The following is a 109,813-nucleotide window of genomic DNA, read 5'->3' on the forward strand; positions in this document are numbered from 1 at the left end:
CTCTCCGGCCGCACCCACGACAAGAACATCGCGCAGGTCGCCGCATGGCTGCAGGTGCAGGGCATCCGCCTGGCCGAGGTGCGCGTGGTGCCCGACGTGCAAGACCGGATCGTAGAGGCGGTGAACGCGCTGCGCAGCGCCAACGACTACCTCTTCACCACCGGCGGGATCGGGCCGACCCATGACGACATCACGGTGGACGCAGTTGCCGCCGCCTTGGGGCGCGAGGTGGTGATCCACCCCGAAGCGCGGGCGATCCTCGAACGCTATTACACGGACAAGCCGGGCGGCCTGACCGAAGACCGGCTGCGCATGGCCCGGGTGCCCGAAGGGGCCGAACTGATTCCCAACCGCATGTCCGGCGCGCCCGGGATCAGAATCGGCAGCGTATTCCTGATGGCCGGCGTGCCGCACATCACCGCAGGCATGCTCGACGCGTTGACCGGCACGCTTGAAGGCGGTGCCCCGCTGCTCAGCGAAACGATGGGCTGCTGGACCGCCGAGAGCGAGGTTGCGGGCCTGCTGCGCAAGATCGAAAAGGCGCACGAGGATTGCCAGATCGGCAGCTACCCGTTCTTCCGCGAAGGCAAGGTCGGCGCGAACTTCGTCATCCGGTCGACCGATGCGCAAGCGCTGGCGGCTTGCGCAAAGGACCTGCGCGACAGCCTGAGCGAGGCAGGCCACGCGCCGGTCGCGGGCGGGATTTGACGCCGCAAGGGAGACGCGAACCGCGTCTTAACCGAAACGTGGCTAACCTGCGCATGCCATGACCAGCGTCTACCTCACCATCGACACCGAGTATTCGGCCGCCCTGCCGCATCGGCCATGCCGGGTCGATCGGGCGGAGAACTTCGCGCGATCGATCGCATGCATCACCCCCGATGGGCCTGCCGGGATCACCCACAAGCTGGAGTTGCTGGAGCAATACGGCCAGCGCGCGGTGTTCTTCGTCGATCCGATGCCTGCGCTGATCTGGGGCGTTGGCGCGATCGAGGATGTGGTCGCACCGATCCTCGCCGCAGGGCAGGAGGTGCAACTGCATTGCCACACCGAGTGGCTTGGGCTGGCCCCGGCGGACGGACCATTCGACGGACTGGCCGGACGCAATATCAAGGACTTCGCGTTCGAGGAGCAATGTCGCATTCTAGAATGGGCGCGCGACACGCTGGTGGCGGCAGGGGCTCCGGTGCCAGTCGCCTTCCGCGCGGGCAATTATGGTGCGAACCGCGATACCCTGCGCGCGCTCAACGAGATCGGATTGCACTACGACAGCAGCCATACCCCTGGCATCTCCGATGGTGACAGCGCACTCGACCTGCGCGCAACCGACACCCAGCCGCTGTTATACGAGGGCATTGTCGAAGTGCCGGTGTCCTGCGTCGGCGATATCGGCGGCGGTGTTCGGCATGCGCAGATCACCGCGCTTTCGCTGAAGGAGATGGAGGCAGCTCTGCTCCATGCCCGCGACGGGCGGATGACCTGCTTCACCATCGTCTCGCACAGTTTCGAGCTGATCAATCGCCGCAGCCTCGCGGTGAACAAGGTCGTGCGCAATCGCTTCGAGGGGTTGTGCCGCTTCCTTGCAGAGACCGATGGTCTGTGGACCGCAGACTTTACCCAGTCGCCCCCGGTCAGGGTCTTCCGGCGCTCGGAGATGCCCCGCCCGGTCCCGGCCAGCGCGTGGACGGTGGGCCTGCGCTATGCCGAACAGGCGGTTTCGAACACGCTCTACGGCGCGCAGTAATGGCCGCCGAGCCGGTCCAGATCGCCTTCACGCTGGGCGCGCGGCGGCTGTTCTCGGCCAGGCGCATGCTCACGCCGCTGGCCTTTTCACTCGAAGACGCGCTGGTAGGGCGCACGCCTGACCGCGCAAACGCGACTGCCGACGGAGTACGTGTCCTGTCCGCGCCGGTGGCCATGGCAGACACAATCGCGGCGCGCTTTCCCGGTCATATCGTGGGCGCACGCGAGGATTTCCGCCGCCACTACATCGCGATGGACGGCAGTTTCGACGATTACCTCACCCGCTTTTCGAGCAAGACGCGCAGCACGCTGCGGCGCAAGTCGCGCAAGTTCGCGCAGGCTGATGGCGGCACGCTCGATGTGCGCAGCTATTGCACGCCGGAGGAGGTCGCGCGTTTTCTCGATCTGGCTCTGCCGCTGTCGGAAAAGACCTATCAGGCGCGGTTGCTCGATGCCGGGCTGCCCGATAGCGAGCAGGCGCGGGCCACGATGCTGGCCGATGCTGCGGCTGACCGGATGCGGTGTTTCCTGCTGTTTCTGCATGGCGAGCCCGTCGCGTACCTGTCGCTGCCGGTGCGCGGGGACACGCTGGTCTATGCCCATCTCGGCTATGATCCCGCGCATGCAGGGCTGTCCGCCGGGACGGTGCTGCAGATGGAGGCACTGCGGATGCTGTTCGAGGAAGAGCGCTTCCGTTTCTTCGATTTCACCGAAGGGGAAGGCGCGCACAAGGCGCTGTTCGGCACACACGCCATTGCCTGCTGTTCCTTCGTGCTGCTGCGACCGACCGTCGCCAACCGCCTGCTGCTGGGTGCGCGTGCCGGTTTCGATGCGGGCGTGGCCCGGGGCAAGGTGCTGGTGCAGGGCAATCGCTCGCTGGCTTCGGCGCGCAGGCTGCTCAAGGCATAGCAAAAGGCCGGAGCGTTTCCGCCCCGGCCTCCTGAAATTTCCAGTGAAGTAAAAGGCTTACGCGCCTTCGACTTCGCTCAGGTCGATCTTCAGACCCGGGCCCATCGAGGAGGTCAGGGTGACCTTCTTGAGGTACTTGCCCTTCGCGCCCGAAGGCTTCGCCTTGACGATCGCGTCGGTGAAAGCCTTGAAGTTGGTCTTCAGCTCTTCGTCCTTGAACGACAGCTTGCCGAGGCCGGAGTGGATGATGCCCTGCTTTTCCACGCGGAATTCGACCTGGCCGCCCTTGGCGTCCTTCACGGCCTGTTCCACGTTCGGGGTCACGGTGCCCAGCTTCGGGTTCGGCATCAGGCCCTTGGGGCCCAGCACCTTACCGAGGCGACCGACGACACCCATCATGTCCGGCGTTGCGATCACGCGGTCGTAATCGAGGTTGCCGGCCTGCATGTCTTCCATCAGGTCTTCGGCGCCGACCTTGTCGGCGCCAGCAGCCAGCGCCTTGTCGGCGTTGTCGCCCTTGGCGAACACGGCGACGCGCACGGTCTTGCCGGTGCCCGAGGGGAGCGAAACCATGCCGCGGACCATCTGGTCTGCGTGGCGCGGATCGACGCCGAGGTTCATCGCGACTTCGACGGTCTCGTCGAACTTCGCCTTGTGCTCGCGCAGCGTCGAAAGCGCTTCGTCAAAGGTGTACAGCTTTTCGGCGTCCAGCTTCTCGGCCAGCGTCTTCTGCTTCTTGCTCAAAGTAGCCATCGGTTAGCCCTCCACCACTTCGATGCCCATCGAACGGGCGGAACCGGCGATGATCTTGACCGCCTGGTCAATGTCGTTCGCGTTGAGATCCTTCATCTTGGTCTCGGCGATCTCGGCCAGCTGGCTGGTCTTGATCGAGCCGATGATGTTCTTGCCCGGCTCCTTGGAGCCCGACTTGATCTTCATCGCCTTCTTGATGAGGAAGCTGGCGGGCGGCGACTTCGTGACGAAGGTGAAGCTGCGATCCGCATAGACCGTGATCTTGGTCGGGATCGGAGCACCCTTTTCAAGGTCCTGCGTCGCGGCGTTGAACGCCTTGCAGAATTCCATGATGTTCACGCCGCGCTGACCCAGCGCAGGGCCGATCGGCGGCGAGGGGTTGGCGGTGCCGGCGGGCACCTGAAGGTTGATGTAACCTTCGATCTTCTTGGCCATGAGAGGCCTCCTTTTCTCACTGTCGCGTAGCGATTTCGCACCACGCTCATGGTAAGCGGTGAGCGGCGATCCAGGGATCGCCTCCCGCATGGGGTTTTCCAAAGCTGTGCTCGGGAAGCGGCGCAGATAGCGATTTTGCCGCGAAATGCAAGCGATTCGCCGCCTGGCAAGCCATTGCTCCGAGGCGTTAGCAGCCCGGTTCAGGCAAGGGCTTCTGCCCCGGCGACAGGGTGACACGTGTCACCCATGTGTCACCCTGGACCGACCTTGGACCGATCCGCTCCAAGGCCCTGACAATCAAACCTTTGCCCAAGCCGCCCTTCACCCTGGGGTGACACATCGACACCGTTGCAGGCTTCTTTTTCCGAACCGCGATCGTCCCTGAAGGAACACCGCGCCGATCATTGCAGAGCGGGTCGCATTAGCAAAGCCGCCGGGGCCAGCGGGCGGTTGCGAAACCGCAGGCAATCCTACACGTATAGGACTAGATGAAGCAGCGCTCCCTCGCCAGAAACCGCCTTCGCCGCCTCAGCTGGCTGCGGTTCGTGCTTCAGCTTGCCACCGTCGCCGGGGTTTACCTTGGCGTCTCGGTCGCAGTGCCCTTCGCCTTTCTGCTGGGGAGCGGCGGGGACGCGCAGAATTTCGTGATGACCAATCCCATGCTGCTGTCCAGCGCAGTGCTCAGCATGCTCGCCGCGCTGATCGTGGCGCGCGCCTGGCTGGCATCCGACGGTTGCCTGCGCCACGCGTGGAGCATCCGCCCGCCGGTCAATCCGCGGCGCACGCTGGGGCTGGCGGCGCTGGGCCTGGGAGGCATCGTCGCGCTGTTCGGACTGGGCGGGATGGCGATCGATGCGCTGGACCTGCCCAAGGTCGACATTTCGATGATCACCGATCTGGCAACGGCCGGCCCGGTCAGCTTCGCGCTGTGGATCGTGCTGGTCGCGTGGTTTGCCGCAGGTTTCGGCGAAGAACTGCTCTATCGCGGGTTCCTGATGGACCGGCTGATGCGACTGCGCGGAATGCGTGGTGCGAAGTGGCCCGCCGCGATCATCCAGGCCGCGATCTTCGGGCTGGCGCATCTCTATCAGGGGCTTGGCGGAGTGCTGGTGACCGCGACGGTCGGGCTGTTCCTCGCCTGGCTGCGGATCGCCAATCGCGGCAATCTGTGGGCCTGCATCCTCGCCCACGCGGCAGTCGACACGCTGATGCTCAGCCTTGCCTACAGCGAGAGCCTGGGCTGGCTGACCTAGGCAGGCGGCTGTTCCGATCGCGCCCGCTCGATCTCGTGGGGCGGGAGCTTCATGCCCTTGGTGCGGCTCGTCAGGTGAAACTGGCGGCACAATTCGCACCTGTAGGCGCGCAGCCTGAACGGTGCATCGCGAGCGGCCAGTTCGGCTGCCTCGCGGCTCGCGTATCGCTTCTTGCGATTGCAGATGCCTGGTCGTGTTCGCACTTCGGCGGCGCATATACTGCGATTCGACCGATCGCCCCACCCTGTTCGTGGCAAAGCGTTGGAAACAAGATCGAAGCCTGCGGGCAGCCTGGCACTTCCCCGCGATTGGCGCGCATGGTAGCGCAATCATGCCGCAGCGGGGGAGAGCGCGAAGCGATGAAAAGCTGGCATCTGATTATGTTTGCGCTCGCCGCGGTGGCGTCGGCCTGCGCCGCCACCGCCGAGTCCTTGCCGCGCTTCGAGGAAGGGACGGCGCGCCCTTCGCTGCTGGTCGATGGCGAGCCGTTCGTGATGCTCGGCGCGCAGCCCAACAATTCGTCGAACTATCCCGCCGTGCTCGACGAGGTCTGGCCGGCAGTCGAGCGGATCGAGGCCAACACGCTGCTGATGCCGGTGGCGTGGGAGCAGGTCGAGCCCACCGAGCGCCGCTTCGACTTCTCCTTCGTCGACACGCTGCTCGATCAGGCACGAGCGCGCGACATCCGGCTGGTGCTGCTGTGGTACGGGACGTGGAAGAACACCGGCCCCTCCTACGTGCCCGCATGGGTCAAGCGCGACACGGCGCGTTTCCAGCGCATGCGCAAACCCGACGGGTCGGCGCATGTCGTGCTGAGCCCGCATGGCGAGGCGACGATGCTGGCCGACGCGCGCGCCTTCGCCGCGCTGATGCGGCATCTCGCGCAGGTCGATCCGCAGCACACGGTGGTGATGATGCAGGTCGAGAACGAGAGCGGCAGCTGGGGCCTCGACCGGGATCGGTCGCCGGAGGCGGAGGCGCTGTTCGCGGGGCCGATACCGCAGGAGCTCGCGGACGGTCTGGGCATCGCAAGACGGAGCTGGAGCGGAGCCTTCGGCCCGCGCGCGGCGCAGTTCTTCAACAGCTGGTACGTCGCGCGCTATGTCGACGCGGTCGCAGCCGCAGGGCAGGCGCAGAAGAACCTGCCGATGTACGTCAACGCCGCGCTGGGCAATGCGTTCACCGACGAGGGGGGCGATGTCGGGCCTTCGGGCGGGCCCAACTGGAACGCGCTGCCGATCTGGCGGATCGCCGCGCCGCATATTTCCGCTTTCGCGCCCGACATCTATTCGCGCGATCCCAAGGCGGTGGAGACCTATCTCGATCGCTATGCCGCGTCCGGCCCGCTGATGGTGCCCGAGATAGGCAATACCGCCGAATACGCGCGGCTTATCTGGCCCGCGATGGGGCGCGGCGCGGTGATGTTTTCGCCCTTCGGGATCGATGACACCGGCTATTCCAACTATCCGCTGGGCGCGAAGGAGCTGGATGAGGACACGCTGGAAGCCTTTGCCGCGCCCTATCGCCTGTTCGGCCAGATGTCGCGTGAGTGGGCGCGGATCGCTCGCGACAAGCCACTATGGGGCACCGCGAAGGGAGAGAATGGTGCCGACCAGACACGCATGATGGGCCGCTGGCAGCTGACCGCGCAATATGGCCGCTGGGCGTTCGGCGAAGACGACTGGACCTGGATCGCGCGCGACCCGCATCCGCTCGCCGATGTGCCAACCGGCGGGATCGTCGTGGCGCAACTGGCCGACGACGTGTTTCTGGTGGGCGGGCAGAACGTCAAGCTGCGGATGGCCCTCGCCCAGCCCGGTGCAGGCCAGCAAGGCGCGATCATCGAGGCGCAGGAAGGCCGCTTCGTCGACGGCAAATGGGTCATGCACCGCCGCTGGAACGGCGACCAGATCGACTACGGATTCAATTTCGGCACTGAGCCTGTGTGGCTGCGGATCGAGATGGGCGTGCTTGAATAGCGGTCGGGGGCTGCCTAGTCCGACAATTCGCGGTATGCCTTGCTGGCTGCATCCTGCAATGCGGTCACCGGCGCATTGGCGCGCAGGCGATACAGCCCCGTCAGGTAGCTGCGGTCGAAGTCGGTCAGCTCTTCGGGTGCTACGTCGGGGGCGTCGAATAGCGAGAGGATCGTCTGCTCGCCAATTCCGCCCGCATCTTCGCCCTCTGCGTCGCGTGTGGTCGCAACCAGCCGCATGGTGGCGTAATCGGCCAGCTGGTCTATGGTCTTGCCGGGCAACTCGCGGTTGTCGATCACCACCACCGCCCCGGCGATATCTTCGCGGATCGGCTGGTTGGTGCGCCCGGTTTGGCCCTGATCGTTGACGATCACTTCCTTCTTTTCTGGAGGGATGCCGACCTCGATGATCATTTTCTTCAGCGGTTTGCCGTCCGCGCCGCGCAAATCGGTGGTCTGCCAAGCATAGGCTGCGGCTTCACGCTGTGTCAGGTCGCGCTTTTGGGAATTGGAGTAGCCGGTAAACAGCCAAGGCTGTTCCTTTATCATCTCTCGCACTGCTTTGCGCGCGTCCGGTGCGAAGACGACTAGTGCGTTGGGCCGACACTCTGGATCATCGTCGACCGGGATATCCGCAGCGACAAGGTTCGCGCCGATACGTTGCCGGATCAGCGACTTGTAGTCGTCGCGCAACCCCACCGTTGCGAGACAGACCGGCACTTGAAACCGTGGTAGCGGGCGGCTGAAATGCCGCCGCTCGGTAATCTTGCGAGTGATCGCGCGAACGGTGCGCTCCATCTCCTCACGGTCGCCCGTGACGACGATATCCGGAGGAGATTCGGCTGGCTCCACTGCGCTCTGCGGTGCGTCATCCTGCCCGCTAACGAGTGCGGCCGCAAAAAACAGACCATGCAAAAGACCGGTGACCATCGGCACTACCTCCGTGGCCTCCAGCCTATGCAGCTGCTTTTAGCGAAGCAAGCCTACTTGACCAGTTCGACCTGTTCGAAGTCGAGTTCGACCGGGGTCGCACGGCCGAAGATCGAGACCGAGACCTTGACCTTCGACTTGTCGAAATCGAGTTCCTCGACCACGCCGTTGAAGCTGGCGAAGGGCCCGTCGAGCACCTTGACCTGATCGCCGATCTCGTAATCGATCGAAACCTGCTGCTTGGGTGCGGCCTTCGCCTCTTCCACCCCGCCGAAATAGCGTGCGGCCTCTTTCTCGGAAATCGCCTGCGGCTTGTTGCCCGCGCCGAGGAAGCCGGTGACCTTGGGCGTGTTCTTCACCAGGTGATAGATATCGTCGGTCATGTTCAGCTTGGCCAGCACGTAGCCGGGCATGAACTTGCGTTCGACCTGAACCTTCTTGCCGCGCTTGAGCTCGGTCACGGTCTCGGTCGGGACTTCGACCTCTTCGACCCCTTCGGAAAGGCCGAGGCGCTCAGCCTCGGAGATGATCGCGTCGCGAACCTTGTTCTCGAAACCGGAATAGGCGTGAATGATGTACCAGCGTGCCATTGATTGTCTGCGGGCCTCAGGCGAGCGTGAGAAGGAAGCGGACGACGGCGCCGAAGAGCGTATCGATACCGAGGAAGAAGAGCGAAAGGATCAGCACCAGGATGCTGACGAAGATCGCGGTCTGGACCGTCTCCTGACGGGTCGGCCAGACGACCTTGCTCGTCTCGGCCTTGACCTGATTGAAGAATTCGCCGGGAGATGTCCTGCGCTTCTTCGTTTGGGCTTTGCTTTCGGCCATGTCCGCCGTTTCCACCTGATGAGTGTCGAACCAGAATTTCGCGTCTCTTCCGGGAAGCCGGGATCGCCTTCATGATCGGCTGATCGTGAGGGCGGGTCTGCGGCTTCGATGTCGAGAGACCCGGTCGCATCTAGGCCCGCTTACGAGCAAACGCAAGCACCGGGGAAAATGCGTTGCGCTGCCCGGCACGCGGTTATAGCCTCCCGCGCTTCAAGGGACGCATCAGGGGGAAATTCGAATATGGCTGCGGATCCGCAGATGACGCTGGACGAGCGACTGCTCGGCCCGGTGACCAATGTCGCAGATTTTATCTGGGGCGGAACCTGGGACGGGGTAGAGGTGCTGCCCTTCCCGCCGCTCGCGATCGTGCTGCTGGGCGCAGGCCTGTGGTTCATGATCGGCCTCAGGTTCTATCCGATCACCAACCTGGGATCGGCGGTGAAAAACCTGTTCGCTGGCCGCAAGAAAGGCGGCGCGGGCGAAATTTCACCATTCGCCGCGCTCTCCACCGCGCTTTCCGGTCAGGTCGGCACGGGCAACCTTGCCGGCGTCGCGACCGCGATCGCGCTGGGCGGGCCGGGCGCGATCTTCTGGATGTGGGTCACCGCGCTGTTCGGCATGGCGCTGGCCTTTGCCGAGGGCGCGCTGGCGATCCGCTATCGCGAAACCACCAGTGAGGGCACCTATCGCGGCGGCCCGATGAGCTACATTATGATGGGCCTTGGCCCCAAGTGGACCTGGCTCGCGGTGTTCTTCTGCATCGGCACGCTGATCAGCGGCCTCGTCACCGGCAACGCGATCCAGGCGAACGCGGTCGCCGACGGCTTGAACGAACTGTTCGGCATTCAGGAATGGCTCGGCGGGCTGATCGTCGCGATTCTGGTCTTCATCGTCATCATCGGCGGGATCAAGTCGATCGGCCGCGTCGCCGAAAGCGTCGTTCCGATCATGGCGCTGGCCTATATCGTGATGGCCATCATCGCGATCATCCTGAACATTCAGGACATCCCGGAAACCTTCAGCCGCATCTTCGGCGGCGCGTTCAACGTGCAGTCGGCGAGCGGCGGGTTCGTCGGCGCCGCGGTGATCCTCGCGATCCGCGCAGGCGTGGCGCGCGGTCTGTTCTCGAACGAGGCAGGCCAGGGCTCGACCCCGATCGCGCACGCGGTGGCACAGACCGATGATCCGGAGTTCCAGGGCCGCATGGCGATGCTGGGCACCTTCATCGACACGATCGTGATCTGCACCATGACCGCGCTGGTGATCCTGACGGTGGAAGGCAACTTCACCCACGCCGGCCAGCCAGTGCTGCATGCGTGGCAGGCCGACCTCGACGGGTTCGCGGTGACCAGCGGCGCGTTCGCCGCCGCCTTCCCCTTCGCGATCGGCAGCATTCCACTGGGCACGCTGGTCGCCAGCCTCGCACTGCTGCTGTTCGTGTTCACCACGCTGCTGACCTGGAGCTATTACGGCGAGCGGGCGATCACCTTCCTCTACGATCGCATTCCCGGATCGACACTGGGCGGGGAGAAGATCCTCCACATGATCTGGCGAGTGCTGTGGTGCGTGGGCATCTTCATCGGTGCGAGCCGCGAGAGCGACCTGATCTGGCGCATGGGCGACATCGCCAACGCGCTGATGGTGCTGCCCAACCTGCTCGGCCTCCTGCTGCTCTCGGGCGTGGTCTTTGCGCTGGCCCGCGGCAACCGGACGGCGGGCAAGGACTTCCACGCGGACACGCCGGAAGAGCCCGAGGAATATTAGGGCAGCTACACCCCAAGCAACGAAAAGGGCCGGAGCGCACATAGCGCCCCGGCCCTTTTCATTCGGGTTGTCGCGGTTGTCAGACCGCGCCGAAAAGCCGTTCCCAGAAGGTCGGCTGGTGCATCGGCTGGATCTTGCCGTACTTCATCATCCGCATCGTTGCGTCGGTGTGCGGCTGAGGGGTGGTCCAGCTGTCCGGACGGCTGCTACGAAAAGGCATGCTCGACATTGGTCAACTCCTGATTGGGGCACCGAAGTGCATCATGCCGCGAAAAATGCACGCCTCGTGAGTCCCGTTCCCGAGATTCCTGTGGGAACAAAAGGGAGCGATCGCGAACCACGCTCAAGCCCAGCGATTCCGCAGGGTTCCCCGCCCACTGCAATTTTTCGGATGTGTGGCAATCCGGGCGCAATGCCCGATCCGGTTACCAGGTCCCGGTGTTTTCCATCGACGCCCACGGCTCTTGCGGGGGCAGCGATTCGCCCTTCTGGAGCAGCTCGATCGAGATTCCGTCGGGCGATCGGATGAAGGCCATGTGCCCGTCGCGCGGGGGGCGGTTGATCGTCACCCCGGCGGAGCGCAACCGCTCGCAGGTAGCGTAGATATCGTCCACCCGGTAGGCGAGATGGCCGAAATTGCGGCCGCCGCTGTATTGTTCCGGGTCCCAGTTATAGGTCAGCTCGACCGTCGGCGCCTTGTGCTCACGCGCGCGTTCCTCGTCGCCGGGAGCGGCCAGGAACACCAGCGTGAAACGACCCGCCTCCACTTCCGTACGCGCAACCTCGACCAGGCCGAGCTTGCCACAGAAGAAATCGAGCGATTCGTCGAGATCGCTCACCCGGATCATCGTGTGGAGGTATTCCATCGTCGCGATTCCCCGCTTGGCTGACGGTAGAGAAGGGAATGGCAGGGGCGAAGGGACTCGAACCCATGACCCTCGGTTTTGGAGACCGATGCTCTACCAACTGAGCTACACCCCTGCAGGCGGATGCGCGCTCTAGGGCGCAGGCGACGGATTGGCAAGCACCTTGCGCGTCCAGTGTATTATCTCGCGCATCTTATGGCATGCGATGGCCTGTGCTAGAATAACAGGTGACCATGCTGCCGATCGTCCCCCCTCCGGTCCTGCTCTCCGCCTACGCCCAGGGCCTGTTCCCGATGGCGGAAAGCCGCCGCGATCAGGATATCTTCTGGGTCGAACCGCGCGAGCGCGCGATCATCCCGATCGGCGGCTTCCACTGCTCCCGCTCGCTCGCCCGCACGATCCGGCGCGATGTCTTCACCATCACCGTCGATTCGGATTTCGCGGGCACGATCGTCGAATGCGCCGCCCCGCGCGCGGATGCGGAGGACACCTGGATCAGTGGACGGATCGCGGCGAGTTACCAGCGGCTGCACGAGGTCGGGCACGCGCACTCGATCGAGTGCCGTCAGAATGGCGAGCTGGTCGGCGGGGTCTACGGAGTCGCATTCGACCGGGTGTTCTGCGGCGAAAGCATGTTCAGCCGCCGCACCAACGCGTCCAAGGTCGCGCTCGGCTGGCTGCTGGCGCTGCTGGAGCGCGCCGGATGCGAGCTGTTCGACTGCCAGTTCATGACCGGCCATCTCGCCTCGCTCGGCGCGATCCCGATCCCGCAGTCCGAATATCTGGAACGGCTCCACGCCGCACACGGGCCGCAGCGGCTGAGCCTGCCGCAGGCGCTCGCCGAAGTGCAGGCCGAGGCGGCTCAGTCTTCCTCTTCGCCCGGGAAGCTCATTGCGCAGCTTTTGACCCAGACATCGTAGATCGGGTGTTCGACCACGTTGAGGCTGGGCGAATTGCGGAACAGCCAGCCCGAGAACACCTTGTTCCAGCTCCGCTCCGTCTCCGCGCCGCGCCGCTCGCGCACGAAGACCTGCACGAAGGCGCCTTCGTCCTGCGGTAGCTCCCACGGGGCGGTCTTCTCGCAGGCGCGCAGGCGAATCACCACATCGCCCACCCGAGTCGCCTCACCCGGCTTCATCTCGAAGTCGCGGCTGACATTGTTGCGCTTGTTGAGCAGGCCAATCGTCGCCACCCGCTCTGCCATCGGGGTGCCGATATCCTCGCCGTCAGGCCGGCTGGTCGCGGTGCCGCCCTTGGCCAGCTCTTCGGGAACCTCGGTCTCGATCGGGGTGGGATCGGGCGTTTCGGAGTTGCACGCCGCCAGGGTCAACACGGACAGCGGCAGTGCAGCCAGCAGCAGGGAAACAGGCCTGCGCACGGTCATTACTCGCCCGGAGTCCACGCCTCGTAATCGCCGGTCGCACGCGCGCGCCGACCGCCGCGTTCCAACGCGCCGCTGGGCAGGTAGGCCTGCGCCGATCCGGTGGCGTTGGGGGAATAGTCCGCTTCCCAGATGCGCGGCGGGGGCAAATGGCTCTCGGGCACATCCTCGCCCGCGCCGTGCAGCCAGCCGTGCCATTCCGCGGGCACGCGACTGGCATCGTTGGCGCCATCGTAGATCACCCAGCGCCGCTCGGTGCCGGTGTACGACCCTGCGGTGGGCGTATGCTTGCGCTTCGCCTTGGCGCGATAATATTTGTTGCCGAACGCGTCGGTGCCGACGTGTTCGCCATTGCGCGAGGTAAACAGCGCGGTGCCGATGGTCGCGCCATCCCACCAGGTGAAGATCTTGCCGAGGATGTTCATTGCGGTTGGCGGACTAGCGCAAGCCCGGTGCCGGGCCAAGCCGCTTTCACACGCGGCCTGCACTCGGGTCTGTACTGGGGCCTGTACTCGGCCCGGCCACTCGCCCCTACCACTCTACCGCGTCGCCCGGCCCGATCCCCAGCTCCGCCGCGCGTCCGCCGGGAATCTCCAGCACGGCGGAGGTCGGCCCCAACGCGCTGACGCTGTCGAGCGAATAGGGCGTCGTCTCGGCGGCGATGTTGATGATCTTGCGGTCCTGCCCGATAAAAATGATGTCCAGCGGGAGCGGGGTGTTCTTCATCCAGAAGCTGGCGACATCGCCCTGACGCGGGAAAATCATCGCCTCGTCGGGCCCCAGCTGGGTGCGGAACATCAGCCCGCGGGCCTGCTCCTCCTGCGTTGCCGCGACTTCGGCAGCGAAGCGATGCTCACCCTTGCCAGTCGAAATGGTGACCGGAACGATTTCCAGTCCCGACTCAGGATGGACCGTCTGCTCCGCCGCCGCGCTCGCGCCGGACGCCTGCGAATCGGTGGCGGTCTGCGGCGAACAGGCTGCCATCAGCAGCATCGCCGCCCCGCTCAGTACCCAGCGTCCGATGCCCATTCCTCTGCCTCTTGTTCGCTCGCGGCGTCGATCAGCGCCCGCGCAGTGTCGAAATCATGGCCCGCGCGCACCAGGGCGGCAAGCTGCTTCTCGCGCCCCTTGGGATCGCTCGGGCGCTCCCCGAACGGGCCCAGCCGCCGTCTGCGGGCGAAGGCCAGCGCAGCCGCACGGCCCTCCGCCTCGCTCGGCTCCACGCCTTCCAGCGACTCGGTGTCGACCCCGGCGTGGTGCAGCGCCTGGCTCACCCGCCGCGCGCCATAGCCTCGCCTGAGCAGGTCGCGCGTGCGCACTTCTGCAAAAACCTCGTCGTTGACGTAACCCAGCTCGACCAGCCGGGCGACCAGTTCGTCAAGATCGGGTTCATCATCCCCCGCCCATCCCCGCTCGCGCAACTTGCGTTGCAGATAATGCTTGAGTCGGGCCGCAGTGGTCGCGTAGCGGCCTGCATAGCCAAGCGCGAGATCGCGCAGCGAAGTGCCGTCCAAAGGCGGCACAGGCTTTCGCTGGCGTCGCGAAGTCTGGTGGGGTTCGCCCATGGGACATAATGATGCCACACTCCTTGAGGATTGGAACCGCCCTCATGAAGGGATTGATGAAAGTTAATGCTGGCACGACCGCCCCAGACCACGCGCATTCGCGCCAGATCTCTTCACGGTTCGGATAACGGGTGACGATAACCCCTATGCTCAAAGAACAACTGGCTCCCACGCCCAATGATTGCGCGCTGCCGCGCCGTCGTGCCGATTTCGCCACCTTCAGCGAGGCTATCGATTACGCGGCGCGCAGCGAGAAGGGCCTCAACTTCCACGACATGCGCGGCACGCTGGAGCGGGCCTATACCTACCGCGAAATGCGCGCCGACGCGCTGGAGATGGCGCAGCGGCTGGTCGCATCGGGGATCGAGCCGCAGGATCGCGTCGCGCTGATCGCGGAAACCTCGCCCGAATTCGCCGCGCTCTTCTGCGCCTGCATCTATGCCGGGGCCTGGCCCGTGCCACTGCCCCTGCCGACCGGCTTCGGCGGCAAGGACGGCTATATCGATCAGCTGGTGGTCCAGCTGCAAAGTTCCGACCCCAAGATCCTGATCTATCCGCCCGAAATCGACGAGATGGCGAAGGCCGCGGCGGACCGTCAGGGGTGCGAGGGGATCGACTGGGACAGCTTCGCAACCCGCGACAAGGCGGATGCCGAGCTGCCGCAGGTGAACCCGGAAGACATCTGCTACCTGCAGTATTCCTCCGGCTCGACCCGCTTCCCCACCGGGGTCGCGGTGACGCACAAGGCGCTGCTGCACAATCTCTACGGCCATTCGAGCGCGATGGACCTTGGCACCAATGATCGCGTGGTCAGCTGGCTGCCGTGGTATCACGACATGGGGCTGGTCGGCTGTTTCCTCAGCGTGATCGCCAACCAGGTCTCGATCGACTATCTCAAGACCGAGCATTTCGCGCGCCGTCCGCTCGCCTGGCTCGATCTGATCAGCCGCAACCAAGGCAACACGCTCTCCTATTCGCCGACCTTCGGTTACGACATCTGCGCGCGCCGCATTTCCAGCCAGAGCAGCGTGGCCGACCGGTTCGACCTGTCGCGCTGGCGCACCGCCGGCAACGGCGCGGACATGATCCGGCCCGACGTGATGCAGAACTTCGTCAACGCCTTTGCCGATGCGGGCTTCAGGGCATCCGCCTTCACCCCGAGCTACGGTCTGGCCGAGGCGACGCTGGCGGTCACCGTGATGCCGCCGGGCGAAGGCATCCGGGTCGAGCTGGTCGAGGAAGAGCGCCTTTCTGGCGCGCGCCGCAATCTCAACCGGCCCGCCCGCTATCGCGCGATCGTCAATTGCGGCAAGCCGTTGCCCGACATGGAGGTCGAAATCCGTGGCGAGGGCGACGAGATCAAGTCCGACCACCAGATCGGCAAGGTCTGGTGCCGTGGCCCCAGCATCATGCATTCCTACTTCCGCAATCAGGAAGCGACCGAGGAATGCCTGATCCCGAGCGATGACGGCAAGGGCTCATGGCTCGACACCGGCGACATGGGCTACATGGCCGACGGCTACCTGTTCATCGTCGGCCGGGCGAAGGACATGATCATCATCAACGGCAAGAACCACTGGCCGCAGGATATCGAGTGGGCGGTGGAACAGCTCCCCGGCTTCAACCACGGCGACATCGCGGCCTTCTCTGTCGAGCGTGAGGATGGCGAGGAGGCACCAGCCGTGCTGGTCCACTGCCGCATCTCCGACCCCGAGGAACGCCGCGTACTGCGCGAGCGGATTCGCGAGAAGGTACAATCGGTCACCGGGATGCAGTGCCTGGTCGAACTGGTGCCGCCGCGCACCCTGCCGCGCACCTCGTCGGGCAAGCTCAGCCGCGCGAAGGCGAAGCGGCTGTACCTCTCCGGCGAAATCCAGCCCTACAGCCTGGCGGCCTGAGCCCTAATCGGGCGGATCATTCCGGAAGCAGCCATTCGGGCTGCACGCCGCCGGTTTCGTCGCCGCCCACCGCGTCGACCGGCTCTATCCCGGCCTCGACCAGCGCCTGCCGCACGCTCGCGACCTGCGCTTGCGGCCCGCGCAGGCGCAGCGGGATGCCGATCCTGCGCTGCGCCCAGATCGTCAGGGCGATCGCGCGGCGACCGGCGGCATCGGGCTCTGCGTCCTCGTTGAAGGTAATCTGGGGCAGAGCGCGCAGCGGCGGGACGATGCGGATGTCCCACTCGGGCTGATTCGCCGCGACCCTGCGTTCCAGTTCCCGATAGGCACCCAGCGTCGCCCCTTCGAGCGGCTGCGCGGTTACCAGCGCGCGACGTCGCTGGAGATCGATGGTGATGTCATCCACCGGCACGCCGGCGAGGATCGAGAGCCGCTGCGCAATGGTATCGGCCTGCTGCCTCGCATCCTGCTGGCGCTCGCTCGCCTCGCGCAGCTGGAGCCGCTGCGCCTCGACCGCGTCGGCGCTTTCGACCTGCATGATCTGCACGCTCACCGGACGCCCCAGAGCCTCTTCCAGCTCCGCCCGCGCGCGGTCCTCCACCTGTGCGGTGCGGAACAGCGTGTCGGTATAGACCTGCGCGGTGACCTCGATCGAATCGTCGAGGAAGCGCACGGTCGGGTCGACGCTCTGCGCCTTGCCCTCGAAGGTATCGAAGAGGCCGTCGCGGATCGTGCGCTCCGCCTGCGCCTCCCAGCCGATCTGGTACAGCGACAGGCCCAGCGGCACGGCCAGTGCCACGAACGCCGCGAAGATCAGGAAGGCCTGAAACCGGCTCTGCTTCTCTGTCAGCCGGGTGCTGAAGCCATACCCGCGGGCCATAGCCGTGGCGGTCAGCGCAATCGCGGTCAGGTTGGTGACGAACAGCAGCAGCGCGCCGAAGAAGACCGTCGAATTGAGCGTCGCCAGACCATAGCCGACCGCCGCCAGCGGCGGCATCAACGCGGTCGCGATCGCCACGCCGACAATCGTCCCCTCGCGCCCCCGGATCACCGCGTAGGCGCCCGCGATTGCGGAGAAGATCGCGACCATCAGGTCGAACAGGTTGGGCTGGGTGCGCGAGGCGATCTCCTCCGTCACCACCTGGATCGGCGAGAAGACCACGATCAAGGCGCAGAACAGGATCGCGATCACGGTGCCCAGCACCAGCGAGCGCACGGCCCGGCCCAGCCACCTGAAATCCCCCACCGCAAGCGCGAAGCCGACCCCCATGATGGGGTCCATCAGCGGCGCGATCAGCATCGCCCCGATGACCACCGCAGGCGAGGACAGCAGCATGCCGAGGATCGCGATGCCGGCCGACATGCAGACCATCAGGACATAGCGTCCGGTCAGCTCGCACTCCGCGCGCCGTTTCTCGATCACCGCCTGCTGGTCGACCGTGCCTGCGACCTCGATCGTCCACCAGCGGTTGAAGGCCTTGGCCACGTAGTCGATCCCGATACGACGTTTGCCGGTCGAATTATCCGCGACAGACTGGTCCGTCGTCTGCGAAGGAGAACTGGTGGGCGATTGCATATGTGCGCCATATCGCGGAAAACGCGCCCGGCCAAAGCTTGAAACGCGTGTCTTGCGCGACTAATACAGTCATTGAAGCAGAAGGATTTTTGACCTCTCATGGCGACCCAGAGCGACACCGCAACCGCGACCGAGCTGAACCTCACCCCGCCCGAGCCGATCCCCACCGTGGATGTGGAGAAGGCGGTTGGACTGGTGCCGGTCGACGAAGGCAAGAAGACCGAGCTGGATTCCAAGGTCGACAGCTTCGTCGCCGATCTGATCGCGCATGACACCCGCTCGCCCGAGTTCAGCAAGCGGGTCGACGAGATTTCCAACATGGGTCGCAAGGAAATCGCGGCGGCGTCTTCGATGTCGAACCGCTTCCTCGACCGGCCGGTTCGCGCGATGGACCGCGACCAGGGCGTGGGCGCGAACCTCGCCGAACTGCGCGTCACCGTGGAAGAGCTCGATCCCGCGCGCCGGGGCAAGAGCGGCATTCTGTCGAAGCTGCCCTGGGGCAACAGCCTGAAGGGCTATTTCCGCAGCTACCAGAGCGCGCAGAGCCACATCCAGGCGATCCTCGACAAGCTGCATTCGGGCCGCACCGAATTGCAGAAGGACAACGCCGCGATCGATGTCGAGCGACAGCACCTGTGGGAAGCCATGGGCAAGCTTGAGCAGATGATCCACATCTCCAAGACACTCGACGAACGGCTGGAGGACAAGGCCAACGAACTCGACGCGACCGACCCGGAAAAGGCCAAGGCGATCCGGGAAACCGCGCTGTTCTACGTCCGCCAGCGCACGCAGGACCTGCTGACGCAGATGGCGGTGAGCGTGCAGGGCTACCTCGCGCTCGATCTGGTCAAGAAGAACAATGTGGAGCTGGTGAAGGGCGTCGATCGCGCCAGCACCACCACCGTCAGCGCGCTGCGCACGGCGGTGACCGTGGCCGAAGCGATGACCAACCAGCGGCTGGTGCTGAAACAGATCACCGCGCTGAACGACACCACGGCGGGCATCATCGATTCGACCGGCAAGCTGCTGCGCGAACAGACCGGCAAGATCCACGAACAGGCCGCCGCGAGCACGATCCCGATGCAGACTCTGCAGAACGCCTTCCAGAACATCTACGCGACGATGGACGAGGTCGACACCTTCAAGCTGAAGGCGCTCGACACGATGAAGCAGACGGTCACCACGCTTTCGAGCGAGGTCGAAAAGTCGAAGGAATATATCGCCCGCGCGGAAAGCCAGGCCCAGGCCCAGGCGCAGCTCGATGCATCCGAAGACGCGCTGCTCAAGCTGGAGGGCTAGGTGAACGACCTGACCCGCGACAGCGAGCGCCTGCTCAGCGACAGCCGCCAGCTGCTGATCGACAACCGGGTCGGCGGGCGCCACCGCCGGGTGACTGCGATCGGGCGCGAATCGGCGCAGGTGCGCAACCGGCATCGGCTGAAGAAGCTGCGCAACATCGTCATCGCGGCGGCGGCGATTCTCGCCTTTGCGACCATCGCCGGGATCGTGATCGACGGGATCGGCTTTGTCGGCATCGTCCTCACTTTCTTCGCACTGGTCGCGGCGGCGGGCATCTTCTCGGTCTTTCCGCGCATCTCGATCCCGCAGGCCGGCGACCTCAACAAAGGGACACCGCGCCAGATGGTCGCCCGGACGGAGCTGTGGCTGGAATCGCAGCGCGCCGCCCTGCCCGCGCCCGCCGTGGCGCTGGTCGACGATCTGGGCGTGAAGCTCGACCTGCTCGGCCAGCAGCTGGAAACCGCCCCCGCCAGCCACGATTCGATCCGCGACATCCGGGAGCTGGTGGGCGAGACGCTGCCCGAAATGGTCCAGTCCTACACCCGCGTGCCCGCAGCCATGCGGAAGGAGGACCACGCCGGGGCGACCGCCGACGAGCGGCTGGTCGAAGGCCTCGCCAAGATCAGCGGCGAGATCGATTCGATCAACCGCAAGATCGCGGACGGCGCGCTCGACGATCTCGCCGTGCAGCATCGCTATCTCGGCTATCGCTACGGCGAGGGACCGGCGGCGGCTGAAGGCTCCAGCGAAGAGGCACCCCGCTGATGCGCGTCCCGATCAAGCACGACCTGCCCAAGGAAGAGGTCCGCCGTCGCCTGCGCGAGCGCATGCCCGAACTGCCCCAGCACATGCCCGGCGGCGCAGCGGAGATGACCAGCGCAGGGCCAAGCGAGGACTGCATGAAAATGTCGGTCGCCGCGATGGGCCAGACCGTGCACATCGCGATCGAGATCGAGGAAAAGCAGGTCGTAGTCGCGCTCGATCTGCCGCCGATGCTGTCCTTCTTCAAACCCCTGATCGCCGCCGCAGTGACCGAAAAGGGTACAAAACTGCTCTCCGGCCCAAAGTCCTGACTTGATAATGGTTATACTGGGAACTTACCCCTTCCCTCGTGTATAGAAGAACTTATCGCGCCTTGTGGCTGGTGGCACAGGCTCAGTTTTGGACGGGAAGAGGAACGCGCGAATGACTGCCAGGTGCGGCACGGCACCCGCGCTGCGCGCTCGGCTCCGCGCAGCCACACAACACGATCACCAGGTACTGGACGATGCACTCGGTCGGCTCGAACTCGCCGATCGGCACGATTACGCCTGCTTCCTGCGGGTGCAATCGCGCGCGCGAATCGGCGTCGAAAACTGGCTGGCACGCTGTTGCCCGCCGGAATGGCTGCCACCTGTGCAGACCGGCCTGATCGAGGCCGATCTTGCCGCACTTGGCAGTGCCGGGAGCGACGCGCTCGATGAGGACGTCCCCGCCTTCGTCCACGCCAACGAAGGCCCGGTCGCGTGGCTCGGCGCGGCATGGGTGCTGGCAGGCTCCTCGCTCGGCAACCGGATGATGGAACGCGAGCTGACCGGCCGCGCGCCCGAAGGCTGGCCGATGCAGTTCCTGCGCGATGAAACGATGCCCGCTTTTTTCAAGGCGCTGCGTCCGCTGCTCGCCTCCGACGAGATTAACCCGGGCGCGGAACGCACCGCGCGCGCCGTGTTCGCCCATTTCTCCCGCGAAGCCGATCGCCAGCTTGTGGCGATCGCTGCATGAGTGCGGTCGAAACCGAGGTCGATCTGACCAGCTGCGACCGCGAACCGATCCACCAGCTTGGCCATATCCAGTCATTCGGCGCGATGCTGGTCGTCTCGTCGGACAATTTCATTGCGCACCATTCCGCGAATGCTGCCGAATTCCTCGGTCTGGAGGCGATTGCGCGGGGGGATTCGCTGGACTCCATTCTGCCCGAACTGACGCTGGAGACCATTCGGGACGCGGCGAAGTGGCTGGTCGAACCGGACGATACCGAGCGGGTCTTCTCGATTGCGGTTCTGGGAAGCGGGCGCGACCGGTTCGATTGCTCGATCCACCGCACTGCCGGGCTCCTGGTGCTCGAATTCGAGCGACACGATACGGCGAGCTTCGGCAATCACGTCGCCTCGATCCGGCCGATGGTGAACAGGCTCGAAGGCATCGACGGAGTCGAGAATATCTGCCAGGCCGCTGCGAAGCGGCTCAAGGCGCTGCTCGAATTCGACCGGGTCATGGTCTACCGTTTCCACCCGGACGGTTCGGGCGAGGTCATTGCCGAAGCACGCGAAAGTGCGGTCGATAGCTATTCGGGTCTGCGCTATCCCAAGAGCGACATTCCCCAGCAGGCACGCGCGCTCTACCTGCGCAACCGCCTGCGGATCATTGCCGATGTGAACGATACGCCGGTTCCGGTAGTGCCGGGGCAGCGGCTCGATGGCGATCCGATCGACCTCAGCCTCTCGACCCTGCGCTCGGTCTCGCCGATCCATATCGAATATCTGCGCAATATGGGCGTACGCGCCTCGCTCTCGATCTCGATCATCGTGCGCGGACGGCTGTGGGGCCTGTTTGCCTGCCACCACTACCAGCCTCGCGCGCTTGCCTTTTCCAGCCGGACGGCGGCGGAGGTGTTCTCGCAGCTCTTTTCGCTGACGCTCGACCGGGCACTGCACGATAGCGGAGAGGCCCGGCGCGCGCTGGGGCAGAACCTGCACGAGCGGCTGATGACCCGGCTCGCCGCAGGGGCAAACTTGCGCGAAACACTCGAGCAGATCGGCCAGTCGATCGGCGATTCGATCCCGCACGACGGGGCGAGCATCTTTATCGACGGCGATTACCGGGCGAGCGGCCATGCCCCCTCGGAAGATGAGTTCCGCCAGATCCTGCCCGCTCTGAACAGCGGGCCGGCCGGGCGCATCCTTGCACGAACCGATCTCGCAAGCGCGATTCCCGAGGCGCGGGCCTTTGCGTCGCGGGCGGCGGGCGCGCTGATCATTCCGGTCTCGCGCCAGGCCCGGGATTATTTCATCCTCTGGCGGCGCGAATTGACACAGGTGGTGACCTGGGCGGGAAATCCGGACAAGGCAGTCGAACGCACGGCCGAGGGCGAACGCCTCGTCCCGCGCAAGAGCTTCGCTGCATGGCAGCAGACGGTCGAGGGGCGCAGCGCCGACTGGACCCAGGCGGAGCTGGATCTGGCCGAAACGCTGCGGATCACCCTGCTGGAGGTAATCCTGCGGCTGACTGATGCCGCCGCGCAGGAACGCAAGCGCGCGGGCGAACAGCAGGATCTTTTGATCGCCGAGCTCAACCACCGGGTGCGCAACATCCTCAATCTCATCCGCGGGCTGGTCAACCAGTCGCGCCACGAGACGGGCGATGCAGCGACGCTGACCACGCTGATCGGCGGGCGGATTGGCGCGCTGGCAGCGGCACACGACAACCTCACCCGCGACAACTGGGGTCCAACCTCGCTCAAGAAGCTGATCGCGGACGAGGCCGACGCCTATCTCGGTGCCAAGACCACCCGGCTGGAGGTCGAGGGGCGCGACGTGCTGATCGTGCCGCAGGCCTACACCGTGCTGGCGCTGGTGCTGCACGAGATGATTACCAACTCGGCCAAGTACGGCAGCCTGTCGGACCAGTCGGGCGATCTGCTGATCTCGCTGGAGCGCAACGAGGCAGGCGACCTGCTGCTGGGCTGGCAGGAACGCGGCGGGCCACCGGTACGCGCGCCCGAGCGGCGCGGGTTCGGCACCACCATCATCGAGAAGTCGATCCCGCATGAATTGCAGGGCGAGACCGAGGTCGATTTCGCGCTGGGCGGCCTCAGGGCGCGCTTCATCGTGCCTGCACGCTTCGTCGAAGAAACAGACAAGGATCATGTGGTGAGCGACCTGAAAGACCACGCCGATGCGAGTGCGGGCTCAGAACCTGCGACCGATCTGCCGCAGCGGGTCCTGCTGATCGAGGACAACATGATCATCGCGCTCGATACCGAAGAGATGCTGCGCGAGCTCGGCGTGCCCGAGGTGCTCGTGTCGGGCAGCGTGACCCAGGCGCTCCGGGCGATCGAGAAGGAGGTGCCCGATTTCGCGGTGCTCGATTTCAACCTCGGCGAGGAGTCGAGCGAGCCGGTCGCGCGCGAGCTTGCGCGCAGGGGTGTCCCGTTCGTCCTCGCAACCGGATACAGCGCCAAGGAAGTGCGGTTCGAGGAACTGGGTGCCCGGGCGATCCTGAAGAAGCCCTACGACAAGTCCGATCTGGCGAAGGCGCTGACCATGGGCGCGTAGCAGCGCCGGTCAGCTCCCCCGGCGCTCGAAATAGCGTTGCTGATAGAGGAAGCGCGAGGGCACGGGACTGCCCGCAGCGTCGCGCGCGGGTTCGAAGCGGATCTGCGTCGCCGACAGCTCGCACACCTTGGCGTCGGTTTCGGGAAAGCCGCTGCTGCGCGTTACGCGGCAATCGGTCACCCGCCCCTGTGCGGATACCTCCAGCGCGACGATCGTGCGCGTACCGACCCGCGCGGCACGCCCGCCGGGCGGAATTCCGAAGGCGGAGACGTCGCTGATCCAGCGGGTCAGCACCGGCTGGGTGACTACGCCGCCCCCACCACCGCCCTGCCCGTTCCCGCCCGCGCCGGTTCCGCTGCCCTCTCCGGATGCACCAGTGCCCTCGCCCGCGTCTGCCGCGCCGGAGCGGTTGGCATCGCCGGTAGAGGCGGCGCGCGGGGCCGGGTTGCGGCTGGGGAGCGGGATCGGCGGCTCTGGTGCGGCAACCTCGCGCGGTTTCGCACGCTCGCCAGGATCGCCTTGCGCACCGGCGGCATCCTCTGGCGGGCCCGCAGCCTGTGCCGCGGCGGCAGGCTGGGTGGGTGTCGGGCTGGGTGAGGGGCGCGGCGGGGTGAGGTCGAACGCGGCAAAGCCGGCGTCCTGATCCAGCGGGATCAGGTCGGGGGCGAACGCGCGGATCAGCCCATAGAGCACTGCGGCATGCAGCAGAACGATGCCGCCCAGCACCGGCAGGCTGGGTCGCGCCCTGTCTTCCGAAAATCCCCGTGCGGTGTCCATGTCCTGTGAAACTCCGCGCGCGCGGCGCGGGTTCCACGGGGCCACGGTCTCCCAAAAACGAAGAACGGCGACCTCCCGCTGTGGGAGGCCGCCGCTTTTCAAATCGAACGTTGCCGTTCGCGTGTCTGGATCAGAAGCCCCAGATCAGCGAGGCGGTGATCGCCCGCGGCGGGCCGATGTTCACGAACGCGCCGCTGGTGGTCAGGCCGGTCGAAGCCGAACCGACATACACTTCGTCGAGCAGGTTGGTGACGTTCACCTGGAAATAGGCCTTCTCCAGATCTTCGCTGAAGGTGCCCAGAGGCAGGCGAACATCGAGATCGGCCACGGTGTAACCCGGCAGCGTGATCGTGTTGATATCGTTCAGGAAACGATCGCCGGTGCGCTTGACCTGGACACCGATTTCAACCGGGCCCAGGTTACCCTGCACACGCGCGCCGATGGTGTATTCCGGAATGCCCGCTTCACGCTTGCCGGCGGTCGGAGCGAAGGAAGTCGCACCGGTCTGCACGTCGTCCTTGATGTCGGAGGCGACATAGGAACCCCAGACATACAGCGACAGCGCACGGATCGGCTGCCACGCGATGCTGCCGTCCACACCGTACTTGTCGACCTGACCCAGGTTGCGGGTGATGGTCCGGTCGAGGATCGGATCATAGGCCGACTTCAGACGGTCCTGGTAGCGGCTGAACCAGCCCGAAAGCTGCGCCTGGACGGTGCGGGTCTGATAGCGAACGCCCAGATCGAACGCGTCCGAGGTTTCCGGAGCCGGCGCAACGCCGACGTAGAGCGAACCGTACAGGTCATCCGTGCCGGGAACCGAGAGGTTCTTGGCGTAGCTGGCGAAGACGCTGGCTTCCGGGGTGAAGTTGTAGGTCAGCCCGACGTTCGGGAGCAGCTTGTTGTAGTCGTACTTGACCGAGGTCGGTGCGACGGCGTTGGGGTTCGCAGCCAGATAGGCGGTGATGTTCGCATCGCCGTTGATGCAGTTCACGTTGCCCGAGGCATCGGTGGTCACGCAGTACTGGTTGAGGTCGCGGGTGAAGAACGGCGCACGGACACCGACCTGGGCGACCAGATCGCCGAACTCGCCGCGATATTCCGCCGAAGCCTGATGCAGCGTCGCGAACGACTTGCGGTTACGCTTCTGCGGAGCAATCCCGCTGCTGTCGAGCAGCGGATCGTCGATCGGGAACACGCTCACGGGTTCGCCATTGGTCAGCAGCGAACCGGAGGTGCCGGTCTGACGGTGACGCGCACGGTCGAACGTGTAGGCGAGACGGATGCGCTGACCTTCGGCGATGTCGTAGATCAGGTTGGCGATCACGCCATAGCGGTTGGTCTGCGTGTTGCTGGGCGAGCCGATCGTGACGTAATCCAGCGTGTCGCCGTCGCCGTTCAGGTCGGTACCACCGAAGTAGTAGTACTGGGTCGAACGGGTGCTGCGCTGCGGGTTGCGCGGATCGGTGCGGAAGATGCCGCCGGTGAAGCCGTCGGGCGAGAAGCCTTCGAAGCCGATCGAGGTGCCGCCGCCATTGGCCTTCACGTACTGGAAGCTCGGGTCGACGGTCAGCGTCAGGTTGTCACTGAGCGTGAAGCGCGAGTTCAGGCGGATGTTGGCAGTGTTCGACGGGTTGTAACGACGCTCGAACGGGGTGCCGCAGCTGTTGTACTCGTCCTGGACGCCCGGGGTGGCCGGGGCCAGCGTGCAGGGCGTGCCGTCGGACAGCTCGTAGAAACGGTCTTCGGGATCAACGATGGCGTAACCGTCGGCACCGCTGAACCGCGCGGGCGAGCCGTTGAAGTTGTTGCGGTTGATATTGTAGTGGCCGGCGAGCGAGATGAAGTCGCCGTTCACGCCGATCGGCTGGAAGATCTTGGCGTTGTACTGCTGCTTGTCGACGCCGCCGTAGTTCGAGAACACCGAGTCGTTCTCGGTCCGCGAAGCGGTGACGTAGGCGCGCAGGCCGCCCGAGGTGATGTTGCCGGTTTCGAGCTTGGCGAAGCCGCGATACATCATGCGGTCGCCCGGGTTACCGCGCGCGATGATGTTGCCGTAGGTGATGCTGGTCATCACGCCGAACTCTTCGTCCGGGTTCTTCGAGCGGATGTTGATCGTGCCGCCGGCGGCCGATGCGGTCGGGCTGTCGACGTCGGTCGAGCCGAGCGTGACGGTCGCGTACTCGATGATTTCCGGATCGAGCATCTGGTTGGTGTAGAGCGCGTAGTTGCCCGAGTCGTTCAGCGGAATGCCGTCGAACGTCTGCGAGATACGGTCGGACGAGAACCCGCGGATGGTGAAGCTGCCACCGAGCGAACCGAACGGGTCGTTGTTGGTGAAGCTGACGCCGGGGACGAGGTTCAGCGTGTCGTTGATCGTCTGGCCGGGAGTCTGACGACGGATCAGTTCCGAGTCGACCTGGACCTTGGCCTTGGGCGAATCGGGAATGTCGATGCCGGCGACGTCGGTCGAACGGGCGCCGCTGACGATGATGACGTTTTCATCATCGAAGTCGACCGAGCCGGTCGACTGGGCATAGGCCGGGGCCGAGGCCGCGGCGGTGAGGCCGACAACACTGGTTGCCAGCAAATACTTGAGCTTCATGGAAGGTTCCTTTGAGGACGCTCTGGACGGGAATCGCAAATGCTACGGGCCGACCCCCAGGGCCGGTCGAGCGCCCCCTAACGCCAAATTTGTGACAGGCAAATTACGCCTCGGGGGTTGCGAGCCCCTCGCGCCACTAATGCCACTCAAGCTCTTGAGAGTTATGGATTTTTAAGTGTTGCCGCAGTGCAACATACGGGAGATTAATGTGATTGTCACATTATGACGCCCGCGAAACGCCGATTTCAGGCCAGTTTGATCTCGCGCAGCCGCTGCATCAAAAAATCATGCGCCAGAATCGGTTCCGGCGCAGACGCCTCCTCGCCCTGCGTAATGCACGAGGGCAGCGGATCGATCAGGTAGTCCGGACGGAAGTGGAGGAAGAAGGGCATCGAATAGCGTGCCCTGCGCACCGCATCGCCGCGCGGATTGACCACCCGGTGCGTGGTCGAGCGCAGGCGACCATTGGTCAGCCGTTCCAGCATGTCGCCGATATTGACCGCCAGCGCGCCCGGCGGCGGGCTGACCGCGAGCCATTCGCCCTTCTTCGTCAGCAGCTCCAGCCCTGCCTCTTCCGCGCCCAGCAGCATGGTGATCGCGTTGATGTCCCCGTGCGGTGCGGCGCGGATCGCGCCGTCGGGCGCGTCCTCTGGCAGCGGCGGATAGCGCAGCAGGCGCAGAACAGAATTGCCATCCTCGATCGCAGGATCGAAGAAGCGCGGGTCTTCACCCAGATGGATCGCGATCGCGGAGAGCACGCGCCGCCCGCTCGCCTCCAGCGCGAGGTACAGCTCGCGCATGGTCGCCTCGTACTCGGGCACCTCGGCGGGCCACACGTTGGGCTCCATGAACCGGGCCAGTGGGTGGTCGGCAGGCAGATCGCGGCCGACGTGCCAGAATTCCTTGAGGTCGAAGACCTCGGCGTCCTTCGCCTGTTCCTGGCCGAACGGAGTGTAGCCGCGCGCGCCGCCGATCCCTTCGATCTTGTAAGCGCGCTTGGTCTCTTCCGGCAGCGCGAAGAAGGCGCGGCTCGCCTCTTCGGCGCGCGCGATCAGATCGTCCGGCACACCGTGATCGCGCACGATGGCGAAACCATATTCGGCAAAGCTCTCGCCCAGATCGCGGGCGATGTCTTCGAGCGGACGGTCGAGCGAGACGGATGCGATAGTCGACATTGGTAACCTTTTAGGCGGGCAGGAAGAGCCCGGCCAGTGCCGCGCTCATCAAATTGGCGAGCGACCCGGCGAGCAGGGCACGCACGCCCAGCTTGGCGATCACGGGGCGCTGGTTGGGCGCCAGCCCGCCGGTCACCGCCATCTGGATCGCGATCGAACTGAAATTGGCGAAGCCGCACAGCGCGAAGGTGATGATCGCGCGGGTCCGCTCCGAAATATCGGCGGCACCGATCTGGCCGAGGTCGATGAAGGCGACGAATTCGTTGAGCACGATCTTGGTGCCGAACAGCCCGCCCGCCACGCCCGCGTCTTCCCACGGCACGCCGATCAGGAACATGATCGGCGCGAAGATGTAGCCAAGCAGCTGCTGGAACGAGAGTTCGGGATAGCCGAACCACATTCCAACCCAGCCGAGCACGCCGTTGGCCAGCGCGACCAGCGCCACGAACGCCAGCAGCATCGCGCCGACCGCGACCGCCAGCTTGACCCCGGTCTGCGCGCCCTGGGCCGCAGCCTCGATCACGTTGGCGGGCCGCTCGCCTTCTTCGAAGGTATCGGTGGCCTCCACCTCGTGCGTCTCGCGCCGCTCGGTGATGGCGGCAGGCCCTTCGGCGCTGATCCGGCCGCGCGGCAGGCTCAGCTCGCCTTCGGCCTCGGGCGAGGCTTCGTCGACATCGGGCATGATGATCTTCGCCATCAGGATGCCGCCGGGCGCGGACATGAAGGCGGCGGCGAGCAGGAAGGGCAGGTATTCGTTGCCCAGCAGCCCAGCGTATGCCGCTAGGATCGTACCCGCGACGCCCGCCATCCCGACGGTCATCAATGTGAACAGCCGGCTGGGAGCGAGCGCGGCGAGATAGGGCCGTACCACCAGCGGGCTTTCCGACTGGCCGACGAAGATGTTGGCGGCCGACCCCAGCGCCTCGACCTTGCTGATCCCGGTCAGGAAGCCGATCGCGCCGCCCAGCCAGCGCACAATCACCTGCATAATCCCGAGGTGGTAGAGGATCGACACCAGCGCCGCGAAGAACACGATCACCGGCAGCGCGCCTAGCGCGAAGGTGTTCTGCAGCGGATTGTCCGCCCCGAACAGGAAGGCGGTGCCAGCATCCGCGTAGGAGAGCAGCGCGGCAACCCCGGCGCTCATCTCGCGGATCACCATCCGCCCGCCCGAGGTTCGCAGAATAAGAAAGGCCAGCAGCGCCTGCAGCGCAAAGGCCGAGACCACGACCCGAAGCCGGATCTTGCGTTTGGCATTGGAGAGCAGGAAGGCGAAGGCAAGGATCGCAACGATCCCAAGCAGGCTGGCAAGCACTGGCGGCATATTTGGCTTTCGGGTCGTCTGCGGGAAGAAGTCGCCCCTTCGCCTGTTCGGCGGAGGTAGTCAATTCGTGCGGTGACAACAGGTTCCCGCCGTCATCCCTTTTCTTTTGCCCGCGCCGATCATAAGCGGAGGCGGATGGATCACACAGCACCTGCGCCGGCCCCGGCGATTCCCCGCCCGCTTTTCGTCTATGCGCTGCTTTACGGCGGGATGACGGTGCTGGCGGGAGTGCTCGGCTTCAAGCAGATCGCGCTGCCGCTGGGCTTCACCACGCTGGCGGTCGAGTCGGGGATTTTCGCGTTCCTGATGCTGGTCGCGATTTCCAGCGCGATTTCCCAGCTTTACGGGCGCGGCATGGCGAACCGGCTGGTGCTGTGGGGATTCGCCCCGCTGGGCCTCTCGATCCTTCTGATCCAGCTGGTGCTTGCCTTCCCGCCCAGCCCTCAGATGCCGCCAGAAAACCTCGCCGCCTTCGAAACCGTGCTCAGCCAGACCGGGCGAATCATGATCGCCGGGCCGATCGCCTATGGCGTATCGCTGCTGCTCAACGTCTGGCTGTTCGAGAAACTGCGCGGCAACGGAGACGGGGGTGGTTTCTGGATGATGCTGCGCGGCGGGCTTGCCTCGGCGGTCAGCCAGGCGGTCGACACGCTGATCTTCATTACGGTCGCGTTCTACGGCCAGTTCGACATCGTGCCGCTGCTGATCGGGCAGGCGATTGCCAAGGTCGTGCTCAGCTTCGTGCTGGTCCCGCTGATCATCTGGGTGCTGGTCCGCTTCGCCAGAGAGGGCTGAGGCAGCTTCGTCAGGCTAGACCCCCAGCGCCTCGACGAAATTCTCGCGCCATTTCTCGACATTGGCGGTCTTGACCACCTCGTTGAGCTTTTGCCAGCGCGCCTTGCGCTCTTCCAGCGGCATGTCGATCGCGGTACGGATCGCCTCGCTGGTTTCTTCCATGCTGTAGGGATTGATCATCAGCGCGCCCTCCCCATCGAGCTCCAGCTGCTCGGCTGCGCCTGCAAAGCGGGAGAGGACGAGCACGCCGGGATCTTCGGGATCCTGCGCGGCGATGTATTCCTTCGCCACCAGATTCATTCCGTCGCGCAGGGGCGTGACCAGCCCGACATGGGCGGAGCGGTAGATGCCGAACAGTTCCTGCCGCGAATAGCCGCGGTTAACGTAGCGGATCGGGACCATGTCGACCTCCGACCGCTCGCCATTGATCTGCCCCGCTTTCTGTTCGAGCGTGTTGCGGATCTTCTGATAGCTGGCGACATCCTGGCGCGAGGGCGGCGCGATCTGAACGTAGAGCGTCTCCTTCACCCGGTCGGGATAGGTATCGAAGAAGCGACCCAGCGCATCGAAGCGTTCGGGCAACCCCTTGGAATAATCCAGCCGGTCGACCCCGATGATGACCTTGCGATGGCGCGAGCTGGACAGCATCCGCTGATGCGCCTGCCGCGCATCGCCGGTCTGCCCGCCTTCCAGAAATTCATCGTAGTCGAGCCCGATCGGGAAAGCGGCGACCTTCACGGAGCGTCCGTCGAACGTCACGGTGCCGTCGTCGGTAACATCCGCCTGCAATTCCTTGCGGCAATAGCCGAGGAAGCTGTCGACCGATTCCTCGTCCTGGAACCCGATCAGGTCGTAGGCCAGCATGGTGCGCACCAGCCGCTCGTGGAACGGCAGCGCGACCAGCAGGTTGCGCGGCGGCCAGGGGATGTGGAGGAAGAACCCGATCCGGTTCTTGTTGCCCCGCGTGCGCAGCCGTTCGCCCAGCGGGATCAGGTGATAATCGTGCACCCACACAGTGTCTTCGGGGTCGATCAGCGGGCCGAGACTATCGGCAAAGCGCTGGTTGACCCGCTCGTACCCCTTGCCGAAGCCGGATTCGTACTCGGCCAGATCGATCCGGTAGTGGAACAGCGGCCACAGCGTGCGGTTGGCGTAGCCGTTGTAATATTCGTCGACGTCCTGCGGTTCGAGGTCGATCGTCGCGGTGGTCACCCCCTGGTTCTTCTGCATGTCGAGGTGGCCGGAGAACGTCTCGGTCTCCTTGCCCGACCAGCCGAACCAGATTCCGCGCCGTTCGCGCAGTGCAGATCCCAGCGCGACCGCCAGCCCGCCCTGAGATCCGGCGGCGCCTCGCGCCTTGGGTACGGATACTCGGTTCGAGACGACGATCAGGCGGCTCATCTTATGACGCTCCATGGTCTGGAAAGAAGGGTGGCACAGTTGATGATACCCACCAGAGAGTATGTCTGGGGGAAGTTGCCCCAAAGCTCTCCATTGTTAAAATCGAGGTCTTCGGACAGCAGGCCAGACTTGGTCCGGTGCGACAGCATGGTTTCGAACAGCGCCCGCGCCTCTTCCTCGCGCCCGGCAAGATGCAGCGCTTCCATCAGCCAGAAGGTGCAGATGTTGAACGCGGTCTCTGGCAAGCCGAAATCGTCCTCCGCGTCGTACCGCAGCATGTGTTCGCCGCGCCGCAGCCCCTTCTCGATCGCGGCGAAGGTCTTCTGGAAGCGCTCGTCCTCGGGCTTGAGGAAGCCGAGGTCGATCATCTGCAGCAGGCTCGCGTCGAGGTGGCTGCCGCCCAGCGCGGAGGCGTAGTGCTGCCCTTCCTCGTGCCACGCATCTTCCTCGATGCGCGCGCGGATTGTCGCAGCCCGGTCGCGCCAGAATTCGCACTTGTCGATCAATCCGAGCCGTTCTGCGACGGTCGCGATGCGCCCGCACGCGGCCCAGCTCATCAGCACGGAATAGGTATGAACCTCTTGCCGGGTGCGGAATTCCCACAGGCCTGCATCGGGCTGATCGTGCATCTTCCACGCCATCTCGCCGACCTGCTCGAGGCTGTCGAAATCCGCTTCGCCTGCCAGACGGTAAAGCCGCTGGTCGAAGAAGGCCTGCACCGTGGGCAGCACGATCTGGCCATAGGCGTCGTGCTGCACCTGGCTGAAGGCGGCGTTACCCTTGCGGACGGGGCCCATGCCTCGATAGCCCGCCAGATGCTGCGCGAAGCTTTCGGTCAATTCGGGCTCGCCCATCACCGAATAGAGCGGCTGGACCGCGCCGCCCTTGGCATTGTCGACGATGTTGCGCAGGTAGGCGAGGTACTTCTCCAGCACGTCGAGCGCGCCGAGGCGATTGAGCGCCTGCACGGTGTAATAGGCATCGCGAATCCAGCAGTAGCGATAATCCCAGTTGCGTTCGCTGCCCGGTGCCTCGGGAATCGAGGTCGTCAGGGCGGCGACGATCGCGCCGGTTTCCTCGTGCTGGCATATCTTCAGCGTGATCGCAGCGCGGATCACCGCCTCCTGCCATTCCATCGGCGTCGCCAGCCCGCGGACCCAGTGGCGCCAATAATGGTCGGTCAGCTCAAGCATCGTCTCCACCTCGCGCCCGACATTGCCGCCGAACGGCTCGTCCGGGCCGAGGAAGAAGTGCAGGTCGCTCTCGAGCCGGAAGGTGCGCTTTTCGAGCACGTAGCCGACCGGCGCATCGGTGGTCATGCGCAGCGCCTGCTGGCCGACAAGATAGCGGATGTGATTGGTGCCGTTGGTCGTCTCGGCGACTGCCTCGCCATAATTCTTCATCGGCGTGCAGTTGACCGTTATGCGCGGCGTCCCCGCCACGGGCCGCACGATCCGCACAAAGGCGACCGGGCGGTACATCCGGCCCGATCGGCGAAAGCGCGGGGCGAAATCGATAATCTCGATCGCGCTGCCGTCTTCCGCCTCGAGCCGGGTCTTCAGCACTGCCGTGTTGCGCTGATACTGCTGGGTCGATTTGGCAAAACCTTCCAGCTCGATCCGCCACACGCCTTCGTGCTGCCGCTCCCCATTGAGCAGCGCGCAGAAAACCGGGTCGCCATCGACCCGCGGCACGCAGCCCCACACCAGTCCGCCACCCTCGTCGATCAATCCGGTGACCTGGCAATTGCCGACCGGCCAGAGTTCGAGCGAGCTGTGGGTAGGTGTTTGTGTCATGCAAGCTCCAGCCATTGGTGCACCGCCTCAACGCCCGGCAGGCGATATCGGGCGGCGGTTTCACGGGGTTCTCCCACAAGCACACCGAAGCCGCCTAGTTCCTGCGCCGCGCGAAACCCGTCTTCATCGGTGGTATCGTCGCCGAGGAAGACGGGGGTGCCTCCTGCAAACGGCGGATCGCCCATGATCGCCCGCAGACCGACGCCCTTGTCGCTATCGGTCGTCGCCAGTTCGATCACCATCTTCCCATCGCGCACATGCAGACCGTGCTGATCTGCGAGATCCTGCGCGAAGGCGCGGATATCGTCCCTGCGTTCGGGACATTCGCGATAGTGAAGCCCCAGCCCCAGCGTCTTGCGTTCCAGCAGCAGGCCGTGGGTGGAGCGCTCGAATGCGCGCGCCGCGTCCCATGCTTCGTCATGGAGTGAGGGCGGCGCGTGTTCGCTGACCGGCGAGCCGTCGGGGCTGGTCACCTCGGCACCGTGCGAACCGCTCATCACGATGGCGCAGCGCGGCAGGTGTTTGCGCAGATCGCCGATATGGCGGCCCGAGACCAGCGCCAGCCGCCCGTTCAGCTCCCTCGCCTTGCGTTCCAGCGCGGAGGCCAAATGCCGCGGCACGTCGATGGCATCGGGGCTGTCGGCCAGTTCCACCAGCGTGCCGTCGAAATCGAGGAACAGCGCCGCGCTGGGAATCGCATCGAGATTTGGAGGCGGGGCGAGATCGGCTGCGGCCATGCCCACAGACATAGGGGCAACCAATGCTGCAGTGCAAACTGTTCGTCTCAAACGCAGCCGCGCGCGGGGCTATTCGACCTGCGAAACCATCGCCACCCGCGCCTTCTTCAGCGCATCGGCCTTCAGCTGATGGACGCGCGGCACGCTGACGCCGAGCACGGCGGCGATCTCGTTGAGGTTCAGCTCCTCGATGAAATAGAGCTTGAGGACCAGCTGCAGGCGTTCGGGCAGCGCGCCGATGGCTTGGGCGAGCACTCCGCTATCCTCGCTGGCGAGCAGGTTGGCTTCGGGATCGGGCCGGTTGTCGCTGAACGCGGTATCGCTGTCCGAATAGCATTCGTCGATCGAGGTCGCGCTGGTCGAGGCGGCGAGGCGCATCGATTCGTAGCGGTCGAGCGGCATTTCCATCGCCTGAGCCATTTCCGCCGCATTGGGCGCGCGGCCCAGCTCGGTCCGCAATGTCTGTTCGGCGACATCGCGCTTGCGGGTCCAGGCCGCGGCACTGCGCGGGCGGTGTGACTGGCCGCGCAGCAGGTCGACCATCGCGCCGCGCACGCGCATCTTGGCATAGGCGGCAAAGCCATCGTCGCTGGGCCGGTCGTGCCGCTGCGCCGCCTCGGTAAGGGCCATCATCCCGACCTGCATCAGGTCGTCGACGTCGACCGTCGCGCTGCCATGCCCCTCGTAATACCACGCGAGCTTGCGCACGAGCGGGAGGAACTGCGTCACCTTCTCCTGCACGGTGGAGCCATAGGCATGGCGGACGGCGAAAAGGGCTTGATCGTGCTTCATGCGGCAAGTGCCTCTTGCGGCTGCATGTGCTGGGTCTGGTCGGGCGGCGGCAATTGCGGCTGCTGCGGTGCCGCCTCGGCATCGTCACCGATGACCGCGATCACCTCGATCGGCTGCGCAGCAGGCAGTTCGTTGATCGACAGCACCAGCAGCCCCGGCGCACGCAGCTTGAGCAGGCTGGCGAGCGCGCGGCGGGCGCGCGGCTGGACCACCAGTGCCGGAGTGAGCGCGCCTTGCGGCCGGGAGTTGAGCAGCGCGGAAATCCGTTCGCCGATCGAGCGCGCGAGGTCGGGCTCGATCACGATCTCGCCCGTGGTCGGGTCCTGCATTCCGCCCACGACCATCTCTTCCAGCCGCGCGGCGAGGGTGAGTACAGGCAGACGCTCGTCCGGGCCGCAGATCGTGCCGACCAGCATCGAGCCGAGGTCCGCGCGCATCAGCTCGACGATCTGCGCCGGATCGTTCGTCCGCTGAGCGGCCTGCGACAGGCTGGAGAAGACGCGCACCGAATGGGTCAGCGAAATGCCGTCTGCCAGCAGCGCCTTGAGCACGGCGGTGATCGCCGCGAGCGAGAGCGGCTGCGGAGTGATCGTGTCGATGAGCTGGGCGTGCCGTTCACGCAGCAGATCGAGCAGTTCGCGCACCTGGTCCGGCCCCAGCAGCTCGGCCGCGCGGCCTGCGAGCAGCTGGTGGACCTGCGTGGCGATGACGCTTTCCGGATCGACCACCAGATAGCCCTCCGCCACCGCAAGATCGCGCGAACCCTCGTCGATCCATTTGGCATCGCAGCCGAAGCTGGGATCCTTGGTGGGTTCCCCTGCGAGGACATGCGAATCGAGCACCTCCCCGGTGTCGATCGCGAGCAGTTTGCCGCTGCGCAGCGTGCCCGAACCGGCCGGCGCTCCGCCGAGCATGATGCGGTACTGGTCGGGCGCGATGTCGAAGCTGTCGGCAATGCGGAACTGCGGCACGACGAAGCCGAAGGCCTGGCACATCTGCTTGCGCAGGCCGGTCAGGCGGGCGACCAGCGGTGCGCCTTTCCGGTCGTCGGCCAGCTGGACGAGGCCGTAGCCGAGCTGGATCGTGACCAGCGTCTGGTCCGACACTTCGCCGATGGTGATCCGCGAAGGGTCGGGCTTTTCCTCGGGCTCGGGCACGAAGACAGCCGCGGCATCCTCGCGCTTCTTGAGCCCGCGCCACAGCAGCAGCGCACCCGCCGCCAGCGGCAGGAAGATCATCTGCGGCATTGCCGGGATGCATCCGATCGCGCCGAGGATGCAGCCGACCGGCAGCCAGATCTTGGAATCGGCCAGCTGTCCGCCGATCTGCCCGGTCAGGTCGCGGGTGTCGGAGACGCGGGTGACGATCACCGCCGCGGCGATCGACAGCAGCAGCGCGGGGATCGATGCGACCAGCGCATCGCCCACCGCCAGCGTGACGTAGAGCGATCCGGCCTCGCCCGCGCTCAGCCCGTGGCTTGCCATGCCCAGCACCAGACCGGCGATGACGTTGACGAACAGGATCAGCAGCGCGGCGATCGCATCGCCCTTCACGAACTTGCTGGCACCATCCATCGACCCGTAGAAATCGGCCTCGGTGGCGATCTCGCGCCGGCGGGCCTTGGCTTCCTCGGCGGTCATCAGCCCGGCAGCGAGGTCGGAATCGATCGCCATCTGCTTGCCCGGCAAGGCGTCCAGAGTGAAGCGCGCGGTCACTTCGGACACGCGGCCCGCACCCTTGGTCACCACCACCATGTTGATGATCGTCAAGATGATGAACACGATCAGCCCGACCGCGAAATTGCCGCCGATCAGGAATTCGCCGAAGGCCTCGATCACCTTGCCCGCCGCCGCGCCGCCCTCGTGCCCGTTGAGCAGTACGATGCGGGTCGATGCGACGTTCAATGCGAGGCGCATCAGCGTGGCGAACAGCAGGACCGAGGGGAAGGACGAGAAGTCGAGCGGCTTTTGCGCATTCATCGCCGCCATCAGGATCGAGACCGACAGCGCGATATTGAGCACGAAGAACAGGTCGAGCATCAGCGACGGGATCGGCACGACCATAAGCAGGATGATCGCGAGAATCCCGGCGGGAAGCGCAAGCGCGGGCGAGATGAAGGCAGGCAGCTTCACAGGCCGAGCGCCGCGAATTTGGAGTAGGCTTCATCGATCCGGGCACGCGCTCGTCCGCCGACCCCGCCTGAATCGCTGCCCCCGAAGGTGGAGCGCAGCGTCTCCGCCATGGAAGGGCGCGCCTGCGGGCCATCGGTCGCGGCGATCGCCACCGCGCGCGCGCTGCGCCCCGGCATCATCGCGGTGCTGGCGTAGCGCGCCTGCGCGAATTCCTGCGACAGGCCGCCGGTCCCCGGTGCGCCGCCGGGCACGAGGGGCATTGCCCCGCCCTGCTCCATCGCGTTGGCGACCTTGGTCTGCAACAGGCTCATCACCTCGGCGACCGAGCGCGGACGACCCCGGTCGTAGAAGATCGGGCGGTTTGCCGCCGCCGCCTTGGGCATCAGTGCCGGGGCCGACTGGCCCGCATCGGTGCGATAGGCATTGAGGAATGTCTGCGCCCCGCCGAGGCCGAGGAAGTGGGCGAGATAGAGCTCGGCGGGTTCCGGCTCGCGGCCCAGCACGCCGCGCAGGCCATCGGTATTCTCGCGCGCCAGCTCGGCCGCCATCAGCGCGGAGGTATCGGCATCGTAACGCAGCGAGAGCAGCTGCGCGCGGGTGCCCGCATCGGACACGCCGCCGCGCGGATCGATCCGGTCGCTGGCCCAGGCATAACCATATTTGGAGCCGTGCCGGTCCATCGTGCGCAGCCAGGTGGAATCGATGAACTGGTACAGGCCCGTGGCGCTGGAGGTGCGCGCCTTGGCGTCAGGGTCCAATCCGGATTCGAGCCGCGCCTGCGCCAGCAGGTAATCGAAATCGACTCCGGTCTTCTCGGATGCACGCGCAATCGCGGTGCGCACGTCCGCCGAGCGTGCCGGAGCGGCAGGCGCTTGCGCGGGGCTTGCGGCAGGTACTGGACTTGCGGTGGGCACTGGACCTCCGGAACTGAACTTCCGTAGGTGCTAAGCAATCTTCGTGCCAGTTAACGCCCGGGCGGCTGCCCTCGTGTCAGTAAGACAGCCCGGCGGGGCGCTCGATCCCGCCATTATAGGTGCCCGCAACGCCCGCCATCGCGTCGATCCGCGCCTGGACATTGGTGGCGATAAGGTTGCGCAGACGGCGGTTGATCGTGTTCAACCGGCGCACCGCGTCGAGCAGGCCGAGACATTCCTCGTCCAGGTCTTCCGGGCGCACTTCATCGAGCCGCGCGCACAGATTCATCTTGTCGTTCGAGCAATTGTTGATCCGGTCGATATCGAGGGCGGCAAGGGCCTGCCGCTCGCCTTCGAGGAGGGCAAGCATTTGCCGCAAGGCAGTACGCGTCGTCATCCCGGGTCTCTTACTCGCCGCTATTCTGGAACAGGCCGGAGGCGATGATGCCCTCGGCAATCTCGGTCGGGACCAGCGGATAGGTACCGCTTTCGATCGCGCCGCGAATCCGTGCCACGCGATCGCTGTCGACCGGGGCGCTGCCGCCCGCGTCCGGCATCGAAACCGCGCTCATACCCTCAGTGCTGGCCGCCTGATCGGCCGTCTTTTGCGGAGCGGACACGCGCTCGACCGGCGCGACGCCGCGGCGCAAGCCAGCTGGTCCTCCGATGTTCGGCAATCCGAAATCTCGCATTGCTTGTGTCCTTCCTCATGGCCGTTCGATGGAACGGTCGCTTCACACCCTAGAACGGCACCTGCGCAATGGCTTTAAGGGCCGCGAAACTTTTTTCTCACCGTGCTGAAAACTCACCCGTTTCAGCGCAGGCGGACGGCGACCTGGCCGGGGCGGACGACCTGCGCGCGCAGCGGTTCGGCCTTCCTGTCCTGCGCAGGACGGACCTTGATCCACGATCCGATCGCACCTTCTTCCAGCGCGACCGCCTGGCGCGAGAGCGAGAAGCCACCGCCCTCGACCACGATCGCAACGGTCTCGCCCCGGCTGACGACGATCTCTCCGCTGCCCGGCTGACCGGCCTGCGCGGCCTGCTGCGCACCCTGCGAAACCGCCACGTAGATCCGCCAGCCCGCATCGGGACACAGCACCTGCACGCTGTCGCGGTTCTTGCCGAACCATTCGAGCTGCAGCGGTGTGCCGCAGGCATTCAGGCGCATCCGCCGGTCGACGGGCAAGCGCGCGCCGCCCGGCTGGCCGATCCCGGCGCCGGTGAATTCCATCACCGCGCGGTCGATCGCCGCCGGGTCCATCGGCCCGCTGGCGCTGGCCGGGGATGCGGCAGCGGTCGCGGCCAGCAGGCCGCCGGCAAACAGGGGGTAAAACTTGGACATGATTGCAGTGCTCCGGATCTGGCGTGTCGTGGCGGGCGACGCGCCCACCTTATACTCACCGCGTATCTGCAATTTCCGTGCCATAATCGGTGCGATCGTGGGCGATCGTCACCAGTATTTCCGGAGAAGCGGAGGTTTCGACCACCAGCCGCGCATGATGGCCCGCCCGCTCGATCTCATCTGCGAGGTGCGCGGCCTCGCTCGCCGCACGCGCCGCACTGCCGGGCCGGTGGCGCACGATTACCGTGGCGAGCGCGCCCTCGTCCATGTTCTGCGCAGCGAGCCAGCGGGTCAGATCGGCATCGCCGCCCGGGCGGAACACCGCCATTGGCTGACCGAGCGCGACGTCGAGCGCCTGCTCGACCTCCTCGGGCCTCGGCACAGCCTCCTCTGCCGGGTCCCCGCGATAGGACGCGGCGACCACCGCGAACAGGATCAGCGAGAGATCCGCCAGCGAGGTCTGCCAGCCGGTGAGACCGCGAATGCTCACACCACTTCCCGCAAGATGCGCCGCGTGCCGGGCGGATCGACGACCGGTCGGGGCCCCGCCGCGCGAACCCCGTTCTCGAGCCAGTCGAGCACCGCCTGCCGGTCGCGTTCCTCCCGCGCGGAGCGGCGCTCGATCGCGGCGGCGAGCGGGCTGAACAGGAAGTTCGCTGCGGCAATGCCGTACAAAGTGGTGACCACGGCCATCGCGATCGCGCCGGTCATTCCGCCAGCGGTCCCGTCCGGCGTCATCGTGCCCAGCGCGACCAGCGTGCCCGCGAGGCCCAGCACGGGCGCCAGCTCCGCTGCCTGGCCCAGCACATGCACAGCGGTTTGCGCAGCCTCGACGCGGGTTCGCTTCTGATCCTCGTGCTCGCCATGCAGCGCGTCGATCGATCTGCGGCTGATCAGCACGTCGGCCAGATGGTCGAACTCGCCATCGCCGAACCGGACCGGTTCCGCGCGCATCAGGCCCTCGCTGGAAATATCGCGGATCTGCCGCGCCATCTGCGCGCGGGCGCGGGCGGGATCGAATGGCCGGGCGGCAAGCGTGCCGATCTTCGCCAGCGCCAGCCGCGTCTCGGCAAGCCCACAGCGCAGCACTGTCGCCAGCAAAGTGCCGCCCAGCACGATTCCCAGCGAGGCGGGGTCGAACCAGTGGTCGAGAAATGTCGCAATCGTGTTCACGGCAAGAAGAACGGCAGGGTTTCGCGCGGTTTCAGGGTTGAGCGCCCGATTTTTGCCGCCAACCGGCAATCGCTTGCCGCCCCACCCGGCAAGTCCCGCGTTTCTGCGCCTTTCGCACAAGTTGGCACGCCCCTTGCTTACTGTGAGCGACACACGAAGGCGTGGAGACGATTGCAATGAACGAGGGCCTTTTCGGCATCCATGGAGCAGCGCTGGAAGTCCGTGCGCAACGCATGGCCGTGCTCGGCTCCAACATCGCCAATGCCGGCACTCCCGGGTACAAGGCGCGCGACATCGATTTCGGTGCCGCGCTGCAGGCACGCCTGGCGGGCAGCGAAAGCGAAAGCGCCGCCCAGCGCGCCACCGTCTATCGCATTCCCACCATGGCCAGCCTCGACGGCAACACCGTCGAGATGGGGACCGAACAGGCCGCCTTCGCGGAGAACGCGGTCGCCTACACCGCCACGCTCGGTTTCCTGAAGGGCCGCGTCGAAACGCTGACCCGTGCGATCAGGGGCGAATGACCATGCCGGGAAACGCCAGCGGACCGATGAGCATGTTCCAGATGGGCTACCGCGCGATGTCCGCGCAGATGGTCCGGATGAACGCCGCCGCGTCCAATCTCGCCAATGCGGGCAGCGTCGCGGGCTCCGCAGACGAAGCCTACCGCCCGATCCGCACGGTCTTTGCCGAGGAACTCGACAAGCAGAGCGGCCTCAGCTCGGTCCGTGTCGATCGCGTCGTACGCTCCGACACCGCGCCGGTGCGTCGCCACGATCCGGGCCACCCGCTCGCCGACGAGAACGGCGATGTGTGGGAAGCGCCGGTCGATGAGAACGCCGAGATGATCGAGATGCTCGAAGCCTCGCGCCAGTACAGCAACATGGTCGAAGCCATGTCCACCGCCAAGCAGCTGATGCTCGAAACGATGAGGATGAAATGACCAGCGTGAACCCATTTGCGAGCGCGACATCCGCCTCGAGCAAGCCGAACACGAACACCCAAGGGCGCACCATGGACCAGCTGGGCCAGGCCGACTTCCTGCGCCTGCTGACCGTGCAGATGCAGCAGCAGGACCCGTTCGAGCCGGTCGATAACAAGGAGATGCTGGCGCAGATGGCCCAGTTCTCCTCGCTCGCCGGGACGGCAGAAACCAACACCACGCTGGAGAAGATCGTCGAGAAGCTCGACGCGCTGATCGCAGCCACCGAGGTCGACGGCGCAAGCCCGGCCGCGAACGACGCCTAATAAAGGAGCCTTCACATGTCCTTCTATACCTCGCTCAACGGCCTCAAGAACGCGCAGTCCTCGCTCGGCACGATCGCGCACAACATCGCCAACTCGGAAACCTACGGCTTCAAGCGCGGGCGCACCGAATTTGCGGAAATCGTCGCCGGGTCCGCGCTCAGCAATCCGCGTACGATCCAGGGCATCGGCTCCTCGGTCGAGGCGATCACGCAGAACTTCTCGCTCGGCCCGATCGAACAGACCGGCTCCGCGCTCGACATGGCGATTACCGGCGACGGCTTCTTCACCATGCGCGGCGAGAACGGCGGCACGCTGTATACCCGCGCAGGCTCGTTCACGATCAACGAGAGCGGCGGGATCGTCGACAATGACGGTAACCGTCTTCAGGCCTACGCGGTTGATGCCAATGGCGATCCGACCTCGAACGCGTTGCAGGATGTCCAGATTCCGGTGACCAACGCCGCCGGCGCCGAATATGCCGGGGTGACGGTGGGAAGCGACGGGGTCATCCGCGCATCCTACGCCGATGGTTCGAACCAGCCCGTCGGGATGGTCGCGCTGGCGACCTTCATGGCGCCCAACGGCCTCAAGCCGGTCGGCTCGTCCAACTGGGAATCGACCGGCTTTTCCGGCGCCGCCAGCTACGGCGAACCGGGCAACGGCCAGTATGGCGCGCTGCTGTCAGGCTCGCTGGAGCGCTCGAACGTCGATATCGCCGAGGAACTGGTCGGCCTGATCACCGCGCAGCGCAATTTCCAGGCCAATGCCAAGGCGATCGACACTGCGACCCAGATCTCGCAGACCGTCATCAACCTGCGGACCTAATCAGATGGACCGCCTGATCTACACTGCGCTTTCGGGCATGCAGGCCTCGATGGACCGCCAGCGGGCGATCGCCAGCAACATGGCGAACACCAATACGCTGGGGTTCCGGGCCGAGCTGATCGAACAGCGCGCGATGACCATCGAAGGGCACCCGAACGAGGCGCGATCGATGCAGGTCGCGCGGGTGACCGGTGCGGATATGACGGGCGGCGAAGTGATCGAGACCGGCCGCGATCTCGACCTCGCCATCGCGACCAAGTCGCTGATGGCGGTGCAGGCGGACGACGGCACCGAAGCCTATACGCGCCGCGGAGACCTCTCGATCTCCGCGACCGGGCTGCTGGTGACGGGGGACGGCCACCCGGTGTTGGGGGACACGGGACCGATCACGGTCCCGCCGGGTGGCCGCATTTCCATTTCCGAAGACGGCACGGTGACCCGCAGCGATCCCGACGCGCCCGAGGCACCGCCCGCCGAAGTGGGCCGGATCAAGCTGGCGAGCTGGGAAGGTTCGCCCATCGCCAAGGGGCTGGACGGGCTGTTCCGGGTCGAAGGCGGCGGCATCCTGCCCCTCGATGAAGAAGCGCGGGTCCACTCCGGCGCGCTCGAACAATCCAATGTGAAGCCGACCGAAGTGCTGGTCGCGATGATCGAAGAGCAGCGCCTCTTCGCCATGCGCTCCAAACTCGTGTCAACCGCGCGCCAGCTCGACGAGAGCGGCGCACAGCTCATGCGTCTTACCTAACTAGAGGATTTAGGACATGCCCACATCCGCACTCCAGGTCGCCCGTACCGGGCTCGAGGCCCAGGACGCGCGCATGCGTGTCATCGCCAACAACCTGGCCAACGTCGGCACCACCGGCTTCAAGCGCGACCGCGCCAATTTCGCGACGCTCGCCTATCAGGATGCGCGCGTCGCCGGGCAGAAGTCCTCGGGCGAGACCGCCTATGCCACCGGCCTGAACCTGGGCACCGGCGTCGCGGTCCAGTCGACCAGCCAGATCATGACGGCGGGCACGCTCGACACCACGAACAATGCCTTCGACCTTGCGCTGGACGGGGACGGCTTCTTCCAGATCGCTATGCCGGGCGGCCGTACCGGCTATACCCGCGCGGGCAATTTCACTCGCTCCGCCGAAGGCATGCTGGTCACCCAGCAGGGCTTTGCCGTGCAGCCCGAAATCACCGTGCCCGAAGGCGCGAGCGCGATCGCGATCGCCCCCGACGGCACCGTGTCGGCCACCATCAACGGCGAATCCGAACCGACCGAGCTGGGCCAGATCCAGATCGCGCGCTTCACCAACCCGTCCGGACTGCAGGCGATCGGCGACAACTTCCTCGCCGAAACCGCCGCCAGCGGCGCTGCCGAACTGGGCATCGCGGGCGAAGGCGGGCGCGGCCAGATCCGCCAGGGCATGCTGGAAGGCTCCAACGTCAACATCGTGGAAGAACTGGTCGCGATGATCGAGGCGCAGCGCGCCTACGAAATCAGTTCGAAGATGGTCTCGGCAGTCGACGAGATGCTGCGCAACGCGAACCAGACCCTTTAATCAGACCGCTCGAGGCCCGCTTTCATGAATATCCGCATCCTCCTCGCCATCCCGCTCGCCATGTCGCTCGCCGCGTGCGCGGGCGATACGCGCCCGGCCGGGTTCAGCGCCACGCTGCCCCCGCCGCCCGCCGCGCCGATGCAGCAGGTGGCCGCGGTCACCTACGGCAATGACGGCGCGATCTATCAGGCGAGCCAGGGCTACGCCCCGCTCTACAACGGCAACCGCGCCGCACGCGTGGGCGATCTCGTCACCATCGTCCTGATCGAGCGGACCAGCACGACCAAGGCGACCAGCGGCAAGACCCAGCGCGACGGCAATGCCGGGCTCGACCTGCCGGACTTCATCCCGGTCGATCCGGGCGATCTCAACGCCTCCGCCGACGCATCCTTCACCGGCGCGGGCAACGCGGCACAGACTTCCAGCCTGCGCGGCGACCTGACCGTGACCATCGCGGAAGTGCGCCCGAACGGCACCGCGCTGGTCCGCGGGGAGAAGGTCATGAACTTCAGCCAGGGCGAAGAATGGGTCCAGCTGTCGGGCATCATCCGCCTGTCCGATATCGACGCGGACAACCGCATCGCCTCGATCCGCGTGGCCGACGCGCAGATCGCCTACAGCGGCAAGGGCGCGGTGCAGCGGGCGGGCAAGCCCGGCTGGCTGTCGCGCTTCTTCTCCATCGTGTCGCCGTTCTGATCCGGAGCCCGAGAGCCATGAACCGATTCTTCCTGCTGATCGCCGCCCTGTGCGCCTTCGCCCTTCCCGCGAATGCCTCGGCAGAGCGCGTGCGCGACATCGGACAGTTCCAGTCGGTCCGCTCCAACCAGCTGACCGGTTACGGCATCGTCGTCGGACTGGACGGCACGGGCGACGACAATTTCGCCTACGCCACCCAGGCGATGCGCGGCGTTTCGGGCCGGCTCGGCCTGCAACTGCCGCCCGGCGTCAACCCGGCACTCAAGAACGCCGCCGCGGTGATCATCACCGCCGAACTGCCCGCCTTCGCCAAGCCCGGCCAGAAGATCGACATCACCGTATCGACCATCGGCAAGGCCAAGTCCCTGCGCGGCGGCGCGCTGATCCTGACCCCGCTCTACGGTGCCGACGGCGAGATCTACGCGATGGCGCAGGGCAACCTGACCGTCGGCGGTCTCGGCATCTCCGCCAATGACGGGTCCAAGCTGACCGTCAACGTGCCGACGGTGGGCCGCATTTCCGACGGGGCCAGCGTGGAGCGTGCGGTCAGCACCAATTTCGATTTTTCGGAAGTGCTGCGCTGGAACATGTTCAACGCCGACTTCCTCACCATCAGCCGCGTGCGCGATGCGATCAACGATCGATTTCCGGGCATGGCGCGGATCGAGGATGCGGTGACGCTCGCACTGATGCTGCCGCCCGGTGCCGATACCCGCGCGACGCTGATGGCCGAGATCGAGATGCTCGACATCACGCCCGCAGAGCGCGCGGCCAAGGTGATCGTCAACTCCCGCACCGGTACGATCGTGATCTCCAGCGCGGTGCGCCTTGCGCCTGCCGCAGTAAGCCACGGCAGCCTGGTGGTGCGGATCGACGAGAACCCGACGATCGTGCAGCCCGCGCCGTTCTCTCGCGGGCAGACCGCGCTGGAGCCGAACAGCAATATCGAGGCGCGCCAGAACGGCGGCTACGTGACCGCGCTGCCCGGCGGGGCCAACCTTGCCGACGTGGTCGATGCGCTCAACATGCTGGGCGCGAGCCCAGCGGATCTGGTCGCCATTCTCGACGCACTCAAACAGGCCGGCTCGCTGACCGCCGAGGTGGTGATCATATGAGCGCGCTCGCCCCGATCGATTTCTCGCTCACCCGCGCGCCGACCCCGCTGGGCGGTACGCGCAGCGATGCAGCCGATCAGCGCGCCGAGCTGCGCGAGGCGGCGCAGGCGTTCGAGGCGGTGCTGCTGCGCCAGATGCTGGCCAGCGCGCGCAAGACCGATTTCGGCGGCAACGACCTGTTCGAAGGCAGCGACGATACCTTCACCGAGATGCGCGACGAGCGCTTTGCCGATCTGACCGCGAAATCGGGCCAGCTCGGTTTCGCCGACGCGATCGAACGGCAGCTTGAACGCTTCCTCCCCGCTCAACCCGAACCGGAAGACAAGGGATAATGGCCTCCGATCTCCTCTCCATCGGCGCCAGTGGCGCACGCGCGGCACGCGCCGCGCTCGAAGTGACGGCGAACAACATCGCCAACGCGTCGAGCGATGGTTACGTGCGCCGGTCGGTCCGGATCGAAGAGGTCTCGGGCGGCAGCATCGCGGGCCGGGGCGGCGACGTATCCGTTTCCGGCTCGCGCATCGCGCAGGTCCGCCGCAACGCCGATGCCTTCCGCCAGGCGGAACTGCGCCGGACCAATGCCGACCTGCAGCGCGCGAATGTGGAGCTGGGTGGCCTGCAGAATATCGAGGCGGCGGTCGAACAGTCGGGCCTGTTCGATTCGATCGTCGAGTTCGAGGCCGCGCTGCAGCAGCTGGCGGGCGATCCGACCGACAGCGCTCGACGCGCGGCGGTGCTCGGGCAGGCGGAAACGCTGGCCAGCAAGTTCAACATCACCGCCTCCAGCCTTGCCTCGGCCGGCGAAGGCCTGCGCTTCGACGCAAACGCCGATGTCGACAACCTCAACACCTATGCCGCCGAACTCTCGCGGGTGAACCTGAGGCTGGCGCGCGCGGGCGCGGGCAGCAATGATCAGGCCGCCCTGCTCGACCAGCGCGACAGCCTGCTCGAACGGATGAGCGGCTTTGCCAATGTGAACACCTCCTTCGCGCCCGACGGGACCGTAACCGTGGCCCTCGGCGCATCGCCGGGCACCGCGTTCGTGTCCGGCGGGAACGCGGCCACGCTGACCTCAACCACGAATGCCGACGGCACGCTGGCCTTCGCGATCGACGGTGCGCCGTTCAATCCCGGCTCGGGCAGCCTGACGGGTGCATCGCTCGCGCTGAGCGATCTGGCCGCCGTCGCCACCCGGCTGGACGGCATCGCCAGCTCCATCGCCACTGCGATCAACACCGCGCAGGCCAACGGCGTCGCGCTCGACGGTACCGCAGGCCAGCCGATCTTTTCCGGCACCACCGCTGCCACGCTGCGCGTCGCGATGGCGAGTGGCGCAGGTCTCGCCACCGCCCCCGCGGGATCGCCCGCAGGCTCGCGCGACCAGCAGAACCTCGCCGAAATGCGCCAGGCGCTGAGCGCGGCCAATCCGGCCGAGGGGCTCAATTCGATCCTGTTCGACGTCTCCAGCAAGGTCGCCGGGCGCACCGTGACCCAGAGCGCGCTGGAAACCATCGCGTCCTCCGCGCGGATCGCGCTGGAAGAACAGTCGGGCGTCGATCTGGACAACGAAGCCGCCAACCTCATCCGCTACCAGCAGGCCTTCCAGGCCTCGGGCAAGGCGATGCAGGTGGCGAGCGATATTTTCGACACCCTGTTGGGGATTGGCCGATGATTAGTCTTAGCACGGGTGCCTTCTACGAACGCTCCGCCACCCAGATCGGATCGCTGCGCTCGCGCGCGGAGAGCCTGCAAAAGCAGATCGGCACCGGAGAGCGGCTAGAGCGATCGTCCGACGATCCGGTCGCCGCGGCGCGCCTGCGCATGCTCGACCGCGAGGAGCGGGTCACCGCGGTCGATACGCGCAATGCAGACCAGGCCGAAAACAACATGCGCTTCACCGACGAAGCGCTGGGCCAGATCGCGACCATGATCAGCCGCGCGCGCGAACTCGCGCTGCACGCGGCCAACGCCACCACCAGCGACGATCAGCGTGCCTCTATCGCGACCGAGCTGGATGGCCTGCGCGAAAGCCTGCTGGGCCTTGCCAATGGCCGCAATGCCTCGGGCCATTCGCTGTTCGGCGGACAGGCGGTCGGCAATGCCTATGATATCGATCCGGTGACCGGGGCGGCGACCTATGCCGGCACGCCCACGCTCGACCTGGTCGAGATCGGCGAAGGCCAGACGATCCAGCCGGGGATGACCGGGCAGGACGTGTTCGCGTTCTCCGATGCGGGCGGCGCACCGACCGATCTGTTCGCACAGCTTGCCTCGCTCAGCACCGCGCTGCGGACGGGCGGCGCTGGCGCGGCGGATGCCGCGCGCGACGCGCTGACCACGCTCGACACCGGGTTCGACAAGGTCACCACCGCGCAGACCGTGCTCGGCTCGCGCATGGCCTGGCTCGAGATCATGAGCGAGCGGCGGGTCGATAATGTCGAACGGATTACGGAAGAACGCTCGGTCATGGGCGGCGCCGATCCGGCGGTCACCATGACCCGGCTTCAGGAAATGATGACCGTGCTCGAAGCCAGCCAGGCCAGCTTCGTGCGTCTCGCCAATCTCAACCTGTTTTCGATGCTGCGCTGATCGCGCTGCTTAGGGGGATACTGATTCATGTACGCGATTATCGGCATCGTCATTCTGCTGGTCCTGGTCTTCGGCGGCTTCGTCATCAGCGGCGGGGCGATGGGCCCGGTGCTGCACGCGCTGCCCTATGAAATGATGATCATCGGCGGCGCGGCGGTCGGCGCGACCATCGCGGGCAACTCGCTCGCCCACCTGAAGGCGATCGGCGGCGCGTTCATGAAGATCTTCAAGGGCCCACAGCATGACAAGCAGGACCATATCGACGCGATCGCGCTGACCACGCAGCTGATGAAGGTGCTTAAGACGGATGGCCCGGTGGCGCTGGAAAGCCATGTCAACGAGCCCGAAAACTCAACCATCTTCAGCGCCTATCCCAACCTGATGAAGAACCACGCGCTGATCAGTCTGATCAGCGACACGCTGACGCTGCTCGTCGTCTCGTCCGGCACCCTCGAAACCCATGCGGTGGAAGAGGTGATGGACAATGCGATGAAGACCCATTTCCACGAGCTGCACGAGCCGCAGCACGCGCTCCAGACGCTGGCCGACGCGCTGCCCGCGCTGGGCATCGTCGCCGCCGTGCTGGGGGTGGTGAAGACCATGAGCTCGATCGACAAGCCGCCGGAGATCCTGGGCGAGATGATCGGTTCGGCACTGGTCGGCACCTTCCTGGGCGTGCTGCTCGCCTATGGCATGGTCGGCCCGCTCGCCACACGGCTCAAGCAGGTGATCGAGCAGGACGAACAGATCTTCCATGCGGTCAAGCAGGTGATCATCGCCTCGCTCTACGGCCACCCGCAGCCGCTGGTAGTGGAAAGCGCGCGTTCCAGCCTCGGCCACACGGTGCGCCCGGGCCTGACCGAACTGCTCGACGCGCTGCGGGGTCGCTGAGATGGCCGCCGCCAAGGGTGACAATCTCCCCCCGATCATCGTCAAGAAGGTGACAGTGGTCGAAGGCGGGCACCATGGCGGTGCGTGGAAGGTCGCCTATGCGGACTTCGTGACCGCGATGATGGCGTTCTTCCTGCTGATGTGGCTGCTGGGCGCAACCACCGAGGATCAGCGCCGCGGGCTGGCCGACTATTTCACCCCCACGCTGGTCAAGATCAAGGATAGCGGCGCGGGTGCCAACGGCCTGCTGTCGGGCGCATCACTGACCGATGTCGACGACTATCCCAACCGCCAGGGGCAGACCGGCAACAAGGGGCTGACCGTGCCGCGCGATGCGATGGGCGGGCCCAAGGAAGCCGCGCGGATGATCGAGAGGATCACCTCGCGGACCAAGGACAGGCTCGAAAAAGACCCCCGGCTCGCCAAGCTGATGAGCCAGATCAAGATGGTCGACACCACCGAAGGCGTGCGGATCGACCTGGTCGACGATGCCGACTTCTCGATGTTCAACCTGGGCACCACTGTGCTGACCCGCGACGCTGCCGAGCTGCTCGCCGCGATCGCACAGGCGATCGAGCCGGAGAAGCGCGAGATCATCGTGCGCGGCCATACCGACAGCCTGAAGTGGAAGAACCCGGGCCGGATCAACAACTGGTCGCTCTCCGCCGGGCGCGCCGAGGCGACCCGTCAGACGCTGATGAACGAGGGCATCCCCGACGACAGCTTCCGCCGGATCGAAGGGGTCGCCGATACCGAGCTGCTGGTGAAGGACAATCCGTCCGATCCGCGCAACCGCCGGATCTCGATCGTCCTCGCGAACTGAGCCACTGCACTCGCCCGTCGGCGGAGGCCCGCAAGGGAAACCACCGCCAGACGGGCGAGACAATGCTTTACCCAATCGCCCGCCGAAACCGTCTCGGCGGTTGATTGCAGGCCGTTATCGCTCTTCAAGTCACCAACGTCGTTAATGCGGATGGTAAAGATGAGCTTGCCTCGCAGCTCGTCCGCGCCCTCTGACCAGCCCCGTTCGTGAGAACCGGCAGCGGGCTGCCGTCCGGTGGCATGGGCATTCCCATCCGCGTTGCCACGGCGCACACTCCCCCTCCCCACCCGCAAGCTTGTCGAGCCGCTCACTGGTCGGCGATGTTTCGCACACGATCCCACTCGCGGCCAAGTGCCTTGGTTCGTGCTGGCTAAGCAGAAGCGCGCAACGCCACGGTGCTGCAATGGTGCCGTGCCGATCGGGAGCGGGTGAGGACACTGCGCCTCGATCGCGTCATGGCGCTGGCGATTGTTCTCCGCCGGGTGCCCTGATGCGCGGCATCGCGCTTGGCGCGTAGCGCACCGGAGCGCGCGCACCTTGCCCGACCGTGTTCCCCAGCTCGACCGGATCGCCCGCTGGGGACGGAGGGCTGCGCCGAAGCGCGAACGCTGCGCGCCGGATGCCGCCCCGGGTGCAGCGGCGGGTGCGGTCCATAAGCAAATGGCCCGCCGCTCGAAAGCGACGGGCCAGGTGCCTTTGGTTGTGGTTGGAAGTGAAAGCTTAGCGAAGCAGCGAAAGCACGTTCTGCTGGCTCTGGTTGGCCTGCGAGAGCATTGCGCCCGATGCCTGGCTGAGGATCTGCGCCTTCGCCAGTGCAGTCGTTTCGGTCGAGTAGTCGGTGTCTTCGATCCGCGAACGCGCATCGGAGAGGTTGGTGATGTTGTTGTTGAGGTTGGTGACCGCCGATTCCAGCTGGTTCTGCGAGGCACCCAGCCCAGCGCGGGTGGTCGAGACAACCTTGATCGCGGCATCGAACAGGGCGATGTCGCCAGCCGCCAGCGCGGTCACGTCGACAGCGGCGGCAGCAGCCAGATCAGCGTCGGACGTAAGGTCGGTCGAGAGGTCGATATCGACCGTGTCGCTTTCGTTGGCACCCGCCTGAATGGTCACGACGCCGGCCGTGCCCGCCGAGGCGTCGAACAACTTCTGGCCGTTGAACTCGGTGTTGCCCAGCACATTGCTGATCTGCGTGTTCAGCGCGTCCATTTCGGACTTCAGGTTGGCCAGATCGTCGGCCGAGTAGGTGTTGTTGGAAGCCTGAACGGTCAGCTCGCGCTGGCGCTGCAGCATGTTGGTCACTTCGTTCAGCGCGCCTTCTGCGGTCTGCGCCATCGAAATGCCGTCGTTCGCGTTGCGGATGCCCTGCGACATGCCGCGGACCTGCGAGGTCATCGAAGTGGCGATGGCGAGGCCGGCGGCGTCGTCCTTGGCCGAGTTGATGCGCTTGCCGGTGGACAGGCGCTCCATCGCGGTGCCCAGTGCCTTGTTGGCCGACGACGATGCGTTGGCCGCCTTCATCGCGCTGATGTTCGTGTTGATAACGCTCATTTCCAAAGTCTCCCTGACAAAAAATCGCTGCCTCGGGGTGGATCGGTTCGCAGCAGCTGGGACCAAGACCGGCAGGGAAACGAGGAAGTTAAGGGCTGCGATCGGAAAGATTCACCGTATGGGTATTTCTACCGGTGAGGAAAACACTCCGACTAAAAGTAACCATATTTTGTGCGTCCACCGGCAAAAACGTGCCTCGACCAAAGGGGCATAATAAGGGTTGAACGGGGTCAGCATGATTGGGGTTAACGAGAGCGCGCGTTTCACGCGGCAACATGGTGCCGTCGCATCGAGACTGACGGGCATCGCAACATCGCTGTTTTTCGAACGACCGGTTCTGCTGGCCGATGCAGCCGACCCCAAGAGCAGCCACGAAGGCCGCACGATCGTCATAGAACGATCAGATAGCGCCTCTATCGCGCTGGCCGGAAAGGGCGGGCACCTGACCTATAGCGATCCGGGTCACGAAACGACCATCGCCGCACTGGTCGCAATGCTGTGCGCCAATGGCGGGCCGGTCGCCGCAGATCCGGTCTCGCTCGCGGTGATTGCACTGGCAGACAGGCTCGCGCAGACCGACATTCCCGTGCTGATCCACGGGCCGACCGGCACCGGCAAGGAAGTGCTGTCCAAGTTCATCCACCAGCGCAGCGCCCGCGCCGACCAGCCCTTCATCGCGGTCAACTGTGCCGCAATCCCCGAAACGATGCTGGAAGCGCTGCTGTTCGGGCACGAGAAAGGCGCCTTCACCGGCGCCAACGCGACCGGCGAAGGCTTCTTCCGCGCCGCCGACGGCGGCACCCTGCTGCTCGACGAAATTGCCGAAATGCCGCTGTCGCTGCAGGCCAAGCTGCTGCGCGCGCTGCAGGAAGGCGAGGTGGTGCCGATCGGCGCGACCAGCCCGGTGAAGGTCGATGTGCGGGTGATCGCCTGCGCCAACCGCGACCTTCCGGGCGAAGTCGCCGCCGGGCGCTTTCGCGAAGACCTGTTCTATCGCCTCAACGTCTTTCCCATGACGCTCGCCCCGCTGGCGGAGCGGACCGGCGATATCGCCCCGCTCGCCTTCGCGATGATCCTGCGTCACCGCACCAAGGGCCAGGCGATTCCCTGGCTGTCCGAAGCCGCGCTCGCCACGCTCAAGGCGCACAAGTGGCCGGGCAATGTCCGCGAGCTTGAAAACGTCATCCGCCGAGCGCTGCTGCTTTCCTCGGGCAAGGACTCGATTGCGAACGAACATATCGTGTTCGACACGCCGGTCCGGTCGGTAGCCGCGCAGGAACGCGCCGAACCGCAGAGCCAGCCGCCGGTCTATCAGGGGGTCTACGAAGTCCCACCGAGCGGTGCGCGCAGGCTGTCCAAGATCGTCCGCGAATCCGAAGCCAACGCGATCATGCAGACGCTCGATGCGTGCAACGGCCGCCGGGCCGAAGCCGCCAAGCAGCTCGGCATCTCCGAACGCACGCTGCGCTATCGCCTCGCCTCCTTCCGTGAGGCCGGCATCGCCGTGGGAGGCGCACGATGAACCCCGTATCCGGCAATGGTGGCGGCGCGATCGATCAGGTGATGGCGCTGCGCCAGCAGATCATAGACCGCACACAGGTGCTGCAGGAGCTGCACCAGGACAAGACTGCCGCGCCGACCGAGGCGCAGCCCGCACAGGATAATGGCGGGTTCGCGGATTCGCTGCGCAGCGCGCTCGACGGCGTCAACGCCGCGCAGACGCGCTCGGGCGAGATCACCGCCGCCTACGAACGCGGCGAAGAAACCGACATCGCCAAGGTCATGCTCGCCCGCCAGGAGTCGGGCGTGGCCTTCGAAGCAACCCTGCAGGTGCGCAACAAACTGCTCAGCGCCTACCAGGAAATCATGCGGATGGGGGTCTGATAGATGGCCGGTCTGGTTCCCGCCAACGCGCCGCAAGGCGCTGCTGGGTCTCATCCACCCGGTCAAGGCTCCGTGCTGGAGCCGCTGATGAACGGCCAGGGCAATATGGGCCAGCGCGCCCGTGCCTTCGCCGCGCAGCCGGTCGTGAAGAAGGCCCTGCCGTGGTTCGTCGGCATGGCCGGGCTCGGCATTGCCGCGCTGCTGTGGGCGACCCTCGCCCCCGGCCCGCAACGCGTGCTCTATTCCTCGCTCGACGATGCGAGCCGGGCCTCGGTGGTCGCCACGCTCGACCAGGCGGGGATCGACTACCAGATCAATAACGACACCGGCGCGCTCAGCGTGAGCGAGAGCGATCTGTATCGCGCGCGCATGGTGGTTGCCTCCAACGGTTCGATCGCCGCGCCGGAAACCGGTGCCCAGATGATCGAGAACCTGCCGCTGGGCGCCAGCCGCACGCTGGAAGGCGACCGCCTGCGCGCCGCGCAGGAACGCGAGCTGATGCTGACGATCCAGGAAATCGACGGGGTCGAGAGCGTCCGCGTGCATATCGCCAAGGCGGAACGATCGGTCTTCGTACGCGAGAACGTCGCGCCTTCGGCCTCGATCATGGTCCGGATGGCTCCGGGCCGCGAACTCGCCGAAAGTCAGGTCTCCGCGATCGTCAACCTCGTCGCCGGATCGGTGCCGGGCCTCTCGCCCGATGCGGTGCGCGTGGTCGACCAGCACGGCAAGCTGCTGACCGACAAGCGCGAGGGTGCTGGCAACGAACGGCTCGACCTGCAGACCCAGATGGAAGCCAAGCTGACCGCGCAGGTCGACCAGTTGCTCTCCCCGATGATCGGGGCGGACGCCTTTTCCAGCCAGGTCCAGGTCGAACTCGACATGAACGAGGTCACCTCGGCGCGCGAAAGCTATGACAAGGACGGCGCGATCCGCCGCGAGACGACGCAGCAAAGCTCGACCTCGCAGGCTCCCGCCGCGGGCATCCCGGGGGCGACGGCCAACACCCCGCCCGCCGATCCGCAACTGGCGGACCGCGCACCGCAGGATACCCCGCCCGCCGACGGCGCGCAGACGATGGGCGACACCTCCGCATCGCGCACCTACGAACTGGGCCGCGAAGTCTCGGTCTCCAACCTCACCCCCGGCGCGCTCAAGCGGGTTTCGGTCGCGGTTGCAATCGACAAGAACGCGATGGCCAATGCCAATGCCGCCGACATCAAGAAGATCGAGGAACTGGTTTCCGCAGCGGTCGGCGCGCAGGATGCGCGCGGCGACAAGGTCACCGTGATGATCCGCCCCTTCACCGAAGCGGTGGTCGACAAGCCGGCCTTCTACGAGACCGGCTGGTTCGCGATGGTCGTGCGCAACGCGGTCGCCCTGCTCGCCGTGCTGCTGGTGCTGCTGCTGGCGGTTCGCCCTGCGCTCAAGATGCTCAAAGGCAAGGGAACAAAGGGCGACAAGGCAGGCGCAGACGCAAACGCCGCCAATGGCGCGGCGCAGATCATGCTGCCTGCCAGCGGGTTCGACCGGGAAGACCTCGACGCGCAGATCCAGCTCGCCCAGCGGATCGCGCGCGAGCAGCCCGACGACGCGGTACTCGCGCTCAGGCGCATGCTCGCCGAGCCGGTGACGAGTGAGGCCGCACGATGAGCGATCTCGCCGCCACCCCGGCCACGGGCCCGACCGCAGGGATCGACCGGGCCGCGATCATGGTCATGCTGATGAACGAGGAGGACGCCACCGGCATCCTCTCGCAACTCGCGCCGGAGGAACTGCGCCAGCTCGCCGCACGCATGTGCAGCCTGGGCGAGATCGACCCGAGCGCCATTGCCGAGGCGATCTCCGGCTTCTCCCGCTCGATCGACAATGGCAGCATCTCCGCCCACGGGCGGGTCCACAGCGTCAAGCGGATGCTGACCAGCGCGGTCGGCGACATGAAGGCCGACAGCCTGATCCGCCAGGTCGCACCCGACCAGAAGGAAGAACCTTCCGCCGCGCTCGGCATCCTGCGCTGGCTCGATCCGGAGGTCATCGCCGACCTGCTGGTGGACGAGCATCCGCAGGCGATCGCGGTGCTGCTGCTGCAGCTCGATACCGATACCGCCGCCGCCGCGCTGGCCGCGCTGCCGCGCGAACTGCACACGCCGGTGCTGCACCGGGTCGCGCGGCTCGGCCCGGTGTCGCGTCAGGCGATCACAATCCTGGAAGAGACCATCGATGCGATGATCGAGAAGCTGCACGGCTCGGTCCCCATCACCATGGGCGGGGTCAAGGAAGCGGCCGAGATCATCAACCGCGCGCATCGCAGCGTGGAAAAGGAAGTGATGCCCAAGATCGGCAAGATCGACAAGGTGCTCCACCAGCAGCTCGAACACGAGATGTTCAAGTTCGAGCACCTCTTCACGCTCGACACCAAGCAGATCGGCACGCTGCTGCGCGAAATCGAGAACGAGACGCTCATCAATTCGCTGCGCGGGCTGGACGAGGAGGATCGCGAGATCTTCTACGCCGCGATGTCAACCCGCGCGGCAGACGGCCTGCGCGACGAGATCGAGACCATGGGCCGGATCAAGCGCGCCGATGTCGATTCCGCACAGCGCGAGGTGATCGCGATCGCCAAGCGCCTGATCGCCGACGGCGATCTGATCATGGGCGATGCCGACGATGACTACGTATAGGCTGCCGGTCACCCAGCTGCGGGAGCGGCGCGGGTTCACCCCCAACGCCACGTTCCGGGGCGCGCACACGCAGGCGCAGCCCGCCTATGCCGCCAATTCCGATGCGCCTGCAAAGAGCGATCCGGTGGCCGAGGCGCATGCGAGGGGATACGAAGAAGGCCGCGACGCTGCGATGCGCGAAATGGCCGCGATCCGCGCGGAGGAAGACGCCGCGCGCGCAGCGATCACACTCGCCTTCGCGCGCTTCGACGAGGACAGCGCGCAGGCGCTGCGCGAACGCCTGCAGGAAACCGTGATCGCGCTGTGCGAGGATGCGGTGCTGCCGCTCGCGCTCGACACCGAAGGGCTTGCCCGCCGGGTGGAGGCCGCCGCCGCGCTGCTCCAGCGCAAGACCGACGAGCGCGTGATCCGGATCCATCCGACCGACCTCGCGCTGGTCCAGCCGCTGGTCGATCCTGCGCTGACCCTGCTGGCTGATCCGTCGATCGAACGCGGCGGGCTGCGGATCGATACCGAGGACGGCGGGGTCGAGGATGGCCCCGGCCAGTGGCGCCAGGCGATCGCCGAAGCGCTCTCGCAATGCTGAAGGCCCGGTAATGCTGAACCTGATCGACGAGACGCTTGGCGATTTTTCCGGCGGGTCGGTCGACCTCGCCCCGCGCCGCTTCGGCCGCGTGGCCGCCTGCGATGGCGGGCTGATCGAGGTCAGCGGGCTGGGCGTGCCGATCGGCAGTGTCTGCTTGATCGTCCATGGCGGCGGGCAACGCCATTTTGCCGAGGCGATCGGCTTTCGCAACGGCAACACGATCATGATGATGCTGGGCGACACCGTGCTGCTGCGCCCGGGCGCGATGGTCCGCCCCGAAGGGCGCCCCGGGATGGTCCCGGTAGGGCGCGAATTTCTGGGGCGCGCGGTCGATGCGTCGGGCCAGCCGATCGATGGCGGCGGGCCAGTGCTCGCACGGCGCGAATGGCCCGCAGGCGGGTGGCGGACCGGCGCGCTCGACCGGGCGAGCGTCTCCCAGCCATTCGATACCGGCATCCGCTCGCTCAACGCGCTGACCACGCTCGGCGTGGGCCAGCGCGTGGGGATCATGGCGGGATCGGGCGTCGGCAAATCGGTGCTGATGGACATGATCGTGGGTGGCGCGGAAGCCGACGCGATCGTGGTCGGCCTGATCGGCGAGCGCGCGCGCGAAGTCTCGGACTTCGTGTCGCGCCACATGAACGGCCCTGCGGGGGAGCGGACCGCGATCGTCGCGGTGCCTGCCGATCATGCGGCCAACCTGCGCCTGCGCGGTGCTATGCTGGCGACCTCGATCGCCGAAGAAATGCGCAGCCAGGGCAAGAAGGTGCTGCTGATCCTCGACAGCCTGACCCGCGTGGCCCACGCCGCGCGCGAGATCGGAATGCTGCTGGGCGAGCCCGGCGCGGCGCGCGGCTACCCACCCTCTGCGCTTTCGACCATCACCAAGCTGATTGAACGCGCGGGCAATTCCGCCGAGACCGGCGGGGCAATCACCGGGATCTACACCGTGCTCGCCGATGGCGACGACCAGAACGATCCGGTGGTCGATACCGCCCGCTCGATCCTCGACGGGCATATCGTGCTCTCGCGCGACATCGCCCAGCGCGGGCGCTACCCTGCGGTCGATGTCGGCGCGTCGCTCAGCCGCGTGATGAACGACATCGTGCCCCCGGCGCATGTCGTCGCGGCACGCAAATTCCGCGCGCTCAACGCCACTTACGAGGAAAACCGCGATCTGGTGCTGATGGGTGCCTATCGTCCGGGGCAGGACGCAACGCTCGACAAGGCGATCGCGATGCACGCCGGCATGTCCGCCTTCCTCGGCCAGGATATCGCCGAACATGTCGGGCTGTTCGAGGCGGTCGGCCAGCTTGAGGAGCTGATGGCGGATGACGCCTGAGCAGCGCCGCTACAGGCGGACCCGGCTGATCGAGAGGGTCCGCACGGTCGAACAGCGCCAGTCCGCGCTCGCCGCTGCGGAGGCGGAGGCCCAGCGCGCCCGGCTCGACGCGGTGTCGGCCAAGACCCGTGCGCTGGCCACCCACTACGCCTCGCTGACCGACGCGACCGATGCGCAGAGCCTGCGCCGCTCGGGCGCGATGAGCAGCCAGCTGCGCGATCTGAGCGCGACGGCGGAACGTCACGCCCGCGATGCGCGCAACCAGTCCGAGGCATCGCTCGCCGCGCTCGCCCAGACCGAACGCCGCCGCCGCCGTGCGGAAGAGGATTACCGGGCCGCCGCGTCCACCTTGCGGGAAAAGCTGGCCGCGCGCTGAGCGCCCGATTCCCGCCCCTTCCCCGCTTTGGCACGCATCTTGAATAGCGCGTGCGGAACTGGAGACGGGAACCCCAATGACAGCGCTATTCCTAGACCTCGGCATCGCCAAATCGACCCGCATTCCCGGCTTCCCGCTCGACGGGCTGCCACCGCTCGAGCCGGGCGGCACGCTCCGCGGTGCCTTCGCCGAGGCGCTGGGCAAGGCGGCCACAGAAAGCGATGCAGAGGGCGCGGATGCGCCGGTTGAGGGCGGTGGCGGCGATGACGCCCTGCCCGACGGGGCCGACCCGCAGGCGCTGGCGAGCGACGCTGGCGGGCTGCCGATAGCGGTCGCCATTCCCACCACTTCTAGCACGCCCAACATCGACACCGCGACGCCGAGCGAGACCGGCAAGGCCACGGCAATTGCCGCAGCACCCGGCAAGACCTTGCCGGATGCGCAGCCCGATATTGCCGTTGCCTCGCCCATTTCGCCCACGGAGAGCGACGGCGCTGCAAAGGCAGAGCCGACACAGGACGGCGCGGCGACGACGCAGCAAGGCACCGGTGCGGCGCAACCGCTCGCGCTGCTGGCGATGCGCGGGCTGACGATACCTGCGGGCGCAACGGGCTCCGCGCAGCCCGGCGGCGATCAGGCAGCTGGTGCCTCCCCCGCCGGTCGTACAGCGGGTGCCGCAGGCACCGCCACCGCGCTCGATCCGACGGCGCTGGCCACCAGGGGAGAGGAGGGCTCCGCCCCCGGCGAGGGCAAAGGTGAGAGCAAGGGCGACGGCGCGCAGCGCGGCGATGCGAAGGGCGAGGCGGCAGGTCGGCTCGCCACGAAACTCGCCTCCACCGCCGCCTCCGGCAAGGCCGATACGGACGGCGCGCAGCAGGGCTTCAGCATCAACGTGCGCGCCGCCGAGCGGGCCGGTGCGACCGATGGTCAGCAGGCAGGCACATCCTCACCCACCGGCACCGCCGCGCTCGTCGCGGGTGCCGCGCCCGGAGCCGCAACGCACGCGCCGCTGGGCGCTACGAGCGGCACCGCCAACGCCATGCCCGGCTTCCCGGAACTGGCCGCGCTGGTCGACCGGATCGCCGCCGCGCGCGACAGTGCGGGCGGTGGCAGTGCGACCGTCTCGCTCGCGCACAAGGAACTCGGCAATCTGTCGCTGACCTTTGAGACCAGCGGCCGCACGCTGGATGTGCAGGTCTCCGCACAGGACAATGAAACGCAGCGATCGCTCGCCGCGGCGCTCGCCGCCGACCGCCCGCATATCCGCGCGCCGGAAGCGCAGCAGGCCCCGCCCCAGCAGCACCAGCAGCAGGCGGGCGCGCAGGGTGGCAGCACGACGCACGGCGGCCAGGCCGATGCGCGCCACTCCGGCGCTGCGGGCGATGGCCAGTCCGACCGGCGCGACAATGCGCGTCAGGCGGGCCGCGACACCGGCCCCGGCGCAGGCTCCGGCCAGCCCGGCTCGGGCCCGAAATCCGACGGCGGAATTTACGCCTGATTAACCATCAGAACCTAGACGGAATTAACCATGAGCAACGACGCCCAGACGACCGCTGACGACGCGCCCAAGAAGAAGAAGGGCGGCTTCATGAAGATGCTGCTGATGGCCATCGTCCTGCTCGGCGCAGGGGGCGGCGGCACCTATGCCGCCTTCGCCACCGGCATGATCGGCGGCGCCGCCGAGAAGAAGGAAGACACCGGCCCCGAATACGTGCTGAAGGGCGAGGAAGACCCCTACGCCGTCAAGAGCGAGAAGGGCGAGGAAGAGGGCAAGGTCGTCCACGGATCGGGCGGCAGCAAGTACCGCACCGCCTATTACGAATTTCAGGACGAATTCACCTCCAACCTCGCGGGCGGAATGGACCTCGTCCAGATCAGCCTCGCCGCCTCGACCCATAAGGACGGGCGCGTGCTGATGTGGCTGCACGACCATGAACTTGCGATCCGCTCGCGCATCCTGGTCGAACTCGCCTCCACCGATGCCGCCGACCTTTCCAGCGCACAGGGCAAGGAAAAGCTGCAGCAGCGCCTGACCAAGGCGATCAACGACGAGCTGATCGCGCACGAAGGCTTCGGCGGGGTCGACAACGTCTATTTCCGCTCGCTGATCATCCAATGATCGAAACCGCGGCACCCTCCGGCACCCGCACCGCGCAGCACTGCGAGCAGCTGCTGTCGAACTCGCTCGAGACGATCGACGTCGCGGGCGACTTCGCACGGCTCGGTACCCGGCTCGCCCGCGCGCTCCAGCCGCGCTTCGCCGCGCTGTTCGATACCCGCAAGCTCGAAGTCGAACTGGTCGACACCGCCTCCTGCGCGGCGGACGCGCTGGGGGAGACGCTGGGTTCGGGGATGCACCACGCGCGTTTCGCGCTGCCGGTGAAGGGGCTCGGCATCCTCGCCAGCGCCAAGATCGGCGCGCTGATCGGCGAATTCGACCGGATGCTGGGTGGTGACGGCGATGCGCCCGAAGACGCACGCGTCCTGCCCGCCTCCGCCGATCGCTTCTCGCGCCAGATCGAAGGCGAAGTGCTCGCCGCCTGTGCAGAGGCCAGCGGCCGGGACGATCTGGCCGCTGCAGCCCGCGGGACTGTGCTGCGCCAGATCGTGCCGTCCTCGGCGCAGGCGCCGGTCCACCTGGCGACCTTCGCGGTCAGCCGGCCCGATACACCCAAGTTCATGCTCACCATCGCGGTGTGCGAGACCACCTTCGTCCAGTTCGCGGGTGAGGCGCCCGGGGGCAAGCCGGTCCGCCGCACGCTGGGCGAACTGCCGCTCGACCGCTCGCCGCTCGCCCATGTCGAGATGACCGCGACCGCGACGCTGGTCGACATGACGCTGCCGCTGCACCGGATCGCCGGATTGCAGGTCGGCGCGCTGCTGCCGGTCTCGATCCATCGCAGCGTTCCGCTGTCGATTGCCGACATCACCATCGCCCTCGGGGCGGTGGGCGCGCTCGACGATCGGGTCGCGCTCGAAATCCACTACACCGCACTTGCGAAGGACATCTAAGCCATGACCATGCCATTCGATGGCTACGGCCTGATCCAGGAAATCGACGTTCGCCTGACGGTGGAGCTGGGACGCAAGAACCTGCCGCTGCGCGAGATAATGGCGCTGGGCGAGAACAGCCTGGTCGAACTGGACCGGCTGACCGACGAGCCGCTGGACATCATGGTCAATGGCCGCCTGATCGCGCGCGGCGAAGTGGTCGCGCAGGGCAATCGCTTCGCGATCCGCATCCTCGAACTCTCCGGCGCGGGCGCACCTGCGTCCACCCCGACCAGCGCGCCGCAGCCGACCGTGCGCGGCGCGGACGGCGCACCGATCCAAGACCGGCGCGCACCGCCGCCCACGGTGGAGCAGCTGTAATGCTGCTCTACATCCTCAAGCTGCTGATCCTGCTGCCGCTGATCGGTCTGATGATCTGGGGCAGCCTGAAGCTGGCCAAGCGGATGCAGGGCCAGCTGGGCGCACCCGGCGGTGGCGGGGAAAAAGCGGTCCGCATCGTCGAGACCACCATGCTCTCCCCCACCCTGCGGCTCGCGGTGATCGAGTTTCACGGGCGTGAGATCCTCGTCTCCACCTCCAAGGGCGGGCTGACCCGTCTGGCCGAGGCTCCGGCGCGCGCCAAAACGCCCGCTACCGCTAGCGACATGGGCTCCACGACCATCGCACAGGAGCACGCTGCGTGATCGCACGCCTCGCCAGATGGGCCGCCACGCTCGGCGCGCTCGCCTATACCGGGATCGCGCAGGCGGCCACCGCCGTGCCGACCGACAGTGCCGCCGCAGGCGCGCTCGACCGCGCATTCGGCGAGCTTGGCGGCGCGGGCGGCGAACCGCTGAGCCTCTCGCTCCAGCTGCTGCTGGTGATGGGGCTGCTGACCTTCCTGCCCGCGATCCTGCTGATGATGACCAGCTTCACGCGGATCATCGTGGTGCTGGCGATCCTGCGGCAGGCGCTGGGCCTGCAACAGTCGCCGCCCAATCAGGTGCTGATCGGGATTTCGCTGTTCCTCTCGCTGTTCATCATGGCCCCGACGCTGGACCGGGTAAACACCGCCGCGATCGAGCCCTATTCTGCCGGGCAGATCAATGCCGAGGTCGCGATCGAGCGCGCCGGGGGCGAATTTCACAAATTCATGATCCGCCAGACGCGCGAGAACGACCTGCAGATGTTCGCCGACATCGCCAATGCGCCCAAGTTCGCCAGCCCGCAGGACGTGCCCTTCTCGATCCTGCTGCCTGCCTTCGTGACCAGCGAGCTGAAGACCGCGTTCCAGATCGGCTTCATGCTGTTCCTGCCCTTCCTCGTGATCGACCTCGTCGTATCCTCCGTCCTGATGAGCCTGGGGATGATGATGATGAGCCCGATGCTCGTTTCGCTGCCTTTCAAGCTGCTGCTGTTCGTCCTGGTGGACGGGTGGTCGCTGCTGATGGGCTCCCTCGCCTCAAGCTTCGTGTGAACCTGACCAATGGATGAAATGTCCGTCCTTCTCTCGCTGGCCGACCGGATGCTGTGGACCACCGCGCTGGTCGCCGCGCCGATCCTGCTCGCCGCGCTGGGCCTGGGCCTGGTGATCGGGCTGATCCAGGCGGCGACCTCGGTCAACGAACAGACGCTGACCTTCGTCCCCAAGCTGGCGGCGGTGGCTTTCGTGCTGGTCGTGCTGGGCGCATCGATGATGGCGCTGGTGACCGATTTTACCCAGGACATCTTCGTCGAGATCGCCCGGATCGGGGATTAGAGCAGCGCCATGATCGCGCTCGATTTCGGACTTGGCGGTTTCGAGGCCGACATCTGGCGGGTCGTGTTCCTGATGACCCGGGTGGGTGCCGCGCTGCTCGCCGCGCCCTTCTTCGGCGCGTCCAACGTGCCGGTGGTCGTCCGCATCTCCTTCACCGGCGCGATGGCGATCTTCATTTCGATCTGGCTGCCCGAAGTCGCCACGCCCCCCGCCCTGCTGACGCTGGACGGCATGCTCGCGCTGGCGGGTGAGGCGCTGGTCGGCCTGATGCTGGGCTTCGTCCTGCAGATCGCCTTCGCCGCGCCGACCATCGCCGCCGAAGTGATCGGCGGCAGCATGGGGCTGAGCATGGCGACCACGACCGATCCCAATGGCGGCGGCAGCACCACCGCCTTCGGCCAGTACTTCATCATCGTGCTGACGCTGATCTTCCTGGCCACCAATGCTCATCTGCACTGGCTCGCGCTGGTCACCGAAAGCTATCGCGCGTTCCCGCCGGGCCAGACGTGGATCGGGCCCGAGCGGTTCGAGACGATCTTCATGTTCGGCGGCACTTTGTTCGAAACCGCGCTGCGGATCGCGCTGCCGGTCACCCTGATCCTGCTGCTGGTCCAGATCGTCACCGGCATCCTCAGCCGGTCGGCCCCCTCGCTCAACCTGTTTGCGCTGGGCCTCCCCGCGGGCGTGCTCGCGGGCATCGCCGCGCTGATCATCGCCGCCCCGCTGATCTACGATCAGTTCACCGATCTGGTGCAGGTCGCGCTCGCCCAGGCCGAAAGCGTGATGGCATCATGAGCGAGACCGCGGGCGAGAAGACATTTGCGCCAACCGAGAAGCGCCTGCGCGATGCCGCGAACAAGGGCGACGTGCTGCGCTCGAAGGATCTGGGCACGGCAGCGGTCATGCTGGTCGGAGCGGCCTGGCTCGCCTTTGCCGGACCTTGGCTGCTGAGCGAAATATCCAACCTGCTGCGCGAAAGCTTCCAGTTCGATTCGAGCGAGATCGTCGATTTCCGGCCCGACCGGCTGATGATCGAAGGGCTGACCGCCGCGCTGCCGCCGATCTTCGCGCTCGCGGTGCCGGTGATCATCGTCACCCTGCTCAGCCAGCTGGCATTCGGGCGCGGGCGGTTCGTCGCCAAGAACCTCGAATTCAAGCACACCCGGATCAACCCGGCCTCGGGCCTCAAGCGGATGTTCGGTCCCAACGGGCTGATCGAGATGGGCAAGGGCATTCTCAAGGTGGTGCTGCTGGGCGGGCTTGCGGCGCTGTGGTGGAGCTATTCCTACGAGAACCTGCTGGGTCTGGGGCGCGGCAACCTGTCGCAGCAGCTGACCACCGCGTGGTGGTCCGTCATCTCGCTGTTCCTCGTCCTGTGCGGCGGGCTGGTGGTGATCGCGGCGGTCGACCTGCCGATCCAGTGGGTCCGCCGGAACAAGAAGCTCAAGATGAGCCATCAGGAAATGAAGGACGAGAACAAGGAGAGCGAAGGCTCCCCCGAAGCGAAGTCCGCGCGCCGCCAACGCCAGCGCGATATCGCCGCAGGCTCGGTCTCGGGTGCGATGCGCGAGGCGCAGTTCGTGATCACCAACCCGACCCACTTCGCGGTTGCGCTGACCTACGACCCGGAAAAAGCCTCCGCCCCGATCGTGCTCGCCAAGGGGCGCGGGGAGAAGGCGCTGGCGATGAAGGAGCTGGCGCGCGAATTCGGCCTGCCCACGCTCGAATATCCGCAGCTCGCGCGCTCGGTCTATTTCACCAGCCGCGAACGGCAGGTTATCTGCGAGGATCTGTACGGCGCGATCGCTGCCGTGCTGGCCTATGTCCTGTCACTCAAACGCGGCGAAATGCCGCCGCTGCCCGCGATCGAGGTGCCCGTCGCGCTGCGCTTCGATGCGGATGGGCGGCTGAACTAGCGCGCCCTTCCCGGGCACCCCGGTGGCGGCAGAAAAATACCGCCGCCAGCCATTAAGTCGCGCCGCGCCCTGCCGTTCTTGCAGGTGATGGAAACGACCCGCCCCGCCTCCGCCTCCTCGATCGCGACCCGTCTGGGCGTCGGCAGTGGGACCGATATGGTCGCGCTGGCGGAAGATCTGGCACGCGCGCAGTTCGAACCGCGCCAGCAGCGGCTGGAAAGCCGGTCCGAAGTGCTCGAGCGGCAGATCTCGCTCGCCTCGACGCTGCGCAACATGCTGTCGGGCTTCGCCAGCGCGCTGGGCGACCGGGTCCGCACCGGCGACCTCTCCGCCCAGCCCAGCATCGCCAACTCGGCCATCGCCCGGGTTTCCGCCCCGGTCGGCACCGCGGGCAAAGGCACCTATTCGCTCGAAGTGACGCAGCTCGCCAAGGCGCAGACCCTCGCCGGGCCGGCTTTTTCCGCCGCGACCGACACGGTCGGCGCGGGGCAGCTGACGATCCGCTTCGGCGCGACCGACAATGCAGCCTTCACCGCAGACGCGTCCAAGGACGCGGTCACCATCGACATCGCGGCTGGCGCAACGCTGGCCGATGTGGCGAAGGCGATCAACGCCAAGGGATCGGGCGTCACCGCCTATGTCTCGCAAACCACCAGCGGCGCACAGCTGGTCCTCAAGGGGCCAGAGGGCACCAATAACGGCTTCGTGATCGAGGCGAACGAGGATGCGGCAAATCCCGGCCTCGCCAATCTCGCCTGGGCACCCGGAGACGATCCTGCGCGCCTGCTCGCGACCTCGGGCGATGCCGCCTACAAGCTCGACGGGCTGGAGCGCACCAGCCCCGGCAATAAAATCGAAAATGCCGCGCCGGGCCTCTCGCTCGACCTGACCGGGACCAACCCGGGCAACCCGACCACGATCGGCTTCGGCGATCCCAAGGCGGCGGTCATCAGCGCGATGACCGATATCGTCGGCGCGCTGAACGAGATTGCGGGTGAGCTGAATTCGGCGACCGACCCGCTGACCGGCGACCTCGCTCGCGATTACGGCGCGCGTGCGCTGCGGCGCGAATTCTCCTCGCTCGGCAGCAAGGTCATCATGCCCAACGCCGCCGAGGGCACTCCGCGCACGCTCGCGGAGCTCGGTCTCGGCATCCAGCGCGACGGCACTTTCAAGCTCGACAGTGCACGGCTGGAACAGGCGCTTGCCAAGGACCCGGAAGCGGTCGCGGCGATGTTCACACCCGGCATCAACGGGATCTTCGCAACGATCGACCGGATCGCGCGCAACAACGCGATGTCGAGCGACCCCGGCTCGCTCGCCGGATCGGTCTCGCGCTACACCGCGCTGTCGCAGGATCTCAGCGAAGACCTTACCGAACTGGCCGAGAAACAGGAGGCGCTGCGCTCCTCCATGGTGGCCCGTTTCTCCGCCTCGGAAGCCCGCATCACATCCTCACAATCGACTCTGGACTTCCTCAAGAGCCAGATCGAAGTGTGGAATTCGCAGCGTAACTGATCATGCTGGCCGCCAACCGACCCCGCGACGCCTATCGGCAAAGCAATTTCGACGCCCGCATCAAGGGCGGCACGGCGCAGGATATCGTGGTCTATTGCCTCGACGAACTCGCGCTCACCATGGGCATGCTGCGCCAGGCGGACCTGCGCGGCAACCGTGCGGGGCGCAGCGAATCGATTACCCGGGGCATTGCGATCCTCACCGCGCTGGAAATGGGCGTCGACCGCGATACCGAACTCGCCGGCAGCCTGCTGCATTTCTACGAGGGCGCGCGCCACCTCCTGCTGGCCTCGGCCGCAAACACCGATGTGGCCGCGATCGAGCAGCTGCGCGCCGATGTGATCGAGATCCGCGACGCACTGCGCAGCGCGATCTGATTAACCCTTTTCGGACCCATCTTCCCCGCGCCCTGACGGCCACGGATTGACAAACTCCGGGCCGCATCCGAACATTGCGCAGCCTGCAAGGCATTGAACTCTCGCACATTTGCGGCCCGATAGGGTATCCGCAGCGCAGGGCCAGCCGATGGGGGGGCGTTAAGGATCATGGGGCCGGGATGGACAATGTCTTCGTAATCGACGGAAATGGGGAACGACGGGCCGAGATCGGCCACGTGCTGATGGAAGGGGGCGGCCATGCCGAACCCTTCGAGACAATCGACGAATTTCTCGCCTTCGGCTCGAACGAGGGGACCGCGCTGGTCAGCGACGAAGACGGCGCGGCGATCCGCCTGTGCGAGAAGATGCGCGACAAACCGCGGCTGGTGCCGGTCGTCGGCTATGCGCTTTCGCCCGACATCGGCCAGGTGGTTGCGGCAATGCAGGCCGGCGCGGTCAGCTATCTCGGCTGGCCGTTCACACGGACGACCCTGACCGAGGAACTGGCGCGGATCGCGCCGATGGTGAAGCGCACCCTGGCCGAACAGCGGCGACGCGCACACGCCAGCGCGCTGCTGGCCGGGCTGACCGCACGCGAGCGCGAGGTGCTGGTCAGCCTGACCACGCTGGGCACCAACAAGGCAATCGCCAAGGAGCTCGATATCAGCCCGCGAACGGTGGAGAAGTATCGCGCCACTATCCTGGTTCGGCTGGGCGTCGAAAACAGCGCGCAGGCGATCAGGGTCGCGGTCGAAGGCGGGGCGTTGCAAGCCGCGCAGCTGGTCGGTTCGTCCAGCGCCTCCACCGGTCGGGTCGCGGTCGGCGACGTGATCGGTTAGCTGCGAAGCCCGCTCATTCGGCGAGCTTTGCGTGCTCTTCCAGCACCGCGTCGCTATGCGTGGCGACGCCCTGCCGCTTGCGCATCACATCGAATAGGATCGCCTTGATCAGCGCGATCGTCATCAGCACGACCACCACCGAGAAGGGCAAAGCCCCGATAATCATGGTCGTCTGCAGCGCATCGATCCCGCCCAGGATCAGCATGCTCGCAACCACCAGACCGATCGCAACGCCCCAGAAGAGCACATGCCGCCGCCGCGTATTATCGTCTTCGCCTGCGGCATTGATCGTGTTGACGATCAGGATCGCACTGTCGGCGGAGGTGACCAGATAGGTCATCAGCAAGACCACCACGAGGATCGAAACCAGCGTGGCGAAGGGCGCGCTCAGCATCACCGACAGGGTCGCGTAGAGCTGGTCGGAGATCGACGCGCCGAGGATCGACCCGTCGGCCGCGCCGCTCAGCTCCAGCTCGATCGCAGTGCCGCCGATCAGGGTCATCCAGACGAACCCCATCAGCGAGGGGACCAGCACCACACCGAGGACGAATTCGCGAACCGTACGCCCGCGCGACACGCGGGCGATGAACATGCCCACGAAGGGCGCAAATGCGATCCACCACGCCCAGTAGAACACCGACCAGTCGAGCTGCCATTGCGCCAGCGCGTCGCCCGTCGGCGTCCCGTCGGGTGACAGCACCATCAGCGCGAGCGATGGCAGAGCGACCACATAGTCGATCAGCCCCAGTCCCAGGCTCTCAAGGCCGAACACCCCCGCCCCGAACACCAGGAAGATCGCCAGCAGTACGAAGGACAAGCCCAGATTGAGGTTGGACAGCCATCTGATCCCCGCGCCCACGCCCGACAATGCGGACAGGGTCGAAGCGCCCAGCAGGAAGATGACTGCAAGGATGATCGCCATCGCAGAGGCGCTGCCGTCGGCCAGCATCAGCCAGTCGCCCATCCCCAGCCGGTCCAGCCCGGCGACGAATTGCTGCACCCCGAGGCCCAGCGTGACCGCCACACCCAGGATCGTCGCGACCACCGCGACGAAGTCCACCGTGTGGCCCGCAAAGCCCGACATCCGCTCTCCGAACAGCGGGGTCAGCGCGCTGCGAATGGTCAGCGGCAGGCCGCGACGATAGGAAACATAGCCGACTGCAAGGCCGACCAGCGCATAGGTCGACCACGCGGCAAAGCCCCAGTGGAAAAATGTGTAAACATAGCTCGGCCGCACGTTCGCGGCGGAAACAGGCTCCACCAACCCCCTGATGGTTTCCGGATTGCTCTGGAAATGCGCCAGCGGCTCGCCCGTCGAATAGGTCAGCAGGCCGATCCCGATGCCTGCGCCGAACAGCATGGCGAACCATGAAAACGCGCCGAATTCGGGCTTCTCGCCCGGCGCGCCCAGCCGTAGCGTGCCCGATTGCGGCAGAATGGCGAGCACCACCGCGACCAGCGTGAGAAACGCGACGAGGTACACATACCACCCGGCGAAGGCGGCGATGATCGTTTCGTTGGCGACCGTAAGCGCGCGCGACGCCGCATCGGGAAACAGGAGGGTCCAGCCGATCAGCAGGGCGATGGCAAGCTTGCCGGGGATCGCCACGCGGGTGTTGAAGCCGCGATAGAAACCGCTCTCGGCGGTGAAAATCGGAAGCCTGAATAGGGGGAGGCCCATCCTGCGTCGTGCGGCGTCGTCCTGCGGTGATACCAACGGATGCTCCTGCCCCGGCATGCAATGCTGAAGGTGGGTGAACCGGGACTGTGACCCATCAAGTGCGCAACGGCAAGCGCAGCGATCCGCACAGCTGCCCCGTTATCTCGCAAACGTCCCGGCGAACCGTCACCGGGCCGGTCTCCCTCAGAGCCAGTCCTGATCGAAGCGCAGCGGGCCGTCGCTGTACAGATAGGCACCGTCGAACTGCGCATATTCGCGCAGCGCGTCCCAGTTGGACGTATACAGATCGCCGCGCCGGATTTCGGCCAGTTCCAGCTCGCGCAGCTTGCCCACCGCGCGGTTGGCGTGGATCGCGCTGACCCCGCACATGTCGGCAAGGTCGATCTGGGTGAAGGGGGTGCGCAGCGAACGGTTGTTGGCCTGCCCGATCAGCTCCAGCCGCCGGTGCAGTTCGCAATAGATATGCGCGATCCTGCGCGGCGCATCGAGCTGTTCGAGCATCTGGATCCACTTGCGGTGGATCGCCGCATCCAGCAGCGTCGCGAACCACAGCGCACGGGCGATCCGGGGCTTTTCCTCCAGCGCGGTGCGCAGCCGCTGGTGCGGTGCGATGCCCAGCGTGACCGGGCCGGAGGCAACGATGTTGTGATCCAGCCGCTTGAGCGCGAAGGCATGCAGATCGATGAAGTCGCCGGGCACGTGGATGCCGACGATAAAGCGGCGGTTGCCGCTTTCGATCGTGCGGAACACGTATCCCGAAATCAGGATCGTGCTGCTGTTCGCGATCGTCCCGCGCGATACCAGGACTTCGCCCGATTCCGCCTCGCGAGTCTCGCTGATCAGCGATTCGATATAGGCTTGGTCGTCATGGCCCAGCTTGTCGCGAAGTCGCCCGGCGAGAAAATCACCGGTATTCGGAAATTCCATCGCCCCGTGTCTTTCCACCTGTTTGCGATTCAGTCGCCCGGTTAGCGAGCCGTGATGCAGCCAGTCTATTGATGCATGTTAGCTTCACCGAATTTGCCCCCAGAACTTGCCCAGAACGCAATCAAAGCGCGAAAAGCTCGCTCTTCACCGCAAGTTCGCCATCACCATACAAGTAGTCGGGCGCAAAGTCTGCATACTGCTCCAGTCCAGCCCGATCGGGCGAGCTGATCCTGCCCTTGCGGAAGGTCGCCAGCTCGCGTTCGCGCAGTTCGCGCAGCGCCCGATTGGCGTGAACCGGGGTCGCGCCGCACATCTCGGCAAGATCGACCTGGGTCAGCGGTGTCTGGAATCCGTCCTCGTCGGCCAGCCCGACCATTTCGAGCCGACGCCACAATTCGGCAAAGATATGCGCGATCCGGCGCGGCGTGGTCAGCTGTTCCAGCTTCATGATCCACTGGCGGTGCATCGCCGCGTCGAGCAGGGTGGACGACCACAGCAGGCGCCCCAGATGCGGCCTGTCGCGCAGCACCTCGCGCAGCTTTTCATGCGGGACATAGGCCAGCTTCACAGGCCCGATCGTATCGACATTGTGGTCCAGCCGCTTGAGCGCGAAGCAGTGCAGGTCGACGAAATCGCCGGGTACATGCACGCTCAGCGCCGACCGGTTGCCCGCGCCGTCAAGCCCGCGGATGATGAACCCTTCGACCAGCAGCGTGCTGCGCCCGCAGACCGATCCGGCCTGCACTACGCGGGTGTCCTTTTGATAATTCGCGATTTCATCCGGCAGGTTTTCCAGCAGGCGACGATCCTCATGGCTCAGGCTGTCGCGCAGACGGCCATACAGGAAACGACCCGTCAGCGGGAATTCCGCCAGTTCCTGCTCGAGTGTCATCGTCCCTCCTGGCCGTTTGCTTGGCACGGCTCGCGTTGAGCGCTGATCTAACGGCTCGCGCGGCCCCGGTCGAGCCCGCTGCGATCACGCAGGCAAGGCAACTCCAGCCCTTTGAAATACCACAAGGCTTGATATGCAGGCGCGTCGGGTCCACCTCGCCAAGCGAGTATGGATATGATGACCAAGAACCCGCCCGCCGACCACGCGCCCATTGCGAGTGCCGAACCGATAGATCGTGGCGCGCTGCGTGCGGCGTTTCGCCAGGAAGAGGCGGCCTGCGTCGCCGATCGCCTGCGCGAAACCCAGGTTTTCACCCGAGATCATGCGGCAATTCAAGCCTATGCGGTCAAGCTGATCCAGGATGCGCGCAAGCGCGACGTCAGCGGGATAGACGCATTCCTGCACCAGTACGGGCTCAATACCGAAGAGGGAATCGCGCTCATGTGCCTCGCCGAGGCGCTGCTGCGGGTGCCCGACGGACGCACTGCCGACGCACTGATTCGCGACAAGATCGGCGAAATCGACTGGCGCGAACATCTCAACGAATCGGACAGCACCTTCGTCAACGCGGCGACCTTCTCGCTGATGCTGACGGGCGAAGTGCTCGAACGGCCCGAACAGACGCAGAAGGCGCTCGGCCGCACGCTGCGCGGGGCGATGAACCGGCTGGGCGAGCCGGTGATCCGGCAGGCCACCTTCCAGGCCATGCGGATCCTTGGCGGACAGTTCGTGTTCGGCCGGACGATCAACGAAGCGCTCAAGCGCGCCGGGCCGGAGCGTGCGCGCGGCCTGACCCACAGTTTCGACATGCTCGGCGAAGCGGCGATGACCTTCGCCGATGCCGAACGCTATCGCAAAGCGTACCTCCACGCGATCGAGCGGCTGAAGGACGAGAGCGACGGGACAATTTCCGGCAGCCCGGGCATCTCGGTCAAGCTGACCGCGCTCTATCCCAAGTACGACATCTTCCATGCCGAAAAGGCGAAGAAGGCGCTGATCCCGATCGTGACCGAGCTGGCGGTGCGCGCGCGCGACGCCAATATCCACTTCACGATCGACGCCGAGGAAGCCGACCGGCTGGAGCTTTCGCTCGACATCATCGAGGCGCTGGCGTCGGACGATTCGCTGTTCGCCCGCCCCGACGGCACCCGCTGGGAAGGCTTCGGCATGGCGGTGCAGGCCTATCAGAAGCGCGGCGTGCCGCTGTGCCGCTGGCTGATCGATCTGGCCGAGAAGTACGATCGCAAGTTCATGGTCCGGCTGGTCAAGGGTGCCTACTGGGATACCGAGATCAAGATCAGCCAGGTCGCCGGGCTCGACGATTTCCCCGTCTTCACCCGCAAGGTCGCGACCGACGTTTCCTACATGGCCTGCGCCGATGTGATGCTGAGCGCGCCCAAGCGGATCTACGGCGCCTTCGCGACCCACAACGCCTACACCATCGCTGCGATCGTGCAGCGCGCAGGCGCGGGCACGCAGTTCGAATTCCAGCGCCTGCACGGCATGGGCGAGGAGCTCTACGCCGCGCTCGCCAAGGCGCAGGGCAACGCCAAGACGCCGGTGCGGATCTACGCGCCGGTCGGAGGGCACAAGGACCTGCTCGCCTATCTGGTGCGCCGCCTGCTCGAGAACGGCGCCAACAGCTCGTTCGTCAACCGGATGGCCGATTCGGACCTTTCGGCGGTCGATCTGGCGGGCGACCCGGTGGCCGAGCTGGCCGCGCTGGAGCCCAAGCGGAACCCTGCGATTCCGCTGCCCAAGGACATCTTCCCCGGCCGCCGCAACAGCGCCGGCGTGGACCTTGCCGATCCGCTGGTGCGCGAACCGCTGCTCAAGCGACTGCACGACATGCGCGAGCGGCAGTGGGAAGCCTCGCCCACCTTCAAGGCCGAGATTCCGGGCGAAATCGCCCCGATCACCGCGCCGTTCGACCACGGCATGCGGATCGGCACGCGCCGCGATGCGAGCGCGGAAGAGGTCGATGACGCGATCGGTCGCGCGGCCGCTATCCAGCCCGGCTGGAACGCGCTGGGTGGTGAAAAGCGCGCACTGCTGCTGGAAGCGGCGGCGGACGCGTTCGAAGCGCATACCGACGAGATCCTCTCGCTGTGCCAGCTGGAAGCGGGCAAGACGCTGGTCGACGCGGTGCTCGAAATTCGCGAGGCGGTCGACTTCCTGCGTTACTACGCGAACGAGGCACGCCGCCTGTTCATCGAGCCTACCGAGCTGCCTGGCCCGACCGGCGAGCACAATTACCTGAAGCTCGCGGGGCGCGGCGTGTTCGCAACGATCAGCCCGTGGAACTTCCCGCTGGCGATCTTCATCGGCCCCGCCGCCGCCGCTCTTGCAGCGGGTAACACGGTGATCGCCAAGCCGGCCGAGCAGACGCCGCTGATCGCCGCGCTCGCGGTGAAGCTGTGCCATCAGGCGGGCATTCCCGAAGAGGTCTTCCAACTGCTGCCCGGCGGCGGCGAGGTTGGTCAGATGATCACCAGCGATGTGCGCATTGCGGGCGTGTCGTTCACCGGCTCGACCCAGACTGCGCAGGCGATCAACCGCGGCCTCGCCGCGCGCGACGGCGGAATTGCAACCCTGATCGCCGAGACCGGCGGCCAGAACGCGATGATCGTGGACAGCACCGCGCTGCCCGAACAGGTCACCCGCGACGTCATCTCCAGCGCCTTCCAGAGTGCAGGCCAGCGCTGCTCCGCGCAGCGCGTGCTGTACATCCAGGAAGACGTTTACGACGAGATGCTGACGATGATCCGCGGCGCGTTCGAAGCGCTCGACGTCGGCGACCCGACCCGGTTCGACACCGATGTCGGCCCCGTGATCGACCATGACGCGCAGGCCGCGCTGGAGCGGCACATTGCGCGCTCGGAAACGATCGGGCGCACGATCTGGCGGGGCAAGGAGGATTCCTCCCTCGCACGGGGCAGCTTCGTGGTCCCCACGATCATCGAGATCGAGGGTATCGGCCACCTGCAGCGCGAGAATTTCGGCCCGGTGCTGCACATCGCCAAGTTCAAGGGCAAGGACCTGGGCCAGGTGGTGGACGACATCAACGCGGTCGGCTTCGGCCTGACCTGCGGGCTCCACAGCCGGGTCGAGGAAACCCGCCGCTTCGTCGAATCGCGGATCAAGGTCGGCAATTTCTACGTCAACCGCAATCAGATCGGCGCGGTGGTCGGCAGCCAGCCGTTCGGCGGCGAGGGCCTGTCGGGCACCGGCCCCAAGGCGGGCGGCCCCAACTACGTCGCGCGCTTCGCGACCGAGCGCGTGGTGACGGTGGATACGACCGCGGCGGGCGGCAACGCCACGCTGCTGGCAAGCCTGTGATCGGCTAACACCGGAGTTCCAGTGTGGTGGCGGACCTGTTAAAGGTCCGCCCCATGCTCAAATCGCTCAAGCTGATCGTCGCGCTCATTGCGCTCGCCTGGTCCACCACCGCCTTTGCCGAAGTGCGGATGTCGTTCCATTCTTTCGACGGGTCGGTCCTGTTCGGCCGCTACCCGCATGCCTTCGTGGTGCTGGAAGGCACCACCAGCGATGGCCGCAAAGTGGACGAGAATTTCGGCTTCACCGCCAAGCACACGACCACGGCGGTGCTCAACGGCCCGGTCGAGCACAAGATCATGACCGAGAGCGAGAGCAGCGTGCGTAGCACCAACCGGCATTTCACCGTCACGCTGAGCGACGCGCAATATGCCCGCGTCAAGCGTGAGGTTGCCGCGTGGCACAACGCGCCGGGCAAGTTCTACGACCTCGACCGGCGCAACTGCATCCATTTCGTGGGCCGCATGGCGCAGCTGGCCGGGCTCAAGGTGACCTACCCCGCCAGCATGCTGCGTCGGCCCAAGCAGTGGCTGAACCACGTGGCCAAGCTCAACCCGCAGCTGGGCGCGAAACAGCTGTAGGGATAAGCCGCAAGCCTAGGCTTGCGCGCACGGCCAGCGCTGCGCATCACAGCGCCATGGCCATTCTCTCCGACCGCTGGATTCGCGAACAGGCACAAAAGCACGGCATGATCGAGCCGTTCGAGGAGGCGCAACGGCGCGACGGCTGCATCTCCTACGGGCTCAGCTCCTATGGCTACGACGCCAGAGTGGCCCCCGAGTTCAAGATCTTCACCAATGTCGACAGCGCAGTGGTCGACCCGAAGGACTTCGCCAGCAATTCGTTCGTCGATCGCGAGACCGACGTCTGCACGATCCCGCCCAACTCCTTCGCGCTGGCGCGCACGGTCGAATATTTCCGCGTGCCCGAGGACGTGCTGGTGATCTGCCTCGGCAAGAGCACCTACGCGCGCTGCGGGATCATCGTGAACGTCACCCCGCTGGAGCCGGGCTGGGAAGGCCACGTGACGCTGGAATTCTCCAACACCACGCCGCTGCCCGCGAAAATCTACGCCAACGAAGGCGCGTGCCAGTTCCTGTTCCTGCAGGGCAACGAACGCTGCGAGACCAGCTACAAGGACCGGGCGGGCAAATATATGGGCCAGCGCGGGGTGACGCTGCCTCGGCTCTAGGCGGCGACGTTTTCTACGATCCGATCTGCAAAGCGGACTGAACGCTTTGTGAGAGTTCTAAGCCCCCGGGACGACCACAACCGGGTCGCCCGGCGACCAAGGATCGAAGCGCGCCATGACCGCTGCGAACAAGGGCGATGCAAGATGCTCCGCCAGCCATTTTTGCAGGTGAGGGATCGGCTGGGCCGCAAACCAGTCCCTGTCGACCGCTGCGAATTGACGCACGAACGGCATGATCGCCGCGTCGGCGATGCCGCGCGTGGAGCCACATAGCTGCGCGTCGTCGGATAGCCGCTCATCGAGCAGCCTCAGGAACTCCATCCCTCGCTCGCGATGCACCATGGCATCGGAATCATGGCGGTCGGGATATTTGTAGCGATCGAGATCGTGTTTGAATGGCCCGTCATTGTGTTCGATCAGGGCTGCATCGTCCCGGTCCAGCCAGCCTTCCGGATCGTTTTGTGCCAGCGCCCAGCGCATGATCTCGATGCTCTCGTCGATCACGGTGCCGTTGGCGAGGACGAGGACCGGCACAGTACCTTTGGGCGAAGCCTCCAGCATCGCCTCAGGCTTTCGTGCAAGGACCACTTCGCGCAGCACATAAGGCGTTTTGCTAATCGCCAGCGCCAGCCTTGCTCGCATCGCGTAAGGACAGCGGCGGAAGCTGTAGAGGACCCGCTCAGTCGCCATCATCATCTCCGCTCGGTGCGAACACCGCGCCGACATGTGTGCGCCCCTGCTGGGCGGCGAGCATTTCCTGCTTGTGTCGCTCACGATAGGAAGCACGCTGTGCGTCGTCTCTTTCATCGTGGCACGCCGCACAACTGACGCCCGCTTCATAAAACGCCGATTGCTTGTCCGACGGACTTACGGGCCGACGACACGCGAAGCACAGATCATGCGTCCCCGCTGACAGCGCGTGCCCGACCGCGACGCGCTGGTCGAACACGAAGCACTCGCCCTGCCACCGGCTCTCCTCCTCGGGCATCTGCTCTAGGTACGCGAGGATCCCGCCCTTGAGGTGGAAGACGTCGTCGAGCCCCTCCTTCTTCAGGAATGCGGATGCCTTCTCGCAGCGGATGCCACCGGTGCAGAACATGGCGACCCTTGGCGGATTCCCAGATCCGAGCAGGCGTTCGCGTTCGCGCGCGAACCATTCCGGAAAGTCCCGGAATGTGCCGGTCATCGGATTGATCGACCCTGCGAAGGAGCCGATCGAAACCTCGTAATCGTTGCGCGTGTCGATCACGATCGTGTCGGGATCGTCGATCAGGGCGTTCCAGTCCTGCGGATCGACATAGGTGCCTGCATTGGCAGCCGGATCGATACCGGGCTGCCCCATGGTCACGATTTCCTGCTTGATGCGCACCTTCATCCGGTGAAACGGCATGGCGCCGGCACTTGAGAACTTCACTTCGAGATCGGCGCAACCGGGCCAGCTGCGAATATGGTCGAGCACCCGGTCTATGCCCGTGCTGGACCCTGCGATCGTGCCATTAATGCCTTCGCCAGCCAGCAGCAGCGTGCCCTTGATGCCCTGAGCATCGCATAATTGCTTCAGAGGCTTACTCAGCTGCTCGCACTGAGTGAGGGGTGCGAAATGGTACAAGGCGGCGACACAGATCGGTCGGGCGTCAGCGATTGGCATTGTCATGGTCATTCTTCGGCGCGTTTTTTATGGATCGTGGCGCAATCAGCGCTTTTTCTTCGCTGTGCCAGCGTGGAAATCGGGGTCCTTCTTGGCAACCCAATCGACGAATTTGCGCATGTCGGGATTGAGCAGAATTGCCTCGACGTCGAGCGCATGGCGCTGCAATTCGGCGTTGCTGAAATTGGCGATCAGGGTTTGCTGGCAAATAGGATGCATCGGCACGACATCGCGCCCACCCCGGCTCTTTGGCACAGGGTGGTGCATGACAACGGTCTTGCCCAGAGGGCGTCCGCAAAGCCAGCACGGCGGCAGCGGTGCCGCCTCCTCCTCATCCTCGTGGACCCGTTCCTCGCGGGCTGCGCCCTTGGAATATTTGCGTGCCATGTGCCTCAGCCCGAATTGTGCGATCTTGGGGTGAGCGCTTAGCGCGTCGGCCCGGTCTTGACGACCACCATGGCACGTATCGGTTTTGGCCGGTCTGGGGATCGCGTCGCTCAGCTCCGTCCGTTACCGGCGCAGGCCTTGTCAGAGAGGCTATGTCGGCTCTTCACAAGCGTGGCGGCAGTAGCGGATCGCGATCCCAATAGAGGTCATTGCAAGTTTCCTACTGCGCCGAGCGCTGCGATAATGTGGCGATGTGCTCAGCTTTCGTTACTTCCCTCGGCCGTGCGCCACTAGCTGCGCCCACTCGCGGAGGGGGGCGGGTTTTTCTCACTTGGACACTGTGTCAGGTGTGTCAGCCCATGGGGCATTGGTGACTGAAGCGTGCTCCGCTAGGTTCGGCACGAACGGGCAAGAGGATTGAGATATGGCACGCGAATTCGACATCGTGATCTACGGCGCGACCGGGTATACCGGGCGTCTGGTGGCCGAGCATTTCCTGCGCGAATATGGCGACAGTCCCGATGCTCCCAAATGGGCGATGGCGGGCCGCAATCCGGACAAGCTCGCCGAGGTGAAGCGCGAAATCGGCGCGCCCGATTCCACCCCCACCATTGTTGCTGATGCGGCCGACGCCACCAGTCTCGCGCAGATGTGCGAGCAGGCGAAGGTCGTCATCTCCACGGTCGGGCCGTACCAGCTCTATGGCGAGCCGCTGCTCGCCGCCTGCGCCAAGAGCGGCACGCATTATGCCGACCTGTGCGGCGAGCCTGCATGGATGCGGCAGATGATCGACAAGTACGAGGCCGATGCGAAAGCGAGCGGGGCGCGGATCAGCTTTTCCTCGGGGTTCGATTCGATCCCCTTCGATCTGGGCGTGCTGATGCTCCAGAAAGAGGCGCAGGAGCGCTTCGGTGCGCCGTGCACGACCGTGCGCGGGCGCGTGCGGGCGATGAAGGGCACCTTCAGCGGCGGCACCGCCGCCAGCCTTGCCGAGAGCATGAAGGCGATGGCGCGCGACCCTTCCCTCATCAAGATCATGCGCAGCCCCTTCGGCCTCACCCCCGGCTTCGACGGGCCGGACCAGCCGGGCGGCATGGTGCCCAAGTACGAGAGCGATCTGGGCAAGTGGGCCGCGCCCTTCGTGATGGCGCCGATCAACACCAAGAACGTGCACCGCACCAACTTCCTGCTCGGCCACCCCTATGGCGAGGATTTCCGCTACGACGAGATGGTCCTGACCAGCCCCGGCGAAGCGGGCAAGGCCGCTGCGAACGCTGCCGCCGAGATGATGAAGAACCCGTTCGGCGCGAAGCCGCCCAAGCCCGGCGAGGGCCCCACGCCCGAGGAGCGTGAGAACGGGTATTACGACGTGCTGTTCGTGGGTGAGACTGAGGGTGGCGAAACGCTGCGCTACGCGGTCAAGGGCCGCTACGACCCGGGCTATGGCTCGACCAGCCGGATGATCGGCGAGACGGGCATCGGCCTGCTTCAAAGCGATGCGCCGGGCGGGATCGGGACGCCGGGCTCGATTCTCGGCGAAGCTCTGGTCGCGCGCCTGCGCGAACATGCGGAGGTCACCTTCGAGGTGGAGGAATAGCGCTTTTCGGGAGCCGATCGCCGTACGGGCGATTGATCTGCGTGTAGCAGCGGGGAGAGTATCGGTATGGCGTTTCTGGCTTCGGTAATCGGTCGCATGTTGCTGGCGCTGATCTTCATCATCTCGGGCGTGACCAAGGTGATGAACGTCGCCCAGACGCAGGCATTTATCGAGAAATCGACTACGCTGCCGGCCAATCTGGCGCTGCCGGTCGGGATTTTCGAGCTGGTGTTCGGCGTGTTCCTCGCGATCGGGTTCCTCACCCGGATCAGCAGCCTGCTGCTGTTCGGCTTCACGCTGGCGACGGTGTTCTTCTTCCACAATCAGCTGGGCGACCAGCTGCAGCTGCAACTCGCGCTCAAGAACCTCGCCATCGCGGGCGGGCTGCTGATGGTGTTTGCCTATGGCCAGGCGCGCGGATCGGTCGACGTCTGGCGCGAACGGGACCGCGCGCGGCGCGCCGAGATCCGGGCGGCGCGGGCAGAGGGGCGGGAAAGGGGTGCCCGCGAGGCCGAGGCACGAAGTGCCAGCGGCCCCGCGGACGGCCAGGCGGGATGAAGGGGGGAGGCCCCGCCTAGAAGCTGAAGCGTGCGCTGACCGAGAGGTTACGCCCCGCCATCGGGATGAAGTCGCGCGTGAAGCTGGTCGCGCGGCGGCCTTCGACGTCGAAGATGTTGTCGACCTTGGCCAGCAGGGTCACGTTGTCGTTGCCGCGCAGCGGACGCCAAGCGACCGAGGCGTTGACGAAGGTGAAGGCATCGGTCGCACTCTCGAACGCGGGCACATCGTCCTGCTCGCCGAAGTACTGGACCTCGCCGCGCACTTCGAACGGCCCGGTCTTGGCGGTCAGCGCACCGGTCAGGCCCAGCGGCGGAATGCGCGGGACCGGGCTGCCGTCGGCCAGCTCGGCCTTGACGTACTCGGCACTCGCTTCACCGAGCAGGGAGAATGTGTCACTCTCCACGAAAGGCACGGCGAGTTCGGCTTCGACCCCGTAATAGGTCGCATCCTGCTGCAGGTAGTTGAACAGCGGCAGGCCGCCTTCCTCGCCTGCCGGCAGCGGGCTGCCGTCTTCCTCGACGAGAGTGCCAGTGTTGTTGAGGTAGATGTAGTTGTCGAACCAGCTCTTGAACGCGGTCAGGCTGATGGTCGCCGGGCCCAGATTGCCGCGCACGAAGCCTTCCAGGCCCCACGCACGCTCGACCTCGAGGTCCACATCGCCCAGCTCGTACTGGCCGGTGGCGACGTGCGGTCCGTTGGCGAACAGCTCCTCGCCGGCAGGGGCACGGCCGACGCGCGATCCGTTTACGCCGACCCGCAGGCCGCCGATGTCGTAGGAGACACCCAGCGCGCCGGAGAAGATGTTGAAGTTGCGATCGACGTTCAGCGGCGTCGAGGAGACACTTGAGGTTTCGAAACGTGCGGCACCTTCGAGCTGGAAGTCCCCGAAGCTCAGCTCCTGAAGCGTGAAGAAGCCGTACTGTTCGGTCTGGTTGGGGGCGACGAAGGCCTCTTCACCCGTCGCCGAGAAGTCGCGAATGTAGAACTGCCCGCCGAACGAGCCGCGCAGGTTCCCGACGGGAGCCTGAATGAACTCCGCCCGTCCCTCGAACCCTTCGACATCGAACACGGTCCCGACCTCGGAGCCTTCGAATTCGGTGTGGGTATAGTCGCTGTAGCCTACGCGAGTCTGCAGCCGGTCGAGGAAACCCGAGCCCAGGTCCAGGTCGCCACGATATTCTGCGCGGTACTGCTTGAGCCCGATCGAGACGCCCTCTTCGCCGCCCTCTTCCTCGCCGCCGTCTTCGTGCTCGTGTCCCCCGGCAGGATTTTCGGGGACGCCGTAAGTGGTCTCGTAATAGCCGCCACCGAAACCGAAATTACTGCCGCCGGAGAAGAAGGCGAGGCCAGCGTTCACCGACTTGGTCTCGACAAAGGTGTTGGGCACGACGCCCTGCTGGTTCGCGACCGCGCGCAGTTCGGCGGCCTCTTCAAGCTCGCCTTCGCCCTCGTGTTCGTCGGCCTCGGCAAGAACATCGGCGCGAAGACCGTCGCTCAGCACATAGCCGGGCACGTTGACGTCGCCCGCATCGAGGTAGCTGCCATCAATATGCGCGACGAAACCGCCACCCAGCGGCGCGTCGACCGAAGCACCGACGCGGTATTCGTCGTTGACGCTGTCATAGCTCGCCAGCCCGTCGATATGGATCGGCTCGTCGGGGATGCTGCGCGGAATGCGCTTGTCGATCACGTTGACCGCGCCGCCGATCGCCTGGCTGCCGTAAAGCAACACGGCGGGGCCACGCAGAACCTCGATCCGCTCGACGGTCAGAGGGTCGATGCTGACCGCGTGATCGTCCGAGGTGTTCGATGCGTCGAGCGAGCCGATCCCGTCGCTCATCACCCGGACGCGCTCTCCGCTGAAGCCGCGAACCACCGGGCGCGAAGCGCCGGGCGAGAAGCCGCTGCCCGAAACCCCGGGCAGATCCTCGAGAATCTCGCCCACCTGACCGTTCATGTTTCTTTGCAGTTCGACCCCTTCGACGACCGAGGTGCCGGCAAGCACGTCGAGCTGGCTCAGGCTCCTGCCCGCAGTGACCACGATATCTGCCTGCTGGCTGGTGCGGTTGTGGAAGTCGTCGCCGACATCATCACTGCTGCTGTCCGCAGGATCATCGGCCGTTTGCGCCTGAGCGGCACAGGGAACGGCGGCCAGGGCAATGGCGAGCAGCGGCAGGCTGCCGATGGAGGAGAGCTTCATAAGGGTGAACGATCCTGTTTGTGTGTTACTTTATATCATCCGCAGCTAACGTTTCATTCTTGCGAGCGCAAGACCGATATTGCGCTTCGGCGACCCGAATCGTTCGTTCGTCGGTAAATCTAAGGAAAGCAGGCAACCGGCGAAGCGCGCACGTTGCCGCCGCGCAGGACGCGGAAGATCCGGGCGAACCGCAGTGACACTGCGCGGACGCCCGGCAAAGCCGGATTGTTCTGAAGAAAATGGAGCGGGCGAGGCGATTCGAACGCCCGACCCCAACCTTGGCAAGGTTGTGCTCTACCCCTGAGCTACGCCCGCTCACTTGGCGTTTCCGGCGGGCCGCGAGGGCCTGTCCGGAACGGGAAGCGGGCAATTAGCAACGAGGGCCCGGTACCGCAAGCGCTAAATTACAGGTTTTTGCAGGCCCTTCACATCCCCCACGAAAGGCCCACATTGGGGCAAACCGAAAGCCTGCAACCGCACGACAGAGAAGGGGATCGCACTTGGCCAGCATGGGGCTCAATATAGAGGAACAGAAAGCCGTCGAACGCTTCCAGAAGGAAGTCGTCGAACCGTCGATGACGAAGCTGGTGGTGCTCGATTTCTGGGCCGAATGGTGCGGCCCGTGCAAGGCGCTCGCCCCGATGCTGGAAAAGGTCGCGGCGCAATATGCCGATAAGGGCGTGGTGCTGAAGAAGATCAATGTCGATGAAGAGCAGTTCATCGCCAGCCAGTTCCAGGTCCAGTCGATCCCCACGGTCTACGCCATGTTCCAGGGCCGCCCCGTGGCCGACCTGACCAGCGCGCGCAGCGAAAGCCAGCTTACGCAGGCGCTCGACCAGATTCTCGCGCAGCTTCCGATCGATCCCAATGCGGCCGGTGCCGATTCGGATGCCAATAATGGCATGCCCGAAGTCGAGCAGCTGATCGCCATGGGAGAGCAGCTGCTGGATGCGGGCGAGAACGAGAAAGCCGTCCAGCTCTACACCGAGATCGCGACCGCGGCCCCGCCCGAAATCGCGAGCCGTCCGGAAATCCAGTCCGGCCTGATTCGCGCGCTGCTGGCGAACGGGCAGCACGAGCAGGCGCAGGCCGCCTTCGACGCGCTGACCGACGAGCAGAAGGCCGACCCCGCCGTGGCACAGGCCGGTGCGCAGCTTGAACTCTCGGGCGAGAAGGTCGACGAGGGCGAGCTGGCGGCGCTGCGCGAGGAGGCCCAGGGCGGCGATATGGACGCACGCTACACCTACGCCGAAGCCGCCTTCGCCGCTGGCCAGCGCGATGCCGCAGCGGACGAGCTGCTGGCCATGGTCGAGACGGATCGCGAATGGAACGAAGGCGCGGCGCGGACCAAGCTGCTGCAGATCTTCGAGGCGGTCGGTCTGGAAGATGCATGGGTGGTCGCCACCCGTCGTCGCCTGTCCAAGATCCTGTTCGGTTAGGCCCGATGCGCCTGTCCATCTTCCCGCTTACCGGCGCGATCCTGTTCCCCGGCCTGCAATTGCCGCTGCATATGTTCGAGCCGCGCTATCGCGCGCTGGTCAGCGATGCGCTGGCGCGCGACCGGCGAATCGCGATGATCCAGCCCAAGACCACGCGCGATGGATCGCCGCTCTACAACATCGGCTGCGTGGGCAAGATCGCCGATGTCGAGGCGATGGACGACGGACGCTACAACCTCGTGCTCGACGGGGAGAGCCGCTTTCGCATGATTCGCGAGCTCGATGTCGCGACCCCCTTCCGCCAGATCGAGGGCGAGCTGATCGCCGAGGACGGCGATGAAGTGCTAAGCGGGATCGAGCGTGCCGGGTTCGAACGCGAAGCCCGCCGTTTCGCCGATGCGCAGGGCTATTCGGTGGACTGGGATGCGGTCGCCCAGCTCGACGACCAGTCGCTGATCAACGGGGTCAGCCAGATCGCCCCCTTCGATGCCGCGTCCAAGCAGGCGCTGCTGGAGACGCCGGACCTTGCCGCGCGGTGCGAGCTGCTGATCCAGCTGATGTATTTCTTCGGTCGCCAGAACGGCACGGACGACCGGGTTACCTTGCAATAGCCGGGGCAGTAACCGGTTCGAGCGCGCCGAGCATGGCCCAAAGTGCGGTGAACGCGTGCCGCTCCGCATCGCGCTTGTTGTAATTGCGCCTCTGCACCACCAGCACGGCATCGTGACTGGGCACGACGGCGACGATGTTGCCGCCATTGCCCTTCATCATCCACGCAGGCACATATTGCTCGCCTGCGCGCAGCGGGGTTGCCCACCACAGGTCGCCGTAGAATTGGTGTTCGCCCAACCTGTGGCGCGGGGTCAGCATCGACTCGATCCACGCGCGGTCGATCACCTGCTGGCCGTCCCATTCCCCGCGATCGAGGACGAGGCGACCGATCTTTAGCAGCGCTTCGTCCGAAATGGTCAGTTGCCCGCCTGACTGGATCTCGCCGCTGCGCGAGGTCCGCCAGATGGGGCGCGCTATGCCGAGGGGGTCGAACAGGCGGCGCTGGACGTAATCGTCGAACCGCTCGCCCGTCGCCGTCTCGACCACTTGGCCGAGGAGGAACACGCCCGCCGTGCAGTAGGAGAACGGGCCATAGCCATTCTCCCCCCGGGTGAAGCCGCGCGCGGGGAGGTCCAGCGCGAAGGCGCGCCATTCGCGCGTCCGGTACATCCGCTCCTCCTGCCCGGGAGACTTCCGGTCCCGGTCATCGCAGTCGAGCGCGCTGGCCATGGCGAGCAGGTCGCCCACCGTGATCGAATCGAAAGGCTCGCCCCGCGAATGGCCGAGGTACGGCCACACCGCCACGTCGCGGCCGGCCAGCTTGCCATCCATAATCGCCATGCCAACCGCCAGCGCGGTGATCGACTTGCCTGCCGACTTGATATCTACCGGAGTGCCGGGTGCCTTCCCGTCGAACCGCTTGCGATAAACGATCTCACCGCCCTGCGTGCTGGCGAGCGCGGCGATATCGCCCAGCTCGCCCTTTTCGATCGCAGCCTCAAGCTGCTCCAGATCGTAGCGCGGCAACGGTTGCGCCGCCGCAGCGCTGCCCAGCAGGCAGGCGAGAAACGTCGCGACGATGATCCTGATCGACATAAGCTCCTCCCGCGAGCGACGTTGCGCCGCTGGCCCCTAACCGCGCGTGAACCGCGCGCGTCCGGAAAGTCGGAGATGTCAGAGCCCGAAGGCGCCGCGCAGCCCGTCGATCACATATTGCGCGGCCAGCGCCGCGAGCAGCACGCCGAGCAGGCGGGTGATGACCGATTCGACCTTGTCGCCGAACAGCCGCATCAGCGGGCCCGCCGCGATCAACGCGACGGCAGTGATCGCGAGCACCGCGGCCAGCGCGCCCAGCACAACGGCCATTTGCTCGACGGATTCCGCCTCGTTCATCAGCAGCATGATCGCGGCAATCGCGCCCGGCCCGGCAAGCATCGGCATCGCCATCGGGAAGACCGAGACGTCCTCCACTTCCGGGCTCGCCGCGATCCGCTCCGCGCGTTCCTCGCGCCGCTGGGTGCGCTTTTCGAACACCATTTCCCACGCGATCCAGAACAGCATCAGTCCGCCCGCGATCCGGAAGCTGTCGAGCTCGATATGCAGTGCGGCGAGCAGGTCGACCCCGAACAGCGCGAACACCAGCAGGATAGCCGCCGCGATCAGGCACGCGCGCAGCGCCATGTTGCGCCGCTGCTGCGCGCTCGCGCCCTTGGTCAGCCCGGCATAGATCGGCGCGCAGCCCGGCGGGTCGACCACGACGAAGAAGGTCACGAAGGCGGAGAGGAAAAGCTCGAACATAGGGGCGCGGCGCTCTCTCGGTCAGTCTTCAGGCGGTGAAACGAGGCGCTTGTCGACAATCGTCTCCCACGCGCCAGAAGTGTAGTAGTCCGCGCGAACGTGTTTGGTTCCGTCCGGCAGCTGCTCCCACACCCAGCGCAGCGTGCCATCGCGGGAGATCTGCTCGCCTCGCTTGGCGTCGCCCCCAGGCCCGAGCGTGGGCGGCGGTGGCACCGTGGCGCCCCCTTTCGGGCAGTCGGCCACCAGGCCCTGCACCGCGTCATAGGCGGTCGCGACGATTTCATCGGGATCGCGCTCTACCGGTGCAGGCTGCGGATCGTCGTAGCCGCCGACGTCGTAGGCCCATTCGTACTCGTCGTCGTTGCGATCGCGCGTCCACACGGTCACGAAATCGCCGACCAGGCCCTCGGGATCGCGGAAGCGCCCCATGCTCACCGCCATCCGCCCGTCGCAGCTCATCATCACGGTACGCGGCGACCACTGGACTGCTGCCGGCGGATTTTCGAGCGTCGCCAGCACCGCCTGCGCAGGCACCGGGCCGTTGCGGCCGTGCAGCAGCGCACCGTCGGCGGCGAAATCGCGGAATGCGGTCCACTGCCCCTTCTCGCGCGCGGCCCGGGCGAACTCGCTCTCGCGCGCGACCACCAGGCTCGGCTGGGCAGTATATTGCGTGGAGGCGAGCGCGCGGTCGATCCGGTCACGCGGGATACGCGGCTGACCACCCGCCGCACACGCACCCAGCGTTGCGGCAAGCGCGATCAGCGCAATGGTCGACGTGGCGCGCATTATAACCCCTCCGGCAGTTCCAGCCCTTCATGCCTATAGGCTGCGACCAGCGTATTGCGAAGCAGCACCGCGATGGTCATCGGGCCGACCCCGCCGGGGACCGGAGTGATCGCGCCCGCGACCTCTTTCGCGGCCTCGAAGTCGACATCGCCGACGAGACGCCCCTTGGTTTCACCCTCTGCAGGGGCAAGCCGGTTTATCCCGACATCGATCACCGTCGCGCCGGGCTTGAGCCAGTCGGCCTTGACCATTTCCGGGCGGCCAACCGCGGCGACGACGATATCTGCGCGGCGGACGACCTCGGGCAAGTCGCTGGTGCGGCTGTGCGCAATGGTCACCGTGGCATTCGCGTCGAGCAGCAGCTGCGCCATCGGCTTGCCGACGATGTTGGAGCGGCCGATGACGACCGCGTTCATCCCCGACAGGTCGCCCAGCCGGTCGCGCAGCATCATCATGCAGCCCAGCGGCGTACACGGCACAAAGCCCTGCTGGCCGACCATCAGCCGCCCCGCGCTTTCGACATGAAACCCGTCGACATCCTTGCCCGGGTCGATCGCTGCGATCACCGCCTGTTCGTCGAGGTCGCCGGGCAGAGGCAGCTGGACGAGGATGCCGTCGACCGCCGGATCGTCGTTGAGCTGCTCGACCAGCGCGATCAGCACATCCTCGGTGGTGTCGGCGGCCAGGCGATGCTCGAAGCTCTCCATATTGGCAGCCACGGTCGCCTTGGCCTTGGAGCGGACATAGACATCGCTCGCCGGGTCTTCACCGACCAGCACCACCGCGAGGCCAGCCTTGCGCCCCGCCTTCTCGGCGAAGATTGCGGCGTGTTCGCCGACCGTTTCGCGCAAGTTTGCCGCGAAGGCCTTCCCGTCGATCAGCTGTGCGCTCACGCAAGGCTCCGGATGACCGATTCGAGGATGATGAGGAAGATCTGCAGCACGATGATCAGCACCAGCGGCGAGAAATCGATCGCACCGGTCTGCGGCAGCATCCTGCGGATCGGGCTGAGGACCGGATCGAGCAGCGAATTGATCGAGCGGTAGACCGCGACAACGAAGTCATTGCCGCGGCTGACGACGTTGAACGCGAGCAGCAGACCGATTACGAACTGGACGATGATCAGCATCACGAACACGTTCGTGAGCAGTTCGACGATCTGGTAGATGGTGTAGAGGGCTTGCATGGTGGCCCTGTCTCCTGAGGTTTCGGTTGAGCGTCTTAGGAGAGTAAGACGCCTCTGAGCGAAGGCAAGGCCGCCCTAGCCGTTTTCGGCCGCCCTGACGAGCGTACCCGCACCGCGGGCGGTGAAGAACTCGAGCAGCATCGCATGATCGACCCGCCCGTCGAGAATGACCGCCGCCTCGCACCCGGCACGGGTCGCAGAAAGGCAGGTCTCCAGCTTGGGGATCATCCCGCCGGTGATGACGCCCTGAGCCCGCAGCGCCTCGATCTTCTGCTCGTCGAGCTCGGTCACCAGGTTGCCCTCGCCGTCGAGCACGCCCGCCACATCGGTCAGCAGCAGCAGCCGCGCCGCGCCGAGCGCACCGGCCAAAGCACCGGCCATGGTGTCGGCATTGATATTGAACGTCTCGCCATGCTCGCCCGCACCGATCGGGGCGATCACGGGGATCAGGCCGCCGCTGGTGGCCAGTTCGATCACCGAGGCATCGATCGCAGCCGGTTCGCCAACGAAGCCGAGATCGACCACCTGTTCGATCGCGCTGTCCTCGGTGCGCGTGTCGCGGGCGACCTTGCGCGCGCGGACCAAGCCCGCATCCTTGCCCGAAATGCCCAGCGCGCGGCCACCGGCGGCGTGGATCGCGGCGACGATCTGTTTGTTGATCGCGCCCGAGAGGACCATCTCGGCAATCTCGACCGTTGCCTCGTCGGTCACCCGCAGGCCATCGACGAAGCTGCTTTCGACACCCAGCCTCCCCAACATCGCGCCGATCTGCGGCCCCCCGCCGTGAACCACCACGGGGTTGATGCCGACCGCCTTCAGCAGCACGATATCCTGCGCGAAGCTGGCCGCGGCGGCATGATCGCCCATCGCGTGGCCGCCGTACTTCACCACGAAGGTGCGCCCGGCGTAGCGGCGCAGATAGGGCAGCGCCTCGATCAGGACGCTGGCCTTGGCGCCCGCGTCCAGCGACGGGTCGGCTGCGGAGGGGGTCTGCGGGGTCTCGCTCATTTTCCGCGCGCTAGCCGCACTCGCCCGATTTGGGAAGGCGGGACTATGCCCACCCTGCCCGTCATGGCGCTACTCGTCGGGAGTCGTTTCCGCTTCCGGCATTGCGTCTGGCTGAGCAGCCTCGTCGGTGGGCGCGGGCGTCATCGCCGTGTCCGGCGTATCGACCGGCACCGCGTCCGGATCCTCGTCGGTGACGATCAACTCGCCGCCGCTCTGGTCGGTAGCGTCGGCCTCGTAGGTCTTTTCGTCCGCCTGCGAGCAGGCTGCGAGCCCGAGCATCGCGGCCAACGGCAGGGCGAGAGCGGCAGTTCGGTTCATCATCGCAGGTCTCCAGTCAGGTATGGTCTCTAGTCGGCAGGCGTGGCCTGAGTGTCAGGCATAGCGGCCTCGCCGCCATCAAGCGAGTCGGTCGTCGCAGTTGCATCCTCGCCCGCGGTGCTGTCGAGGTCGGTGTTGAGCCGTTCTTCCTGCGTGGTCGTGGCGCTGTCGGGCAGAGCAGGCTCGTCGCCATCGGCGTTGAGGAAGACGATCACGGCGGCCACGGCCAGCACGACGATCACTGCGAACCACAGCCACTTGCTCGATCCGCTCTTCTGAATTGCGTCGTCGTCTGCCATTATCCTGTCTCCTGTTGCGTTGGGTTACCCGAACAAGCCGCGAGGGCGCCGCGCAGTTCCGAAAGCGGCTGCGAGCCTGACACACCTGACACACAGTCCAGGGACCAAAAAACCCGCCGCGCCCGCTGCGCGCAGGAGCGGCGGCCACAGGACTGGAACGCGAAACCGGGTCATCCCCGCCATGCTAGCCGAGCCGCTGCGAGTAGGACAGCCAGGGCTCCGCATGGCCCTGCTCGACCGCGTTATGCGGGCCGCCGTGGATATTTGCGGGCGATCGCGCATTATCCATCCCGGGCGCTCAGCGCTGGCACGCGCGATGCCTGCCGGCACAACAAGGTTGTATCGCATGGCAGAGCAAGAAGGCCCGGATCGGGACAAGCCGCAGGGCGTGGACGCAGCCAGGGAGAGCGGCCACGACATCGTGCGCGAGGATCTGGACGATCACGAGCGCGAGATCGTCTCCAGCCACGAGGTCGCCAGCGCCCGGCTGGTCCACGAGATCATCCGCCAGCGCGGGATCGACGAGCTGGAGCGCCCCGCCTCCGCGCTCCTGTGGTCGGCGATTGCCGCAGGCTTCGTGATCGGCCTGTCGCCCTTCGCGATCGGCATTTTTACCAGTGAAGTGGCCGACGGGCCGTGGATGCCGCTGCTGATGGCGCTGGGCTACGCGATCGGCTTCATCGCGGTGATCTCAGGGCGGCTGCAATTGTTCACCGAGAGCACGATCACCGCAGTGATCCCGCTGGCGACCACGCCATGCTGGCGCAATTTCCACCGCACCCTGCGGCTGTGGGCGATCGTACTGGCGGGCAATATGGTCGGCACCTTCGCCTTCGCCCTGTTCGTCCACTTCAACCTCGCGGGCCAGCCAGAGATCGGCCGCCAGATCCAGCAGAATTCGCTGGACGCAATCACGCTATACATGGCCGCGCCCTTCCTGAAGGGCATCCCGGCCGGCTTCATGCTCGCCGCGCTGGTGTGGGCGATGCCCAATCTCGAACGGCAGGAGATTTTCATCATCGCCGCGATCACCGGCCTGATGCACCTTGGCGGAGTCGCGCACTCGATCGTCGGATCGGCGGAGCTGTGGATCACCATGCTCGACGGGAACATCGGCCTGGCGCAGGGCCTGTCCGGGTTTCTGGTGCCTGCGGTCCTCGGCAATGTGGTGGGCGGCGGGGTGCTGTTCGCGCTGCTCGCCCATGCGCAGGTCGTGCCCGAGCTCGACACTGGCTACGTCTATGGCGAGGAACGCCCCCGCACGCGCCGCAACCGGAGGCGCTAGCCCAAACCCTCTCCCCAAAGCGTTGCGACACGGGCGCACGGGCCTATGATCGCAGCGGGCTTTGCAAGCGGGGGCGAACATGAGTGACTGGGATGACACGCGCGAGCGCAGGACGGCACAGACCGAAGTGACCTTCCAGCGCCCGGCGATCGTCGCGGGGCTCTATCTGGCGACGCTGATCCTTGGCCTCTCGGTCTTCGTCGGGCTGATCCTCGCCTATGTCTGGCGCGGGGAGAATGATGGGGAGCCGTGGGAGGAAAGCCACTTCACCTATCTGATCCGCACCTTCTGGATCGGCTTTGGGGTAAGCGTCGCGATGGTGGTCACCGTGCTGGGCGCAGCGGTGTGGATCGCAGCGGCAAACCCTTCCCGGGACGACCCGCCCGCAGAGCTGGTCGTTCTGGTGGTCGCGATGGTCGGGGCCGGGTTTCTGACGATGATCTGGTATTGCGTGCGCAGCGTCCTGTCGCTGGTCGCCGCGGCCAACCGGCGGCCGATGCCCAACCCGCAGACCTGGTGGTTCTAGGCGGGCCGACGCGCGGGCCGGTGGCAATCCGCAACCGAACTCCCGCTTTTTTTGAATGACTTAGCCCGCGCCGTTTACCTCCTGTTGAGAGGTTTCGCGCGAACATCGCGCGCATGGGTGAGGAGTCTCATTACCGGCGCACCGGCCTGCGCAGCAGCCAGCGTGGCACGCCGCGCGCGAACGCCCGCGCATCCTCGTGGCGCGGCGCGATCACCCCGCTGACCATCGTGCTGCCGCTCGGCCTGTTTGCAGTCCTGTTCCCGTGGAAGGCGGTGATGGGAGAGGCGGCGAGCGACAATCCGTCCGCGCCCGTGCCGGTCTCCGCGCAATTCGCGCTGTGCGTGGGCGGATCGCGCCATACCTGCGTGGTCGATGGCGACACGATCTGGCTTCATGGCGAGAAGATCCGCATCGCCGATATCGACGCGCCGGAGATTTCCCAGCCGTCCTGCGAGGCCGAGCGGATCGCCGGCACCCGCGCGACCGAGCGCCTGACCCGGTGGCTCAACGAAGGCGCGTTCGAAGTCCACCCCACCCCCGACGGCCGCGACACCGACCGCTACGGCCGCAAACTGCGCGTCCTCGCACGCAGCGGCGAGAGCGCGGTCGAGACGCTGGAGGCGGAGGGGCTGGCTACCCGCTGGGGCGGCAACGGGCGGGAGTGGTGTTGAGGGGCTGGAACGCGCACATGCCAAACTACTGGGAAAGGAAAATCACGACGCTCCCGCTACGCTGCTATCTGCAACTTCTGTATACGCTTGATCGATTATAGAACCATATTTTCGTTCTACCATCTTGGTAGCGTCTGATTCGAATTCAGGGTGTTCGCGAGATATTCCTAGTATATTGCTAGCTATGGATATTGAATTGTGATGGAAATCGCCCAATCTTTCGCACTGTATTTCAAGCGAACGAATGAGATGCTCCATCGAAGATCCAATGTCGCCTTCGTCGAACTCGCATTTAGCAAGGAAATTCAGCGCTCTTGCCGTGTGGGGATGCCTCTCACCGAAGAGCGTGCGCGACTCTTTGAGATTTAGCTCTAGTAGCTTTCGCGCTTCTGAGATCTTCCCTTTAACTCGTAATGTTTCAGCTAGACCGTTGCGCGCTGCCGCAATCACTTCATTGTCGCATGCATTCGCAACCAATCCAGACAGGGCCCGGCTGTGAAAATCCTCGGCGGAATTCAGATCGCCACCCACGAAGTTTATATTCCCCATATTCATGAGTAGATTGAAGTAAAAGCAATCTTCACGCTTGCCTAACTTCTCAAAAGTAGCCAAGGCTGCTGTGGTCTGCACCCGCGCTTCGTCCAATTCACCTAAGTCATACAACTGCCCGGCCATTAGCGCTCGGGCTTTTGCAGTAGCCTCGCTCAACTCACCATATGACTTAGCGGTTTTTTCCACCAAGCGAGTACTTAAGCTTAGTGCGGTCCTCTGGTCGCCTGCATACCATAAGAACCTTGAAGCTTGTCCAAGCGCATACTCTGACTCATGGAGCATCAAAGACTTGCTGTAAGCATCGGCAGCGCCCGGCCAGTCAGCTCTTTCAGCGCGAGACATCGCGATGCCGAGGAAAGCTGACGCGGCGTCTTTAAGTTGGGGATCAATGGCTCTCAAATATTCAGAAAAGTGTCTCTCCGCATCATCCAACTCCCGCCTATTAAAAGCCACCAGCGCTTCAGAGAATGTCTCCTCATAGCCTGAAGACAAATCATCAAATCGCCCTTGCAGCTCCGCATTCTGCTGCACTGAGAGATTATAGGCCTCTCTTACATCCTTTAATTTTTTATCAAGTTCAGATATTTGAATTCGTAAGCTGGCTTCATTTCCTTTTGATACACCCTCAACCGTCCCTAGAAGCTCCTCCCGCTCAGCCTCGAGTATTTTCCGAAATTCCTCCAAAGTAGGGATTTCGTTGCTGTGGTGATTTTTGGCACCCGACCAGTGCTTAAATATGGCCCAACCCGCCAAAGCGACAGCACCAATAATGGCTCCCAAAATACCGAGTGCGCGAGCGTTTTGCTCTTCCCCTATGAATTTGAAGAACTCTACCAAGGTCTCCATACTCGTTTCGAGGCTTACTCCGCCGCCTGCACGCCCCCAGCATCATCGCCGAACAGCCCCGGGCCGTCGTCCTCGGCGCCTTCCACCTCGTTCGCGGCCTTGGCCTTGTTGCGCTTGTCGAAGGTGCTCCACACCGTGTTCCAGTCGCCCTTGGTGGCGCCCTTGGAATATTCGGTGGCGCGCTGTTCGAAGAAGTTGGCGTGCTCCACGCCGTTGAGCAGCGGGGTCAGCCAGGGCAGCGGGTGCTCGTCGATCATGTAGATCGGCTGGAGGCCCAGCTGGCCCAGCCGCCAGTCCGCGATGTAGCGGATGTACTTCTTGATTTCCTTCGCGGTCATGCCGCTGACCGGGCCCATTTCGAAGGCGAGGTCGATGAAGTTGTCTTCCAGCCGCACCGACTTCTGGCAGATGTCGATGATGTCTTCCTTCACCGCCTTGGTGTAGCAGTCCCGCTCCCGCACGAATTCGTGGAACAGGCGGATGATGCCTTCGCAGTGGAGGCTTTCGTCGCGGACCGACCAGCTGACGATCTGGCCCATGCCCTTCATCTTGTTGAAGCGCGGGAAGTTCATCAGCATCGCGAAGCTGGCGAACAGCTGCATGCCTTCGGTAAAGCCGCCGAACGCGGCGAGCGTGCGCGCGATATCCTCGTCCGTGTCGACCCCGAACTGCTGCAGGTAGTCGTGCTTGTCCTTCATCTCCTCGTACTCGAGGAACATGCCGTACTCGCTCTCGGGCATGCCGATCGTGTCGAGCAGGTGGCTGTAGGCCGCGATGTGGATCGTCTCCATGTTGGAGAAGGACGCGAGCATCATCTTGATCTCGGTCGGCTTGAACACCCGGCCGTATTTCTCGTGATAGCAGTCCTGCACCTCGACATCGGCCTGGGTGAAGAAGCGGAAGATCTGGGTGAGCAGGTTACGCTCGTGCTCGGACAGCTTCTGCGCCCAGTCGCGGCAATCCTCGCCCAGCGGCACTTCCTCGGGCATCCAGTGAACCTGCTGCTGGCGCTTCCAGAAGTCGTACGCCCACGGATATTCGAAAGGCTTGTAGGTCTTGCGGGCTTCGAGCAGCGACATTGGGTGTTCTCCGGGGCGCGGGGGCCTTCTTCGGTGTTTACGATCTTACTGGGTGGACCAACATAAGGAATCACAGCGGTGATTCGATAGCAAGAGCGGCCACTGGGTCGGGGATAAGCAGCGCGGCCTGCCCGCGTCTTTGACGCAGATCACCGTTAGCCGGGGGTTATCGCGGCAAAGAGGAAATAGAGCCCCGCCAGGATCGCGGCCCCGAAAGCGAGCGTCACGAACAGCCCCGGCATCGAATCGCCGTCGATCGAGCGCATCCAGCGCTGGTGTTCTTCCTCTTCCTCCAGCGCGGCGAGTTCGTCGGGCGACAACGCGTTGCGCTTGACCTTCTCCCACATCCACGCACACGCGGTGATGAAGGCGAGGGTGAGCATTGCTGCCGCGAAGCCCCACCCCTTGCCCAGCATATGCTCGAGTTCGTCGGCGAAGTTGATCTGAAAAACCAGCAAGGCGGGCGTGCCGATGAATATGAAGGCGAAGCCCGTCGCGATGTCACGGAGCGATCGCGGGCGCGTCTCCTCGTCATGGTCGAGCGCCAGCAGCGCACCGCGCTCGTGATCGCCCTTCTCGATCGCGCGGCGCATGCGCCAGTCGCGCCAATGCCAGCGCCCCCACAGGACCACCCCGATAGCTGCGACTATCAGCGCCGGGACCGCAATCATTTGCAGGTCGCCCCACGAAAGATCCGCCGCACCGATATGCAGAGCTACGTCTCCCCCCATCGGCTCAGAATGCCGCACTCACACCGTCGCCGCAAGCGCACGCATGGCCGCTCCCGCTCCGCCGCTTCGGAACGATTCACCCGCTCCATCCATTGGTTTCATGTAAGACAGGCCGACACAGGCCTTTGAAAATAAAGAACGATTGGAGCAATTTATGTTCGAGAAGATCCGCATCAAGGAACACATGGAAATCGTCGATTCGACCGGCCAGCACGTCGGCACGGTCGATGAGGTCGCAGACGAACGCATCAAGCTGACCAAGTCGGACGCGATGGACGACCAGCACCACTTCATCGCGCTCGACGCGGTCGAAAAGCTCGACGACAACCGCGTCGTCCTGAAGGAAGGCACCCCGCTGCCCGTCGGCCTCGGCAACAAGGCAACCACGCCTGCGTAACTCTTGCGCATAGGCACAACGTGCGGGCGCCCCCCAAGGCCCGTCACGCCAGAACCCCGGCCCGCATTACGCGCGCCGGGGTTTTTGCTGTCGGAGGCGCGCGGCACCCGATCAGGCCTGGGATATCGCCAGCATCCGGCGCGTGGTGCGAAGCGCCGCCTCGAACGGCTCGTGCGAACGCTCGATCTTCACCATCACGCTCGCGCCGAGCCAGAGATTGTACAGCGATGCGGCAACATCGCCCGCATGGCCTTCGAAACGCAGCGAACCATCGGCGATGCCCGCCCGCAGCATGGCCTCCAGCCGTGAGACCACACCGCCCGTTCCAGCCTTGAGCGCCAGCCGCATGGGCTCCGACAGGTCGGCGACTTCCGCGCCAAGCTTCACCGCGAGGCACCGGCCCTGGCAATCATACGCAACCTGGTTCTCCCGCCAGTCGGCGAAGTAGAGCATCAGGCGTTCGGCCGCGGTCAGGCCGGACCTGCCGATGATCGCGTCCATCCCGGCCAGGTAATCCTCGAAATAGGCGGCGACCATCGCCTCCCCGAAGGCGTCCTTCGACGCGAAATAGTGGTAGAAGGAACCCTTGGGCACACCGGCCGCGGTGAGGATTTCGGTCAGGCCGACACCCGAATACCCCTTGCGCCCCATGATCGCCTGTCCGGCTGAGAGAATGGCGGAGCGGGTATCCTGCGCAGGTGAAGCGGTGGCCATGGGCATGATATAGGCATGGCTAGACCGGTCGTCTACCCGAGGACGCTTCCGAGATCGACTCGGCTTACGCCAGCTTTCACGAGTATCAGCTTTATCTACGTCCGGACGGCGATCGGCGAGGTCAAACTAGGCATAGCGATGCTCTAGACGACCGGTCTAATTATCCCTATATCTCGCTCCATCGACCCGGCTGCGGTGTCGCTGTGCTGTCGCATCGAAGCGAGTGGCGACGGCGGCATGGCCGACCGGTCTATCCATGGGCGGCCAGTTTGTGCCGCAACGAAGGAGATTATCATGAAGGTCCTGATGGTACTGACCTCGCACGATCGGCTCGGCGAGACGGGCAAGAAGACAGGCTTCTGGCTCGAAGAGCTGGCCGCGCCCTACTACGCGTTCAAGGATGCCGGGGCGGACATCACGCTCGCCTCGCCCGCTGGCGGACGCCCGCCGCTCGACCCCAAGAGCAGCGAGCCCGATGCCCAGACCGACGACACGCGCCGCTTCGAAAGCGACGATGCTGCGATGAAGCAGCTGGGCGGAACCGTGAAGCTGGCGGATGTGAAGGCGGCCGATTTCGACACGGTCTTCTACCCCGGCGGCCACGGCCCGCTGTGGGATCTGGCCGAGGACAAGACCTCGATCGCGCTGATCGAAAGCTTCATCGCCGCCGACAAGCCCGTCGCGCTGGTGTGCCACGCACCCGGCGTTCTGCGCCATGTGAAGGCACAGGACGGCCGTCCGCTGGTCGAGGGCAAGCGCGTGACCGGCTTCACCAATACCGAGGAAGAAGGCGTCGGACTGACCGACGTGGTGCCCTTCCTGGTCGAGGAAGAGCTGAAGGCCAAGGGCGGCGACTATTCCAGCGGCCCGGACTGGGGCCCCTACGTGCTGGAGGACGGCCTGCTTATCACCGGCCAGAACCCCGCCTCGTCCGCCCCCGCCGCCAAGGCCCTGCTCAAGGCGCTCGAAGCAGCCGGGTGACGGCTCAGGCCGCGATCATTCGCCTCCGGGCGCGATTGCATGATCGCCGCTTGGCGAACCTGACGAAAACCCCGGCTCGCCGATCGGCGCGCCGGGGTTTTCTTTGAATGACGCATCCATTCGGGACGCGGATTGCGGCTATCAGTTTGCTTGCGCAGCCCCAATCAGTGCCAACCTACTGACAGGCGAGGCATTCCTCGTAATCGGTCTGCTCGCCCGTGCCAGCCGCCAGCTCGTACTTCGCCGCTTCGGAGGTGTTGTCCGCCTCCACGCCGCCGGCAAAGCCTGCGCGCTGAATGCTCTTGCTCCGCAGGTAGTAGAGCGATTTGATCTTCTTCTCCCACGCGTGGAAGTGGAGCATCATCAGATCCCACTTGTCGACATCGGCAGGGATGAAGAGGTTGAGGCTCTGCGCCTGGTCGATCATCGGCGAACGGTCCGCCGCGAATTCGAGCAGCCAGCGCTGGTCGATTTCGAAGCTGGTCTTGTAGATCGCCTTTTCTTCCGGCGTCAGGAAGTCGAGGTGCGCCACGCTGCCGCCGCGTTCGAGGATCGAATTCCACACATTGGTCGAATCCTTGCTCTTCTTCGCCAGCAGCTCCTGCAGGTACGGGTTCTTGACGATGAAGCTGCCCGACAGGGTCTTGTGCGTGTAGATATTCGCCGGGATCGGCTCGATGCAGGCAGACGTCCCGCCGCAGATGATACTGATCGACGCGGTCGGCGCGATCGCCATCTTGCAGCTGAAGCGCTCCATCGCGCCCATTTCCTCGGCATCGGGGCACGGGCCCCGCTCATGCGCGAGCATCATCGAGGCTTCGTTGGCCGCGGTGCTGATGTGCTGGAACATCTTGATGTTCCACGCCTTGGCCATCGGCCCTTCGAGCGGCAGGTTCTTGCTCTGCAGGAAGGAGTGGAAGCCCATCACGCCCATGCCGACGCTGCGTTCGCGGCTGGCGGAATACTTGGCCCGCGCCATTTCGGGCGGGGCGCGGTCGATATAGTCCTGCAGCACGTTGTCGAGGAAGCGCATCACGTCCTCGATGAACTGCTTGTCGCTGTTCCACTCGTCCCACTTTTCGAGGTTGAGCGAGCTAAGGCAGCACACCGCCGTGCGGTCGTTACCGAGGTGGTCGCGGCCCGTGGGGAGAGTGATTTCGCTGCACAGGTTCGAGGTCGAGACCTTGAGGCCCAGATCGCGGTGATGCTTGGGCATCATCGAATTCACCGTGTCGGAGAACACGATATACGGCTCACCCGTCGCCAGCCGGGTTTCGACCAGCTTCTGGAAGAGGCTGCGCGCGTCGACCGTCTTGCGCACCGATCCATCGCGCGGGGAAACAAGATCGAATTCCTCGCCCGCGCGGACCTTTTCCATGAACTCGTCGGTGACGAGCACGCCATGGTGCAGGTTCAACGCCTTGCGGTTGAAGTCGCCCGAGGGTTTGCGGATTTCGAGGAATTCCTCGATCTCCGGGTGGCGGATGTCGATATAGCACGCGGCCGAGCCACGGCGCAGCGAACCCTGCGAAATCGCCAGCGTGAGCGAATCCATCACGCGCACGAAGGGAATGATGCCGCTGGTCTTGCCGTTGAGGCCGACCGGCTCACCGATCCCGCGGACATTGCCCCAGTAGGTGCCGATCCCGCCGCCCTTGGACGCGAGCCACACGTTCTCGTTCCAGGTGTCGACGATGCCGTTGAGGCTGTCTTCGACCGAGTTGAGGTAACACGAAATCGGCAGGCCGCGATTGGTGCCGCCGTTCGACAGCACCGGGGTCGCGGGCATGAACCACAGGTTCGAGATGTAATCGTACAGACGCTGCGCATGCGCCTGGTCGTCGGCATAGGCATCGGCGACGCGGGCGAACAGGTCCTGATAGGATTCGCCCGGCAGCAGGTAACGGTCTTCCAGCGTCTCCTTGCCGAATTCGGTCAGGTTCGCATCGCGCGCGGAATCGGTGACGATCTCGAACCGGCGCGGGTTGATCTTCTTGCTGTCGGAGGTGTCGGCGGCGCTCGCCGCGACCGCCCTGGCCATCGCCTCGGCGGTGGCTTCGGCGACCAGTTCGCCCGAGCCGCGATCATCCTTGTCCATCGTAACTGCCTTCTTCTGGGCCTTGCCGGATGCCTTCGCACCCTTTTGCCCTTTGCCGCCGGCGGTCTTGCCGCCCGTCGTTTTGCCGTGGGGGCGTGCCGTGTCTTCGCCCATATTGGAAATATCGGCCTCGCCAGTGCTGAATTCCATAGCTCGCCCCTAACGCATTGCCCGAATGGTGCGCCGTGGTGACGCCCCATGCTGTTTCCTAAACCGCGCATTGGCGGATCTTGCCCGCACTATCACGCGTCCCCCGCGAGAGCCCTGCTCCCGGACCGCGTCCGTATCGCGAAGGACAGCAAACATGAATCAGCCAGCCGGGTGGCGCAAGGGTGGGGCGACTCAAAAAACCACGGGACGGCCCGCCAAAGGGTCTGGACGAGTCGTCAAAGGCACCGGGTGCGCCGATTCGGGAGCCGCGGTCCGGCGCAACCAAACTGTGGGTAAAAACCGCTAGGTGGATTCAGCTTGCCAGGCGGGTGCGCTAGCAGCGCCCGCTTCGCGAAAAGCGCTTCGAAAAAATGCATCGGGCATATCCTCGAACGCAAGAATCGACGAAAAAGGCCCCCGCCATTTCTGACGGAGGCCCCTTGCCGGAAAGACCGGCGAATTAGGCGCGAAGCCTTATTCCATTTCGTCGGCGCGTTCGTTGAGCGCGTCGGCACGTTCGTCGCCGATGTCGTCGATTTCCTCGGCGCGGGCGTTGAGCGCATCTTCCTGCGCATCGGTCGGCGCTTCGTCGGCGCGTTCTTCCATCGCTGCGGCCTGATCATCGCCGTAATCTTCGACCGCGTCGGCGCGCTCTTCGAGCATATCGCCACGCTCTTCGACGGCGTCATCCTGGCCACACGCGCTCAGCGCGAGGGCGGCGACCGGCAGGGCGGCGAAAAATGCGAACTTCTTCATGACGTCTGTCCTTGCTGTTGCTTCCGCCCCGGTGGGCGGCACACCCCACCAATGGCTCAGCGCCCCGATTCAGCCATAATTAGCAATTGTTATGCCGGTGGAAAACGGGATCAGGCCGGTATTGCGCCGCGACAGGCCTGCTTGGCGCGGTAGAGATCGCGGTCGGCGGCATCGAAGGCGCTGTTCGAATCGCGGTGGCCCTGCGCTCCGCCCAGCCGCGCCAGCCCGAAGGAGAAGCCCAGCGGCTGATCGTCGATCAGGGCGGCGGGCTGCTGGTGCAGCGCATCGCGAATCCGCACGAGCACCTGCCCCGCCGCATCGGGGTCGAGATCCGCAAAGTAGATGACGAACTCGTCTCCCCCCCAGCGGGCGGCGGTGTCAGCCTCGCGGGTATGCGCGCGAATTCCGCCGGCAATCGCGCGCAGCGCGCGGTCGCCCGCAGCATGGCCCAGAGTGTCGTTCACTTGCTTGAACCGGTCGCAGTCGAGCACCGCGATCGTTCCGCTGCCTCCGCTGGCGAGCACCGCCTGGAGACTTTCGTTGAGCCCGCGCCGGTTGCGCAGCCCGGTCAGCGGATCACTGCCGGCAAGACTGCGGACCTTCTCCACCCGCTCGCGCGTCGCCTGCGCGGCAAGCTCCACCGCGGCGAGCAGCTGGCCCGCCATGTCGGGGCCGCCTTCCGGAATGCGCTCCACCATCTCGCCGCGCTGCACCCGGCGCAGCTGTTCGGTCGCGATCCCGATCGGCTTGAGCAGACCGGCCATGCCCAGAATTGCCGCGCCGGTGCCCAGCACCGTGGCAAGCAGGATCGGCCAGAAAACCGCCCAGCTCCACGTACCCAGCCAGGCCATCGTGCCGGCAAAGGCGAGGATCGGCAGGTGGACCGAAACGAAGCACAACAAGAAGATGCGCAAGATGTAGTGGCGGGGAAACACCCGCCGGGTGGCACAATAGAACCGCACCGAAAATGGCCTCCGTGATGGAACGAGGCCTCCCGTCCGGGGAGCGGGCTATCAGGGAAGGGGTTAACGGTTTCTCACCCCGGCCTGTCCGCCGACGGGGACGGGCTCAACGCGGTAGCAGCACGGTATCGCGGGCAATGCTGTCCGTCTGCGGATGGTCGAGAGTGAAGTGCAGCCCCCGGCTTTCCTTGCGTTCGAGCGCGCAGCGCACGATCAGCTCGGCCGCCTGGACGAGGTTTCGCAGCTCGATCAGATCGGTCGTCACCCGGAAGCTGCCGTAATAGTCGTCGATCTCGCTCTGGAGCAGGCGGATGCGGTTCGCCGCCCGTTCGAGTCGCTTGGTCGTGCGCACGATGCCGACATAGTTCCACATGAAGCGGCGGATCTCGGTCCAGTTCTGCTTGATGACGACGGCCTCGTCCGAATCGGTCACCCGGCTCGCGTCCCACGGGCGGATTTCCGGCGGCGCGTCGAGCTCGTCCCACATCGACAGGATATCGCGCGCCGCCGCCTCGCCGAAGACGAAGCATTCGAGCAGGCTGTTGGAGGCGAGGCGGTTGGCCCCGTGCAGCCCGCTTTCGATACACTCGCCCGCCGCCCACAGGCCGGGCAGATCGGTGCGCGCATAGAGGTCCACCAGAACCCCGCCGCAGGTATAGTGCTGCGCGGGCACCACCGGGATCGGTCCGGTGGTCATGTCGATGCCGAGGCCGAGCAGCTTCTCGTGGATCGTGGGGAAATGCTCCTTCACGAATTCGGGCGGCTGGTGGCTGATGTCGAGATGGACGTAGTCGAGCCCGAAGCGCTTGATCTCGGCATCGATCGCGCGGGCCACGACGTCGCGCGGCGCCAGCTCCAGCCGCTCGGGATCATAGAACTCCATGAACCGCTTGCCCGTGCGCGGGTTGTAGAGCCGCCCGCCCTCGCCCCGCACCGCTTCGGTAATCAGGAAGTTCTTGACCTCGAGGTTATAGAGGCAGGTCGGGTGGAACTGCATCATTTCCATGTTGGCGACCCGCGCGCCCCCGCGCCACGCCATCGCGATGCCATCGCCGGTCGCTCCGCGCGGCGCAGTGCTGAACAGGTAGCAGCGCCCCGCCCCGCCTGCCGCGAGCACGGTCGCGCGCGCGACATGTGCCTCGACCTCGCCGGTTTCCTCGTTGAGCGCATAGGCACCCCACACCTGGCCTGCGCCCGAATAGCGCAGCTCGTGTCGCCCGGTGATCAGGTCGACGCAGGTGCGGCCCGGCAGCAGGGTGATGTTGGGGTTTTCCTCCGCCGCCTTGAGCAGCGCGGACTGCACCGCCCAGCCGGTGGCATCGTTCACATGCACGATCCGGCGATGCGAGTGCCCGCCCTCGCGGGTCAGATGCAGCGCACCGCTTTCCTTGTTGAAGGGCACGCCCAGCTCGATCAGCCGGTCGATCGCATGGGGCGCGCGTTCGATCACGAATTCGACCGTCTCGCGATCATTGAGCCCCGCGCCAGCGACCATCGTATCGCGGATATGATCTTCGAAGGTGTCGCCCGCGTCGAGCACGGCGGCGATCCCGCCCTGCGCCCAAGCCGTGCTGCCCCCGGTGAGCGAGCCCTTGGCGAGCACCAGCACCTTCTTCTCTTCGGCAAGGGCCAGCGCCGCGGTGAGGCCAGCCGCGCCCGAGCCGATCACGAGGACATCATGTTGCGCGCTTTGCTGTGTCATATCCGATGCAGCTATGACGGCTTTTGTCATTGGACAAGCAAGAAGGGATTGGGTGAAGCGAAGATAGACCGACACCACCGGGGATCGCATCAATGTCCAGCAAGCTTTTCGCCGCACTCTTCGCGAGCCTCGCCATCGCCGCATCGGCGGCAAGTGCGCAGCAGCCTGCCGAGGAGGTACTCCTTCAGTTTACGGACGGGGCCGAATTCGCGACGGTCAGCCGCACGGAGACGACCTGTTCGATGCTGTTCGGGAACGAGGCGGACAAGACCGCCGTCACGCTCCTGATCGGTAAGACGACTGTCACGAGCCAATTGTACATCATAAGTTTGGCAGATGTCGGGGCCAATGCCGAACAGTTCGACTTCAGGCGCCTGACGCCCGACGGGATCGTCACCGATCGCAAGGCCTTTTTCAAAACGGAGCAGGGTCCGGGCATCTTCGAATATGCGTCATCCCTCGAGGCGCTGCAGCTCGATTTCGACGATATCCAGAAGACCGGCGGTTTTCTGATAACCAAACCGGGCGACGAAAGCGCAGCCGTTCTGGTGAAGTTCAACGGCGTCGCGCGCGACCGGACCATCGCGGCGATGGGCGAATGCCTCGCCAGCCAGCCCTCGCACTGGTCGTTGGACGACTAGGCCTGCCGCGCGGGCACTTTTCGCTTGATCGCGCCCGGTTCGCGGTGTGCAAACACTCATGGACCCGGGAAAGCGAAAGCAGCTGGAAGAACGGCGCGCGGCGCTGAAGGCGAACCCGCCACCGCCCAGCGTGAAGGGGACCATCATCCCGCGCCTTGTGGAACGCGGAGTTCCGCACGAGCCTCGCTTCGACGGGATCTGGACACCGCCTTACATCCGGATCGCAGGCAATGGCGTGTGGTGGCCCGATTGCCCCGAGCCTGCCGATAGCGACCACTGCTGGCTCAATGACGCGGACGACCCCGATGGCAGCCGGACCGCGCAAAAGCGCATCGATGTGATCGGCGCGATGATCGCCCGCGCGACCGGCCCCGACACCACGATTCGCTTCTCCTACGATACCGGTCTCGAAACCGACGTCTCGCTGGCGGCGAGCGATGGAATCGCCCATCTCGACGTGCTGCTCGATTTCGGCTGGACGATCTGGATCACGGGTTATCCCGAGAACTGGCTGATCGAGCTGGATGGCGAACATATCGCGCGACTCGCCCTGCCGCCCGGCTCGTCGGGCTAGGAGCAGCCCCAGCGCGATCGGGAGGTGGTCACGCGGCCCGCGCGGAACCTGAGCCGGTGCCTGAGACGCCGCTGGAAGGAGGAGGAGTCGGCGCGGGAGGTCCGGCCCATGCGATGCCCGCATCGATACAGGTCCGGTTCCTGCCATTATGCTTCGCCGCATAGAGGCGCCGGTCGGCCAGCTTGATACACGCATCGGTGACGCCGCCCGTCTCGCTCGGCATCGCGATACCCGCGCTGAACCGCAGCCGGTAGCCGGGGGCGAAATCGAACTCCTCCAGCGCCGCCTCGCTTCGGACCCGTTCGATGATGTCGAGCGCATCCTTCAGCCCGGTCGCGGGCAGGATGACGAGGAATTCCTCCCCACCCCAGCGCCCGACGATGTCGGTCGGACGGACGCATCGCTCGACCACCCGGGCGAACTGGCTCAGCACCTGGTCGCCCGCGTCGTGACCGAAGGTGTCGTTGCACGATTTGAAATGGTCGATGTCGAGCAGCGCGAACGAGGCACGCGGCTGCGGGGCATCCGGTCCGGGCAAGGCCGCGTCAACCCGCTCCAGCGTCGCGCGACGATTGGCGAGTCCCGTCAGCGGGTCGGTCATCGCAAGGCGGCGGAAGCGGCGGCGGTTCCGCAGGAGGAAGAAGATCAGCGTGCCGAGCAGGAGCAGCGTGGTGGTCGAGCCCGCGATCACCGCGATCGCGAGCCGCAGGCGCGTGCTGCTCGCTCGCTCTTCCTCGGCCAGCCGATTCTGCAGCTCGCGGGTCTGGAAGCGCGCCTGAAGGGCAGCCGCTCCACTTTGCATGTCGGCGTTATGGAAGGTTTTGGTAGCCTCGTTCGCCTCGCGCATCTGTTCGTAAGCCTGCGCGTTGCGTCCAAGCGCGAAAAGAGCCTGCGCCCGGGTCTCCAGCGCCATGACCCAGTCGTCGGAAGCGTTCTCCTGCTTGCCCTTCGCGATCACGGGATCGAGGATCGCAAGAGCCCTCCCCGGATTGCCGCGCTCGACAAACAGTTTCGCCATCAGCGCGGTGGCGGGCAGGGCCATCGCCTCGTCCGGTTTGCCCAGGCCCTGATAGGCACGCTCGCATTCGGGCGCCGCATCGGCGATCTTGCCCCCTTCGAGCGCGGCCTGGCACACGCCGAGCAGCGCGTAATCGACGGCATACTGATTGTCGTAACTGCGGGCCTGCTTTGCCGACTCCCTGAAATCGGCAACGGCCTTGGTCCAGTCCCCGTCTTTGAGCTCGGTATATCCGCGCACGAGCAGCTCGTTCGCGGCGAGGTCGCTCATCCCCAACTTCAGCTGGATGGCGAGCGCTTCGGAGTGCAGCTGTTTCGCATAGTCGAAATCGTGACTGTTGGAGACCAGATAGGCGAGCGCCGAAGCCGCCTCCGCGCGCGCGGGCGAGGACTTGTCGTCTGCGCTGTTGAGATAGGCCTGCGAGGCGAACGTGAAGGCTTCGCGCGGTTTTTCCTGAAAGCTGTAGTTGAAGGCCAGATCGACCGCGCGGCAGGTTTTGGCGCTGCTCCCATCCGGCAAAGAGCGATAGCCGCGCAGGAGCGAGGGCATCGCGCGCCGTTTTGCGGCCTCGTCCGGCAGATCGTAATAGGCGTTCATCTGCAGCAGGATATTGGCCGGTGCCCGCTCTGAGAGCTCGCTCGCCGCGCTGCGCGCCTTCTTGAGCGCGGGCGCGGAATCCGCACCGCCCATCATCAGTGCCTTGGCCTGGACGATATACAATTCGGCCAGCCGACGCTTGTCCAGCGGATCGGTATCCGCGATTTCCTGTGCAATGCTGTCGAGCGCGGCGAGCGGGTTGCGGCCGACCTCGATTTCAAGCCGGGTTATGACCGGATCGGCGCTTCCCACGCAGGCGCTGGCCTGTCCGGCGCAAACGGCGCATGTCAGCGCAATCAGGAAAGAGGCCTGACGCAGCCATGCGGGCCGCAGGTGATACAAAGGTGGCAAATGTGCCATGCAGCCGTTCTAACGGCTGGTGATTGACCAATGGTTATCGCGCCGTGCACCAGTTTGCGGACAAACCGATGCAAAGTCAGCTTGTTACCCCGCGCCGGTCAGCTGGACGAACACGTCCTCCAGATCGGGTTCGAGGGTCGAGACATCCTGGATCGCGTAGCCGTGGCCCTGGGCGATGAAGCCATGACGCGGCACGCTGGAGTCCGCAGATGTAACTCTTCAGCGGCCAGGCGGCATATTCTTGCGCAGGTGCCCGTTGGCCTAACAGTCATTGTCAATTGAATGCGTTCGAATGCCGCATATCACGGCTCTGCTGGTATTTTGCCAAGATGTAACGCGGAAGAAGGATGCAGCCATGAAAGCCCGGAACCCAATCACATTGCTTGCTGCTATCGCGGCAACGGCGGCATCCGCACAAACCGCCCCCGAGGAACCACTGCAACTGTTCCAGGAGGTCGAAGGCGCGTACATGATGAACGTGCGCAAGGCAGCCGGGATCGAGTGTCAGATCGCGCAATTTACGGGACCCGGCGTGACGATGCTGATGATCGCGCAAACCGGATCGGGCGACTCCTACGTTTCGATCTTCACGCCGATCAATCCGAATGCTCCGTCATTCCGCCAGAACATCCGGCTAGAGCTGTCGGCCGCCGCGGCGAAGTTCGATCTGGATGTGGACATGGAAATCAAGCCGCATCCGAACACGGCCGATCACTGGGTTTTGTCCGGCAAGATTTCCCCTAACGAAGCAACGGCAATACTTATCAGCGAACGCGTCACGGTGAAGACCAGCGAAGGCAGCTTCCTTGCGACGATAGCTGCCCCATCGACCCTGAAGGCCGAAGCAATGCGTGCCTATAATGCTTGCAAAGCAACGCTCTAGCGGTCCTGCCCTGTGCCGGTGAGCTGAACAAAGACATCTTCGAGATCCGGCTCCAATGTCGAGACATCCTGGATCGCGTAGCCGTGGCCCTGCACGATCGTCAGCACCTGGCCTGCGGTCATCCTGTCGCGGTCGTATGTGACCTCCAGCGTGCGCGGCGCGGTGACTTCGGACCGGGTGAAGGCCGGGTCCATCAGCGCGCCCGCCAGCGGCTTGTCCACGTCCAGCCGGATGATCTTCTCGCGCGCCATGCTGACCAGTTCGCGGGTCGGCTTGTTCGCGATCAGCTCGCCATGGTTGATGATCGCGATCCGGTCGCACAGCTGCTCGGCCTCTTCGAGGTAGTGCGTGGTCAGGACCACGGTGACGCCTTCCTTGTTCAGCTGGGTCACCAGTTCCCACAGCTGGCGGCGCAGTTCGACGTCGACGCCCGCGGTCGGCTCGTCCAGCACCAGGATCGGCGGGGAATGGACCATCGCCTTGGCGATCAGCAGGCGGCGTTTCATACCGCCCGACAGCGTGCGGGCGTAGGCATCGCGCTTGTCCCACAGATGGACCGCTTTCAGCAGTTCCTCGCTGCGCCGCTCGGCTTTCGGGATCCCGTAGAAGCCGCCCTGATTCTCCAGCACCTCGAACGGGGTGAAGAACGGGTCGAACACAATTTCCTGCGGCACGATGCCGATCGCGCGCTTGGCATTGCGCGGGTTTTTCGCGGTGTCGAAGCCCCAGATCTGCGCGCTGCCGCTGGTCCGCGTGACCAGCCCGGCGAGGATGTTGATCAGCGTGGACTTGCCCGCGCCATTGGGGCCCAGCAGGCCGAAAATGCCGCCCTGCGGGACATCGAAGCTGACTCCTTTGAGCGCCAGTTTGCCCTCGCTCTCCCCCTTGGCGGGGGCATAGCGTTTGGTCAGGTTGTCGATCGAAATTGCGGGCCGGTTTTCCATGCCGCCGCCCTAAAACGCATCGCCCCGCTTGGCCACCGCTTTGCGCGCGTCCTGTTGCGCACATGCTCTTGCCGTGCGGCAAGCACGAAGATATGCGCGTGCCTATGTCGATCATGCCGCCCCCGCCCGAGATCTCCAAGGTGACCACCCGCCGCGTCTGGTGCGATGGCGCGACCGACATTCGCACGGGCGAGAACTACAAGCCCGCAGCCCTCGGCCATCCGAAGATCTATCTCGAAATCGACGAGCACGGCTATGTCGATTGCGGCTATTGCGACCGGCGTTTCGTGCTCGAAGGCGGGCCTGCCGACGGTGTCGACCAGGCCAGCTTGCGCGATATTTCCGAAGGCGCGGACCCGGGGCACCCCTAGGGGCCCATCCCCAAATATCGGCAGAGCGCCCCCGGGGGCAGGCCCGCCGGGAGCATCGGCGATTCTCAGGCGTTGTTCAGACTGGGTGCGCTATCACGCTCGCCTCAGAGGGACGATTTTTGCCGAGGATATCGCCATGACCAATCGTTTTCGTTTCGCCATCCCCATGCTTGCCGCGCTTGCCGTCGCCAGCACCCCCGCGCTCGCCGAAAGGCAGACGGGAGAGGAAAAACTCGCCAAGATGCTCGAAGGTCGCGAGGCAGGTCAGCCGCAGAAATGCATCATGGCCCGCCCGGTACGCAGCACGAAGATCATCGACGGTACCGCGATCGTCTACGATGCCGGCGGCACGCTCTACGTCAATTACACCCAGAATCCCGAGGATCTGGACGATGATGACTATCTGGTCGTACGCCGCCAGGGCATCAACCTGTGCCGCAGCGACATCGTGACCACGCGCACCCCGGCCGGTAATTTCTATTCCGGCAACGTCTTTCTGACCGATTTCATCCCCTACAAGCGGGTCGAACGCGGCAGCTAAACCGCCCCATTATTTCTCAAACCAAAAGGCCGTCCGGAGCAATCCGGGCGGCCTTTTTCGTGTGAGCGGCAGATATGCGTCTAGCCTGCCCGCGCACGCCCGGTTCCGCAAAGTGCCTGCGCCGGACACTCACCGCACGCCATGCTGGCGGGGCGACAGAAGGCACGGCCGATCTCCTTCATCAGCAGATGATGCTCGTCGTAATCGGCGGCGCTCCATTCGGACGGCATTGCTGACATGATCGCCGCGTAGGCGCGCGCGGTATCGGCCTTTTGCGGGACCAAACCCATCCGCTGGAGCACCCGGCGGTGGTGCGAATCGAGCACCAGAGCCTTGCGGTCGAGCGTGGAGGCATTGACCACCCCTGCCGCGATCTTGCGCCCCACGCCGGGCAGCTGCTCCAGCCACGCCATCGCCGCGTCGGTCTCCATCGGTTAGAGATGCGACAGGTCGACCGCGCCGCGCCGCGCGACCAGATCGGTGAGGCACGCTTTCAGCCGCTCGCCCGCAACATTGGGGTAGGTCTGGGTGGCGAGCTGCGCCTGCAAGGCTTCGAGCGGCGCATCGGCCACAGCCTCCCACGATCCATATTCGGCCAGCAGCCGGTCGGTCGCCGCATT

The 109,813-nt window shown here is 65.5% G+C and carries 118 protein-coding genes and 2 tRNA genes (2 of these 120 running past the window's edge); 63 read left to right on the plus strand and 57 right to left on the minus strand.

Annotation, left to right across the window (positions count from 1 at the left end; genetic code table 11):
* The 3 genes in view from K7H93_RS04540 to K7H93_RS04550 are tightly spaced (at most 58 nt apart) and all read left to right on the plus strand, a layout consistent with a single transcriptional unit that may run on beyond the window.
* Positions 1-708: the 3' portion of a competence/damage-inducible protein A gene (locus K7H93_RS04540; protein WP_010234094.1), read on the plus strand. The gene continues 51 nt to the left of window position 1, outside the view; 708 of the gene's 759 nt are visible here — the last part of the coding sequence; its start codon lies beyond the left edge, outside the window; the stop codon is at positions 706-708.
* 58 nt (positions 709-766) lie between these two features.
* Positions 767-1,744: a polysaccharide deacetylase family protein gene (locus tag K7H93_RS04545; RefSeq protein ID WP_230782679.1), complete on the plus strand. Its 978-nt coding sequence runs from the start codon at positions 767-769 to the stop codon at positions 1,742-1,744.
* A complete protein-coding gene (locus tag K7H93_RS04550) occupies positions 1,744-2,652 on the plus strand; it encodes a GNAT family N-acetyltransferase (protein WP_230782680.1) in 909 nt (302 codons plus the stop codon). The genes K7H93_RS04545 and K7H93_RS04550 overlap by 1 nt, the downstream gene beginning before the upstream one ends.
* Positions 2,653-2,709: 57 nt before the next feature.
* Here the strand turns inward: K7H93_RS04550 and rplA are convergent, their stop codons facing one another.
* Together rplA and rplK are read right to left on the minus strand one after the other, a co-directional pair.
* A complete protein-coding gene (gene rplA / locus K7H93_RS04555; RefSeq protein WP_010234088.1) occupies positions 2,710-3,405 on the minus strand; it encodes a 50S ribosomal protein L1 in 696 nt (231 codons plus the stop codon).
* 3 nt (positions 3,406-3,408) lie between these two features.
* Positions 3,409-3,840 (minus strand): 50S ribosomal protein L11, encoded by a 432-nt coding sequence (gene rplK, locus K7H93_RS04560; RefSeq protein WP_010234086.1) that lies wholly within the window; start codon positions 3,838-3,840, stop codon positions 3,409-3,411.
* A gap of 488 nt (positions 3,841-4,328) precedes the next feature.
* Between rplK and K7H93_RS04565 the strand changes: the two genes are divergently transcribed.
* Together K7H93_RS04565 and K7H93_RS04575 are read left to right on the plus strand one after the other, a co-directional pair.
* A complete protein-coding gene (locus K7H93_RS04565; RefSeq protein ID WP_230782681.1) occupies positions 4,329-5,093 on the plus strand; it encodes a CPBP family intramembrane glutamic endopeptidase in 765 nt (254 codons plus the stop codon).
* A 359-nt stretch (positions 5,094-5,452) separates the two neighbouring features.
* Positions 5,453-7,072: a DUF5597 domain-containing protein gene (locus K7H93_RS04575; RefSeq protein ID WP_230782683.1), complete on the plus strand. Its 1,620-nt coding sequence runs from the start codon at positions 5,453-5,455 to the stop codon at positions 7,070-7,072.
* Between the two features lie 14 nt (positions 7,073-7,086).
* Here K7H93_RS04575 and K7H93_RS04580 read toward each other — a convergent pair whose 3' ends face one another.
* The 3 genes from K7H93_RS04580 to secE form a co-directional block, all read right to left on the minus strand.
* Entirely contained in the window at positions 7,087-7,920 is an 834-nt protein-coding gene (locus tag K7H93_RS04580; protein ID WP_230782684.1) for a hypothetical protein, read from the minus strand.
* Positions 7,921-8,051: 131 nt separating this feature from the next.
* A complete protein-coding gene (gene nusG, locus K7H93_RS04585) occupies positions 8,052-8,588 on the minus strand; it encodes a transcription termination/antitermination protein NusG (RefSeq protein ID WP_010234081.1) in 537 nt (178 codons plus the stop codon).
* A gap of 16 nt (positions 8,589-8,604) precedes the next feature.
* Positions 8,605-8,826 carry a preprotein translocase subunit SecE gene (gene secE, locus K7H93_RS04590; RefSeq protein WP_029140223.1) on the minus strand — a complete coding sequence of 74 codons (222 nt, stop codon included), beginning with the start codon at positions 8,824-8,826 and terminating at the stop codon, positions 8,605-8,607.
* Between the two features lie 240 nt (positions 8,827-9,066).
* On the opposite strand from secE, the gene K7H93_RS04595 reads away from it, so the two are divergent.
* Positions 9,067-10,590 carry an alanine/glycine:cation symporter family protein gene (locus tag K7H93_RS04595; protein ID WP_010234076.1) on the plus strand — a complete coding sequence of 508 codons (1,524 nt, stop codon included), beginning with the start codon at positions 9,067-9,069 and terminating at the stop codon, positions 10,588-10,590.
* Positions 10,591-10,669: 79 nt separating this feature from the next.
* Here K7H93_RS04595 and K7H93_RS04600 read toward each other — a convergent pair whose 3' ends face one another.
* The 3 genes from K7H93_RS04600 to K7H93_RS04610 all read right to left on the minus strand — a co-directional run bounded on the left by K7H93_RS04600 (position 10,670) and on the right by K7H93_RS04610 (position 11,571).
* On the minus strand, positions 10,670-10,819 hold the full coding sequence (locus K7H93_RS04600; protein ID WP_222824722.1) for a hypothetical protein: 150 nt from the start codon (positions 10,817-10,819) through the stop codon (positions 10,670-10,672).
* Positions 10,820-11,015: 196 nt separating this feature from the next.
* Positions 11,016-11,456 (minus strand): VOC family protein, encoded by a 441-nt coding sequence (locus K7H93_RS04605; RefSeq protein ID WP_230782685.1) that lies wholly within the window; start codon positions 11,454-11,456, stop codon positions 11,016-11,018.
* Between the two features lie 39 nt (positions 11,457-11,495).
* Positions 11,496-11,571 (minus strand) — tRNA-Trp (locus tag K7H93_RS04610).
* Positions 11,572-11,689: 118 nt separating this feature from the next.
* Between K7H93_RS04610 and aat the strand changes: the two genes are divergently transcribed.
* The gene (gene aat, locus K7H93_RS04615; protein ID WP_230782686.1) at positions 11,690-12,376 is read left to right on the plus strand and encodes a leucyl/phenylalanyl-tRNA--protein transferase; all 687 of its coding nucleotides are present in this window, start codon (positions 11,690-11,692) and stop codon (positions 12,374-12,376) included.
* Here aat and K7H93_RS04620 read toward each other — a convergent pair.
* From K7H93_RS04620 to K7H93_RS04635, 4 genes are all read right to left on the minus strand, one after another.
* Positions 12,319-12,840: a DUF2155 domain-containing protein gene (locus tag K7H93_RS04620; RefSeq protein WP_230782687.1), complete on the minus strand. Its 522-nt coding sequence runs from the start codon at positions 12,838-12,840 to the stop codon at positions 12,319-12,321. The genes aat and K7H93_RS04620 overlap by 58 nt on opposite strands.
* Positions 12,840-13,262 (minus strand): NADH:ubiquinone oxidoreductase subunit NDUFA12, encoded by a 423-nt coding sequence (locus tag K7H93_RS04625; RefSeq protein WP_010234062.1) that lies wholly within the window; start codon positions 13,260-13,262, stop codon positions 12,840-12,842. The genes K7H93_RS04620 and K7H93_RS04625 overlap by 1 nt, the downstream gene beginning before the upstream one ends.
* Positions 13,263-13,368: 106 nt before the next feature.
* A complete protein-coding gene (locus K7H93_RS04630) occupies positions 13,369-13,866 on the minus strand; it encodes a DUF192 domain-containing protein (RefSeq protein WP_230782688.1) in 498 nt (165 codons plus the stop codon).
* Positions 13,842-14,351, minus strand: a complete 510-nt coding sequence (locus K7H93_RS04635; protein WP_230782689.1) for a regulatory protein RecX — start codon at positions 14,349-14,351, stop codon at positions 13,842-13,844. The genes K7H93_RS04630 and K7H93_RS04635 overlap by 25 nt, the downstream gene beginning before the upstream one ends.
* Before the next feature lie 197 nt (positions 14,352-14,548).
* On the opposite strand from K7H93_RS04635, the gene K7H93_RS04640 reads away from it, so the two are divergent.
* On the plus strand, positions 14,549-16,300 hold the full coding sequence (locus tag K7H93_RS04640; protein WP_230782690.1) for a fatty acyl-AMP ligase: 1,752 nt from the start codon (positions 14,549-14,551) through the stop codon (positions 16,298-16,300).
* A 16-nt stretch (positions 16,301-16,316) separates the two neighbouring features.
* On the opposite strand, the gene K7H93_RS04645 is transcribed toward K7H93_RS04640, so the two are convergent.
* Positions 16,317-17,876, minus strand: a complete 1,560-nt coding sequence (locus tag K7H93_RS04645) for a TIGR00341 family protein (RefSeq protein ID WP_230782691.1) — start codon at positions 17,874-17,876, stop codon at positions 16,317-16,319.
* 99 nt (positions 17,877-17,975) lie between these two features.
* Here K7H93_RS04645 and K7H93_RS04650 point away from each other — a divergent pair, with 99 nt between their 5' ends.
* The 5 genes from K7H93_RS04650 to K7H93_RS04670 all read left to right on the plus strand — a co-directional run bounded on the left by K7H93_RS04650 (position 17,976) and on the right by K7H93_RS04670 (position 23,488).
* Positions 17,976-19,175: a toxic anion resistance protein gene (locus K7H93_RS04650; protein ID WP_010234049.1), complete on the plus strand. Its 1,200-nt coding sequence runs from the start codon at positions 17,976-17,978 to the stop codon at positions 19,173-19,175.
* A complete protein-coding gene (locus K7H93_RS04655; RefSeq protein ID WP_230782692.1) occupies positions 19,176-19,940 on the plus strand; it encodes a hypothetical protein in 765 nt (254 codons plus the stop codon).
* On the plus strand, positions 19,940-20,248 hold the full coding sequence (locus K7H93_RS04660; RefSeq protein ID WP_230782693.1) for a polyhydroxyalkanoic acid system family protein: 309 nt from the start codon (positions 19,940-19,942) through the stop codon (positions 20,246-20,248). The genes K7H93_RS04655 and K7H93_RS04660 overlap by 1 nt, the downstream gene beginning before the upstream one ends.
* A 112-nt stretch (positions 20,249-20,360) precedes the next feature.
* On the plus strand, positions 20,361-20,936 hold the full coding sequence (locus K7H93_RS04665; protein WP_230782694.1) for a biliverdin-producing heme oxygenase: 576 nt from the start codon (positions 20,361-20,363) through the stop codon (positions 20,934-20,936).
* Positions 20,933-23,488 (plus strand): HWE histidine kinase domain-containing protein, encoded by a 2,556-nt coding sequence (locus K7H93_RS04670; RefSeq protein ID WP_230782695.1) that lies wholly within the window; start codon positions 20,933-20,935, stop codon positions 23,486-23,488. Before K7H93_RS04665 ends, K7H93_RS04670 begins: the two co-directional genes overlap by 4 nt.
* A gap of 9 nt (positions 23,489-23,497) precedes the next feature.
* Here K7H93_RS04670 and K7H93_RS04675 read toward each other — a convergent pair whose 3' ends face one another.
* The 4 genes from K7H93_RS04675 to K7H93_RS04690 form a co-directional block, all read right to left on the minus strand.
* Positions 23,498-24,265 (minus strand): energy transducer TonB, encoded by a 768-nt coding sequence (locus K7H93_RS04675; RefSeq protein WP_230782696.1) that lies wholly within the window; start codon positions 24,263-24,265, stop codon positions 23,498-23,500.
* Between the two features lie 130 nt (positions 24,266-24,395).
* Positions 24,396-26,870 carry a TonB-dependent receptor gene (locus K7H93_RS04680; protein WP_230782697.1) on the minus strand — a complete coding sequence of 825 codons (2,475 nt, stop codon included), beginning with the start codon at positions 26,868-26,870 and terminating at the stop codon, positions 24,396-24,398.
* Between the two features lie 245 nt (positions 26,871-27,115).
* Complete coding sequence (locus K7H93_RS04685) at positions 27,116-28,045, minus strand: isopenicillin N synthase family dioxygenase (protein WP_230782698.1); 930 nt, start codon at positions 28,043-28,045, stop codon at positions 27,116-27,118.
* A gap of 10 nt (positions 28,046-28,055) precedes the next feature.
* Positions 28,056-29,369: a NupC/NupG family nucleoside CNT transporter gene (locus K7H93_RS04690; protein ID WP_230782699.1), complete on the minus strand. Its 1,314-nt coding sequence runs from the start codon at positions 29,367-29,369 to the stop codon at positions 28,056-28,058.
* Between the two features lie 135 nt (positions 29,370-29,504).
* Between K7H93_RS04690 and K7H93_RS04695 the strand changes: the two genes are divergently transcribed.
* Positions 29,505-30,164 (plus strand): queuosine precursor transporter, encoded by a 660-nt coding sequence (locus tag K7H93_RS04695; protein ID WP_054526344.1) that lies wholly within the window; start codon positions 29,505-29,507, stop codon positions 30,162-30,164.
* 15 nt (positions 30,165-30,179) lie between these two features.
* Here K7H93_RS04695 and K7H93_RS04700 read toward each other — a convergent pair whose 3' ends face one another.
* From K7H93_RS04700 to K7H93_RS04750, 11 genes are all read right to left on the minus strand, one after another.
* Complete coding sequence (locus K7H93_RS04700; RefSeq protein WP_230782700.1) at positions 30,180-31,565, minus strand: alpha,alpha-trehalose-phosphate synthase (UDP-forming); 1,386 nt, start codon at positions 31,563-31,565, stop codon at positions 30,180-30,182.
* Complete coding sequence (locus K7H93_RS04705; RefSeq protein WP_230782701.1) at positions 31,562-33,361, minus strand: glycoside hydrolase family 15 protein; 1,800 nt, start codon at positions 33,359-33,361, stop codon at positions 31,562-31,564. Before K7H93_RS04705 ends, K7H93_RS04700 begins: the two co-directional genes overlap by 4 nt.
* Entirely contained in the window at positions 33,358-34,098 is a 741-nt protein-coding gene (gene otsB, locus K7H93_RS04710) for a trehalose-phosphatase (RefSeq protein ID WP_230782702.1), read from the minus strand. The genes K7H93_RS04705 and otsB overlap by 4 nt, the downstream gene beginning before the upstream one ends.
* 69 nt (positions 34,099-34,167) lie before the next feature.
* Entirely contained in the window at positions 34,168-34,890 is a 723-nt protein-coding gene (locus K7H93_RS04715; protein ID WP_010234029.1) for a sigma-70 family RNA polymerase sigma factor, read from the minus strand.
* Entirely contained in the window at positions 34,887-37,022 is a 2,136-nt protein-coding gene (locus K7H93_RS04720) for a flagellar biosynthesis protein FlhA (RefSeq protein WP_230782703.1), read from the minus strand. The genes K7H93_RS04715 and K7H93_RS04720 overlap by 4 nt, the downstream gene beginning before the upstream one ends.
* Positions 37,019-37,936, minus strand: a complete 918-nt coding sequence (locus tag K7H93_RS04725) for a transglycosylase SLT domain-containing protein (RefSeq protein WP_230782704.1) — start codon at positions 37,934-37,936, stop codon at positions 37,019-37,021. Before K7H93_RS04725 ends, K7H93_RS04720 begins: the two co-directional genes overlap by 4 nt.
* 76 nt (positions 37,937-38,012) lie before the next feature.
* On the minus strand, positions 38,013-38,333 hold the full coding sequence (locus K7H93_RS04730; protein ID WP_226661269.1) for a hypothetical protein: 321 nt from the start codon (positions 38,331-38,333) through the stop codon (positions 38,013-38,015).
* A 10-nt stretch (positions 38,334-38,343) separates the two neighbouring features.
* The gene (locus tag K7H93_RS04735) at positions 38,344-38,586 is read right to left on the minus strand and encodes a flagellar biosynthesis anti-sigma factor FlgM (RefSeq protein WP_230782705.1); all 243 of its coding nucleotides are present in this window, start codon (positions 38,584-38,586) and stop codon (positions 38,344-38,346) included.
* A gap of 164 nt (positions 38,587-38,750) precedes the next feature.
* A complete protein-coding gene (locus tag K7H93_RS04740; protein WP_230782706.1) occupies positions 38,751-39,281 on the minus strand; it encodes a flagella basal body P-ring formation protein FlgA in 531 nt (176 codons plus the stop codon).
* 55 nt (positions 39,282-39,336) lie between these two features.
* Positions 39,337-39,771, minus strand: coding sequence for a hypothetical protein (locus tag K7H93_RS04745; protein WP_230782707.1), 435 nt, complete (start codon positions 39,769-39,771; stop codon positions 39,337-39,339).
* Positions 39,768-40,454, minus strand: coding sequence for a MotA/TolQ/ExbB proton channel family protein (locus K7H93_RS04750; protein WP_230782708.1), 687 nt, complete (start codon positions 40,452-40,454; stop codon positions 39,768-39,770). The genes K7H93_RS04745 and K7H93_RS04750 overlap by 4 nt, the downstream gene beginning before the upstream one ends.
* 176 nt (positions 40,455-40,630) lie before the next feature.
* Here K7H93_RS04750 and flgB point away from each other — a divergent pair, with 176 nt between their 5' ends.
* From flgB to K7H93_RS04815, 13 genes are read left to right on the plus strand one after another with little or no spacing between them, the layout of a single operon-like run.
* On the plus strand, positions 40,631-40,978 hold the full coding sequence (flgB, locus tag K7H93_RS04755; protein ID WP_197635367.1) for a flagellar basal body rod protein FlgB: 348 nt from the start codon (positions 40,631-40,633) through the stop codon (positions 40,976-40,978).
* A 26-nt stretch (positions 40,979-41,004) separates the two neighbouring features.
* The gene (flgC, locus tag K7H93_RS04760; protein ID WP_010234009.1) at positions 41,005-41,397 is read left to right on the plus strand and encodes a flagellar basal body rod protein FlgC; all 393 of its coding nucleotides are present in this window, start codon (positions 41,005-41,007) and stop codon (positions 41,395-41,397) included.
* Positions 41,394-41,702: a flagellar hook assembly protein FlgD gene (locus K7H93_RS04765; protein ID WP_010234007.1), complete on the plus strand. Its 309-nt coding sequence runs from the start codon at positions 41,394-41,396 to the stop codon at positions 41,700-41,702. Before flgC ends, K7H93_RS04765 begins: the two co-directional genes overlap by 4 nt.
* A gap of 15 nt (positions 41,703-41,717) precedes the next feature.
* Positions 41,718-42,527, plus strand: coding sequence for a flagellar hook-basal body complex protein (locus tag K7H93_RS04770; RefSeq protein WP_230782710.1), 810 nt, complete (start codon positions 41,718-41,720; stop codon positions 42,525-42,527).
* A gap of 4 nt (positions 42,528-42,531) precedes the next feature.
* A complete protein-coding gene (locus K7H93_RS04775) occupies positions 42,532-43,272 on the plus strand; it encodes a flagellar basal body rod protein FlgF (RefSeq protein WP_230782711.1) in 741 nt (246 codons plus the stop codon).
* 16 nt (positions 43,273-43,288) lie between these two features.
* Positions 43,289-44,077, plus strand: a complete 789-nt coding sequence (flgG, locus tag K7H93_RS04780) for a flagellar basal-body rod protein FlgG (protein ID WP_010233998.1) — start codon at positions 43,289-43,291, stop codon at positions 44,075-44,077.
* A gap of 24 nt (positions 44,078-44,101) precedes the next feature.
* A complete protein-coding gene (locus tag K7H93_RS04785; RefSeq protein ID WP_230782712.1) occupies positions 44,102-44,773 on the plus strand; it encodes a flagellar basal body L-ring protein FlgH in 672 nt (223 codons plus the stop codon).
* A 17-nt stretch (positions 44,774-44,790) separates the two neighbouring features.
* On the plus strand, positions 44,791-45,888 hold the full coding sequence (locus tag K7H93_RS04790; protein WP_230782713.1) for a flagellar basal body P-ring protein FlgI: 1,098 nt from the start codon (positions 44,791-44,793) through the stop codon (positions 45,886-45,888).
* The gene (locus K7H93_RS04795) at positions 45,885-46,220 is read left to right on the plus strand and encodes a rod-binding protein (RefSeq protein WP_230782714.1); all 336 of its coding nucleotides are present in this window, start codon (positions 45,885-45,887) and stop codon (positions 46,218-46,220) included. The genes K7H93_RS04790 and K7H93_RS04795 overlap by 4 nt, the downstream gene beginning before the upstream one ends.
* A complete protein-coding gene (flgK, locus tag K7H93_RS04800) occupies positions 46,220-47,560 on the plus strand; it encodes a flagellar hook-associated protein FlgK (protein WP_230782715.1) in 1,341 nt (446 codons plus the stop codon). The genes K7H93_RS04795 and flgK overlap by 1 nt, the downstream gene beginning before the upstream one ends.
* Positions 47,557-48,477, plus strand: a complete 921-nt coding sequence (gene flgL, locus K7H93_RS04805) for a flagellar hook-associated protein FlgL (RefSeq protein WP_010233989.1) — start codon at positions 47,557-47,559, stop codon at positions 48,475-48,477. Before flgK ends, flgL begins: the two co-directional genes overlap by 4 nt.
* Positions 48,478-48,504: 27 nt before the next feature.
* Complete coding sequence (gene motA, locus K7H93_RS04810; RefSeq protein WP_010233987.1) at positions 48,505-49,368, plus strand: flagellar motor stator protein MotA; 864 nt, start codon at positions 48,505-48,507, stop codon at positions 49,366-49,368.
* 1 nt (position 49,369) lies between these two features.
* Positions 49,370-50,191 carry a flagellar motor protein MotB gene (locus K7H93_RS04815; protein WP_197635357.1) on the plus strand — a complete coding sequence of 274 codons (822 nt, stop codon included), beginning with the start codon at positions 49,370-49,372 and terminating at the stop codon, positions 50,189-50,191.
* Between the two features lie 720 nt (positions 50,192-50,911).
* Here the strand turns inward: K7H93_RS04815 and K7H93_RS04820 are convergent.
* Positions 50,912-51,739 (minus strand): flagellin N-terminal helical domain-containing protein, encoded by an 828-nt coding sequence (locus K7H93_RS04820; protein WP_230782716.1) that lies wholly within the window; start codon positions 51,737-51,739, stop codon positions 50,912-50,914.
* Positions 51,740-51,974: 235 nt separating this feature from the next.
* On the opposite strand from K7H93_RS04820, the gene K7H93_RS04825 reads away from it, so the two are divergent.
* From K7H93_RS04825 to K7H93_RS04915, 19 genes are all read left to right on the plus strand, one after another.
* Positions 51,975-53,261, plus strand: a complete 1,287-nt coding sequence (locus tag K7H93_RS04825) for a sigma-54 interaction domain-containing protein (protein ID WP_230782717.1) — start codon at positions 51,975-51,977, stop codon at positions 53,259-53,261.
* A complete protein-coding gene (fliE, locus tag K7H93_RS04830; protein ID WP_054526358.1) occupies positions 53,258-53,623 on the plus strand; it encodes a flagellar hook-basal body complex protein FliE in 366 nt (121 codons plus the stop codon). The genes K7H93_RS04825 and fliE overlap by 4 nt, the downstream gene beginning before the upstream one ends.
* 3 nt (positions 53,624-53,626) lie before the next feature.
* Positions 53,627-55,276, plus strand: a complete 1,650-nt coding sequence (fliF, locus tag K7H93_RS04835; protein ID WP_230782718.1) for a flagellar basal-body MS-ring/collar protein FliF — start codon at positions 53,627-53,629, stop codon at positions 55,274-55,276.
* The gene (locus K7H93_RS04840) at positions 55,273-56,304 is read left to right on the plus strand and encodes a flagellar motor switch protein FliG (protein ID WP_230782719.1); all 1,032 of its coding nucleotides are present in this window, start codon (positions 55,273-55,275) and stop codon (positions 56,302-56,304) included. Before fliF ends, K7H93_RS04840 begins: the two co-directional genes overlap by 4 nt.
* The gene (locus tag K7H93_RS04845; RefSeq protein ID WP_230782720.1) at positions 56,291-56,890 is read left to right on the plus strand and encodes a FliH/SctL family protein; all 600 of its coding nucleotides are present in this window, start codon (positions 56,291-56,293) and stop codon (positions 56,888-56,890) included. Before K7H93_RS04840 ends, K7H93_RS04845 begins: the two co-directional genes overlap by 14 nt.
* A gap of 10 nt (positions 56,891-56,900) precedes the next feature.
* Positions 56,901-58,232, plus strand: a complete 1,332-nt coding sequence (locus tag K7H93_RS04850; protein ID WP_230782721.1) for a FliI/YscN family ATPase — start codon at positions 56,901-56,903, stop codon at positions 58,230-58,232.
* Positions 58,222-58,608, plus strand: coding sequence for a hypothetical protein (locus K7H93_RS04855; RefSeq protein WP_054526362.1), 387 nt, complete (start codon positions 58,222-58,224; stop codon positions 58,606-58,608). Before K7H93_RS04850 ends, K7H93_RS04855 begins: the two co-directional genes overlap by 11 nt.
* Positions 58,609-58,684: 76 nt before the next feature.
* Complete coding sequence (locus tag K7H93_RS04860; protein ID WP_230782722.1) at positions 58,685-60,106, plus strand: hypothetical protein; 1,422 nt, start codon at positions 58,685-58,687, stop codon at positions 60,104-60,106.
* A gap of 30 nt (positions 60,107-60,136) precedes the next feature.
* On the plus strand, positions 60,137-60,727 hold the full coding sequence (locus tag K7H93_RS04865; RefSeq protein ID WP_230782723.1) for a flagellar basal body-associated FliL family protein: 591 nt from the start codon (positions 60,137-60,139) through the stop codon (positions 60,725-60,727).
* Entirely contained in the window at positions 60,724-61,620 is an 897-nt protein-coding gene (locus K7H93_RS04870; protein ID WP_230782724.1) for a FliM/FliN family flagellar motor switch protein, read from the plus strand. The genes K7H93_RS04865 and K7H93_RS04870 overlap by 4 nt, the downstream gene beginning before the upstream one ends.
* A gap of 3 nt (positions 61,621-61,623) precedes the next feature.
* A complete protein-coding gene (gene fliN / locus K7H93_RS04875; RefSeq protein WP_230782725.1) occupies positions 61,624-61,980 on the plus strand; it encodes a flagellar motor switch protein FliN in 357 nt (118 codons plus the stop codon).
* Positions 61,980-62,303, plus strand: coding sequence for a flagellar biosynthetic protein FliO (locus K7H93_RS04880; protein WP_230782726.1), 324 nt, complete (start codon positions 61,980-61,982; stop codon positions 62,301-62,303). The genes fliN and K7H93_RS04880 overlap by 1 nt, the downstream gene beginning before the upstream one ends.
* The gene (fliP, locus tag K7H93_RS04885; protein WP_230782727.1) at positions 62,300-63,076 is read left to right on the plus strand and encodes a flagellar type III secretion system pore protein FliP; all 777 of its coding nucleotides are present in this window, start codon (positions 62,300-62,302) and stop codon (positions 63,074-63,076) included. Before K7H93_RS04880 ends, fliP begins: the two co-directional genes overlap by 4 nt.
* A 9-nt stretch (positions 63,077-63,085) precedes the next feature.
* Entirely contained in the window at positions 63,086-63,358 is a 273-nt protein-coding gene (locus tag K7H93_RS04890) for a flagellar biosynthetic protein FliQ (protein ID WP_010233953.1), read from the plus strand.
* A 9-nt stretch (positions 63,359-63,367) separates the two neighbouring features.
* Positions 63,368-64,153, plus strand: coding sequence for a flagellar biosynthetic protein FliR (gene fliR, locus K7H93_RS04895; RefSeq protein ID WP_230782728.1), 786 nt, complete (start codon positions 63,368-63,370; stop codon positions 64,151-64,153).
* Positions 64,150-65,274: an EscU/YscU/HrcU family type III secretion system export apparatus switch protein gene (locus K7H93_RS04900; RefSeq protein WP_230782729.1), complete on the plus strand. Its 1,125-nt coding sequence runs from the start codon at positions 64,150-64,152 to the stop codon at positions 65,272-65,274. Before fliR ends, K7H93_RS04900 begins: the two co-directional genes overlap by 4 nt.
* A gap of 87 nt (positions 65,275-65,361) precedes the next feature.
* Positions 65,362-66,792, plus strand: a complete 1,431-nt coding sequence (gene fliD / locus K7H93_RS04905) for a flagellar filament capping protein FliD (RefSeq protein WP_230782730.1) — start codon at positions 65,362-65,364, stop codon at positions 66,790-66,792.
* Between the two features lie 2 nt (positions 66,793-66,794).
* Positions 66,795-67,169: a flagellar export chaperone FliS gene (locus tag K7H93_RS04910; RefSeq protein WP_010233944.1), complete on the plus strand. Its 375-nt coding sequence runs from the start codon at positions 66,795-66,797 to the stop codon at positions 67,167-67,169.
* Between the two features lie 179 nt (positions 67,170-67,348).
* Positions 67,349-68,008 (plus strand): response regulator transcription factor, encoded by a 660-nt coding sequence (locus tag K7H93_RS04915; RefSeq protein ID WP_010233942.1) that lies wholly within the window; start codon positions 67,349-67,351, stop codon positions 68,006-68,008.
* Positions 68,009-68,021: 13 nt separating this feature from the next.
* Here the strand turns inward: K7H93_RS04915 and K7H93_RS04920 are convergent, their stop codons facing one another.
* From K7H93_RS04920 to K7H93_RS04930, 3 genes are all read right to left on the minus strand, one after another.
* On the minus strand, positions 68,022-69,725 hold the full coding sequence (locus tag K7H93_RS04920; protein ID WP_230782731.1) for a BCCT family transporter: 1,704 nt from the start codon (positions 69,723-69,725) through the stop codon (positions 68,022-68,024).
* A gap of 147 nt (positions 69,726-69,872) precedes the next feature.
* Positions 69,873-70,616 (minus strand): Crp/Fnr family transcriptional regulator, encoded by a 744-nt coding sequence (locus K7H93_RS04925; RefSeq protein ID WP_054523540.1) that lies wholly within the window; start codon positions 70,614-70,616, stop codon positions 69,873-69,875.
* Between the two features lie 121 nt (positions 70,617-70,737).
* Complete coding sequence (locus tag K7H93_RS04930; protein WP_230782732.1) at positions 70,738-71,508, minus strand: Crp/Fnr family transcriptional regulator; 771 nt, start codon at positions 71,506-71,508, stop codon at positions 70,738-70,740.
* A gap of 168 nt (positions 71,509-71,676) precedes the next feature.
* Here K7H93_RS04930 and putA point away from each other — a divergent pair, with 168 nt between their 5' ends.
* Genes putA through dcd form a run of 3 tightly spaced genes read left to right on the plus strand, consistent with a single transcriptional unit; the run spans position 71,677 to position 76,036 of the window.
* Positions 71,677-74,847 carry a bifunctional proline dehydrogenase/L-glutamate gamma-semialdehyde dehydrogenase PutA gene (putA, locus tag K7H93_RS04935; RefSeq protein WP_230782733.1) on the plus strand — a complete coding sequence of 1,057 codons (3,171 nt, stop codon included), beginning with the start codon at positions 71,677-71,679 and terminating at the stop codon, positions 74,845-74,847.
* Positions 74,848-74,900: 53 nt separating this feature from the next.
* Positions 74,901-75,425 carry a hypothetical protein gene (locus K7H93_RS04940; RefSeq protein WP_230782734.1) on the plus strand — a complete coding sequence of 175 codons (525 nt, stop codon included), beginning with the start codon at positions 74,901-74,903 and terminating at the stop codon, positions 75,423-75,425.
* A 56-nt stretch (positions 75,426-75,481) separates the two neighbouring features.
* On the plus strand, positions 75,482-76,036 hold the full coding sequence (gene dcd / locus K7H93_RS04945; protein ID WP_054526370.1) for a dCTP deaminase: 555 nt from the start codon (positions 75,482-75,484) through the stop codon (positions 76,034-76,036).
* A gap of 57 nt (positions 76,037-76,093) precedes the next feature.
* Here the strand turns inward: dcd and K7H93_RS04950 are convergent, their stop codons facing one another.
* From K7H93_RS04950 to K7H93_RS04960, 3 genes are read right to left on the minus strand one after another with little or no spacing between them, the layout of a single operon-like run.
* The gene (locus tag K7H93_RS04950) at positions 76,094-76,726 is read right to left on the minus strand and encodes a glutathione S-transferase (RefSeq protein WP_230783159.1); all 633 of its coding nucleotides are present in this window, start codon (positions 76,724-76,726) and stop codon (positions 76,094-76,096) included.
* Positions 76,716-77,690 (minus strand): oxygen-dependent tRNA uridine(34) hydroxylase TrhO, encoded by a 975-nt coding sequence (trhO, locus tag K7H93_RS04955; RefSeq protein WP_230783160.1) that lies wholly within the window; start codon positions 77,688-77,690, stop codon positions 76,716-76,718. Before trhO ends, K7H93_RS04950 begins: the two co-directional genes overlap by 11 nt.
* Positions 77,691-77,729: 39 nt before the next feature.
* Complete coding sequence (locus tag K7H93_RS04960) at positions 77,730-78,071, minus strand: HNH endonuclease signature motif containing protein (protein WP_230782735.1); 342 nt, start codon at positions 78,069-78,071, stop codon at positions 77,730-77,732.
* Between the two features lie 424 nt (positions 78,072-78,495).
* Between K7H93_RS04960 and K7H93_RS04965 the strand changes: the two genes are divergently transcribed.
* The gene (locus K7H93_RS04965) at positions 78,496-79,668 is read left to right on the plus strand and encodes a saccharopine dehydrogenase family protein (RefSeq protein ID WP_230782736.1); all 1,173 of its coding nucleotides are present in this window, start codon (positions 78,496-78,498) and stop codon (positions 79,666-79,668) included.
* A 66-nt stretch (positions 79,669-79,734) separates the two neighbouring features.
* Positions 79,735-80,226 (plus strand): DoxX family protein, encoded by a 492-nt coding sequence (locus tag K7H93_RS04970; protein ID WP_230782737.1) that lies wholly within the window; start codon positions 79,735-79,737, stop codon positions 80,224-80,226.
* A gap of 16 nt (positions 80,227-80,242) precedes the next feature.
* On the opposite strand, the gene K7H93_RS04975 is transcribed toward K7H93_RS04970, so the two are convergent.
* Positions 80,243-82,429, minus strand: a complete 2,187-nt coding sequence (locus tag K7H93_RS04975; protein WP_230782738.1) for a TonB-dependent receptor — start codon at positions 82,427-82,429, stop codon at positions 80,243-80,245.
* 240 nt (positions 82,430-82,669) lie between these two features.
* Positions 82,670-82,744, minus strand: a tRNA-Gly gene (locus tag K7H93_RS04980).
* 194 nt (positions 82,745-82,938) lie between these two features.
* Here K7H93_RS04980 and K7H93_RS04985 point away from each other — a divergent pair.
* Entirely contained in the window at positions 82,939-83,868 is a 930-nt protein-coding gene (locus tag K7H93_RS04985) for a tetratricopeptide repeat protein (protein ID WP_230782739.1), read from the plus strand.
* Between the two features lie 5 nt (positions 83,869-83,873).
* A complete protein-coding gene (locus K7H93_RS04990) occupies positions 83,874-84,479 on the plus strand; it encodes an LON peptidase substrate-binding domain-containing protein (RefSeq protein ID WP_230782740.1) in 606 nt (201 codons plus the stop codon).
* Here K7H93_RS04990 and K7H93_RS04995 read toward each other — a convergent pair.
* The 8 genes from K7H93_RS04995 to K7H93_RS05030 form a co-directional block, all read right to left on the minus strand.
* Positions 84,466-85,515 (minus strand): serine hydrolase domain-containing protein, encoded by a 1,050-nt coding sequence (locus tag K7H93_RS04995; RefSeq protein ID WP_230782741.1) that lies wholly within the window; start codon positions 85,513-85,515, stop codon positions 84,466-84,468. The genes K7H93_RS04990 and K7H93_RS04995 overlap by 14 nt on opposite strands.
* A 78-nt stretch (positions 85,516-85,593) precedes the next feature.
* Positions 85,594-86,217, minus strand: coding sequence for a MarC family protein (locus K7H93_RS05000; RefSeq protein WP_230782742.1), 624 nt, complete (start codon positions 86,215-86,217; stop codon positions 85,594-85,596).
* Between the two features lie 21 nt (positions 86,218-86,238).
* Positions 86,239-87,003 (minus strand): hypothetical protein, encoded by a 765-nt coding sequence (locus tag K7H93_RS05005; RefSeq protein WP_230782743.1) that lies wholly within the window; start codon positions 87,001-87,003, stop codon positions 86,239-86,241.
* Positions 87,003-87,896, minus strand: coding sequence for a bifunctional methylenetetrahydrofolate dehydrogenase/methenyltetrahydrofolate cyclohydrolase FolD (gene folD, locus K7H93_RS05010; RefSeq protein WP_230782744.1), 894 nt, complete (start codon positions 87,894-87,896; stop codon positions 87,003-87,005). Before folD ends, K7H93_RS05005 begins: the two co-directional genes overlap by 1 nt.
* Complete coding sequence (locus tag K7H93_RS05015; RefSeq protein WP_054523527.1) at positions 87,893-88,189, minus strand: YggT family protein; 297 nt, start codon at positions 88,187-88,189, stop codon at positions 87,893-87,895. The genes folD and K7H93_RS05015 overlap by 4 nt, the downstream gene beginning before the upstream one ends.
* A gap of 75 nt (positions 88,190-88,264) precedes the next feature.
* Positions 88,265-89,197 (minus strand): acetylglutamate kinase, encoded by a 933-nt coding sequence (argB, locus tag K7H93_RS05020; RefSeq protein ID WP_054526378.1) that lies wholly within the window; start codon positions 89,195-89,197, stop codon positions 88,265-88,267.
* A gap of 69 nt (positions 89,198-89,266) precedes the next feature.
* The gene (locus tag K7H93_RS05025; RefSeq protein ID WP_054526379.1) at positions 89,267-89,518 is read right to left on the minus strand and encodes a hypothetical protein; all 252 of its coding nucleotides are present in this window, start codon (positions 89,516-89,518) and stop codon (positions 89,267-89,269) included.
* Between the two features lie 26 nt (positions 89,519-89,544).
* Complete coding sequence (locus K7H93_RS05030; protein ID WP_230782745.1) at positions 89,545-89,814, minus strand: hypothetical protein; 270 nt, start codon at positions 89,812-89,814, stop codon at positions 89,545-89,547.
* 346 nt (positions 89,815-90,160) lie between these two features.
* Here K7H93_RS05030 and K7H93_RS05035 point away from each other — a divergent pair, with 346 nt between their 5' ends.
* From K7H93_RS05035 to K7H93_RS05045, 3 genes are all read left to right on the plus strand, one after another.
* Complete coding sequence (locus tag K7H93_RS05035; protein WP_230782746.1) at positions 90,161-91,099, plus strand: formate/nitrite transporter family protein; 939 nt, start codon at positions 90,161-90,163, stop codon at positions 91,097-91,099.
* 79 nt (positions 91,100-91,178) lie between these two features.
* Positions 91,179-91,625, plus strand: coding sequence for a DUF4870 family protein (locus tag K7H93_RS05040; RefSeq protein WP_230782747.1), 447 nt, complete (start codon positions 91,179-91,181; stop codon positions 91,623-91,625).
* Between the two features lie 113 nt (positions 91,626-91,738).
* Positions 91,739-92,296, plus strand: coding sequence for a thermonuclease family protein (locus tag K7H93_RS05045; RefSeq protein ID WP_230782748.1), 558 nt, complete (start codon positions 91,739-91,741; stop codon positions 92,294-92,296).
* Positions 92,297-92,338: 42 nt separating this feature from the next.
* Here the strand turns inward: K7H93_RS05045 and K7H93_RS05050 are convergent, their stop codons facing one another.
* The 3 genes from K7H93_RS05050 to K7H93_RS05060 form a co-directional block, all read right to left on the minus strand.
* Positions 92,339-93,685: a tetratricopeptide repeat protein gene (locus tag K7H93_RS05050; RefSeq protein ID WP_230782749.1), complete on the minus strand. Its 1,347-nt coding sequence runs from the start codon at positions 93,683-93,685 to the stop codon at positions 92,339-92,341.
* A 23-nt stretch (positions 93,686-93,708) separates the two neighbouring features.
* A complete protein-coding gene (locus K7H93_RS05055; protein WP_230782750.1) occupies positions 93,709-94,773 on the minus strand; it encodes a ribonucleotide-diphosphate reductase subunit beta in 1,065 nt (354 codons plus the stop codon).
* Between the two features lie 155 nt (positions 94,774-94,928).
* Entirely contained in the window at positions 94,929-95,504 is a 576-nt protein-coding gene (locus tag K7H93_RS05060) for a hypothetical protein (RefSeq protein WP_230782751.1), read from the minus strand.
* Between the two features lie 154 nt (positions 95,505-95,658).
* Here K7H93_RS05060 and K7H93_RS05065 point away from each other — a divergent pair, with 154 nt between their 5' ends.
* Complete coding sequence (locus tag K7H93_RS05065) at positions 95,659-95,901, plus strand: DUF2171 domain-containing protein (RefSeq protein ID WP_010233876.1); 243 nt, start codon at positions 95,659-95,661, stop codon at positions 95,899-95,901.
* Between the two features lie 111 nt (positions 95,902-96,012).
* Here K7H93_RS05065 and K7H93_RS05070 read toward each other — a convergent pair whose 3' ends face one another.
* The gene (locus tag K7H93_RS05070; RefSeq protein WP_230782752.1) at positions 96,013-96,615 is read right to left on the minus strand and encodes a TetR/AcrR family transcriptional regulator; all 603 of its coding nucleotides are present in this window, start codon (positions 96,613-96,615) and stop codon (positions 96,013-96,015) included.
* A 294-nt stretch (positions 96,616-96,909) separates the two neighbouring features.
* Between K7H93_RS05070 and K7H93_RS05075 the strand changes: the two genes are divergently transcribed.
* Positions 96,910-97,596 (plus strand): type 1 glutamine amidotransferase domain-containing protein, encoded by a 687-nt coding sequence (locus K7H93_RS05075; protein WP_230782753.1) that lies wholly within the window; start codon positions 96,910-96,912, stop codon positions 97,594-97,596.
* A 175-nt stretch (positions 97,597-97,771) separates the two neighbouring features.
* On the opposite strand, the gene K7H93_RS05080 is transcribed toward K7H93_RS05075, so the two are convergent.
* The 4 genes from K7H93_RS05080 to nadB all read right to left on the minus strand — a co-directional run bounded on the left by K7H93_RS05080 (position 97,772) and on the right by nadB (position 103,264).
* Entirely contained in the window at positions 97,772-99,844 is a 2,073-nt protein-coding gene (locus tag K7H93_RS05080) for a ribonucleoside-diphosphate reductase subunit alpha (protein ID WP_230782754.1), read from the minus strand.
* Positions 99,845-100,318: 474 nt separating this feature from the next.
* Entirely contained in the window at positions 100,319-100,600 is a 282-nt protein-coding gene (locus tag K7H93_RS05085; protein WP_010233872.1) for a hypothetical protein, read from the minus strand.
* Between the two features lie 110 nt (positions 100,601-100,710).
* Positions 100,711-101,514, minus strand: coding sequence for a GGDEF domain-containing protein (locus K7H93_RS05090; RefSeq protein ID WP_230782755.1), 804 nt, complete (start codon positions 101,512-101,514; stop codon positions 100,711-100,713).
* Between the two features lie 154 nt (positions 101,515-101,668).
* Positions 101,669-103,264 carry an L-aspartate oxidase gene (gene nadB, locus K7H93_RS05095; RefSeq protein ID WP_010233869.1) on the minus strand — a complete coding sequence of 532 codons (1,596 nt, stop codon included), beginning with the start codon at positions 103,262-103,264 and terminating at the stop codon, positions 101,669-101,671.
* 92 nt (positions 103,265-103,356) lie between these two features.
* Between nadB and K7H93_RS05100 the strand changes: the two genes are divergently transcribed.
* The gene (locus K7H93_RS05100) at positions 103,357-103,905 is read left to right on the plus strand and encodes a hypothetical protein (RefSeq protein WP_230782756.1); all 549 of its coding nucleotides are present in this window, start codon (positions 103,357-103,359) and stop codon (positions 103,903-103,905) included.
* 58 nt (positions 103,906-103,963) lie between these two features.
* Positions 103,964-104,479, plus strand: coding sequence for a hypothetical protein (locus K7H93_RS05105; protein ID WP_230782757.1), 516 nt, complete (start codon positions 103,964-103,966; stop codon positions 104,477-104,479).
* A 28-nt stretch (positions 104,480-104,507) separates the two neighbouring features.
* Here the strand turns inward: K7H93_RS05105 and K7H93_RS05110 are convergent, their stop codons facing one another.
* Positions 104,508-106,454, minus strand: a complete 1,947-nt coding sequence (locus K7H93_RS05110) for a GGDEF domain-containing protein (RefSeq protein WP_230782758.1) — start codon at positions 106,452-106,454, stop codon at positions 104,508-104,510.
* Between the two features lie 355 nt (positions 106,455-106,809).
* Here K7H93_RS05110 and K7H93_RS05115 point away from each other — a divergent pair, with 355 nt between their 5' ends.
* Positions 106,810-107,337 (plus strand): hypothetical protein, encoded by a 528-nt coding sequence (locus tag K7H93_RS05115; protein ID WP_230782759.1) that lies wholly within the window; start codon positions 106,810-106,812, stop codon positions 107,335-107,337.
* Here K7H93_RS05115 and K7H93_RS05120 read toward each other — a convergent pair.
* Complete coding sequence (locus K7H93_RS05120; RefSeq protein ID WP_197635305.1) at positions 107,334-108,281, minus strand: ABC transporter ATP-binding protein; 948 nt, start codon at positions 108,279-108,281, stop codon at positions 107,334-107,336. The two genes, K7H93_RS05115 and K7H93_RS05120, sit on opposite strands and share 4 nt — an antisense overlap.
* A gap of 113 nt (positions 108,282-108,394) precedes the next feature.
* Between K7H93_RS05120 and K7H93_RS05125 the strand changes: the two genes are divergently transcribed.
* Positions 108,395-108,652: a zinc-finger domain-containing protein gene (locus K7H93_RS05125; protein WP_029140212.1), complete on the plus strand. Its 258-nt coding sequence runs from the start codon at positions 108,395-108,397 to the stop codon at positions 108,650-108,652.
* A gap of 136 nt (positions 108,653-108,788) precedes the next feature.
* On the plus strand, positions 108,789-109,193 hold the full coding sequence (locus K7H93_RS05130) for a hypothetical protein (RefSeq protein ID WP_010233858.1): 405 nt from the start codon (positions 108,789-108,791) through the stop codon (positions 109,191-109,193).
* Positions 109,194-109,273: 80 nt separating this feature from the next.
* On the opposite strand, the gene K7H93_RS05135 is transcribed toward K7H93_RS05130, so the two are convergent.
* Both K7H93_RS05135 and K7H93_RS05140 read right to left on the minus strand, forming a co-directional pair.
* Entirely contained in the window at positions 109,274-109,624 is a 351-nt protein-coding gene (locus tag K7H93_RS05135) for an endonuclease III domain-containing protein (RefSeq protein WP_230782760.1), read from the minus strand.
* A 3-nt stretch (positions 109,625-109,627) separates the two neighbouring features.
* Positions 109,628-109,813, minus strand: partial view of a hypothetical protein gene (locus K7H93_RS05140; RefSeq protein ID WP_230782761.1) — the 3' portion only. Its footprint extends 168 nt past the window's final position; only the last 186 of its 354 coding nucleotides appear in the window; its start codon lies beyond the right edge, outside the window; its stop codon occupies positions 109,628-109,630.

It is taken from the genome of Citromicrobium bathyomarinum, from assembly GCF_021021475.1.
In the GTDB taxonomy this organism is placed as follows: domain Bacteria; phylum Pseudomonadota; class Alphaproteobacteria; order Sphingomonadales; family Sphingomonadaceae; genus Alteriqipengyuania; species Alteriqipengyuania bathyomarina.

Coding starts and splice junctions, on each gene's coding strand:
- K7H93_RS04545 (WP_230782679.1), top strand. CDS start 767: ATGACCAGCGTCTACCTCACCATCGACACCGAGTATTCGGCCGCCCTG.
- K7H93_RS04550 (WP_230782680.1), top strand. CDS start 1,744: ATGGCCGCCGAGCCGGTCCAGATCGCCTTCACGCTGGGCGCGCGGCGG.
- rplA (WP_010234088.1), bottom strand. CDS start 3,405: ATGGCTACTTTGAGCAAGAAGCAGAAGACGCTGGCCGAGAAGCTGGAC.
- rplK (WP_010234086.1), bottom strand. CDS start 3,840: ATGGCCAAGAAGATCGAAGGTTACATCAACCTTCAGGTGCCCGCCGGC.
- K7H93_RS04565 (WP_230782681.1), top strand. CDS start 4,329: ATGAAGCAGCGCTCCCTCGCCAGAAACCGCCTTCGCCGCCTCAGCTGG.
- K7H93_RS04575 (WP_230782683.1), top strand. CDS start 5,453: ATGAAAAGCTGGCATCTGATTATGTTTGCGCTCGCCGCGGTGGCGTCG.
- nusG (WP_010234081.1), bottom strand. CDS start 8,588: ATGGCACGCTGGTACATCATTCACGCCTATTCCGGTTTCGAGAACAAG.
- secE (WP_029140223.1), bottom strand. CDS start 8,826: ATGGCCGAAAGCAAAGCCCAAACGAAGAAGCGCAGGACATCTCCCGGC.
- K7H93_RS04595 (WP_010234076.1), top strand. CDS start 9,067: ATGGCTGCGGATCCGCAGATGACGCTGGACGAGCGACTGCTCGGCCCG.
- K7H93_RS04600 (WP_222824722.1), bottom strand. CDS start 10,819: ATGTCGAGCATGCCTTTTCGTAGCAGCCGTCCGGACAGCTGGACCACC.
- K7H93_RS04605 (WP_230782685.1), bottom strand. CDS start 11,456: ATGGAATACCTCCACACGATGATCCGGGTGAGCGATCTCGACGAATCG.
- aat (WP_230782686.1), top strand. CDS start 11,690: ATGCTGCCGATCGTCCCCCCTCCGGTCCTGCTCTCCGCCTACGCCCAG.
- K7H93_RS04620 (WP_230782687.1), bottom strand. CDS start 12,840: ATGACCGTGCGCAGGCCTGTTTCCCTGCTGCTGGCTGCACTGCCGCTG.
- K7H93_RS04625 (WP_010234062.1), bottom strand. CDS start 13,262: ATGAACATCCTCGGCAAGATCTTCACCTGGTGGGATGGCGCGACCATC.
- K7H93_RS04630 (WP_230782688.1), bottom strand. CDS start 13,866: ATGGGCATCGGACGCTGGGTACTGAGCGGGGCGGCGATGCTGCTGATG.
- K7H93_RS04640 (WP_230782690.1), top strand. CDS start 14,549: ATGCTCAAAGAACAACTGGCTCCCACGCCCAATGATTGCGCGCTGCCG.
- K7H93_RS04645 (WP_230782691.1), bottom strand. CDS start 17,876: ATGCAATCGCCCACCAGTTCTCCTTCGCAGACGACGGACCAGTCTGTC.
- K7H93_RS04650 (WP_010234049.1), top strand. CDS start 17,976: ATGGCGACCCAGAGCGACACCGCAACCGCGACCGAGCTGAACCTCACC.
- K7H93_RS04660 (WP_230782693.1), top strand. CDS start 19,940: ATGCGCGTCCCGATCAAGCACGACCTGCCCAAGGAAGAGGTCCGCCGT.
- K7H93_RS04665 (WP_230782694.1), top strand. CDS start 20,361: ATGACTGCCAGGTGCGGCACGGCACCCGCGCTGCGCGCTCGGCTCCGC.
- K7H93_RS04670 (WP_230782695.1), top strand. CDS start 20,933: ATGAGTGCGGTCGAAACCGAGGTCGATCTGACCAGCTGCGACCGCGAA.
- K7H93_RS04675 (WP_230782696.1), bottom strand. CDS start 24,265: ATGGACACCGCACGGGGATTTTCGGAAGACAGGGCGCGACCCAGCCTG.
- K7H93_RS04680 (WP_230782697.1), bottom strand. CDS start 26,870: ATGAAGCTCAAGTATTTGCTGGCAACCAGTGTTGTCGGCCTCACCGCC.
- K7H93_RS04685 (WP_230782698.1), bottom strand. CDS start 28,045: ATGTCGACTATCGCATCCGTCTCGCTCGACCGTCCGCTCGAAGACATC.
- K7H93_RS04690 (WP_230782699.1), bottom strand. CDS start 29,369: ATGCCGCCAGTGCTTGCCAGCCTGCTTGGGATCGTTGCGATCCTTGCC.
- K7H93_RS04695 (WP_054526344.1), top strand. CDS start 29,505: ATGGATCACACAGCACCTGCGCCGGCCCCGGCGATTCCCCGCCCGCTT.
- K7H93_RS04700 (WP_230782700.1), bottom strand. CDS start 31,565: ATGAGCCGCCTGATCGTCGTCTCGAACCGAGTATCCGTACCCAAGGCG.
- K7H93_RS04705 (WP_230782701.1), bottom strand. CDS start 33,361: ATGACACAAACACCTACCCACAGCTCGCTCGAACTCTGGCCGGTCGGC.
- otsB (WP_230782702.1), bottom strand. CDS start 34,098: ATGGCCGCAGCCGATCTCGCCCCGCCTCCAAATCTCGATGCGATTCCC.
- K7H93_RS04715 (WP_010234029.1), bottom strand. CDS start 34,890: ATGAAGCACGATCAAGCCCTTTTCGCCGTCCGCCATGCCTATGGCTCC.
- K7H93_RS04730 (WP_226661269.1), bottom strand. CDS start 38,333: ATGACGACGCGTACTGCCTTGCGGCAAATGCTTGCCCTCCTCGAAGGC.
- K7H93_RS04740 (WP_230782706.1), bottom strand. CDS start 39,281: ATGTCCAAGTTTTACCCCCTGTTTGCCGGCGGCCTGCTGGCCGCGACC.
- flgB (WP_197635367.1), top strand. CDS start 40,631: ATGAACGAGGGCCTTTTCGGCATCCATGGAGCAGCGCTGGAAGTCCGT.
- flgC (WP_010234009.1), top strand. CDS start 41,005: ATGAGCATGTTCCAGATGGGCTACCGCGCGATGTCCGCGCAGATGGTC.
- K7H93_RS04765 (WP_010234007.1), top strand. CDS start 41,394: ATGACCAGCGTGAACCCATTTGCGAGCGCGACATCCGCCTCGAGCAAG.
- K7H93_RS04770 (WP_230782710.1), top strand. CDS start 41,718: ATGTCCTTCTATACCTCGCTCAACGGCCTCAAGAACGCGCAGTCCTCG.
- K7H93_RS04775 (WP_230782711.1), top strand. CDS start 42,532: ATGGACCGCCTGATCTACACTGCGCTTTCGGGCATGCAGGCCTCGATG.
- flgG (WP_010233998.1), top strand. CDS start 43,289: ATGCCCACATCCGCACTCCAGGTCGCCCGTACCGGGCTCGAGGCCCAG.
- K7H93_RS04785 (WP_230782712.1), top strand. CDS start 44,102: ATGAATATCCGCATCCTCCTCGCCATCCCGCTCGCCATGTCGCTCGCC.
- K7H93_RS04790 (WP_230782713.1), top strand. CDS start 44,791: ATGAACCGATTCTTCCTGCTGATCGCCGCCCTGTGCGCCTTCGCCCTT.
- K7H93_RS04795 (WP_230782714.1), top strand. CDS start 45,885: ATGAGCGCGCTCGCCCCGATCGATTTCTCGCTCACCCGCGCGCCGACC.
- flgK (WP_230782715.1), top strand. CDS start 46,220: ATGGCCTCCGATCTCCTCTCCATCGGCGCCAGTGGCGCACGCGCGGCA.
- flgL (WP_010233989.1), top strand. CDS start 47,557: ATGATTAGTCTTAGCACGGGTGCCTTCTACGAACGCTCCGCCACCCAG.
- motA (WP_010233987.1), top strand. CDS start 48,505: ATGTACGCGATTATCGGCATCGTCATTCTGCTGGTCCTGGTCTTCGGC.
- K7H93_RS04815 (WP_197635357.1), top strand. CDS start 49,370: ATGGCCGCCGCCAAGGGTGACAATCTCCCCCCGATCATCGTCAAGAAG.
- K7H93_RS04820 (WP_230782716.1), bottom strand. CDS start 51,739: ATGAGCGTTATCAACACGAACATCAGCGCGATGAAGGCGGCCAACGCA.
- K7H93_RS04825 (WP_230782717.1), top strand. CDS start 51,975: ATGATTGGGGTTAACGAGAGCGCGCGTTTCACGCGGCAACATGGTGCC.
- fliE (WP_054526358.1), top strand. CDS start 53,258: ATGAACCCCGTATCCGGCAATGGTGGCGGCGCGATCGATCAGGTGATG.
- fliF (WP_230782718.1), top strand. CDS start 53,627: ATGGCCGGTCTGGTTCCCGCCAACGCGCCGCAAGGCGCTGCTGGGTCT.
- K7H93_RS04840 (WP_230782719.1), top strand. CDS start 55,273: ATGAGCGATCTCGCCGCCACCCCGGCCACGGGCCCGACCGCAGGGATC.
- K7H93_RS04845 (WP_230782720.1), top strand. CDS start 56,291: ATGACTACGTATAGGCTGCCGGTCACCCAGCTGCGGGAGCGGCGCGGG.
- K7H93_RS04850 (WP_230782721.1), top strand. CDS start 56,901: ATGCTGAACCTGATCGACGAGACGCTTGGCGATTTTTCCGGCGGGTCG.
- K7H93_RS04855 (WP_054526362.1), top strand. CDS start 58,222: ATGACGCCTGAGCAGCGCCGCTACAGGCGGACCCGGCTGATCGAGAGG.
- K7H93_RS04860 (WP_230782722.1), top strand. CDS start 58,685: ATGACAGCGCTATTCCTAGACCTCGGCATCGCCAAATCGACCCGCATT.
- K7H93_RS04865 (WP_230782723.1), top strand. CDS start 60,137: ATGAGCAACGACGCCCAGACGACCGCTGACGACGCGCCCAAGAAGAAG.
- K7H93_RS04870 (WP_230782724.1), top strand. CDS start 60,724: ATGATCGAAACCGCGGCACCCTCCGGCACCCGCACCGCGCAGCACTGC.
- fliN (WP_230782725.1), top strand. CDS start 61,624: ATGACCATGCCATTCGATGGCTACGGCCTGATCCAGGAAATCGACGTT.
- K7H93_RS04880 (WP_230782726.1), top strand. CDS start 61,980: ATGCTGCTCTACATCCTCAAGCTGCTGATCCTGCTGCCGCTGATCGGT.
- K7H93_RS04890 (WP_010233953.1), top strand. CDS start 63,086: ATGGATGAAATGTCCGTCCTTCTCTCGCTGGCCGACCGGATGCTGTGG.
- fliR (WP_230782728.1), top strand. CDS start 63,368: ATGATCGCGCTCGATTTCGGACTTGGCGGTTTCGAGGCCGACATCTGG.
- K7H93_RS04900 (WP_230782729.1), top strand. CDS start 64,150: ATGAGCGAGACCGCGGGCGAGAAGACATTTGCGCCAACCGAGAAGCGC.
- fliD (WP_230782730.1), top strand. CDS start 65,362: ATGGAAACGACCCGCCCCGCCTCCGCCTCCTCGATCGCGACCCGTCTG.
- K7H93_RS04910 (WP_010233944.1), top strand. CDS start 66,795: ATGCTGGCCGCCAACCGACCCCGCGACGCCTATCGGCAAAGCAATTTC.
- K7H93_RS04915 (WP_010233942.1), top strand. CDS start 67,349: ATGGACAATGTCTTCGTAATCGACGGAAATGGGGAACGACGGGCCGAG.
- K7H93_RS04925 (WP_054523540.1), bottom strand. CDS start 70,616: ATGGAATTTCCGAATACCGGTGATTTTCTCGCCGGGCGACTTCGCGAC.
- K7H93_RS04930 (WP_230782732.1), bottom strand. CDS start 71,508: ATGACACTCGAGCAGGAACTGGCGGAATTCCCGCTGACGGGTCGTTTC.
- putA (WP_230782733.1), top strand. CDS start 71,677: ATGGATATGATGACCAAGAACCCGCCCGCCGACCACGCGCCCATTGCG.
- K7H93_RS04940 (WP_230782734.1), top strand. CDS start 74,901: ATGCTCAAATCGCTCAAGCTGATCGTCGCGCTCATTGCGCTCGCCTGG.
- dcd (WP_054526370.1), top strand. CDS start 75,482: ATGGCCATTCTCTCCGACCGCTGGATTCGCGAACAGGCACAAAAGCAC.
- K7H93_RS04950 (WP_230783159.1), bottom strand. CDS start 76,726: ATGGCGACTGAGCGGGTCCTCTACAGCTTCCGCCGCTGTCCTTACGCG.
- trhO (WP_230783160.1), bottom strand. CDS start 77,690: ATGACAATGCCAATCGCTGACGCCCGACCGATCTGTGTCGCCGCCTTG.
- K7H93_RS04960 (WP_230782735.1), bottom strand. CDS start 78,071: ATGGCACGCAAATATTCCAAGGGCGCAGCCCGCGAGGAACGGGTCCAC.
- K7H93_RS04965 (WP_230782736.1), top strand. CDS start 78,496: ATGGCACGCGAATTCGACATCGTGATCTACGGCGCGACCGGGTATACC.
- K7H93_RS04970 (WP_230782737.1), top strand. CDS start 79,735: ATGGCGTTTCTGGCTTCGGTAATCGGTCGCATGTTGCTGGCGCTGATC.
- K7H93_RS04975 (WP_230782738.1), bottom strand. CDS start 82,429: ATGAAGCTCTCCTCCATCGGCAGCCTGCCGCTGCTCGCCATTGCCCTG.
- K7H93_RS04985 (WP_230782739.1), top strand. CDS start 82,939: ATGGGGCTCAATATAGAGGAACAGAAAGCCGTCGAACGCTTCCAGAAG.
- K7H93_RS04990 (WP_230782740.1), top strand. CDS start 83,874: ATGCGCCTGTCCATCTTCCCGCTTACCGGCGCGATCCTGTTCCCCGGC.
- K7H93_RS04995 (WP_230782741.1), bottom strand. CDS start 85,515: ATGTCGATCAGGATCATCGTCGCGACGTTTCTCGCCTGCCTGCTGGGC.
- K7H93_RS05000 (WP_230782742.1), bottom strand. CDS start 86,217: ATGTTCGAGCTTTTCCTCTCCGCCTTCGTGACCTTCTTCGTCGTGGTC.
- K7H93_RS05005 (WP_230782743.1), bottom strand. CDS start 87,003: ATGCGCGCCACGTCGACCATTGCGCTGATCGCGCTTGCCGCAACGCTG.
- K7H93_RS05015 (WP_054523527.1), bottom strand. CDS start 88,189: ATGCAAGCCCTCTACACCATCTACCAGATCGTCGAACTGCTCACGAAC.
- argB (WP_054526378.1), bottom strand. CDS start 89,197: ATGAGCGAGACCCCGCAGACCCCCTCCGCAGCCGACCCGTCGCTGGAC.
- K7H93_RS05025 (WP_054526379.1), bottom strand. CDS start 89,518: ATGATGAACCGAACTGCCGCTCTCGCCCTGCCGTTGGCCGCGATGCTC.
- K7H93_RS05030 (WP_230782745.1), bottom strand. CDS start 89,814: ATGGCAGACGACGACGCAATTCAGAAGAGCGGATCGAGCAAGTGGCTG.
- K7H93_RS05035 (WP_230782746.1), top strand. CDS start 90,161: ATGGCAGAGCAAGAAGGCCCGGATCGGGACAAGCCGCAGGGCGTGGAC.
- K7H93_RS05040 (WP_230782747.1), top strand. CDS start 91,179: ATGAGTGACTGGGATGACACGCGCGAGCGCAGGACGGCACAGACCGAA.
- K7H93_RS05045 (WP_230782748.1), top strand. CDS start 91,739: ATGGGTGAGGAGTCTCATTACCGGCGCACCGGCCTGCGCAGCAGCCAG.
- K7H93_RS05055 (WP_230782750.1), bottom strand. CDS start 94,773: ATGTCGCTGCTCGAAGCCCGCAAGACCTACAAGCCTTTCGAATATCCG.
- K7H93_RS05060 (WP_230782751.1), bottom strand. CDS start 95,504: ATGGGGGGAGACGTAGCTCTGCATATCGGTGCGGCGGATCTTTCGTGG.
- K7H93_RS05065 (WP_010233876.1), top strand. CDS start 95,659: ATGTTCGAGAAGATCCGCATCAAGGAACACATGGAAATCGTCGATTCG.
- K7H93_RS05070 (WP_230782752.1), bottom strand. CDS start 96,615: ATGGCCACCGCTTCACCTGCGCAGGATACCCGCTCCGCCATTCTCTCA.
- K7H93_RS05075 (WP_230782753.1), top strand. CDS start 96,910: ATGAAGGTCCTGATGGTACTGACCTCGCACGATCGGCTCGGCGAGACG.
- K7H93_RS05080 (WP_230782754.1), bottom strand. CDS start 99,844: ATGGAATTCAGCACTGGCGAGGCCGATATTTCCAATATGGGCGAAGAC.
- K7H93_RS05085 (WP_010233872.1), bottom strand. CDS start 100,600: ATGAAGAAGTTCGCATTTTTCGCCGCCCTGCCGGTCGCCGCCCTCGCG.
- nadB (WP_010233869.1), bottom strand. CDS start 103,264: ATGACACAGCAAAGCGCGCAACATGATGTCCTCGTGATCGGCTCGGGC.
- K7H93_RS05100 (WP_230782756.1), top strand. CDS start 103,357: ATGTCCAGCAAGCTTTTCGCCGCACTCTTCGCGAGCCTCGCCATCGCC.
- K7H93_RS05105 (WP_230782757.1), top strand. CDS start 103,964: ATGGACCCGGGAAAGCGAAAGCAGCTGGAAGAACGGCGCGCGGCGCTG.
- K7H93_RS05110 (WP_230782758.1), bottom strand. CDS start 106,454: ATGGCACATTTGCCACCTTTGTATCACCTGCGGCCCGCATGGCTGCGT.
- K7H93_RS05115 (WP_230782759.1), top strand. CDS start 106,810: ATGAAAGCCCGGAACCCAATCACATTGCTTGCTGCTATCGCGGCAACG.
- K7H93_RS05120 (WP_197635305.1), bottom strand. CDS start 108,281: ATGGAAAACCGGCCCGCAATTTCGATCGACAACCTGACCAAACGCTAT.
- K7H93_RS05125 (WP_029140212.1), top strand. CDS start 108,395: ATGCCGCCCCCGCCCGAGATCTCCAAGGTGACCACCCGCCGCGTCTGG.
- K7H93_RS05130 (WP_010233858.1), top strand. CDS start 108,789: ATGACCAATCGTTTTCGTTTCGCCATCCCCATGCTTGCCGCGCTTGCC.
- K7H93_RS05135 (WP_230782760.1), bottom strand. CDS start 109,624: ATGGAGACCGACGCGGCGATGGCGTGGCTGGAGCAGCTGCCCGGCGTG.